The organism is Thiohalospira halophila DSM 15071 (assembly GCF_900112605.1).
Lineage (GTDB): Bacteria > Pseudomonadota > Gammaproteobacteria > Thiohalospirales > Thiohalospiraceae > Thiohalospira > Thiohalospira halophila.
The window spans coordinates 583,476-698,818 of record NZ_FOMJ01000001.1; the positions used below are offsets into that span (position 1 = coordinate 583,476).

The 115,343-nt window shown below is 70.6% G+C and carries 93 protein-coding genes and 6 tRNA genes (1 of these 99 only partly in view); 36 read left to right on the top strand and 63 right to left on the bottom strand.

Going from position 1 to position 115,343, the window contains the following annotated elements; genetic code table 11:
• Together BM272_RS02880 and BM272_RS02885 are read right to left on the bottom strand one after the other, a co-directional pair.
• On the bottom strand, positions 1-331 hold the 5' portion of the coding sequence (locus BM272_RS02880; RefSeq protein WP_093427226.1) for a nuclear transport factor 2 family protein. 116 nt of this gene lie to the left of the window's left edge; only the first 331 of its 447 coding nucleotides appear in the window; its start codon is at positions 329-331; its stop codon lies off the left edge, out of view.
• Between the two features lie 311 nt (positions 332-642).
• On the bottom strand, positions 643-1,386 hold the full coding sequence (locus BM272_RS02885) for an SDR family NAD(P)-dependent oxidoreductase (protein WP_093427227.1): 744 nt from the start codon (positions 1,384-1,386) through the stop codon (positions 643-645).
• Between the two features lie 143 nt (positions 1,387-1,529).
• On the opposite strand from BM272_RS02885, the gene BM272_RS02890 reads away from it, so the two are divergent.
• Together BM272_RS02890 and BM272_RS02895 are read left to right on the top strand one after the other, a co-directional pair.
• A complete protein-coding gene (locus BM272_RS02890; RefSeq protein WP_093427228.1) occupies positions 1,530-2,483 on the top strand; it encodes a MerR family transcriptional regulator in 954 nt (317 codons plus the stop codon).
• On the top strand, positions 2,480-3,907 hold the full coding sequence (locus BM272_RS02895) for a cryptochrome/photolyase family protein (protein ID WP_240307985.1): 1,428 nt from the start codon (positions 2,480-2,482) through the stop codon (positions 3,905-3,907). Before BM272_RS02890 ends, BM272_RS02895 begins: the two co-directional genes overlap by 4 nt.
• Here BM272_RS02895 and BM272_RS02900 read toward each other — a convergent pair.
• Positions 3,897-4,649: a competence/damage-inducible protein A gene (locus BM272_RS02900; RefSeq protein ID WP_159433005.1), complete on the bottom strand. Its 753-nt coding sequence runs from the start codon at positions 4,647-4,649 to the stop codon at positions 3,897-3,899. The genes BM272_RS02895 and BM272_RS02900 overlap by 11 nt on opposite strands.
• A gap of 79 nt (positions 4,650-4,728) precedes the next feature.
• Between BM272_RS02900 and BM272_RS02905 the strand changes: the two genes are divergently transcribed.
• Genes BM272_RS02905 through BM272_RS02935 form a run of 7 tightly spaced genes read left to right on the top strand, consistent with a single transcriptional unit; the run spans position 4,729 to position 11,176 of the window.
• Positions 4,729-6,078, top strand: a complete 1,350-nt coding sequence (locus BM272_RS02905; protein ID WP_093427229.1) for an NAD(P)/FAD-dependent oxidoreductase — start codon at positions 4,729-4,731, stop codon at positions 6,076-6,078.
• Complete coding sequence (locus BM272_RS02910; protein WP_093427230.1) at positions 6,075-6,839, top strand: DUF1365 domain-containing protein; 765 nt, start codon at positions 6,075-6,077, stop codon at positions 6,837-6,839. The genes BM272_RS02905 and BM272_RS02910 overlap by 4 nt, the downstream gene beginning before the upstream one ends.
• Positions 6,840-8,054 carry an SAM-dependent methyltransferase gene (locus BM272_RS02915; protein WP_093427231.1) on the top strand — a complete coding sequence of 405 codons (1,215 nt, stop codon included), beginning with the start codon at positions 6,840-6,842 and terminating at the stop codon, positions 8,052-8,054.
• Positions 8,047-9,423 (top strand): MFS transporter, encoded by a 1,377-nt coding sequence (locus BM272_RS02920; protein WP_093427232.1) that lies wholly within the window; start codon positions 8,047-8,049, stop codon positions 9,421-9,423. Before BM272_RS02915 ends, BM272_RS02920 begins: the two co-directional genes overlap by 8 nt.
• A 4-nt stretch (positions 9,424-9,427) precedes the next feature.
• Positions 9,428-9,901 carry a DUF3833 domain-containing protein gene (locus BM272_RS02925; protein ID WP_240307986.1) on the top strand — a complete coding sequence of 158 codons (474 nt, stop codon included), beginning with the start codon at positions 9,428-9,430 and terminating at the stop codon, positions 9,899-9,901.
• Positions 9,901-10,476 (top strand): chalcone isomerase family protein, encoded by a 576-nt coding sequence (locus BM272_RS02930; protein ID WP_093427234.1) that lies wholly within the window; start codon positions 9,901-9,903, stop codon positions 10,474-10,476. Before BM272_RS02925 ends, BM272_RS02930 begins: the two co-directional genes overlap by 1 nt.
• Positions 10,477-10,483: 7 nt before the next feature.
• The gene (locus BM272_RS02935) at positions 10,484-11,176 is read left to right on the top strand and encodes an SDR family NAD(P)-dependent oxidoreductase (protein WP_399348693.1); all 693 of its coding nucleotides are present in this window, start codon (positions 10,484-10,486) and stop codon (positions 11,174-11,176) included.
• Positions 11,177-11,179: 3 nt separating this feature from the next.
• Here the strand turns inward: BM272_RS02935 and glk are convergent, their stop codons facing one another.
• Together glk and pgl are read right to left on the bottom strand one after the other, a co-directional pair.
• Positions 11,180-12,166: a glucokinase gene (gene glk, locus BM272_RS02940; protein WP_093427236.1), complete on the bottom strand. Its 987-nt coding sequence runs from the start codon at positions 12,164-12,166 to the stop codon at positions 11,180-11,182.
• Positions 12,167-12,168: 2 nt separating this feature from the next.
• On the bottom strand, positions 12,169-12,876 hold the full coding sequence (pgl, locus tag BM272_RS02945; protein WP_093427237.1) for a 6-phosphogluconolactonase: 708 nt from the start codon (positions 12,874-12,876) through the stop codon (positions 12,169-12,171).
• Positions 12,877-12,974: 98 nt separating this feature from the next.
• On the opposite strand from pgl, the gene BM272_RS02950 reads away from it, so the two are divergent.
• The 4 genes from BM272_RS02950 (at position 12,975) to BM272_RS02965 (ending at position 16,588) form a co-directional block, all read left to right on the top strand.
• A complete protein-coding gene (locus BM272_RS02950; RefSeq protein WP_093427238.1) occupies positions 12,975-14,273 on the top strand; it encodes an amylo-alpha-1,6-glucosidase in 1,299 nt (432 codons plus the stop codon).
• Entirely contained in the window at positions 14,266-15,117 is an 852-nt protein-coding gene (locus tag BM272_RS02955; protein ID WP_093427239.1) for an HAD-IIB family hydrolase, read from the top strand. Before BM272_RS02950 ends, BM272_RS02955 begins: the two co-directional genes overlap by 8 nt.
• 252 nt (positions 15,118-15,369) lie before the next feature.
• Entirely contained in the window at positions 15,370-15,576 is a 207-nt protein-coding gene (locus BM272_RS02960) for a YdcH family protein (protein WP_093427453.1), read from the top strand.
• Positions 15,569-16,588 carry a DUF3549 family protein gene (locus BM272_RS02965; protein WP_093427240.1) on the top strand — a complete coding sequence of 340 codons (1,020 nt, stop codon included), beginning with the start codon at positions 15,569-15,571 and terminating at the stop codon, positions 16,586-16,588. The genes BM272_RS02960 and BM272_RS02965 overlap by 8 nt, the downstream gene beginning before the upstream one ends.
• Positions 16,589-16,747: 159 nt before the next feature.
• On the opposite strand, the gene pap is transcribed toward BM272_RS02965, so the two are convergent.
• The 6 genes from pap to metK all read right to left on the bottom strand — a co-directional run bounded on the left by pap (position 16,748) and on the right by metK (position 25,379).
• Positions 16,748-18,268: a polyphosphate:AMP phosphotransferase gene (gene pap / locus BM272_RS02970; protein WP_093427241.1), complete on the bottom strand. Its 1,521-nt coding sequence runs from the start codon at positions 18,266-18,268 to the stop codon at positions 16,748-16,750.
• A 3-nt stretch (positions 18,269-18,271) separates the two neighbouring features.
• Positions 18,272-18,568, bottom strand: coding sequence for a hypothetical protein (locus BM272_RS02975; RefSeq protein WP_093427242.1), 297 nt, complete (start codon positions 18,566-18,568; stop codon positions 18,272-18,274).
• A 200-nt stretch (positions 18,569-18,768) separates the two neighbouring features.
• On the bottom strand, positions 18,769-21,726 hold the full coding sequence (locus tag BM272_RS02980) for an insulinase family protein (protein ID WP_093427243.1): 2,958 nt from the start codon (positions 21,724-21,726) through the stop codon (positions 18,769-18,771).
• A 122-nt stretch (positions 21,727-21,848) separates the two neighbouring features.
• Positions 21,849-22,709 (bottom strand): methylenetetrahydrofolate reductase [NAD(P)H], encoded by an 861-nt coding sequence (gene metF, locus BM272_RS02985; protein WP_093427244.1) that lies wholly within the window; start codon positions 22,707-22,709, stop codon positions 21,849-21,851.
• A gap of 110 nt (positions 22,710-22,819) precedes the next feature.
• The gene (gene ahcY, locus BM272_RS02990) at positions 22,820-24,133 is read right to left on the bottom strand and encodes an adenosylhomocysteinase (RefSeq protein WP_093427245.1); all 1,314 of its coding nucleotides are present in this window, start codon (positions 24,131-24,133) and stop codon (positions 22,820-22,822) included.
• A gap of 79 nt (positions 24,134-24,212) precedes the next feature.
• Positions 24,213-25,379 (bottom strand): methionine adenosyltransferase, encoded by a 1,167-nt coding sequence (metK, locus tag BM272_RS02995; protein WP_093427246.1) that lies wholly within the window; start codon positions 25,377-25,379, stop codon positions 24,213-24,215.
• Between the two features lie 581 nt (positions 25,380-25,960).
• On the opposite strand from metK, the gene BM272_RS03000 reads away from it, so the two are divergent.
• Both BM272_RS03000 and BM272_RS03005 read left to right on the top strand, forming a co-directional pair.
• Positions 25,961-26,944 (top strand): MBL fold metallo-hydrolase, encoded by a 984-nt coding sequence (locus BM272_RS03000; protein ID WP_159433006.1) that lies wholly within the window; start codon positions 25,961-25,963, stop codon positions 26,942-26,944.
• Between the two features lie 142 nt (positions 26,945-27,086).
• Positions 27,087-27,548: a c-type cytochrome gene (locus BM272_RS03005; RefSeq protein WP_093427248.1), complete on the top strand. Its 462-nt coding sequence runs from the start codon at positions 27,087-27,089 to the stop codon at positions 27,546-27,548.
• A 113-nt stretch (positions 27,549-27,661) separates the two neighbouring features.
• On the opposite strand, the gene BM272_RS03010 is transcribed toward BM272_RS03005, so the two are convergent.
• Both BM272_RS03010 and BM272_RS03015 read right to left on the bottom strand, forming a co-directional pair.
• Entirely contained in the window at positions 27,662-28,324 is a 663-nt protein-coding gene (locus tag BM272_RS03010; RefSeq protein WP_093427249.1) for a cytochrome b/b6 domain-containing protein, read from the bottom strand.
• 34 nt (positions 28,325-28,358) lie between these two features.
• The gene (locus BM272_RS03015) at positions 28,359-29,318 is read right to left on the bottom strand and encodes a chemotaxis protein (protein ID WP_093427250.1); all 960 of its coding nucleotides are present in this window, start codon (positions 29,316-29,318) and stop codon (positions 28,359-28,361) included.
• Positions 29,319-29,438: 120 nt separating this feature from the next.
• On the opposite strand from BM272_RS03015, the gene BM272_RS03020 reads away from it, so the two are divergent.
• Together BM272_RS03020 and nhaD are read left to right on the top strand one after the other, a co-directional pair.
• Complete coding sequence (locus BM272_RS03020; RefSeq protein ID WP_093427251.1) at positions 29,439-31,220, top strand: bifunctional molybdopterin-guanine dinucleotide biosynthesis adaptor protein MobB/molybdopterin molybdotransferase MoeA; 1,782 nt, start codon at positions 29,439-29,441, stop codon at positions 31,218-31,220.
• Between the two features lie 124 nt (positions 31,221-31,344).
• Positions 31,345-32,796: a sodium:proton antiporter NhaD gene (gene nhaD, locus BM272_RS03025; RefSeq protein ID WP_093427252.1), complete on the top strand. Its 1,452-nt coding sequence runs from the start codon at positions 31,345-31,347 to the stop codon at positions 32,794-32,796.
• A 10-nt stretch (positions 32,797-32,806) separates the two neighbouring features.
• Here the strand turns inward: nhaD and dnaQ are convergent, their stop codons facing one another.
• Genes dnaQ through BM272_RS03040 form a run of 3 tightly spaced genes read right to left on the bottom strand, consistent with a single transcriptional unit; the run spans position 32,807 to position 34,732 of the window.
• Positions 32,807-33,529, bottom strand: coding sequence for a DNA polymerase III subunit epsilon (gene dnaQ, locus BM272_RS03030; protein ID WP_093427253.1), 723 nt, complete (start codon positions 33,527-33,529; stop codon positions 32,807-32,809).
• Positions 33,530-33,533: 4 nt separating this feature from the next.
• Positions 33,534-33,980 carry a ribonuclease HI gene (rnhA, locus tag BM272_RS03035; protein ID WP_093427254.1) on the bottom strand — a complete coding sequence of 149 codons (447 nt, stop codon included), beginning with the start codon at positions 33,978-33,980 and terminating at the stop codon, positions 33,534-33,536.
• Positions 33,981-33,982: 2 nt separating this feature from the next.
• Positions 33,983-34,732 (bottom strand): class I SAM-dependent methyltransferase, encoded by a 750-nt coding sequence (locus BM272_RS03040; RefSeq protein ID WP_093427255.1) that lies wholly within the window; start codon positions 34,730-34,732, stop codon positions 33,983-33,985.
• 80 nt (positions 34,733-34,812) lie between these two features.
• On the opposite strand from BM272_RS03040, the gene gloB reads away from it, so the two are divergent.
• Positions 34,813-35,586 (top strand): hydroxyacylglutathione hydrolase, encoded by a 774-nt coding sequence (gene gloB, locus BM272_RS03045; protein WP_093427454.1) that lies wholly within the window; start codon positions 34,813-34,815, stop codon positions 35,584-35,586.
• A gap of 198 nt (positions 35,587-35,784) precedes the next feature.
• A complete protein-coding gene (locus tag BM272_RS14160; RefSeq protein ID WP_275886923.1) occupies positions 35,785-37,239 on the top strand; it encodes a LysM peptidoglycan-binding domain-containing protein in 1,455 nt (484 codons plus the stop codon).
• A 3-nt stretch (positions 37,240-37,242) separates the two neighbouring features.
• Here BM272_RS14160 and BM272_RS03055 read toward each other — a convergent pair whose 3' ends face one another.
• Genes BM272_RS03055 through BM272_RS03070 form a run of 4 tightly spaced genes read right to left on the bottom strand, consistent with a single transcriptional unit; the run spans position 37,243 to position 43,183 of the window.
• On the bottom strand, positions 37,243-38,868 hold the full coding sequence (locus tag BM272_RS03055; RefSeq protein ID WP_093427257.1) for an ABC transporter ATP-binding protein: 1,626 nt from the start codon (positions 38,866-38,868) through the stop codon (positions 37,243-37,245).
• The gene (locus BM272_RS03060) at positions 38,869-40,044 is read right to left on the bottom strand and encodes an ABC transporter permease (RefSeq protein ID WP_093427258.1); all 1,176 of its coding nucleotides are present in this window, start codon (positions 40,042-40,044) and stop codon (positions 38,869-38,871) included.
• Complete coding sequence (locus tag BM272_RS03065) at positions 40,037-41,413, bottom strand: ABC transporter permease (protein ID WP_093427259.1); 1,377 nt, start codon at positions 41,411-41,413, stop codon at positions 40,037-40,039. The genes BM272_RS03060 and BM272_RS03065 overlap by 8 nt, the downstream gene beginning before the upstream one ends.
• 9 nt (positions 41,414-41,422) lie before the next feature.
• Positions 41,423-43,183, bottom strand: coding sequence for a peptide-binding protein (locus tag BM272_RS03070; RefSeq protein WP_093427455.1), 1,761 nt, complete (start codon positions 43,181-43,183; stop codon positions 41,423-41,425).
• Between the two features lie 390 nt (positions 43,184-43,573).
• Between BM272_RS03070 and BM272_RS03075 the strand changes: the two genes are divergently transcribed.
• Positions 43,574-44,362, top strand: coding sequence for an enoyl-ACP reductase FabI (locus BM272_RS03075; protein ID WP_093427260.1), 789 nt, complete (start codon positions 43,574-43,576; stop codon positions 44,360-44,362).
• 1 nt (position 44,363) lies between these two features.
• Here the strand turns inward: BM272_RS03075 and BM272_RS03080 are convergent, their stop codons facing one another.
• The 12 genes from BM272_RS03080 to BM272_RS03135 all read right to left on the bottom strand — a co-directional run bounded on the left by BM272_RS03080 (position 44,364) and on the right by BM272_RS03135 (position 59,410).
• Positions 44,364-45,653, bottom strand: coding sequence for a dicarboxylate/amino acid:cation symporter (locus tag BM272_RS03080; protein WP_093427261.1), 1,290 nt, complete (start codon positions 45,651-45,653; stop codon positions 44,364-44,366).
• Between the two features lie 12 nt (positions 45,654-45,665).
• The gene (locus tag BM272_RS03085; RefSeq protein ID WP_159433007.1) at positions 45,666-47,561 is read right to left on the bottom strand and encodes a SurA N-terminal domain-containing protein; all 1,896 of its coding nucleotides are present in this window, start codon (positions 47,559-47,561) and stop codon (positions 45,666-45,668) included.
• A 139-nt stretch (positions 47,562-47,700) separates the two neighbouring features.
• Positions 47,701-47,776: transfer RNA gene (locus tag BM272_RS03090), tRNA-Val, on the bottom strand.
• A gap of 16 nt (positions 47,777-47,792) precedes the next feature.
• Positions 47,793-48,065: an HU family DNA-binding protein gene (locus BM272_RS03095; protein ID WP_093427263.1), complete on the bottom strand. Its 273-nt coding sequence runs from the start codon at positions 48,063-48,065 to the stop codon at positions 47,793-47,795.
• Between the two features lie 244 nt (positions 48,066-48,309).
• Positions 48,310-50,736 carry an endopeptidase La gene (gene lon / locus BM272_RS03100; RefSeq protein WP_093427264.1) on the bottom strand — a complete coding sequence of 809 codons (2,427 nt, stop codon included), beginning with the start codon at positions 50,734-50,736 and terminating at the stop codon, positions 48,310-48,312.
• A gap of 91 nt (positions 50,737-50,827) precedes the next feature.
• A complete protein-coding gene (clpX, locus tag BM272_RS03105) occupies positions 50,828-52,102 on the bottom strand; it encodes an ATP-dependent Clp protease ATP-binding subunit ClpX (RefSeq protein ID WP_093427265.1) in 1,275 nt (424 codons plus the stop codon).
• Between the two features lie 60 nt (positions 52,103-52,162).
• Positions 52,163-52,807 (bottom strand): ATP-dependent Clp endopeptidase proteolytic subunit ClpP, encoded by a 645-nt coding sequence (gene clpP, locus BM272_RS03110; RefSeq protein WP_205407732.1) that lies wholly within the window; start codon positions 52,805-52,807, stop codon positions 52,163-52,165.
• Positions 52,804-54,126 (bottom strand): trigger factor, encoded by a 1,323-nt coding sequence (gene tig / locus BM272_RS03115; protein ID WP_093427266.1) that lies wholly within the window; start codon positions 54,124-54,126, stop codon positions 52,804-52,806. Before tig ends, clpP begins: the two co-directional genes overlap by 4 nt.
• An 86-nt stretch (positions 54,127-54,212) precedes the next feature.
• Positions 54,213-54,297, bottom strand: a tRNA-Leu gene (locus BM272_RS03120).
• Between the two features lie 110 nt (positions 54,298-54,407).
• Positions 54,408-57,650, bottom strand: coding sequence for an efflux RND transporter permease subunit (locus BM272_RS03125; RefSeq protein WP_093427267.1), 3,243 nt, complete (start codon positions 57,648-57,650; stop codon positions 54,408-54,410).
• A 27-nt stretch (positions 57,651-57,677) separates the two neighbouring features.
• On the bottom strand, positions 57,678-58,028 hold the full coding sequence (locus BM272_RS03130) for an efflux RND transporter periplasmic adaptor subunit (RefSeq protein ID WP_093427268.1): 351 nt from the start codon (positions 58,026-58,028) through the stop codon (positions 57,678-57,680).
• Entirely contained in the window at positions 58,028-59,410 is a 1,383-nt protein-coding gene (locus BM272_RS03135) for a TolC family protein (RefSeq protein WP_093427269.1), read from the bottom strand. The genes BM272_RS03130 and BM272_RS03135 overlap by 1 nt, the downstream gene beginning before the upstream one ends.
• A gap of 127 nt (positions 59,411-59,537) precedes the next feature.
• Here BM272_RS03135 and BM272_RS03140 point away from each other — a divergent pair.
• The 7 genes from BM272_RS03140 to BM272_RS03170 all read left to right on the top strand — a co-directional run bounded on the left by BM272_RS03140 (position 59,538) and on the right by BM272_RS03170 (position 70,170).
• Positions 59,538-59,614, top strand: a tRNA-Pro gene (locus BM272_RS03140).
• A 48-nt stretch (positions 59,615-59,662) separates the two neighbouring features.
• Positions 59,663-59,974: a GIY-YIG nuclease family protein gene (locus BM272_RS03145; RefSeq protein ID WP_093427270.1), complete on the top strand. Its 312-nt coding sequence runs from the start codon at positions 59,663-59,665 to the stop codon at positions 59,972-59,974.
• A 90-nt stretch (positions 59,975-60,064) separates the two neighbouring features.
• Positions 60,065-60,316 carry a hypothetical protein gene (locus BM272_RS03150; RefSeq protein WP_093427271.1) on the top strand — a complete coding sequence of 84 codons (252 nt, stop codon included), beginning with the start codon at positions 60,065-60,067 and terminating at the stop codon, positions 60,314-60,316.
• 36 nt (positions 60,317-60,352) lie between these two features.
• A complete protein-coding gene (gene recC / locus BM272_RS03155; protein WP_093427272.1) occupies positions 60,353-63,850 on the top strand; it encodes an exodeoxyribonuclease V subunit gamma in 3,498 nt (1,165 codons plus the stop codon).
• Positions 63,847-67,509: an exodeoxyribonuclease V subunit beta gene (gene recB, locus BM272_RS03160; RefSeq protein ID WP_093427273.1), complete on the top strand. Its 3,663-nt coding sequence runs from the start codon at positions 63,847-63,849 to the stop codon at positions 67,507-67,509. Before recC ends, recB begins: the two co-directional genes overlap by 4 nt.
• Entirely contained in the window at positions 67,506-69,488 is a 1,983-nt protein-coding gene (gene recD / locus BM272_RS03165) for an exodeoxyribonuclease V subunit alpha (RefSeq protein ID WP_093427274.1), read from the top strand. Before recB ends, recD begins: the two co-directional genes overlap by 4 nt.
• Positions 69,489-69,588: 100 nt before the next feature.
• A complete protein-coding gene (locus BM272_RS03170) occupies positions 69,589-70,170 on the top strand; it encodes a beta-class carbonic anhydrase (RefSeq protein ID WP_093427275.1) in 582 nt (193 codons plus the stop codon).
• Positions 70,171-70,174: 4 nt separating this feature from the next.
• On the opposite strand, the gene BM272_RS03175 is transcribed toward BM272_RS03170, so the two are convergent.
• Positions 70,175-71,128: a sigma-54 interaction domain-containing protein gene (locus BM272_RS03175; protein WP_093427276.1), complete on the bottom strand. Its 954-nt coding sequence runs from the start codon at positions 71,126-71,128 to the stop codon at positions 70,175-70,177.
• Positions 71,129-71,253: 125 nt separating this feature from the next.
• On the opposite strand from BM272_RS03175, the gene BM272_RS03180 reads away from it, so the two are divergent.
• Positions 71,254-71,329 (top strand) — tRNA-Lys (locus BM272_RS03180).
• 194 nt (positions 71,330-71,523) lie between these two features.
• Here BM272_RS03180 and BM272_RS03185 read toward each other — a convergent pair.
• Positions 71,524-71,988, bottom strand: a complete 465-nt coding sequence (locus tag BM272_RS03185) for a copper chaperone PCu(A)C (protein ID WP_093427277.1) — start codon at positions 71,986-71,988, stop codon at positions 71,524-71,526.
• Positions 71,985-73,949 (bottom strand): TonB-dependent receptor domain-containing protein, encoded by a 1,965-nt coding sequence (locus tag BM272_RS03190; RefSeq protein WP_093427278.1) that lies wholly within the window; start codon positions 73,947-73,949, stop codon positions 71,985-71,987. Before BM272_RS03190 ends, BM272_RS03185 begins: the two co-directional genes overlap by 4 nt.
• A 214-nt stretch (positions 73,950-74,163) precedes the next feature.
• On the opposite strand from BM272_RS03190, the gene BM272_RS03195 reads away from it, so the two are divergent.
• Positions 74,164-75,528 carry a dihydrolipoyl dehydrogenase gene (locus BM272_RS03195; RefSeq protein ID WP_205407733.1) on the top strand — a complete coding sequence of 455 codons (1,365 nt, stop codon included), beginning with the start codon at positions 74,164-74,166 and terminating at the stop codon, positions 75,526-75,528.
• 64 nt (positions 75,529-75,592) lie between these two features.
• On the opposite strand, the gene BM272_RS03200 is transcribed toward BM272_RS03195, so the two are convergent.
• Positions 75,593-75,668, bottom strand: a tRNA-His gene (locus BM272_RS03200).
• Positions 75,669-75,692: 24 nt separating this feature from the next.
• Positions 75,693-75,769 (bottom strand) — tRNA-Arg (locus BM272_RS03205).
• A 150-nt stretch (positions 75,770-75,919) separates the two neighbouring features.
• Between BM272_RS03205 and folD the strand changes: the two genes are divergently transcribed.
• Positions 75,920-76,774, top strand: coding sequence for a bifunctional methylenetetrahydrofolate dehydrogenase/methenyltetrahydrofolate cyclohydrolase FolD (folD, locus tag BM272_RS03210; protein ID WP_159433008.1), 855 nt, complete (start codon positions 75,920-75,922; stop codon positions 76,772-76,774).
• Between the two features lie 165 nt (positions 76,775-76,939).
• Here the strand turns inward: folD and cysS are convergent, their stop codons facing one another.
• On the bottom strand, positions 76,940-78,322 hold the full coding sequence (cysS, locus tag BM272_RS03215) for a cysteine--tRNA ligase (protein ID WP_093427281.1): 1,383 nt from the start codon (positions 78,320-78,322) through the stop codon (positions 76,940-76,942).
• A 4-nt stretch (positions 78,323-78,326) separates the two neighbouring features.
• Complete coding sequence (gene gltX / locus BM272_RS03220; protein ID WP_093427457.1) at positions 78,327-79,748, bottom strand: glutamate--tRNA ligase; 1,422 nt, start codon at positions 79,746-79,748, stop codon at positions 78,327-78,329.
• Between the two features lie 126 nt (positions 79,749-79,874).
• Between gltX and BM272_RS03225 the strand changes: the two genes are divergently transcribed.
• The 3 genes from BM272_RS03225 to BM272_RS03235 are packed head-to-tail and all read left to right on the top strand — an operon-like array spanning position 79,875 to position 81,759.
• The gene (locus BM272_RS03225; protein ID WP_093427282.1) at positions 79,875-80,489 is read left to right on the top strand and encodes a peptidylprolyl isomerase; all 615 of its coding nucleotides are present in this window, start codon (positions 79,875-79,877) and stop codon (positions 80,487-80,489) included.
• A complete protein-coding gene (locus BM272_RS03230) occupies positions 80,486-81,001 on the top strand; it encodes a peptidylprolyl isomerase (RefSeq protein ID WP_093427283.1) in 516 nt (171 codons plus the stop codon). The genes BM272_RS03225 and BM272_RS03230 overlap by 4 nt, the downstream gene beginning before the upstream one ends.
• Before the next feature lie 2 nt (positions 81,002-81,003).
• Complete coding sequence (locus tag BM272_RS03235) at positions 81,004-81,759, top strand: UDP-2,3-diacylglucosamine diphosphatase (protein WP_093427284.1); 756 nt, start codon at positions 81,004-81,006, stop codon at positions 81,757-81,759.
• Here the strand turns inward: BM272_RS03235 and BM272_RS03240 are convergent.
• Genes BM272_RS03240 through BM272_RS03255 form a run of 4 tightly spaced genes read right to left on the bottom strand, consistent with a single transcriptional unit; the run spans position 81,717 to position 85,970 of the window.
• Positions 81,717-82,466, bottom strand: a complete 750-nt coding sequence (locus BM272_RS03240; protein ID WP_093427285.1) for a hypothetical protein — start codon at positions 82,464-82,466, stop codon at positions 81,717-81,719. The genes BM272_RS03235 and BM272_RS03240 overlap by 43 nt on opposite strands.
• A 44-nt stretch (positions 82,467-82,510) precedes the next feature.
• Entirely contained in the window at positions 82,511-83,308 is a 798-nt protein-coding gene (locus BM272_RS03245; RefSeq protein ID WP_093427286.1) for a ferritin-like domain-containing protein, read from the bottom strand.
• 9 nt (positions 83,309-83,317) lie between these two features.
• The gene (locus BM272_RS03250; RefSeq protein ID WP_240307987.1) at positions 83,318-84,565 is read right to left on the bottom strand and encodes a glycerate kinase type-2 family protein; all 1,248 of its coding nucleotides are present in this window, start codon (positions 84,563-84,565) and stop codon (positions 83,318-83,320) included.
• Positions 84,566-84,575: 10 nt separating this feature from the next.
• Positions 84,576-85,970, bottom strand: a complete 1,395-nt coding sequence (locus BM272_RS03255) for a phospholipase D-like domain-containing protein (protein ID WP_240307988.1) — start codon at positions 85,968-85,970, stop codon at positions 84,576-84,578.
• 88 nt (positions 85,971-86,058) lie between these two features.
• On the opposite strand from BM272_RS03255, the gene BM272_RS03260 reads away from it, so the two are divergent.
• Positions 86,059-88,149, top strand: a complete 2,091-nt coding sequence (locus tag BM272_RS03260; RefSeq protein WP_159433009.1) for a VTT domain-containing protein — start codon at positions 86,059-86,061, stop codon at positions 88,147-88,149.
• Complete coding sequence (locus tag BM272_RS03265; protein ID WP_093427289.1) at positions 88,149-88,820, top strand: endonuclease/exonuclease/phosphatase family protein; 672 nt, start codon at positions 88,149-88,151, stop codon at positions 88,818-88,820. The genes BM272_RS03260 and BM272_RS03265 overlap by 1 nt, the downstream gene beginning before the upstream one ends.
• Positions 88,821-88,855: 35 nt before the next feature.
• On the opposite strand, the gene BM272_RS03270 is transcribed toward BM272_RS03265, so the two are convergent.
• From BM272_RS03270 to BM272_RS03365, 20 genes are all read right to left on the bottom strand, one after another.
• Positions 88,856-91,684: an EAL domain-containing protein gene (locus BM272_RS03270; protein WP_093427290.1), complete on the bottom strand. Its 2,829-nt coding sequence runs from the start codon at positions 91,682-91,684 to the stop codon at positions 88,856-88,858.
• The gene (locus tag BM272_RS03275) at positions 91,681-92,886 is read right to left on the bottom strand and encodes an O-succinylhomoserine sulfhydrylase (RefSeq protein WP_093427291.1); all 1,206 of its coding nucleotides are present in this window, start codon (positions 92,884-92,886) and stop codon (positions 91,681-91,683) included. The genes BM272_RS03270 and BM272_RS03275 overlap by 4 nt, the downstream gene beginning before the upstream one ends.
• A gap of 211 nt (positions 92,887-93,097) precedes the next feature.
• Positions 93,098-94,615, bottom strand: a complete 1,518-nt coding sequence (purF, locus tag BM272_RS03280) for an amidophosphoribosyltransferase (RefSeq protein ID WP_093427292.1) — start codon at positions 94,613-94,615, stop codon at positions 93,098-93,100.
• Between the two features lie 38 nt (positions 94,616-94,653).
• Positions 94,654-95,145 carry a CvpA family protein gene (locus tag BM272_RS03285; protein ID WP_093427293.1) on the bottom strand — a complete coding sequence of 164 codons (492 nt, stop codon included), beginning with the start codon at positions 95,143-95,145 and terminating at the stop codon, positions 94,654-94,656.
• Positions 95,146-95,402: 257 nt separating this feature from the next.
• Positions 95,403-96,056 (bottom strand): SPOR domain-containing protein, encoded by a 654-nt coding sequence (locus BM272_RS03290; RefSeq protein ID WP_093427294.1) that lies wholly within the window; start codon positions 96,054-96,056, stop codon positions 95,403-95,405.
• A 67-nt stretch (positions 96,057-96,123) separates the two neighbouring features.
• Positions 96,124-97,395: a bifunctional tetrahydrofolate synthase/dihydrofolate synthase gene (gene folC / locus BM272_RS03295; RefSeq protein WP_093427295.1), complete on the bottom strand. Its 1,272-nt coding sequence runs from the start codon at positions 97,393-97,395 to the stop codon at positions 96,124-96,126.
• Positions 97,385-98,254 (bottom strand): acetyl-CoA carboxylase, carboxyltransferase subunit beta, encoded by an 870-nt coding sequence (gene accD, locus BM272_RS03300; protein ID WP_093427296.1) that lies wholly within the window; start codon positions 98,252-98,254, stop codon positions 97,385-97,387. Before accD ends, folC begins: the two co-directional genes overlap by 11 nt.
• Positions 98,251-99,108 (bottom strand): tryptophan synthase subunit alpha, encoded by an 858-nt coding sequence (gene trpA, locus BM272_RS03305; protein WP_093427297.1) that lies wholly within the window; start codon positions 99,106-99,108, stop codon positions 98,251-98,253. The genes accD and trpA overlap by 4 nt, the downstream gene beginning before the upstream one ends.
• On the bottom strand, positions 99,105-100,328 hold the full coding sequence (gene trpB, locus BM272_RS03310; protein ID WP_240307989.1) for a tryptophan synthase subunit beta: 1,224 nt from the start codon (positions 100,326-100,328) through the stop codon (positions 99,105-99,107). The genes trpA and trpB overlap by 4 nt, the downstream gene beginning before the upstream one ends.
• Complete coding sequence (locus tag BM272_RS03315) at positions 100,312-100,938, bottom strand: phosphoribosylanthranilate isomerase (protein ID WP_093427299.1); 627 nt, start codon at positions 100,936-100,938, stop codon at positions 100,312-100,314. Before BM272_RS03315 ends, trpB begins: the two co-directional genes overlap by 17 nt.
• Before the next feature lie 12 nt (positions 100,939-100,950).
• Positions 100,951-101,733 carry a tRNA pseudouridine(38-40) synthase TruA gene (truA, locus tag BM272_RS03320; protein WP_093427300.1) on the bottom strand — a complete coding sequence of 261 codons (783 nt, stop codon included), beginning with the start codon at positions 101,731-101,733 and terminating at the stop codon, positions 100,951-100,953.
• Positions 101,734-101,796: 63 nt separating this feature from the next.
• Positions 101,797-102,465, bottom strand: a complete 669-nt coding sequence (locus tag BM272_RS03325; protein WP_093427301.1) for a hypothetical protein — start codon at positions 102,463-102,465, stop codon at positions 101,797-101,799.
• Positions 102,466-102,469: 4 nt separating this feature from the next.
• Complete coding sequence (locus BM272_RS03330) at positions 102,470-105,136, bottom strand: FimV/HubP family polar landmark protein (protein ID WP_093427302.1); 2,667 nt, start codon at positions 105,134-105,136, stop codon at positions 102,470-102,472.
• Between the two features lie 128 nt (positions 105,137-105,264).
• Positions 105,265-106,287, bottom strand: a complete 1,023-nt coding sequence (locus BM272_RS03335) for an Asd/ArgC dimerization domain-containing protein (RefSeq protein ID WP_093427303.1) — start codon at positions 106,285-106,287, stop codon at positions 105,265-105,267.
• Entirely contained in the window at positions 106,284-107,399 is a 1,116-nt protein-coding gene (asd, locus tag BM272_RS03340) for an aspartate-semialdehyde dehydrogenase (RefSeq protein WP_093427304.1), read from the bottom strand. Before asd ends, BM272_RS03335 begins: the two co-directional genes overlap by 4 nt.
• Positions 107,400-107,410: 11 nt before the next feature.
• Complete coding sequence (gene leuB, locus BM272_RS03345) at positions 107,411-108,490, bottom strand: 3-isopropylmalate dehydrogenase (RefSeq protein WP_093427305.1); 1,080 nt, start codon at positions 108,488-108,490, stop codon at positions 107,411-107,413.
• A gap of 11 nt (positions 108,491-108,501) precedes the next feature.
• Entirely contained in the window at positions 108,502-109,158 is a 657-nt protein-coding gene (leuD, locus tag BM272_RS03350; protein ID WP_093427306.1) for a 3-isopropylmalate dehydratase small subunit, read from the bottom strand.
• A gap of 1 nt (position 109,159) precedes the next feature.
• Positions 109,160-110,563 carry a 3-isopropylmalate dehydratase large subunit gene (gene leuC / locus BM272_RS03355; RefSeq protein WP_093427307.1) on the bottom strand — a complete coding sequence of 468 codons (1,404 nt, stop codon included), beginning with the start codon at positions 110,561-110,563 and terminating at the stop codon, positions 109,160-109,162.
• Between the two features lie 70 nt (positions 110,564-110,633).
• The gene (locus tag BM272_RS03360; protein WP_093427308.1) at positions 110,634-113,081 is read right to left on the bottom strand and encodes an MraY family glycosyltransferase; all 2,448 of its coding nucleotides are present in this window, start codon (positions 113,079-113,081) and stop codon (positions 110,634-110,636) included.
• Between the two features lie 182 nt (positions 113,082-113,263).
• Complete coding sequence (locus BM272_RS03365; protein ID WP_093427309.1) at positions 113,264-114,016, bottom strand: ElyC/SanA/YdcF family protein; 753 nt, start codon at positions 114,014-114,016, stop codon at positions 113,264-113,266.
• 201 nt (positions 114,017-114,217) lie between these two features.
• On the opposite strand from BM272_RS03365, the gene galE reads away from it, so the two are divergent.
• Positions 114,218-115,285 carry a UDP-glucose 4-epimerase GalE gene (galE, locus tag BM272_RS03370; protein WP_205407734.1) on the top strand — a complete coding sequence of 356 codons (1,068 nt, stop codon included), beginning with the start codon at positions 114,218-114,220 and terminating at the stop codon, positions 115,283-115,285.
• Positions 115,286-115,343: the final 58 nt, after the last annotated feature.

The window sequence follows — 115,343 nt, forward strand, 5'->3', positions numbered from 1 at the left end:
CCTCGCCCAGGGCCAGCCGGGAGACCCCCTCCACCGACCAGGGCGCCTTCGCCCTCCCCGGGGTAAAGGTGAAGTCCCAGCGCACATAGAGCAGCGGCGCCGCCCCGATTACCTCCTGGACGGTGAACCGGGCATCCGGCGCCTGCTCGAACATGTCGGCAAAGATCCGGCGGATGGCGGCGATCCCGACGACCTCGTTGAAGGGATCGCGGAACCGGGCCTCCTCGTCGTAGATCCGATTCAGTTGTTCCAGGCCGGCGGGGGTCAGGCCCTCGAAGAAGGTACGTATCGCCTCCCCCTCCTCCGCTCTGGCCGGACCCTGTTGCGACATCAATACCCCCTCGGCGGGACTGGCGACCCCCCGGTCGTACCAGGGCGGCCCTCAGGCTCCCACGGCCCTGTTACATCCGGATGTAACTTCTCCACAGAAACTGTGGATAACTCTGTGGAGACTGCGTGGGAACAGCCCTCCAGCCCCCGCCATTCCGGAACTGTGCTCGAACTGGTCACTCTGTAGCCACCCATTTTATCTATCTGATATTGTTACTCTTTTTGCAAATCCTTGATTCGCCGTTGAACAGCTCTGCGGGAGCAGGTCAAGGCCTTCCGGCGATCCCCCGACCTGTTAACAAAAGCCCCCGCTCAACCCCTGTTCATGCGCCCTGTCAAGGCCAGATAGAGCCGGATCGGCAGGCAGCGCAGGATCTTCATTACGCGGGTGAACCGCTTGGGAAAGTGGATCTCGAACCCCCGCCCCATCAGGCCCGCTACCAGCGCCCTGGCTGCCTCCTCCGGCTCCATGAGCGCCGGCATGTGGAAGGTATTCTTCGCCGTCAGCGGCGTCCGGATGAAGCCGGGATTCACCACGCGCAGGCGCAGGCCCCGGGCGCGGAACTCAGGCTCCAGGGACTCGGCCATGCTGTTCACCGCCGCCTTGCTGGCACCGTAAGGCGCCGCCCGGGGCAGCCCTCGATAGCCGGCCACACTGGCGGTGAGCACCACCTGCCCGCCAGCGGCCATGCGCCCGAGTACCGCCTGAATGCCGTGGACCACGCCGAGATAGTTCACCTCCATGATCCGGCGGAACAGGGCCGCGTCGAACTCCTCCAGGGTCATGGGCTGATAGTCACCGGCATTGAACAGCGCCAGGTCCAGGGGCCCCATCTCCTCGGCGATGGCCGCGGCCGTGGCCTCCATGGCCGCCGGGTCGGTGACGTCCACCGGGTAGGGATGGATGGTGCCGGCCGGGGCATCGGCGGCCAGCGCCTCCAGCCGCCCGCGATCCCGGCCACTGACTGCCAGGCGCCAGCCCTGCCGCGCCAGGCGCAGGGCGGTCTCGCGGCCCAGCCCCGAACCGGCACCCGTGATCCAGCCGAGCTCCGCCATGGTCCTGCCCTCCCTTCCGAGCGATTCGCCGGTCAATTCGTGAACGGCTTCTTGTACTGGAAGAGTAGCAATTATGGCATCATTTACTATACATACCTTGTACGTCACCCCATTCACGAACCGATCGGGCCGCGGAGCATCCCATGTCCCAGGACGAACCCGGCAAGGCGCCGGCACGCGACGATGAAGGGCTCTACCCCATTCGCACGGTGGCCAGCCTCACCGGCGTGAACCCCATCACCCTGCGTGCATGGGAGCGTCGCTACGGTCTTATCCGCCCGCATCGGACGGAGAAGGGCCATCGGCTCTACACCCAGGCCGACATCGACCTCATCAATCAGGTCGTCCAGCTCCTGGAGCAGGGGATCCCCATCAGCCGGGTCCGCCACCGGCTGGAGCAGTCCACCGTCCCCGCCGAGAACGGCGAGGCTCCGGACAGTGACCCGTGGCACCTCTTCCGGCTGCGCATGCACCACGCCGTCAGCCGCTTCGACGAGGCGGCGGTGGACGCCACCTACAACGAGGCCCTGGCCCTCTACCCTATCGATACGGTCACACGCCGCCTGCTCATGCCACTGCTGCGGGAGCTCGGCGAGATCTGGCAGCAGCGCGACAGCGGCATCGCCGAAGAGCACTTCTTCGCCACCTACCTGCGCAACAAGCTCGGGGCCCGCTTCCACCATCAGACCCAGGGCAACGACGGCCCCCGACTGGTGGCCGCCTGCCTGCCCGAGGAGCGCCACGAGCTGGGGCTCATGCTCTTCGCCCTGTCGGCGGCGGCGCGCAACTACCGCGCCGTGATGTTCGGGGCCGACATCCCGCTGAGCCAGGTTGCCCTGGCGGGCCAGCGGGTGGAGGGCGCCGTGGGGGTCATCCTCTCCAGCTCCGTCTCGCCCAGCCGCTCGGTCCTGGAGACCGAGCTGCCGGCCCTGGTAGCGGCCATGGAGATCCCGGTCTTCGTCGGCGGCGAGACCGCCGTCCGCCAGCACGATGCCCTGGTGCGCGCCGGGGCGATCCCCCTGGGCAACGAGATTCCGGCTGCCCTGCGGCGACTGGAGGAGCATCTGGCCAGCGACTCCCAAGAGACGGTGGATTGACGGACGATATCGCCCTCCTCTGGCTCCGCCACGACCTGCGTCTGGCGGACAATCCCGCGCTGGCCGCGGCTGCTGGCTACCGCCGCCTCATCCCGTTGTACATCGTCGAGGAGCCCGCCCCGCGACCCGATGGCGCGGCCGGCCGCTGGTGGCTGGAGCAGAGCCTGGACGCCCTCCACCAGGAGCTGACCCGCCTGGGCTCCGGACTGGTCTGCCGGCAGGGGGACCCGGAACGGATCCTGTCCGGGCTGGCCGCCGAGCACGGGGCCGATGTCTACTGGAACCGCCGCTACGGCCCCGAGCGGGCCCGGGACAAGCGGATCAAGGAGGCCCTGCGCGAGGCCGGCCACACCGCCCGCAGCTACCCGGGTAACCTGCTGTTCGAGCCCTGGACGGTGGCCACCGGCAGCGGGACGCCCTATCGGGTCTACACCCCCTACTGGAAGGCGGTTCGCCCGCGGCTCGGCGAGGTCGCCCCGCAACCGGCCCCGGCGGAACTCCCTCCCCTCCCGGCGGGCCTCGAAGCGGATGGCGCCCCCGCCGTAGCCGACCGGCACCCCTGGACGGCCAAGCTGGACGACCACTGGGTCCCCGGTGAGAGCGGCGCCCGCAGCCGGCTCTGCGCCTTCGCCGGCGCCCCCATGGCCGACTATCCCGAGAGCCGGGAGCGGCCCGCGCTGCTGGAGGGGACCTCGCGGCTCTCGCCCCACCTCCACTTCGGCGAGGTCTCGCCGCGCCAGGTCACGGCGGTGGCCCTGGCCTGCATCGAGGAGGGCCACCACCGCGACGGCATCGAGACCTTCCTCCAGGAGCTGGTCTGGCGGGAGTTCGCCCACCACATCCTGTTCCACTACCCGGCCACCGCCGACGAACCCATGGACCCGCGCTTTGCCGACTTCCCCTGGCGCGATGCCCCGGAGGACCTTGCCGCCTGGCAACGCGGCGAGACCGGCATCCCCCTGGTGGATGCCGGCATGCGGGAGCTCTGGGCCACCGGCTGGATGCACAATCGGGTACGGATGGTGGTCGCCTCCCTGCTGACCAAGAATCTGCTGCTGCCCTGGCAGCGCGGCGCCGAGTGGTTCGAGGACACCCTGGTGGACGCCGATCTCGCCAGCAATCGCCTGGGCTGGCAGTGGGCCGCCGGCTCCGGGGCCGATGCCGCCCCCTACTTCCGCGTCTTCAACCCGGTCCGCCAGGCCGAGCGCTTCGACCCCGACGGCGAGTACATCGCCCGCTGGGTCCCCGAGCTGGCCCCGCTACCGGCCCGATGGCGGCGGCAGCCCTGGGCCACCCCGAGCGGCACGGCGCGGGAGGCCGGCTTCACGCCGGGAGTGACCTACCCCCACCCGCGGGTGGACCTCAAGTCCTCCCGGGAGCGGGCCCTCGCCGCCTGGCACCAGCTACCGGCCTTCAATCGCTAGCCTCCGCCGGCCCCTCCAGCGGCTCCCAGCGCCCACCGCGCTCGGCCACTGCGGCCAGTAGCGCCTCCAGCGCCGCGGACTCGCCACCGCGGCCGCGACAGCCCAGCTCGATGCCGGCGCCACCGGTACTCGGCAGGCTGTAGGCGCGCACCCCGGGATGATTCGCGCGTACCGCATCCATGGGCCCGACCAGTTCGCTCTCTCCCACCCCGAAGACCCGCACGGCCACCACTCGCTCCGGCTCACCGGCCGGGAAGTCCCGAGCGAGAATGGCGTCCACCATGGGCCAGGCCATCTCCGGGAAGCCGGGCAAGAAGTAGTGGTCATCCAGGCGGAAGCCGGGGATACCGTTGTACGGGTTGGGCTCCAGGTCGGCCCCCTCGGGCCACTGCGCCATGCGGATCCGGTTGGGCCGGACCGCCTCGCCGAAGCGCGCCTCCAGCTGGGCCGCTGCCTCGGGATGGTCCACCAGCGACCGCCCCCAGGCCGCCGCGGCCGCCGGCCGGGTGAGGTCATCCGGGGTCGCGCCGATCCCGCCGCAGACGAAGGTCGGCCGTTCGGAGGCCCGGGTGCGCTCCAGGGTTGCCCGGAGCGGCTCGGGTTCATCCCCCACCACCACGGCCTCGACCAGGGTATGACCGGCAGCGGCAACCGCGGCCCCGATGTGGGCCACGTGGCCGTCCACCCGCCGCCCGGCCAGGATCTCGTCGCCCACCACCACCAGCCCGAAAGAGATCGTCATGGATCCACCTTTGCACTTGCGCTTTTGAAAAACCGATACAATAATTATACGAAACTTGTACGTGAGCCGGGAGAGGCGCATGGAAGGCAAGAACATCGCCGTCATTGGTGGCGGCATCTCGGGGCTCGGTTCAGCCTGGCTGCTCCAGCGCCACCACAGTGTAACGCTGTACGAGCGTAATGCAGTCGCCGGCGGCCACACCCACACCGTGGACGCCCCCTCCGCCTCCGGCCCGGTGCCGGTGGATACCGGCTTCATCGTCTACAACGAGCGGAACTACCCCCATCTTACCGGGCTGTTCGCCACCCTGGGGATCGAGACCCGGCCATCGGAGATGTCCTTCTCCGCCTCGGTGGACGGCGGCCGGCTGGAGTACGCCGGCAGCGGCCTCGCTACCCTCTTCGCCCAGCGGCGCAACCTGCTCCGCCCGCGTTTCTGGGGCATGCTGCGGGATATCCTGCGCTTCAACCGCCAGGGTCGCGCCATCCTCGCCATCGCCGACGGCCGCGGTCGCAGCCTGGGTGAATTCCTTGCAGAGAACGGCTATGGCAGCACCTTCCGGGACTACTACCTTCTACCCATGGCCGCCGCTATCTGGTCCTGCCCGGTGAGAACCATGCTCGACTTCCCCCTGGTGAGCTTCCTGCGCTTCTTCGACAACCACGGGCTGCTCCAGCTCGGCGACCGTCCCCAGTGGCGGACGGTGGTTGGCGGCGGCCGCACCTACGTCGAGCGCATCCTCACCGACCTCCGGGAGCGGCAGGGGGATGCAGCGGTCCAGACCGGCGATCCGGTGGTCCGGGTGGAGCGGGATGCCGAGGGGGTCACCCTGGTCACCGCCAATGGCTACCACCGCCGTCATGACGAGGTGGTCCTGGCCGGCCACGCCGACGAGATGCTGCACCTTCTCGCCGATCCCTCGGCCAGTGAGAGCGCCCTGCTCGGCAGCTTCCGCTACCAGCCCAACCACGCCGTCCTGCACGGCGACCCGGCGCTGATGCCGCGTCGGCGGGCCGTCTGGTCCGCCTGGAACTACCTGGCGGACGGCACCAGCGCCGGCACCGAACGCGTCTCGGTGACCTACTGGATGAACTGCCTGCAGGGGCTCGAGTCGGCGGACCGCGACCTCTTCGTCAGCCTCAATCCGTTGCAGGAGCCGGACCCGGAGCAGGTCATCGCCCGGCGCGACTGGGACCACCCGGTCTTCGACCAGCCGGCCATGGAGGCCCAGGGCGGCATCGCCGGGCTCCAGGGGATCCATCGTACCTGGTACGCCGGGGCCTGGCTGGGCTACGGCTTCCACGAGGACGGCCTGCGCTCCGCCGTGGAGGTCGCCCGCGGCCTCGGAGTGGAGCCGCCCTGGACCCCGAGCCACGCCGAATCCCCGGTGGAGGAACCGCTGCCCATGGGCCAGCCGGAGGTCACATGACCGACGCGGACCGAATCCTCCACAGCCAGGTCATGCACCGGCGCACGGGCGCCGTCCGGTACCGCTTCGTCTACCGGATCTTCAGCCTCCTGGTGGATGTGGACCGGCTAAACGAACTCGACCGCCGGCTGCGCCTGTTCGGGCACAACCGCTTCCGCCTGCTGAGCCTGTACGACCGCGATTTCGGCCCCGGCGACGGCAGTCCCCTGCGCCCCTGGCTGGAGGGCCACCTGGCCGAACACGGCATCGACCTGGAGGGCGGTCCCGTCCGGCTGCTGGCCATGCCGCGGGTCCTGGGCTACCAGTTCAACCCCCTCTCGGTCTGGTACGCCTACCACCGCGACGGCACCCTGCGCGCCGTCCTCGGCGAGGTCCACAACACCTTCGGCGACCGCCACGGCTACCTGCTCCACGACGAGGGCCGCCCCCTGCCCGATCCGGTCCGGCAGTCGAAGGTGAAGGTCTTCCACGTCTCCCCCTTCATCGGCATGGACTGCGAGTACCACTTCCGCCTGACCCATCCGGGGGACGAGGTGGCGGTGGTCATCCGCCAGACCGAGGGGGGCGAACACCGGCTCACCGCCACCCAGACGGGGACCACGGCGCCGCTCACCGACCGCACCCTGGCGGCGGCGGCCCTGCGCCTTCCCCTGGTCACGCTCAAGGTCATCACCCTGATCCACTGGTGGGCCCTGCGGATCTGGTGGTCCGGAGGCCGCTTTCACCGCCGCCCCGCGCCCCCCGAGAAGGAGGTTACCTGAATGGATGCCGAACAGCTCCGCCCCCTGGAGGCCGGTCCCGGCCTCGCCCTGCGCCCCTGGTCCTGGCTCCTCCGGGGCCTGCACGTCGGTCGCCTGCGGGTGGACGGAGCCGGCGGGCGCGGCTTCACCGCCACCGGCGCCGAGGCCGGACCGGAGGCACAGATCCTCCTCCATCGCCCCCTCAATCTTCTGAACCGGGTGATGCGCCGCGGAGCCATGGGCTTCGCCGAGGGCTACATGGCCGGGGAGTGGGAATCCAGCGACCTCACCACCCTTCTCACCCTGGCCGCCCGCAACGAGGCGGCCCTGGGACGGGCCAGTGAGGGTGGTCGGCTGGCGCGCTGGCGGGAGACCCTGAGCCATCGCACCCGGGCCAACACCCGGCGGGGGAGTCGGCGCAACATCGCCGCCCACTACGACCTGGGCAACGACTTCTACCGCCTCTGGCTCGATCCCACCATGACCTACTCCGCCGCCCTCTACGCCCCGGGGGAGGACAACCTGGCGGCGGCCCAGCGCCACAAGTACCAGCGCCTGCTGAGGCAGCTGGACGCCCGCCCCGGCGACCACATCCTCGAGATCGGCTGCGGCTGGGGCGGCTTCGCCCTGGAGGCGGCGCGCTGCGGCTACCGCGTCACCGGCATCACCCTCTCCCGGGAGCAGCTCGCCTGGGCCCGGCGGCGGGTGGCCGAGGCCGGCCTCAGTGACCGCGTGGACCTCCAGCTGCGCGACTACCGCGACCTGGAGGGGGCCTGGGACCACGTCGTCTCCATCGAGATGTTCGAGGCGGTGGGCGAAGCCTGGTGGCCGACCTTCTTCGGGACCGTGGGCCGCTGCCTGCGCCCCGGCGGGCGGGCGGCGCTGCAGGTCATCACCATCGACGAGTCGGTCTTCGACGATTACCGACGCGGTGCCGACTTCATCCAGCGCTACATCTTCCCCGGTGGCATGCTGCCCAGTATCACCGCCTTCCGGGAGCGGGCCGGCGAGGCGGGCCTGCGGGTGAGCAGCCTGGACCGCTTCGGCCACGACTACGCCCGCACACTGCAGTCCTGGCACCGGCGCTTCCTGGACGTCCTGCCCCGGGTCCGGGAGCAGGGCTTTGATGACCGCTTCATCCGCATGTGGCGCTACTACCTGAGCTACTGCACCGCCGGCTTCCAGACCGGCCGCATCGACCTCATTCAGACCACCCTGGAACACCCGGATGGCTGAGCGGCTCCCCCGGGGACAGCTCCTCGCCTACGGCCTGCCGGGGCTCCCCCTGGCGGTGCTGGGGTTGCCGCTCTACGTCTACCTCCCCGGCTTCTACGCCGAGGAGGTGGGGCTGGGGCTCACCCTCACCGGCGCCCTGCTGCTCATCGCCCGGATCTGGGACATGGTCACCGACCCCGTCGTCGGCAGCCTCGGCGACCGCCTGCACCTGCCCCTGGGACGGCGGCGCGGCCTCATGCTGCTGGGTGCCCCGCTACTGCTCATCGCGGCGACGGCCCTGTTCCTGCCACCGGCTGATGCGGGCGGCGGCCATCTACTGCTCTGGAGCCTGCTCATCTACCTGGGCTGGACCCTGGTGACCCTGCCCTACACCGCCTGGGGGGCCGAGCTCTCCGACGACTACGACGAGCGCTCTCGGATCACCGGGATCCGCGAGGGGGCCGTGGTCCTGGGGACCCTGGTGGCCGCCCTGCTGCCGCCGCTGCTCGGGCGCGACGAGCCGGGGCAGGCCCTGGCCGTCCTTACCACCTTCCTGTGGCTGGCCGTGCCCCTCACCGTGGGGCTGGCGCTGTGGCGGGTCCCCGAGCCGGTGACCAGCGGCGAGCCCATCCCCTGGCGTGAGGGGCTGACACTCCTGCGGGGGAACCGGCCCTTCTTCCGGCTCCTGCTGGCCTACGCCGCCAACGGGACCGCCAACGCCCTGCCGGCGACCCTCTTCCTGCTCTTTGTCGAGCACATCATCCAGCGGCCGGACTGGACCGGCACCCTCCTCGGCCTCTACTTCGTCGCCGGGATCGCCGGGCTTCCCCTGTGGCTGGCCCTGGCCCGCCGCTGGGGCAAGCACCGCACCTGGGCCGCCTCCATGCTCTGGGCCGCGGCCATCTTTGCCACCGTGCCGCTGCTCGGTGCGGGGGACCTGGTCGCCTTCAGCCTCATCGTCGTCCTCTCCGGCCTGAGCCTGGGGGTGGACATGGCCCTGCCCGCCTCCATCCAGGCCGACGTGGTGGACGAGGATACCGCCGCCGGCGGCGGCGGCCGGGCGGGGCTCTTCTTCGGCCTCTGGGGCATGGCGACCAAGCTCGCCCTGGCCCTGGCGGTGGGCATCGCCTTCCCGCTGCTGGACCTGGCCGGCTTCGACGGCCCCGCCGGCGAGGGTCTGCTCGCCCTGGCCCTGCTCTACGGCGGTCTGCCGGTGATCATCAAGATCACCGCCGTGGCCCTGGTCTGGGACTTCCCCGTGGACCGGACGAGACAACACCAACTGCAAGGGAGCATCCACCATGAAACGGACCCATCGACGCCCGGGCATCCTGGCTCGGATCCGGGGGGCCTCGATCCTCGGCCTGACCCTGCTTCTGGCCGGCTGTAGCAGCATGGACATCAACGACTTCCGCGACACCCAGCCGGAGCTGGACATCCACGACTACTTCCAGGGGGAGCTGCGCGCCTGGGGCATCGTGGAGAACCGCTCCGGCGTGGCCACCCGCCAGTTCACCGTGGACATGGTGGGTCGCCTGGAGGGGGACACCCTGGTCCTGGAGGAGGACTTCGAGTACGCCGACGGCGAGACCGACCGCCGCGTCTGGCGGATCCGCAAGGAGGGCGAGCACCGTTACGTGGGCACCGCCGGGGACGTCATCGGCGAGGCGCGCGGCGAGGCGCGCGGCCGGGCCTTCCACTGGGAGTACAAGGTGGACCTGAAGGTGGGCGACTCCACCTACCGCGTGGCCTTCGACGACTGGATGTACCGCCAGGAGGACGACGTGGTCATCAACCGCGCCACCATCACCAAGTGGGGCTTCGAGGTGGCCCGGGTCACCGTGGTCTTCCAGAAGAGGGACTCTTGATGAGCACCCGGCGCATCGGCCTGGCCGGCCTGCTCCTGGCCCTCGCCCTCCTGCCGTTCGGCCCCGCCGCCGCGGAGGAGGTCAAGGTCAAGGACATCACCTTCGCCACCGAACGGGGCGACCTGGCCCTGCGCGGGGCCGGGATCCTCACCTACCGGCTGGTCTTCGACGTCTACGCCGCGGCCCTCTACCTGCCTCCGGAGGCCGCCTCATCGGCGGTCCTGGCCACGGAGACGCCCAAGCGGTTGGAGCTGGCCTACCGCTACGAGATCGAGCAGGAGGACTTCGCCCGGGCCGCCTGGACCGTGCTCTCCGAGCAGTACGAACCCGCGGTGCTGGAGGCGCTGAAACCGAGCGTCGAGGCCCTCCACGACGCCTTCACCGCCGTGGAACCCGGCGACCGCTACGCCCTCATCTGGGAACCGGGGGCCGAGGCACCCCTGCGCCTGACCCTCAACGGCGAGACCCGCTATCGCGGCGACAATGCCGACCTGGCCCGCGCCTACTTCGGGATCTGGCTCTCCGCCAACGAACCCATCGACGCCGGGCTGCGCCGGAAGCTGCTGGATGAGTGATCTCTCGTTGCCCTCGCTTCCCGAGGGCTACCGGGCCGTGGTGGTCGGGGCTAGCGGCGGCCTGGGGGCGGCCTTCCTGGAGCGGCTGGTCACCGACTCGCGCTGCGGCGAGGCCATCGGCCTGGCCCGGGACTCCGACCCGCCGCTGGAACTCACCGACGAGGCGACCATCGCGGCCGCTGCCGAGGCGGTGGGCGGACCGGTGGACTGTCTCATCGTGGCCACGGGGGCGCTGACCCTGGACGGCCACGGGCCGGAGAAGGCCCTGAACCGCCTGGACCCGGCCGTGCTGGCCCGCCAGTTCGCCATCAACGCCACCGGGCCGGCCCTGGTACTCAAGCACTTCGCCCCGCTCCTGCCGCGCCGGGGCCGCTCCATCGCCGCGGCCCTCTCCGCCCGGGTGGGCTCCATCGGCGACAACCAGACCGGCGGCTGGTACAGCTACCGGGCCGCCAAGGCGGCGCTGAACCAGCTCTGGCATACCGCCGCCCTGGAGATCCGGCGCCGCCACCCGGAGGCCATCCTGGCCACCCTCCAGCCGGGTACGGTGGATACCGACCTCACCGCCCCCTACCGGGGCAACCGCCCGGCCCTCTCCCCGCGCGCGGCCGCTGCCCTCCTCCTGGAGACCCTGGACGGCCTGGAACCGACCGACAGCGGCGGCTTCTTCGACTTCGCCGGGAACGCCCTTCCCTGGTAACCCTCACTGGCCGGCAGCCCGCCGGGCAGCGCCCAGGAGGCCGACGCGGGGCTCGGTGACCACGTGGACCGGGAGGCGGGTGGCCAGGGGGGTCATGGGGCCCTTGTCGTTGAAGGCCTCCACGAAGGCAGGCTCCCGCAGCGCCGGCAACAGTCGGGGCGGGATCCCGCCGGCGAGGAAGAGGCCACCGGTGGCGGCGGTCTCCAGCCCCCAGTCGCCGGCGATGGCGCCCAGCAGCTCGGCAAAGGTCGCCACGGTGGCCGTGGCCAGGGGATCCTCGCCGGCCAGCCCGGCGCGACCCAGGATGGCGGCGGGATCCTCGTCGCCATCGGCCAGGGCGGCGGCCACCTCCGGCCCCGGCGCGATGCCCTCCCTCTCCCGAAGATAGGCGGCGATACGCGCCAGCCCGGGACCGGAGAGCAGGTCCTCGCGACATACCCGGCCCAGCCGCTCCCGCCACCAGGCGACCAGGGCCACCTCCCGCTCGGTACGCGGGGCCAGGCCGGCGTGCCCTCCCTCGCTGGGGACCACGGCATGGCCGTCGCCGCAGGGAACCAGCGCACCCTGACCCAGACCGGTCCCTGGCCCCAGGTAGCCGATGGTGCCACCGGGGTCGCGCTCCCCGGTCTGCAGGGTCGCGTACTGCCCCGGACCCAGGGCCGGCAGCCCCTCGCCAACCCCGACGAAATCGTTGATCAGGGTCACCCGTTCCAGACCCAGTTCGCCGGCCAGACGCCCCTCCTCCAGGGTCCAGGGGAGGTTGGTGATCCGGGCCCGGCCGCCATGGACCGGCCCCGCCACGGCGAAGCAGGCGCGCGCCGGGGCACCGGGGACGCCGTCGGGAAAGGCGGCGCGCACCGCCGGGGCCAGGTCGGGATGGTCGCCGCTGGGGACCCGCTCTTCGGCCACCGGCTCCACCCGGTCGCCGTCGACCTCGGCCACCAGGAAGCGGCAGTGGGTGCCGCCGATGTCTCCGGCCAGAACCCGCATGGTCAGCCCTCCCCCGCCGCGGCGCGGTCGAGCAGGATCCGGTACTCCCCCGCCGGCGCCAGCCGCGCCGCCGGGGCGCTGGCATCCCCGGACCGGAGCCGCGCCACCGCCCCGGCCTTCTCCGCCCCCGTGGCCAGGAGCCACACCCGGCGCGCCGCGTTGATGGCGGGATAGGTCAGGGTCAGCCGCCACGCCCGCAGTTTCGGGGCATAGTTGGCAACAACGCTGCGATGCGCCTCGTGGAGGGCGCAGGAGCCGGGGAAGAGCGAGGCGGTATGGCCGTCGGCCCCCAGCCCCAGCAGTACCAGGTCGAATATTGGCCAGCCGGCGGTATCCCGGGGCGCCCATCGGCTCAGCTCCCGCCGGTAGGCCGCGGCATCGTGGCGGATGGTGGTCACCGCCGGCCGCATGGGGTGGACCTGTCCCGGGGGAATGGGCACGTGGTCCAGTAGCGCCTCCCGGCTCATGCATTCGTTGGAGTCGGGATCATCCGGCGGCACGGCGCGCTCGTCCCCGAACCAGATGTGGAGGCGGTTCCAGGGCAGGTCCATCCCTGCCAGGCGGCGATAGAGCCGTTCCGGCGTGCGCCCCCCGGCCAGCGCCAGGTGGAAGGGGCCGTCACTCCCCTCCAGCAACTGGGCCAGGTCCGCGGCGGCGGTGGCCGCCACCGCCTCGGCATCGGTCTCGGTTCGCCATTGCGGCTGCGTCATTCCGGCCTCCCGGATGCTTGCACGATTCCCCGTTCCCAGTGTGCGCCAGGCGCCCGGCGCTTGCTATATTGAAACCGAACCCCAACGGAGGTCGGAGCATGGCGGAGTCCGCGGAAACCGGCGAGAACGGCACCACTCCCGAGGGCTACACCGAGGCCCTGGCCCTGATGCACCGCTGCGCCACGGCGGACGGCTTCCTCGCCTCCCCCACCGAACACGCCAACTACCACCGGGTCTGGTCCCGGGACGGCGCCGTCCTCGGCCTGGCCGCCCTGGCCAGCGGCGACGAGACGCTGATCATGACCCTCCGCCGGACCCTGGAGACCCTGGCGAACCACCAGGGACCCCACGGCGAGATCCCCAGCAACGTGGAGCCCATGACCGAGCGCGTCTCCTTCGGCGGCACCGCCGGCCGGGTGGACGCCAGTCTCTGGTTCGTCATCGCCTGCGGGGAGTACTGGGCGGCCACCGGAGACGATGCCTTCATCGAGGCGATGCTGCCGGCGCTGGAACGGGTCCGCTTCCTCCTGGGGGCATGGGAGTTCAACAATCGCGGCCTGCTCTACGTCCCCCAGACCGGGGACTGGGCCGACGAATACATCCAGTCCGGCTACGTCCTCTACGACCAGCTCCTCTACCTCCAGGCGCTGCGCACGCTCTGCCGGATCCACGGCCATGTCCACGGGACGACGGACCACGCCCTGCTGGAGCGTATCGGCCGGCTCTACCATCTCATCCGCGCCAACTACTGGTTCCGCAACGGCGACGATGCCGGCGAGGATGCCTACCACCCGGTCCTCTACCAGCGTGGCCGGGAGGCCGCCGCCCTGCGCGAGAGCGAGCACCGCCACTGGATGCCCTTCTTCTCGCCCACCGGCTACGGCTTCCGCTTCGACGCCTTCGCCAATGTCCTCGCCTCCCTGCTGCGGGTGGCCTACGACGACCAGCGCGCCGAGGTGGACACCTTCATCCGCGAGATCGCTCCCGAGGGGATGGAACTGCTGCCGGCCTTCCATCCGGTCATCCATCCCGAGGACAGCGCCTGGGAGGAGCTGCAGATGAACTTCTCCTACAGCTTCCGCAACCACCCCCACGAGTACCATAACGGTGGGCTCTGGCCGCTCATCACCGGCTTCCACGTGGCCGACCTGGCTGGTCGGGACGAGGCCGCCGCCCGCCACCACCTGGCCGCTCTGGACCGGGCCAACGCCCTTCCCATGGAGGGCGAGCCCTGGTCCTTCCCCGAGTTCGTCCACGGCACCGAACTCACGGCGGGCGGCACCCGCCACCAGGGCTGGAGCGCCGCGGCGGCGGTCCTCGGCCACCGGGCCCTGGCCGGCGCCCCGGTGCTGCGCCTCACGGGGGCAATGGACGAGGGAGAAGTCGACCTTGGCTGATCGCCTGCTGCTCTGCTCCGACCTGGACCGCACCCTGCTGCCCAACGGCCGCTGGCCGGAGTCGCCGGAGGCCCGCCCCCGGCTGCGCGCCTTCGCCGCCCGACCGGAGACGGCGCTGGCCTATGTCAGTGGCCGCCACGAGGCCCTCCTGCACGCCGCCATCGCCGAGTACGACCTGCCGGAGCCCGACTTCGCCATCGGCGATGTGGGCACCACCATCTATCGCATCGAGGACGGGCGCTGGCCCCCCTGGCAGGCGTGGCACGACCACATCGCCCCCGACTGGGCCGGCCATGACCGCGATGCCATCGCCGCGACCCTGGCCGTTCTGCCGGAACTCACCCCCCAGGAGCCGGAGAAGCAGAACACCTTCAAGTGCTCCTGGTACGCCCCCACGGATACCGACCGCGACGCCCTCCTGGCCCGGGTCCGGGATCGGCTGGACCCCCTGGGGATCCGCGCGAGCCTCATCTGGTCCATCGACGAGGCCGCCGATACCGGCCTGCTGGACATCCTTCCCGAGCGCGCCACCAAGCGCCACGCCGTGGAATTCCTGGTGGACCGGCTCGGCTTCGCCCGGGAGTCCACCGTCTTCGCCGGTGACTCCGGCAACGACCTGCCCGTCTTCGACAGCGGCCTGGAGGCAGTGCTGGTGCGCAACGCCGCCGACGACGTCCGCGCCGAGGCGCGGGAGCGGGTCGACGCCATCGGCCACCCGGACCGGCTCTACATCGCCGGCGGCGATTTCCTGGGCATGAACGGCTACTACGCCGCCGGGGTGCTGGAAGGGGTGGCCCACTTCCATCCCCGGGCGGCCGATTGGATGGCGCTGCCGGGGGAATAGCGCCCTTTACCCGTCGGGCGTCCGTCTGCTCGGGGCGGCCGGTGCGAGTCCCGGCTACCAGGTACGCCGTGAAGACATCCCTGTCGGCTCGACGGCAGCATCCCTGCTGCCGACGACCTGGTAGCCGGGACTCGCACCGACCGCCGGGCCTTTTCCGGAAACCACACGGATGCCCTCTGCTCCCGGGATTGAATCACCGCCGCCACCGCGTATCCTGTGGCCTCCGACGAGTGTCCGAGAGCGGGGGTGGCCATGGGTCCCAGCGAGGAGAGTGAACTCCGTCAGCGCCTGGAGGCTCTGCGCGAGGAGCACCGCGACCTCGACGAGGCCGTCGCGCGCCTGGCCGAGGATCCGGCCATGAACCGGCTGCAGCTCACCCGGCTGAAGAAGCGCAAGCTCCAGCTCAAGGACGCCATCGCCCATATCGAGAGCCGACTGATACCCGACCTCAATGCCTGATTCCGAGACTGAAGCCCCCCAGGGGATCGCCGACCTCTGCGCCCGTCAGGGCGTCCCCCTCCACGCCTTCGACATGGGCCGCCAGCTCACCCCGGTGGATGTCGAGACCCTGGCCGCGGTGGAGCGCGGCGATACCCCCTGGCCCCTGCCCTTCCAGGGCCGGGCACGGCTGGGGCTGGTGGGCGAGACCGGCGCCGATCCCTTCGTCTGGTTCCTGGCCCTGCCCCTGGACGAGGCGGGCTACCTCCATCCGGCGGTGCGCGACGACCTCCTGGCCCGGCTGGCGGAGGCGCCGCTGCGGGAGCAGGACCCCAACGAGCACGACCCCCTGGGCGACAATCCCTACGGCTTCACCCCGGATCCCGAGCGCATGGCAGCCCTGCACGCCCGGGCCGGCCGACTCCTGGGGCGGGAACCCTCGGCCTACTACGAGCATGTCCGGATCTATCTCACCGGCGCTCACGGCTGGGACCAGTGGGCTTTCCTGGGGCTGCAGGGGCTGGCGGACATCGCCGAACGGCTGGACGAGGCGGACAACGCCGAGCGGGTGGCCGGTGCCATCCCGCAGCTCCCGGCCACGCCCTTCGAGGCGCTGGCGCGCCAGCTGGAGCACGTTACGCTGCCGGAGCCGGTGGCCGCGGCCCTGCTGGACCGGGCGGAGACGGCGACGGGGACCGAGGCGGCCGCCGCCCTGCGCGGGCTCACCGGGGCTGCCGACGCGGCTCCGCGCCGGGCGTGGCTGACCCGCCGGCTGGGAGGGCTGGATCCGGAGACCGAGGCCGAGTTCCTGGCCGCCGTGGCCGGCCGCGCCTGGGCCGACCTCGCCGATCCCGCCGTGGCCGGCGCCTTCCTGGAGGCGCTGGCGGGAACCGGCCAGGAGGTCTTCTCCAAGACCATCACCGAGCTGGTGGCCCTGCCGGGGATGCGCAGCGCCCTGCGCGACGCCATCGCCGACCCGGCCCGGAGCGAGACGGTAAGCCGCGCCGCGGCGGCCCTGCCAACCCTGCCCTGAGCCCAGGGCCGGGCCGGCCCCCTCACCCAGCACCGTGGCCTGTTCTCGAGGTTCCGGACTGGCGCTGGCACGCCATCCGGAACGACGTCTCTTGAACCGCGTCATTCCCGCGAAGGCGGGAATCCCGACAACGGAGCCACCCGGAACGACGGGGACGGCTCAGTCGGCCAGGGCCTGCTTCAGGGCCTGGATGAGGGTATCCAGTACCCGGATGCGGGCGACCTTCTTGTCCTCCGCCGGGATCAGGGTCCAGGGCGCCTCCCTGGTGGAGGTGCGGGCGACCATCTCTTCCACGGCACGCCGGTAGTCGTCGCGCCGTTCGCGGTTGCGCCAGTCCTCGTCGGTGATCTTGTGCTGCTTCCACGGCGTCTCCTCCCGCTCCCGGAAACGGCGTAGCTGCTCCTCGTCGCTGATGTGGAGCCAGAACTTGGCGACCACGGTGCCGTGCTCCACCAGCTGCTCCTCGAAGCGGTTGATCTCGGCGTAGGCGCGGCGCCAGTCGGCCTCGGCGGCGAATCCCTCCACCCGCTCCACCAGCACCCGGCCGTACCAGGAGCGGTCGTAGAGGGTGGCATAGCCATCCCGGGGGATCTGCCGCCAGAACCGCCACAGGTGGTGATGGGCCGCCTCCTCGTCGGTGGGCGCGGCCACCGAGATCACTCGGTGCAGCCGGGCATCCATGGCGGCAATGACCCGGCGAATGGCCGAGCCCTTGCCGGCGGCATCCCAGCCCTCGAAGACGGCCACCAGGGAGCGGCCGGCATCCCAGGCGGCCCAGGCGAGTTCGTGGAGCTCGCGCTGGCGCGCCTTGAGCTGCTCGCGATAGTCCGCCTCGGCCAGACGCTCGCCGAGGTCGACGCTGTCCAGCAGGGAGGGGGCCTTCCCCGCCGGCTCGGGGGCCGGGTGCGGAACCGGGGCCGGGCCGGCGGCTCCCTGCTCCGCCCGGGCCTCGATGGTCGACTCCATGGCCGCGGCCAGGGTCTGGCCGAGGGTGAGGTCGCGGTGGCGGCCATCGCCGGCCTCGATAAGGTACCAGGGGCTCTCACCGGTATCGGTGGCGCGGATGGTCTGCTCGGCGGTCTCGCGCAGGGCGGCGTAGTGGGCCTCGGGCTCGGCCTCCAGGGCCGTGGCGGCGTGGCGACGGGCCCGGCGGGCCGCCTGGCTGGCCTTCTGCTCCTTCTTCCGCCGCTTGGCCAGCCGCCGTGACTGCTGCTCCGCGGTGAGATGGAGCCAGAACTTCACCACCAGGGTCCCCTCGGCGGCGAGGGTCCGTTCCAGGTCGGCGTTCCGGTGGAGCGCCCGTTCCAGGTCGGCCCCCTCCAGCTCCCCCAGGGTCCCGCCCTGGAGGGGGCGGCGATACCAGCCGTCAAAGAACAGCGCGATCTCCCCGCGCCCGGGCAGCCGCCGCCAGAAGCGCCAGTGCGCCGGGCGCTGGCGCTCCTCGTCGGTCTCGTCCCAGAAGGCGGCGGTGGTCATGCCGCGAGTGTCCAGCCACTTGTCCAGGCGGTCGGCGACCTTCGCCCGCCCGGCCGCCTCGGCACCGGCAAGGATGATGACCAGCGGCACCCCCTCCCGCTGCAGGGCCCACTGCGCCTGCAGAAGGCGCGTCCGCAGGGCCGGCTCCGCCGCCTTGAAGTCGGCCTTGTCCAGCTCGCGGCCGAGTTCGACGGCCTCGAACACGGGCTAGCTGCCCTCTTCTTCGGCGATCCAGCCGTCCAGGGTGTCCCGGATCTTCTTCGCCTGGTCCACGCTGGAGATATTGAAGCGGGACTTGGGGATGAAGCTGTCCCCGCGCTTCTGGTAGCGGCGGATGGTGAAGCGGGTCTGGCCGAAGTCGCCGGTCTTGCGGTCGAGCTCGGTGTACTTGAACAGGATGGTGGTCCAGGCGCCGCGGGTGAGCACGGCCTTGTCCAGCTCGCGCACCACCTCCTCGCTGCCCTCGTGGTAGGCGACGGTGAGGTCGTCGATGGCCTCGGCCATGGGAGTTCTCCTTGTAGGTGTTGGTTCTTCGAAAAAAGACTGCGGCAAACGAAGGGGAGAGAGCAAGGCCGGGCCCCGCGGGGGTGGCCGGGACACGGCGTACATACGTCCCTGTAGCCTCCACGGCGGCATCCCTGCCGCCGAGGGTCCCGGCCACCCCCGCGGGGCCCGGCCTCACTCTCTCCCGCAACTTCTTCCGTTCAGGACTCCAGACGCTCCACCACCAGCCCCAGGTCGTCGGCGGTCTCCGCCCCGAAGGCGCCGGTGACCACCGCGGTGCTCGAGGTGCCCTCGGCCAGGTATTCCCGGGCGACCCGCTCCAGATCGGCCTGGCGCACGGCGAGCACCCGGTCGCGGAAGCGCTGGCGCACCTCCGGGGTGCGGCCGTAGAGGCGGCCGTGGAAGTCCTGGCGCGCCTCGCCGGCCGGGGAGCGCGGCTTGTCCAGGGAGGAGACCACCCCGAGGATGGACTCCTCCACCGCCGACCAGTCGTGGTCGCGGCCCAGGAACCACTCCACCGCGGCGTCGAAGTCGTCCAGCGTTCCCTGGATCCGCGGATCGCGGTAGGAGAAGAAGCGGAAGGCGGCGTTGTCCACGTCCTGGCTGGCGCCGGCGCCGTAGGCGCCGCCCTGCTCGCGGATGGCCCGGTGGAGGAACTGGTTGCGCAGCAGCACGCCCAGGGCGGTGAGCGGCGCGGCATCGGGATGGTCCTTGGTCACCGTGGGATAGGCGCGGGCGCAGAAGCTCACCTGGCTCTGGGTCACCCAGAGCTGGTGGACGGCCTCGCGCACCGGCGGCAGGGCCAGCCCGGCGAACTCCTCGGCGGCCGGTGCCGTCGGCCAGTGGGCGTTGACCGCCCTCTCCAGCCCCTCGGCATGCTCCGGCTCTCCCACCAGGAGGAAACGCCGGGGCGCCTGCCGGATGCGCTCGTGCAGGGCCAACAGCCGCTCGGCAAAGGCGCGGACCGCGCCCTCGTCATCCTCCATGGCGCTATCCAGCGCCTTGAGCCGCCGCAGCCCCTCCAGGCCGCGCAGGCGGTGGGTTAGCGACGCCGCCGGGGCCATGCCGGCGGAGGCGGCGCGCATGGCCAGGACGTGGCCCTGCCCGGTAACCGCCCGCTCCTGGCGGGCGCGCTGCTCGGCGACGATGTCGCGCAGCCAGTCGTGTTCATCGAAGCGGGCGCCGTTGAGGGTGGCCTCCAGCAGCTCGGAGAGATGGTCGGCATTACGCGCCAGGGCCTTGCCGCCCAGGACCAGGTGGCCGGCGGTGGTCTGGACGTCGGCCACGCCGCCCTGGACGGTGCTGTAGGCGTGGATCCCGCCGGTGACGGCATCCTGCCATGCCTGGGCCTCGCGATAGTCGCGCTCGCCCACCCCCACCTCGGTGAGGCAGTCGGTGTACAGGGGCAGCAGTTCCAGCAGCTCCGGCTCCAGCTCGGGGAGCTCCACCACCACCTGCTGGTAGACCAGGCCGTTGGTGCCCTGGCCGTAGAAGCTGGCCGGGGCGGACGTACCCGCCAGGGTGGTAAAGTCCGGCGGCTCGGCCGCCGGCGGGATGTCCTCGATGCCCACCTTCGGCAGCAGCTCCGGGTCGTCTTCCCGGTTCTGGCGGTCGGCCAGCTCCGCGGCCCGTTCCACCAGTTGCTGGCGCTGGTCATGGTCCAGGGTGGCGGCAATGGCATCCAGGTGGGTGCGTTCCGCCGACTCCCGGCGCTGGGTCATCTCCGGCTCCGGACGCAGGGTCAGCCGCACCCGGTGGGGGTTGTCCAGCAGCCGCTCGCGGACCAGCCGCGGGATGAAGTCGGGCTCGGCGGCCTCGGCGCGCAGCTCCGCCAGGGCGGTGTCCAAGTCCCAGACGCCCACCGGGTCACCCCGGTGGATGGCAGCGGAGAGCCCGTCGAGGATGATCTGGAGGCCGAAGGGCATACCGTCGCCCTCGATCTCCCGCTGGCTGATCTCGATCTGGTGGAGGACCGCCTCCACCCGCTCGGCGGGGACGCCCTCCCGGGCCACCTCCTCCAGGGTATCCAGGACCAGGCGCTCCACGGCGTCGGCGTGCTCGGGATCGGAGCCCTCCAGGCCGCAGACGAAGGCCATCTCCTTGTTGGAGTCCTCCACCCCCAGCAGCGGCGAGGGGTTGGTCCCCAGGTCGCTGCTCTCCAGGGCGTGGCGCAGGGGCGAGGCGCTGTTGTCCAGCAGCACGCCGGAGAGGACCTGGGCGCGCAGCTGCTCGGCCAGGTCGGTGGAGCGGCCCAGCAGCCAGCCCAGCACGTGGTGGGTCTTGCGCGCGGTGTCGGGCCCGTCCACGGCGTAGCCCTCCTCTACCCGCACGGGGGCGTGGTAACGATGCTCGTCCGGCACCTCCATCCGCCGGTCCAGCCGCTGGAAGGCGGAGAGCGCCCGCTCCTCGATGGCGGTCTGGATCTCGCCCACCGGCAGGTCGCCGAAGGTCATGAAGACGGCATTGGAGGGGTGGTAGTGGCTGGCGTAGAAGGCCTTGAGCTGCTCGTGGGTGAGCTGCGGGATCTGCTCCGGGTCACCGCCGCTGTTGTGGTGGTAGGTGACCGTGGGGAAGAGATAGCGCGTGAGCTCCTGGAAGAGCACCGCCGTGGCGGAGCTCATCGCCCCCTTCATCTCGTTGTAGACGACCCCGCGCCGGACCAGGGGCGTGGTGGGGTCCGAGGGCTCCTTGAACTCCAGCCGGTGGCCCTCCTGGGCGAAGTCCATCTCGTCGAGATTGGCGAAGAAGACCGCGTCCAGGTAGACGTCCAGGAGGTTGAAGAAGTCCTTGCGGTTGGTGCTCGCGAAGGGATAGGCAGTCCAGTCGCTGCTGGTCAGCGCGTTCATGAAGGTGTTCAGCGACCGCCGGATCATCATGAAGAAGGGGTCGCGCACCGGGTAGTTCTGGCTGCCGCAGAGGACGGTGTGCTCCAGGATATGGGCCACGCCGGTGGAGTCCTGGGGCATGGTCCGCAGCCCCACCAGGAAGACGTTCTCGGGATTGTCCGCCGCGATGTGGTAGTGGATGGCGCCAGTGGCGCGGTGGCGCCAGGTCTCCACGGTGACCTGCAGGGCCTCGATGGGCCGTGCTCCCAGGGATTCGAAGGCCGGGTGGCCGTGGTGCTCCCCTTGCGGGACCGTCGCGGGGCTGTTGCTCATCGCCGATTTGTCTCCTCTCGGATGGGTGGGGTCGGAAAGGGTAAAGAATGGGGGCGTACCCCCGTCGGGGGCAAGGGGTAGGCCCTGCCAAAAAACCCCGCCACGGGGCGGGGTTGAGGGGGTCAGGTCCGGATGCCGAGGTCCTGCCAGAGCTTCATGGTCGGCTTCGCCTGATTCATGCTGTAGAAGTGGATGCCGGGGGCGCCCTGGGCGAGGAGTTCCTCGGCCATGGTCCCCACCACCTCGTGACCGAAGGCCTGCAGGCCCTCCTTGTCGTCCTTGTCGGCCAGCTCCTCGGCGCGCCAGCTCATCCAGCGCGGCAGCTCCGCCCCGCACATGCCGGAGAAGCGCTTGAGCTGCTCCCAGTTGATGATGGGCATGATGCCGGGGATCACCGGGATATCCACGCCGCGCTTCTCCAGCTGGTCGATGAACCGGTAGTAGGCATCGGCGTTGAAGAAGTACTGGGTGATGGCCACGTCGGCACCGGCCTTCACCTTGCGGGCGAAGTTGTCGATGTCGGCAGAGGCGGACGGCGCCTGCGGGTGGAATTCCGGATAGGCGCCCACCTCCAGGTGGAAGGTATCGCCGTACTCGGACCGCAGGAACTCCACCAGCTCGTTGGCGTAGCGGAACTCGCCGGAGGGGCCGCGCATGCCGGAGGGCACGTCGCCGCGCAGGGAGACGATGCGCTTGACGCCCATGTCCCGGTAGTTGTTCACCAGCTCCCGGATCTCGTCCTTGCTGGAGGTGATGCAGGAGAGGTGGGGCGCAGCGTCCAGACCGGCGTTGAGCATGTCCTGGACGGTCTCCACGGTGCCCTGCTGGGTGGAGCCGCCGGCGCCGAAGGTCACCGAGACGTAGTGCGGGTTGAGGGTCATGAGCTTGTCCCGCACGCGATGGAGGCGATCCCGCGCCTCCTCGGACTTGGGCGGGAAGAACTCGATACTGAAACTCTTTTCAAACTTCTTCTGCGATTCCATGACACTCCTCACGAGGTAGCGTCCCAAGAAAAAGGGAAGGCGCGGCGACCCGTATGCACGGGCCGCCGGCCTTCCCTCATGCTGCCGAAAGGCGGCGGACCGCCGTTGGCCTAGTAGCGGTAGTGCTCGGGCTTGAACGGACCCTGCACCGGCACGCCGATGTAGTCCGCCTGCTCCTTGGAGAGCTCGGTGATATCAGCACCGATCTTCTTGAGGTGCAGCGCCGCGACCTTCTCGTCCAGGTGCTTGGGCAGCATGTAGACGTCGACATTGTACTTGTCGGGGTGATTCCACAGCTCGATCTGCGCCAGCGTCTGGTTCGTGAAGGAGTTGGACATCACGAAGCTCGGATGGCCGGTGCCGCAGCCCAGGTTCACCAGGCGGCCCTTGGCCAGCAGGATGATCTTCTTGCCGTCGGGGAACTCGACGTGGTCCACCTGCGGCTTGATCTCGTCCCACTTGTAATTGCTCAGGCCGGCGACATCGATCTCGTTGTCGAAGTGGCCGATGTTGCAGACGATGGCGTCGTGCTTCATGGCCTTCATGTGATCGTGGTTGATCACATTGTAGTTGCCGGTGGCGGTGACGAAGATGTCGGCGACCGGAGCGGCGTCCTCCATCTTGACGACCTTGTAGCCGTCCATCGCGGCCTGCAGGGCGCAGATGGGGTCGACCTCGGTGACCCACACCTGGGCACCCAGGCCCCGCAGGGACTGGGCGGAGCCCTTGCCGACGTCACCGAAGCCGGCGACGACCGCGACCTTGCCGGCAACCATCACGTCGGTGGCGCGCTTGATGGAGTCCACCAGGGACTCGCGGCAACCGTAGAGGTTGTCGAACTTGGACTTGGTGACCGAGTCGTTGACGTTGATCGCCGGGGTCTTGAGCTCACCCTTCTTGGCCATGTCGTAGAGACGATGGACGCCGGTGGTGGTCTCCTCGGAGATCCCCTTCACGTCCTTCATGAGCTCGGGGTACTCGTCGTTCATCATGGCGGTGAGGTCGCCGCCATCGTCCAGGATCATGTTCGGGCGCCAGTCGTCCGGCCCGAAGATAGTCTGGCGGATGCACCACTCGTACTCCTCCTCGGTCTCGCCCTTCCAGGCGAAGACCGGGGTCCCCTCCTTGGCGACCGCGGCAGCGGCCTGGTCCTGGGTGGAGAAGATGTTGCAGGAGGACCAGCGGACCTCGGCGCCCAGCGCCTCGAGGGTCTCGATGAGGACCGCGGTCTGGATGGTCATGTGGAGGCAGCCGGCGATGCGGGCGCCCTTCAGCGGCTGGTCCTTGGCGTACTCCTCGCGGGTCGCCATGAGGCCGGGCATCTCGCCTTCGGCGATCTTGATCTCCTTGCGACCCCAGTCTGCCAGATTGATGTCGGCGACCTTGTAGTCGGGGTCGAGGGTCTCGACGGGCTTATCAACCATGAAAGGTTTCTCCTTCGCTATAAATTCGGGAATGCTGCGCTACTGGCGGGGTGCGGTGGGCACCCCGCCCGGCGCCGCTTTAGATGCCGGCGGCCTTGCGCAGGGCGTCGGCCTTGTCGGTCTTCTCCCAGGTGATGTCGTCCTCGGTGCGACCGAAGTGACCGTAGGCGGCCGTCTTCTTGTAGATGGGCCGCAGCAGGTCGAGCATGTTCACGATGCCCTTCGGACGCAGGTCGAAGTTGTCGCGGACGATCTGCTCGAGCTTGTCCTCGGAGATCTTGGCGGTGCCGAAGGTCTCGACGCGCACGGAGGTGGGCTCGGCCACGCCGATGGCGTAGGAGAGCTGGACCTCGCAGCGGTCGGCCAGGCCCGCGGCCACGACGTTCTTGGCGACGTAACGGCCGGCGTAGGCAGCGGAACGGTCCACCTTGGACGGGTCCTTGCCGGAGAAGGCACCGCCGCCGTGACGGCCCATGCCGCCGTAGGTGTCGACGATGATCTTCCGGCCGGTGAGGCCACAGTCACCCACGGGGCCGCCGATGACGAAGCGGCCGGTGGGGTTGATGTGGAACTTGGTGTCCTTGGTGACCCACTCCTCGGGGAGCACGGGCTTGAGGACCTCCTCGCGAATGGCCTCCTCGAGGTCCTTCTGGGAGATGTCCTCGTCGTGCTGCGTGGAGAGGACGACGGCGTCCAGGCCCACCGGCTGGGTGCCCTCGTAGCGCAGGGTCACCTGGCTCTTGGCGTCGGGCCGGAGCCACGGCAGGGTGCCGTCGTTACGGACAATGGACTGACGCTGGGTCAGCCGCTGCGCCAGGGTGATCGGGGCGGGCATGAGCACGTCGGTCTCGTTCACGGCGAAGCCGAACATCAGGCCCTGGTCGCCGGCGCCCTGGTTGGGGTCGAGGCCGCGGCCCTCGTCCACGCCCTGGGCGATGTCGGGGGACTGCTTGTCGAGAGCGACCAGGACGGCGCAGCTCTCGTAGTCGAAGCCCATGTCGGAGTGGTTGTAGCCGATCTCGTTGACCACCTCGCGGGCGATCTCGTTGTACTCGATCTTGGCACTGGTGGTGATCTCCCCGGAGAGGACGATCATGCCGGTGTTGATCATGGTCTCGCAGGCAACACGCGCCTTGGGGTCCTCAGTGAGGATGGCGTCGAGGATGCCGTCGGAGATCTGATCGGCCACCTTGTCGGGATGGCCCTCGGAAACGGACTCGGAAGTAAAGAGGCTGGTGTTCGACATTATACTGGTCGCTCCTAGCTTGGCCCCGTATCGGGGTTACACAAAAGACGCGCCGTCCGGAATGGACGACCCACGTTGAAAATCATGATGCGCCACGGCTGCTTGCTTCTGGGTGCGGGCGGGCGCTCGGGCCGGATGTGCGGGCAGCACTGGCTGCCCTTCTCGAATCGGCGGTGGACCCGGCCCGTGCCGTTGCCATCCGCGATAACTGTAGTCTCAGGAGAATGGGTTTGTTGCTGTTCCCGGGGCCTGCCGCAGACCGGCGCCGCCGCGGAACAACAATCATGGAAACATATCCCGATGGCAGTTTCAACCGCCAACCCCGGGCGCCGCCGTTCAGTGGTGGGACCCTCGCGGGTAACTGGCTGATGATAAAGGAGGAACCATGAGTACCGGCAATTGTCAGAATTCCCGTCTCCGGCCCCTGAAGGCCCTTTAGGGGCCGATGCCATCCGGTGCCGGGGTAAAAAATCGGCCACGACTTCGGTACACCAAAACGGCCTTTCATACAGGTTTAATAGCAATTGAAATTCAGCAACTTGAGTCGATATCCCAATAGAATCCGGAGATTTTTCGGGGTCGTGGCATGCCTCCTGGGGGCTGCCTGTACCTCCCCCTCCCCCTCGGCCGAGCCGCACCATGCCGGGGACGGTTTCCGGAACCACCCGCCGGTGGAGCGGCCCGGCTTCCTGGATTTCCTGCGCTGGCAGTGGAACCGCCCCGACCACGAACCCTGGGATCCCCCTCTGGCCCGACCCGACCCACTGGTCGGCGAACCCGGCAAGGCCGTCACCTGGGTCGGTCACGCCACGGCGCTGGTGGAGGTCGACGGCCGGACCGTCCTCACCGATCCGGTCTTCAGCGACCGCGCCTCGCCGCTCACCTGGCTGGGCCCCCGGCGGTACACCCCGCCCCGTCCGGGACTGGAGGCGCTACCCGACATCGATGTCGTGGTGATCTCCCACAACCACTACGACGCCCTGGATGCGGAGAGCGTGGAGACCCTGGCCGAGGCCCATCCGGGGGCGCACTTCTTCGTCCCCCTGGGCCTGGCCGACTGGTTCCGGGAGCGCGGCATCGACCGGGTCACGGAGCTGGACTGGTGGGAATCGGCCGACCATGCGGGGCTGACGATCACCGCCACCCCGGTACAGCACTGGAGCAAGCGCGGCCTGTTCGACGAGAACGAGAGCCTCTGGGCCGGCTGGGCGGTGGACTTCGGCGACTTCGATTTCTGGTTCGCCGGCGATACGGGCTACCAGCCAGTACACTTCCGGGAGACGGGGCGGCGACTGGGCCCCTTCGACCTGGCGGCGATCCCCATCGGCGCCTACGCCCCCCGCTGGTTCATGGAGACGAGCCACGTCACGCCCGAGGAGGCCGTGCGGATCCGCGAGGATGTGGGGGCGCGGCGGGCGCTGGCCATCCACTGGGGTACCTTCTCCCTCACCGACGAACCGCCGCCCGAACCAGCGGAACGGCTGCGGAGGGCGCGTGCGGCGGCAAGGCTCGCACCGACCGCCTTCCGGGTTCTGCGACACGGGGAGACCTGGCATCTGCGCTGAACGCCACCGATAACAACGGCCTCCTTGAAATCGGCAGTCGGTGCCCCGAACTTACGCCATTCCGAACGGTCTACGGCGACGGGTGCCCCCGGGCGCCCGACTCGCCAGTCGAATTGGACACACAGGCAAGGGAGCAAGAAAAATGCGCAAGCTCATCGCCAGCAGCCTCGTCGCCGCCACCGCCTTCATGGGCGCCAGCAGCGCCATGGCCGAGAAGAAGGACGCCGACTACGTCGAGTACCGCCAGGGCGTGTTCACCGCCGTGGCCTGGAACTTCGGCCCGCTGGTCGCCATGGCCAAGGGGGAGATCGATTTCGACGCCGACCTCGCCCAGCGTAATGCCGAGCGCATTGCCCAGCTGGCCAGCATGCCGCTGGAAGGCTTCCGGGGCGGCCCCCACGACGCCGGGGACGGCCACACCCACGCCAAGGACGCCATCTGGGAGAACATGGACAAGTTCGAGGGCGGCATGGAGAAGTTCCAGCAGGAGGCCGACGAGCTGGCCGAGGTCGCCCAGCAGGGAGAGCTCGGCCCGCTGCGCCAGCAGGTGAGCGCGGTGGGTGAGTCCTGCAAGAAGTGCCACGACAACTTCAAGGAAGACTGAAGTCCCGCGGCGGTCGGACCCGGCAGGGCAAGCCGGGCCCGACCTGCACGAAAAAGGGGCCGGCGCAGTGCGTCGGCCCCTTTTCGATCCGCCCTCGAAAGCGCCGGGAAGGCCTAGGGCGCCGTCACGACCGCGATGGCCAGGGTCCCGGCGACCAGCGCCAGCAGGACCACGGCACGCAGCAGCGGCGCCATGGTCGGCTGCCGCGCCACCTCCCGCTTGTACCCCGTCACCATGGGCCGGACCAGGTCTTCCCCCCGGACCAGGCGATAGAGCACGACGGCCACGATGTGCAGCGCAATGAGCGCCAGCAGGAGATCGAACAGCGTCTTGTGCCAGCCGGTAAGCCAGCTCTGGGTGTCGCCGCTCACCCACCCGCCCAGGGGACCATCGAAGAAGATATCGTCGGTGGCGAAGAGCCCCGTGATCCCCTGGGTCAGGAGCAGGACCAGCATCACCAGGACCATCCAGCCGCCGGCCGGGTTGTGGCCCAGGGCATGCTCCTCTCCCCGGAACCAGCCACGCAGATAGCCAATGATCCGCCGCGGGCCGTGGAGGAAGTCGGTAAAGCGAGCCGTCTCGCTGCCGACGAGTCCCCAGAGGATGCGGAAACCCACCAGGGTAATGATGGCGTAGCCGCTCCAGATATGGATATCCACCCACTCCAGCCCCTGCTCGCCGCTGTACCAGGAGAGGGCGAAGGCGGCCACCAGCAACCAGTGGAACAGGCGAACCGGCAGGTCCCAGACCTTCACCCGGGGGGCGTCCGATGTCATCGCTCCTCTCCTCGTCGCTGCCTCGATACGCCGGTTAGGACTGCGCGGCGCCGGCGGTGTTCCCGTGGCCGGCGGTGAGCCCCTCCACCACGCGGCGGGCCAGAGAGACCGATTCGAACTTGGTCAGGGTGGCGTCGGCCCCCACCCGCTCGGCCTGCTCAGTATTGATCACCCCGGTCAGGGAGGTATGCAGCAGGACGTAGAGGTCGCTGAGATTGCGATCCTGGCGGATGGCGCGGGTAAGGCTGTAGCCGTCCATCTCCGGCATCTCAATGTCGGAGATGACCATGGCGATGTGGTCGCGGATATCCTCGCCCTCTGTCTCCTGCGCCTTCTCCCGCAGAAGGTCCAGGGCCTCCCGCCCGTCCCGGGCCATGAGGTAGTTCACCCCCAGCCGATCCAGGGTCCGGGCGGTCTGCTTGCGGGCAATGGCAGAGTCATCCACCACCAGCACACTTCGATCCCCGGCGGCGTGGGCATCGGCCAGATCGTCGAACTCGGCATTGCCGTCGAGATCGAACTCCACGTGCTCGTCCAGGACGGTCTCGAAGAGCACCTTCTCCACGTCCAGGATCTCCACCAGATGGTCATCGATATAGGTCACACCGGTGATATAGCTGGCCCGCGAGGAAGTCTGGGGCGGCCGGTGGACATCCTTCCAGTCGAGCACCGAGATCCGGTCCACCGCCGCGACGCGGAAGCCGACCTGAACCCGGTTGAAGGAGCCGATGATGACCATGCCGGGGCCGGAGCGGTCCGCCCCCTTGAAGCCCACGGTCCGGGCCAGATCCACCACCGTCACCGACTCGCCGCGGAAGTTGGTCACCCCCAGGACTGCGCGATGGGCATCGGGCAGCCGGGTGAGCTCCGGCGTGGTCATCACCTCCATGACCTTGAGGACGTTGATGGCAAAGCGCTGCTCGCCGCCCAGGCTGAAGAGCAGTAGCTCCAGGCGGTCGGAATCGGCACCCTGGCGGCGGTCGCTTACGGCCATGACGGCCCCCTGGTATCAAGTGACTGTCCAACCAGTATAACGTGGGTACCCCGCCTCCGCGCCAGAGTCAGCATGAACCGTGGGCATGAAGGAGCAAGACCGGAAGGGTAGAATCGCGGCATGACAAGCGCCTTCTCGCCCCCTCCCCCGGCCCTCGGTCTCGCCGGTTTCAGCGGTTCCGGCAAGACGACCCTCCTGGAGGCGGTCATCGCCTACCTGGCAGCCGCGGGCTGGCGGCTGGGGGTCCTCAAGGCGAGCCACCACGACGTCGACCCCGATCGCCCGGGCAAGGACAGCTACCGCCTGCGCCATGCCGGGGCGGCCGTCACCCAGCTCGCCGGCCCCCGCCGCTGGAGCCTCTTCGTGGAGCCCCCGCCGGAAGAGTCCCCGCCCGATCTGCCCGCGGCACTCGCCCGCTTCGCCGGCTACGAGCTGGACCTGGTCCTGGTGGAGGGCTACCGCGAGGCCGAGTTCCCCCGCATCGAGGTCCATCGCGCCGAGCGCGGCGGTCCCTGGCTCTTTCCCGACCATCCCGGCATCATTGCCGTTGCCTGCGACGAGGCCCCACCGGCCGGCGCACCGCCGTTTCTGGCGCTGTCCGAACCCGCCGCCGTCGCGCAATTCATCATCGACCACTACCCCACCCTGGAGGGACCTATGACCCGTGACGACGCCTGCTTCCAGCCCGGCCCCGACCTGCTGCCCGTGGTCGAGGCGCGCCGACGGATCCTCGCCGCGGCCGGCCCGGTCACGGGTACGGAGATGGTCGACCTGCGCGCCGGCCTTGGCCGGGTCCTGGCGCAGACCGTGGCGGCGGCCGAGCCGGTCCCGGGCTTCGACAATTCCGCCATGGATGGCTACGGGCTCCGCGCCGCCGACGCCGGCGAATCCCTCCGACTGGTCGGACACAGCCTGGCCGGCAGCCCCTACGCCGGGAACATCGGGCCCGGCGAGGCCGTCCGGATCATGACCGGGGCGCCGGTCCCCGAGGGCGTCAACACCGTGGTGATGCAGGAGCACGTCACCGCCGACGAGACGACCGTCCGCATCGACAAGCAGCCCACCGAGGGCGACAACATCCGTCGTGCCGGAGAAGACCTGACTGCCGGTGAGACCGTCCTGGAACCGGGCCGTCGCCTGCGCCCGGCCGACCTGGGCCTGCTGGCCTCCGTGGGGGTCAGCCAGGTGCGAGTCCACCGCCGCCCCCGGGTCGCCTTCTTCTCCACCGGCGACGAGCTACGCGGCGTGGGCGAGCCGCTGGAGCACGGCACCATCCGCGACAGCAACCGCTACACCCTGCACGCGCTGCTGGAGCGCGCCGGGGTCGAGGTCCACGACCTGGGCGTGGTCCGCGACGACCTGGCCGCCACCGAGACCGCCCTGGCCGAGGCGGCGGCCATGGCCGATGCCGTCATCACCACCGGTGGCGCCTCGGTGGGAACCGCCGACCACATCCACACCGCCCTGGCCAACCGGGGTGAGGTCGCCTTCTGGCGCATCGCCATGAAGCCGGGCAAGCCGCTGGCATTCGGCCACGTGGGGGATGCGCTCTTCTTCGGCCTGCCGGGGAACCCGGTCTCGGCCATGGCGACCTTCCTCCAGTTCGCCGCCCCGGCCCTGGCGGTCCAGGCCGGGGAGCCGCCGGCGGAGCCGCGCACCCTGCGCCTGCCGGTGGCCGAGGCCGAGCCCTTCACCAAGGCGGCGGGGCGGACGGAGTTCCAGCGCGGCCAGCTGGAGCCCACCGCCGATGGCAGCCTGGCGGTCCGCCCCACCGGCCCCCAGGGCTCCCACATCCTCCGCTCCATGAGCCTGGCGGACTGCCTGGTCATCCTCCCCGCCGAGTCGGAGGGCGCCAGCCCCGGGGAGCTGGTCGAGGTCCAGCCGCTGACTACCGACGCCTGACTCCGGCTCCGGCTCCGGCTGGAACCACGCGCCGATTCCGGGGTAGAGTTGCCGATTCCCCGGTTCCCCTCGAGGGAACCGGAAACGATACAAGGCGGACCACCGCCGACAAGGAGGAGAGGACATGTCCCGGATCCCGGCCGCCGCCATCGCTGTCCTGGCGGCGCTGCTGCTCCCGTTACCCGCGCTGGCTGCCACCGAGGCGCCGGACCTCACCGCCAGCCTCTACGGCTACATCGCGGTGGGTCTCTTCGTTCTGGCCTACGCCCTGGTGGTGACCGAGGAGTTCCTCCACGTCCGCAAGTCCAAGCCGGTAATGGTGGCCGCCGGGGTGATCTGGATCCTCATCGGGATCGCCTACCAGCAGCACGGCATGGGCAACGCCGCCGGCGAGGCGGTCCGCCACATGATCCTGGAATTCGCCGAGCTGCTCCTCTTCCTCATCGCGGCGATGACCTACATCAACACCATGGACGAGCGCCAGGTCTTCAACGCCCTGCGCGCGCAACTGGTCTCCCGCGGCTTCTCGCTCCAGTCCATCTTCTGGATTACCGGCCTGCTCGCCTTCTTCATCTCCCCCGTGGCCGACAACCTCACCACCGCCCTGCTCATGGCGGCGGTGGTCATCGCCATCGGCGGCGACAAGATGCGCTTCGTGGTGGTGGGCTGCATCAACATCGTGGTGGCAGCCAACGCCGGCGGCGCCTTCAGCCCCTTCGGCGACATCACCACGCTCATGGTCTGGCAGAAGGGGATCATGGAGTTCCAGGAGTTCCTGGCGCTGTTCGTCCCCTCGCTGGTGAACTGGCTGGTGCCGGCCATCTTCCTGGCCATGGCCGTGCCCGGCGGCAAGCCCGATCCCCTCAAGGAGGAGGTCACCATCCGCCACGGCGGCTGGGTGGTGGTAGGGCTTTTCCTGTTCACCATCGCCATGACGGTGAGCCTGCACAGCTTCCTCCACCTGCCCCCGGTGCTCGGCATGATGACCGGGCTGGGGCTGCTCAAGGTGTACGGCTTCTTCATCCGCCGGGCGGACCTGCGCGAGGGGGATGAGCCGGTGAGCGAGCCGGAGGAGATCGGGCTGACCGTGGACGACCGCGAGGCCTTCCACCAGCATTTCAAGCCGCGCCACCGGCCCTTCGACATCTACACCAGCCTCAAGCGCGCGGAGTGGGACACCCTGATGTTCTTCTACGGCGTGGTACTGGCGGTGGGCGGCCTGGGTACCCTGGGCTACCTCGCCCTGGTCTCCGAAGCGATGTACGGCGGCCTGGGGGCGACCTGGGCCAACACCCTGGTGGGTGTGCTCTCGGCCATCGTGGACAACATCCCGGTGATGTTCGCGGTGCTGACCATGGAGCCGGACATGTCCCACGGCCAGTGGCTGCTGGTGACGCTGACCGCCGGCGTGGGTGGCTCCCTGCTCTCCATCGGCTCGGCGGCCGGGGTGGCGCTCATGGGCCAGGCGCGGGGGGTCTACACCTTCTTCGCCCACCTCAAGTGGAGCTGGGCCATCGCCCTGGGCTACGCCGCCAGTATCCAGACCCACCTCTGGCTCAACGCCGACCTCTTCTGACGCCGACCGTTCAGCCGGCGGGCTCCTCCCCGGGCCAGGGGGGACGGCTGCCGGCGGCGGCCTCCAGGGCCGCCAGCCGTTCGGTATGGGCACTGCGCTCCTCCGTCGAGACCGCGATCCCCGGCAGCGCCGGCCGATCCGCCGGCAGCCGCCGGATGGCGTTCGCCGCCTCGCCCCCCTCCTCGGCCGACTCCCCCAGGGAGAGGGCCGTCTGGCCGCCGGTCATGGCGAGGTAGACGTCGGCGAGGATCTCGGCGTCCAGCAGGGCGCCGTGAAGGTCGCGATTGCTGTTGTCGATGCCGTAGCGCCCGCACAGGGCGTCCAGGCTGTTGCGCTGACCGGGGTGCCGCTGCCGGGCGTAGGGCAGGGTGTCGAAGATGGCGGCGTGGTCGGTGACCCGGCCCCACTCCGGCCCCAGCCGGGCGAACTCGGCATCCAGGAAACCGACGTCGAAGGGGGCGTTGTGGATGATCAGTTCCGCCCCGCGCAGGAAGTCCAGGAGTTCGGCGGCGATCGCCTCGAAGCGGGGCTTGTCCGCCAGGAACTCGGAGCCCAGCCCGTGGACCTCGTAGGCGCCGGCATCCACCTCGCGATCGGGATTGAGATAGTAGTGGAACTGGCGGCCGGTGTAGCGGCGGCGGTCCACCTCCACGGCCCCCACCTCGATGATGCGGTGGCCCTTGTCCGCCTCCATGCCGGTGGTCTCGGTGTCGAGGACGACCTGGCGGGTCATGGAGTTACCCTCCCTGCTGCATGGCGTCGATGGCCTGATTGGCCAGGGCATCGGCGCGCTCGTTCTCGGCATGGCCGTTGTGGCCCCGCACCCATTCCCACTTCACGGTGTGGCGGCCGGCAGCGGCATCCAGCGCCTGCCAGAGGTCCTGGTTCTTCACCGGCTTGCCGGCCGCGGTCTTCCAGCCGCGGCGCTTCCAGCCGGGGAGCCACTCGCTGATCCCCTTCTGCACGTACTGCGAGTCGGTCACCACCGTCACCTGACAGGGCCGATCCAGCGCCTCCAGGGCGCGGATCACCGCCAGCAGCTCCATGCGATTGTTGGTGGTCCCCTTCTCGGAGCCGGAGAGCTCCCGCTCGTGCTCACCCTTGCGCAGCAGGGCACCCCAGCCGCCCGGGCCCGGATTGCCGCGGCAGGCGCCGTCGGTAAAGATTTCCACGGTATCGGACACGTTCACTCCTCGTAATGCTGGCCGGCCGCCGGAACGGCGGCCCCCGTGGCGCGTCGCGGTCGCCACCGCGGTCGCACCGGCGTCATGGAGAAGACCCGCTTGCGCGCTACCAGCAGATGGACCGCGCCCCCGGGCAGCGACCAGCGCTCGGCCAGCCCTTCCAGCGGCGCCAGGCGCTCCTGAAGACGCTGGCTGGGCAGGGGCGGCCGGAACATCAGGCTCCGCTGGAGGACCAGGTCGAACCCCAGCAGGGCCAGCCAGTCCCGCAGGCGGCGGCCGCTGTAGAAGCGCCCGCCCCACGGAGCCCGCCCTCGCCTCCCCGGCCGCGCCAGCTGCCAGGGGCTGCGGCTGTTGAAGGCGAGCAGGACCAGGTGGCCCTCCGGCATCAGGACCCGCTCCACCTCGCGCAGGACCGCGTGGGGTTCGGCGGCGAACTCCAGGACATGCTCCAGCAGCACCACGTCCACCGTCCGCGACGCCACCGGCAGGGCATCGGCCTCGGCGCACAGGGAGGGCACCGCCGGCCCGGGGTCCGTGCCCGGCGCCGGCGTCATGCGAAAGGGGTGGAGGACCCGGCTGGCGGCGGCGAGATCCCCCCGCTCCGTCCCCCCGACCTCCAGCAGGTAGTAGCCGAAGAGATCGGGCAGTACGGCATCCAGCCACGCCTTTTCGCGCGCCGCCAGCGCCCGGCCGGTGGGCTGGCGGAACCAGGCCGCCAGTTGGCGGTAGCGCTCCGAGGGCGTCATCTCCATGGGTCGATGATACGCACCGCCGGCCGGGGTCGCCAGGCACCGGTTTGACCGCCCACCCGGCCGGTGGAATCATGCGCTCCATGATCCGAATCGACACCATTCCCGCCTTCAAGGACAACTACATCTGGGGCCTGGTGGATACCGCCACCAGCCGCGCTACCGTGGTCGACCCCGGGGATGCAGTGCCGGTGCGCGCCTGGCTGGCCGACCAGGGGCTGACCCTGGACGCCATCCTCATCACCCACCACCACGGCGACCATGTGGGTGGGGTCCGCGACCTCCTCGCCGACCGAGACATCCCCGTCCACGGCCCGGCCCACGGCCGGATCCCCGGCCGCACCCACCCGGTGGCGGACGGCGACCGGGTAACGGTAGCCGGGCTACCGGCGCCGCTGGAGGTCCGTGAGGTCCCGGGCCACACCCTGGACCACATCGCCTACACCGACGGCGAACGCCTCTTCTGCGGGGACGTCCTCTTCACCGGGGGTTGCGGTGCGGTCTTTGAGGGGACCAATGACCAGATGTTCGCCTCCCTGGAGCGCTTCAACGACCTCCCCGACGCCTGCGAGGTCTACTGCGCCCACGAATACACCCTGGAGAACCTCGACTTCGCCCGCCGGGTGGAGCCGGAGAACGCCGCGCTGGCCCGGCGACTGGAGACGGCCCGCGCCGCCCGGGAGCGGGGCGAACCCACGGTCCCCGGCACCCTGGGAGAGGAGCGGGCAACCAACCCCTTCCTCCGCTGCCGGGAGCCGTCGGTCATCGCCGCCGCCAACCGCTGGGCCAATCGCGACCTCACGGATGCCGCGGCCGTCTTCGGCATCGTGCGGGCCTGGAAGGACAGCCTGGATTAGCCCCGATCCGCTGCACACGGGGCCCTGTGCGTTGACCGGCCCCGCCGCCCTCTCTAATATGCCGGGCCCATGACAAGGTTTCACGCGCATTCCTACTGGCTCTTGGCCCTGCTGGCCCTACTGCTCACCGGCTGTGCCGGTATGGAGCCAGAGCGCGCAGAACTGTCCCCGCTGCCCGCAGCAGGGGATGTCCCGGACGTGGCGGAGGTCGAGCCGTCGCCCGACCGGGACATCTGGGACCGCGTCCGTAAAGGCCTGGCCTTCTCCGATGTCGATCACCCCGCCATCGAGCCCTACCGGGAGTGGTACGCACGGAACCCCGCCTACGTGCAGCGAGTCGGTGAGCGGGCCGGCCGTTACCTCCATTACGTCCTGGAACATACCGCCCTTCAGGACCAGCCTGCCGAACTGGCCCTGCTGCCGATCATCGAGTCGGCCTATCACCCCTTCGCCTATTCCCATGGCCGCGCCTCGGGGCTGTGGCAGTTCATCCCCGGTACGGCCCGCCTCTACGGCATCGAGCAGAACTGGTGGTACGACGGCCGTCGGGACATCCATGCGGCAACGGATGCGGCGGGCCGCTACCTCGATGACCTCCACGGCCAGTTCGACGACTGGCTCCTGGCGCTGGCCGCCTACAATGCCGGCCCGGGCAATGTCCGCCGTGCCCTGGCGGCCGCCCGGCGCGCCGGCGAACCGGAGACCTACTGGGGGGCTCGCCCGTGGCTGCCCAAGGAGACACGGGGCTACGTCCCCAAGCTCCTGGCCATCGCCGACGTGGTCCGCAAGCCCGGGGCGCTGGGCCTCGAACTCCCGACCATCCCCGACGAGCCGCAGCTGGCCCGCGTCACCGTCGACGGCCAGATCGACCTGGCCCTGGCCGCCGACCTGGCCGATCTCAGCGTGGACGAACTCTACCGGCTCAACCCCGGCTTCAACCGCTGGGCCACCAGCCCCGACGGCCCCCACCACCTGCTCCTGCCGGTGGACCGGGTGGCCCCCTTCCACACCGCGCTGGCCGCACTCCCGGACTCGGCCCGCACCGGCTGGGAGCGCCACCGCATCGAATCCGGGGAGAGCCTGCGCTCCATCGCCCGCTCCTACGGCACCACGGTGGACCGGATCAGGGCGGTCAACAACGTCCGCGGCTCCACCATCCGCGCCGGCGACCACCTCATGATCCCCGTCGCCATCCATGACGACGAGGCCTACACCCTGACGGAGGAGGCGCGCACCCGCGCCATCCAGAACCGGACCCGGGAGGGCCGCAAGGTCACCATCCGGGTCCAGCGGGGGGACAGCTTCTGGACCATCGCCCAGCGCCACGACGTCGGCGTGCGCGAACTGGCCAGCTGGAATGCCATGGCGCCGGGAGACCCGCTGCGCGCGGGGCAGCGGCTGGTGGTCTGGTCGCGCAACGCCGATGCCGCGGCGGCCCCGCGGGACTTCCGCGCGCCCCACAGCCACAACACCCAGCGTCAGCTCGGCTATACCGTCCGCCGGGGCGACAACCTCGCCCGGATCTCCCAGCGCTTCAATGTCTCCGTGGAGCAGCTCCGCCAGTGGAACAACATCAGCCGGGGGGAATATCTCCAGCCCGGGCAGGTGCTGACCCTCTACGTGGACGTTACCGAGCAGTCGAACAACTCCTGACGACTACTCGGACTCCCTGCCGTCCCCCATGCGGGGAACCGCCGCTACCAGCCGTTGCGTGTAGGTCTCCCGGGGTGAGTGCAGAACCTGATCGGTGGTCCCGTACTCCACGATCCGACCCGCCTCCATCACCGCCACCTCGTCGGCGAGATAGCCGACAACCCCCAGGTCGTGGGTGATGAAGAGCAGCGAGAGCCCCTCCTCCGCCCGCAGGCGCAACAGCAGATCCAGGATCCCCGCCTGCACCGAGACATCCAGGGCGGAGGTGATCTCGTCACAGACCAGGAAGCGCGGCTCCAGCGCCAGGGCCCGGGCGATTCCCAGGCGCTGACGCTGACCGCCGGAGAAGGCGTGGGCGTACCGATCCAGGCTGTCTGCCGGCAGGTCCACCAGCTCCAGCAGCCGGCGCGCCCGGTCCAGCCGGTCGGCCACGTCACGCCCCAGGCCGTGGACCGCCATGGGCTCGGTGAGCATGGTCGCCACCGACAGGCGCGGATTCAGCGCCGAATAGGGGTCCTGGAAGACCGCCTGGAGATGGCGACGACGCCGGCGAAGCTCCGTTCCGTCCAGCCGCGCCAGGTCTTCACCCTCCCACCAGACGGAGCCCGCCGTGGGCCGCTCCAGGCGGAGGATGGCGCGGGCCACGGTGGACTTGCCGGAGCCCGACTCCCCCACCAGGGCGGTAATCCCCCCGCGGCGTACCGTCAGGTCCACCCCGTCCACGGCACGGACGTGGCCCACCGTCCGACGCAGGACCCCGCGCCGGACCGGGAAGTGGACGGCGAGATCCCGCACCTTCAGCGCGACCTCGGAGCCGGGACCCGGCCCTTCCGGCCGCGGCCGGCGCTCCGGCAGGGCATCCAGAAGGGCCCGGGTGTAGGCGTGCTGCGGTCGCTGCAGGAGCTCGGCCCGCGCCCCGCTCTCCACCACCTGCCCGCGGCGCATCACCGCCACCCGATCCGCGATGGCGGCCACCACGCCGAAGTCGTGGGTAATGAAGAGCAGCCCCATCCCGGTCCGTGCCTGCAGGTCGCGCAGCAACTCCAGGATCTCGGCCTGGACGGTGACATCCAGGGCCGTGGTGGGCTCATCGGCGATGAGCAGGTCCGGCTCCGCCACCAGCGCCATGGCGATCATCACCCGCTGGCGCTGGCCGCCGGAGAGGCGGTGGGGATACTCGTCGTAGCGCTGCTGCGGCTCGGGCAGCCGTACCTGCGCGAAGACCGCCTCCACCCGGACACGGCCCTCGGCGGCGGTGAGCGCCGGCTGGTGGATGGTCAGCACCTCCCGGACCTGCTCGCCCACGGTCATCACCGGGTTCAGGGAGGTCATGGGCTCCTGGAAGATCATGGCCATGCGCCGGCCGCGCAGCCGGCGATGGGCCTCGGCGGCCAGGCCTGCCAGTTCACTGGTCCCGCCGCCGTGCTCCAGGGTCAGGGCCCCGGCGGACATCCGCGCCCGCCCGGGAAGAAGCCCCATGAGCGCGAGCGCGGTCACCGACTTCCCGGAGCCCGACTCCCCCACCAGGCAGAGGGTCTCGCCGCCGGCGAGCTCCAGGTCGACGCCGGCCACCGCCGGTTCCTCGGCGTTGGGGAAGGTCACCCGCAGGTTGGAGACGGTCAGCCGCATTCAGCTCGCCTCGCTGTCCATGGCGTCACGCAGCGCCTCGCCCAGGAGGTTGTAGGCGAAGACGGTGCAGAAGATGGCCCCGCCCGGGAAGAGCGCCATCCACCAGTTGAAGGTCGACGACTGCACCGCCTGGTCCAGCATCCGGCCCCAGGTGGGGGTATCCACCGGCCCCAGCCCCAGGAAGCTCAGGGTCGCCTCCGCCAGGATGGCCGAGGCCACGCCGAAGCTCGCCGTAACCAGCACCGGCGCCATGCCGTTGGGGAGCATGTGGCGGAAGAGGATGGAGCGCAGGGGCAGCCCCATGACCACCGCCGCCTGGACGTACTCCTGCTGGCGCAGCTTGAGGAACTCGGCCCGCACGTAGCGGGCGTAGACCGACCAGCTGGTGAGCCCGATGATGACCATCATCAGGTAGAGGTCGCGGCCGAAGAAGGCGACGAAGATGAGCAGCAGGAAGAGGGTCGGGATTGCCTCCACCACCTCCACCACCCGCATGCCGAGGATATCCACCACGCCGGAGAAGTAGCCCATGAAACCGCCGATGACCACGCCGATGACCAGGGCGATGCCGGTGGCCACCAGCCCGATCCCCAGCGCCACCCGGGTAGCGTGGATCATCCCCGAGAGGAGATCGGAGCCGCCGGCCTCGGTCCCCATCCAGTGGATCCGTTCCGGCGCCGCCTCCAGCGGTGCCTCCAGGCCGGTGTGGCCGTAGTCGCGGAGGTAGTCGCCCGGACTCCAGGGGACCGGCGCCCAGACCACCCAGTCCCACTGCCCGGCCGTCGCGGCCTGGCGCGGCTGCTCGTGGGCGACCAGGCGGGGCGGTTCCAGCAGGGTATGGCTGGCCACGAGGGCCACCGCAAAGAGGCTGGCGGCGGCCACCATTGCCACCCGGGGGCGACAGGCGAGGCGCCACCCCACCAGCACGGCGAGGAAGACCCCGAGCAGCGCCCCGTCCTCGGGGGCGAGATGGTCCAGCACCGGGCTGGCGAGGCCGCCCTCCCCGGCTACCAGCAGGGGGTGGCTGGTGGCCAGGAAGGGGGCGAAGACGGCCAGCAGCGCCACCACGGCAATCCAGGCCAGACCCAGGCGCGCCCCCCGACGGGCGAGAACGGCGCGGGCGATGGCCCGGGCCGGCGTCACGCGCTCTCCCTCGTGCCACGCTCCTTCAGTCATAGCTCACCCGGGGGTCCACCACGGCGTAGAGGAGATCCGCCAGCAGGTAGCCGGCCAGGGTCAGCAGGCCGCTGATGAGGGTGATGGAGAGGACCAGCTCCCGGTCCCGGCCGGTGACCGCCTCCACGGCCAGCTTGCCCATGCCCTCGATGGAGAAGATGCTCTCCACGATGACCGAGCCGGAGAGCAGGGCCGGCAGCAGGGTGGCCGCCACCGTTACCAGCGGCAGCAGGCTGTTGCGAAAGACGTGCCGCCACAGGACATCCGACTCCGGCAGCCCCTTGGCCCGGGCGGTGCGGGCGTAGTCGCTGTGGAGGTTCTCCAGCACCGAGGAGCGGGTGAGCTTGGCCAGGAAGGCGATACCGCCGTAGCTCAGGGTGAGCACCGGGAGCACCAGGTGCCACGCCCGGTCCAGCAGGTAACCGCGCACGAAGGCGTCCTCCATGAAGGCCGAGGCCACCAGCAGCCCCGCCAGGAGCCCGGCCCCGCCCAGGGCCACGCCCCGCAGCGCCGGCACCGAGGCGCTGGCCGCCCCGCCCAGCAGCGCTGCCAGGGCCACCGCCAGGCCGGCCATCGAGGGCCAACCCCCATCGGGCAGCGCCGCCGCCCAGGCACTCCCGAGGATCAGGCCGGCGGCGGTGCCGAGACCGGTCCGCCAGGCCCGGTCCAGGCGGGCTGCCCAAAGGCCGGCGAGCACCCCCAGCCCGGCGCCGGCCAGCGCCCGGAGGGCATCCAGGAGGGTGCCCCAGTGGGGCAGAAAGGTCATGGCCGCGCCCTCCCGGGAGAGGGTGCCGGCAGTGGGGAACCACTGCCAGTACTGGTCGCTGGCGAAGAAGCCGATGAAGAGGACCCCGGCCAGCATGGTGGGGACCGACCACAACGCCAGCAGGGCCAGGCCGGAACCGGTGTCGAAGGCACTCCCCCGCTCCCGGGCCGCCTGCAGTCCGATGGTCACCGCCACCAGGTAGACCAGCGGGATGGAGAGTGCATTGAGCAGCAGCGTGATGGGGAGCCGCTCGGCGATGAGGTCGGCCACCGGCCGGCCGTAGCGGAAGCTGTCCCCCAGGTCCATGCCCTTGGTCCAGGAGAAGGCGCCCAGGCCGCCGTCAGCGGTGATGGTAAAACCCACCGGCGAGATGCTGTTGAGCCAGCGCAGGTACTGCACCGGCGCCGGGTCATCCAGGCCGTAGCGCCGGTTGTAGTAGGCCTCCAGCGCCTTGCGCGCCTCCGGATCGAGATTCTGGCCCGCGGTCAGGGTCTCCGGCGAGACGCCGCCGGGGGCAGCGACCATGATGCCGAAGACCACCACGGTGATGCCGAAGAGCGTCGGGACCATGAGCAGGAGCCGGCGCAGGATGTAGGCGTGCATCCCGGCTCCTCAGTAGCGCTGCGCGGCCGCCGGGACGTACCACTCCACCGGGACGGCATCCGCGTTGAGGCCCAGGCGGGTCTGCTGCACGTTGCGGAAGCGATCATCCATCAACAGCAGGGTCTCCCGGCGGAACAGGAAGGTATAGGGCTGGTCCTCGAAGAGGTGGCGCTCGGCCCGATGCCAGAGCGCCATGCGCGACCCCTCCTCCACGGTGGCCCGGGCCTGCTCGATGACCGCATCCAGCTCCGGATTGGAGTAGCCGACGTAGTTGTCCCCCTCCCCGATCTGGGAGGAGTGGAACATCTGGTAGATGTCGATCTCGATGTCGCTGGTCCAGCCCAGGGTGATGGCATCGTAATCGCCCTGGTCGATGGCCTCCAGCATCACCGACCACTCGGTGGGCCTGGGCACCATCTCCACCCCGGCCCGGGCCCAGGCGTCGCGCAGGTACTCCACCACTCGCTGGGTATCCGTGCTCGCCTGGACGTAGGTGAGTTCAAAGGAGAAGTCGTTCCCCGCCTCGTCCTCCAGCACGCCGTCGCCGTTGCGATCTTCCCAGCCGGCCTCGGCCAGCAGCGCCCGGGCCCGCTCGGGGTCGTGGCCGCGCGGTTCGATGCCGTCGTCATGCTGGGGGCTGCGCGGATTGAAGGGGCTCACCGCCACCTCGGCATGGCCGGCCAGGACCTCCTGGATGAGCGCCTCGCGGTCGGTGAGAAAGGTCATGGCCCTTCGGACCCGCGGGTCATGGAAGGGGGTCTCGGCCCCTTCCCGCTGGTTCCAGGCGATGTAGGAGTAGCCCCCGGTGGGGCTCATGTAGGCCCGGCTCTCGCTGCGCTCCATGAGCGCCGGATCTTCAAGGAGATCCTCGAACTCCCGGGGACGGGCCTGGTAGAGGTCGATATCGCCGTTGCGGTAGGTCGTCAGCCGCGCCGAATCATTCTCGATGACCTCCCAGACCAGCCGGCGGAAGGACGGCTCCACCGGCCCCCAGTAGCGGGGATTGCGTTCCAGCTCCACGCGGCCGCTGTCCGGGGTCCACTCCCCTGCCGCCGGGAAGCGGTAGGGACCGGAGCCGAAGAGCCGGCTGCGGGAGTTGTTGAAGGCCTCGGGATCCTCCCGGAAACGCCCGTAGTAGTGCTCGGCCAGCACCGGCAGCCCGCCGGCCAGGGAGAGGGCCTTGAAGTAGGGCTCGGCGAAGCGGAAGACCACGGTGTGCTCGTCCACCGCCTCCACCTCCTGAACCCGCCGGTAGTAGGCGCGCTGACGGGGGGCGGCGATGTCCTCGTCCATGATGAAGTCGTAGCTGAAGGCGACATCCTCGGCGGTGAGCGGCTCGCCATCGGAGAAGCGCAGACCGCGACGGAGCTCGAAGGTGATGGTCAGGCCGTCCTCGGCCACCTCCCAGTCGCGGGCGAGCAGCCCCTGCCACTCCAGGGTCTCGGGGTGGCGAACCAGCAGCGACTCCAGGACGTAATTCTGGATCTCGCTGGCGTAGGCATCCGTGGAAACCAGGGGCGTCAGGGTATCCAGGCCCTGCCCCAGGGCATGAACCCGCCAGTCACCGGGGGCGAAATCGGGCTCCTGGCTGGCCTCGTGGGCGCGCTGGAAGGCCGGCGGCACGGTGGGCCGCTCCTGGCCCTCGGCGGCCCCGGTGGCCGCGGGTCGGCGCGCCAGCTCCCGGCGCAGATCGCCGATGCGGTCCCGCTGCTCCTCCACGGCCTCGCGGATCTCGGCGAGCTCCCGCCACTGCCGGTCCACCTGGAACATGGCCAGGAGGATCAGCAGCGCCGTCAGGCCGAAACCGGCAACAGTGATGAGCGTGAGTCGATTCAAGGGGCCTCCCGTTCAGCCGCCCTCACTATACGAACTCAGACCGCCGCATGCACCACCCGGGGGACTTTCTACAGTGCAGCCGCCTACCTCCCCGAAAAGGCCTGGCGGTCGGTGCAAGTCCCGGATACCAGGTCGTCGGCAGCAGGGATGCTGCCGTCGAGCCGACAGGGACGTCTTCACGGCGTACCTGGTCTCCGGGACTTGTGCCGACCGCCCCCGGAGCAGACGACCATCCGGAGCGGCGTTGCTTCCGGTCACCAAAGGCCTTACCGTAGCGCCCTGATCACACACCAATCTCACCGTCCCGTTGCGAGGAGGACACGCATGGGTTTTCTCAGCGGCAAGCGCGCGCTCATTGTCGGCCTGGCCAGTAATCGTTCCATCGCCTGGGGTATCGCCCAGGCGATGCACCGCGAGGGCGCCGAACTCGCCTTCACCTACCAGAACGACAAGCTCCAGTCCCGGGTCGAGGACCTGGCCGGCCAGGTCGATTCCGAGATCACCATGCCCATGGATGTCTCCTCGGACGAGGAGATCGAGGCGGCCTTCAAGCAGCTGGACAACTACTGGGACGGCCTGGACATCATCGTCCACGCCGTCGCCTTCGCCCCCAAGAGCGAGCTGGAGGGCAACTACCTGGACGCGGTGACCCGTGAGGGTTTCCGCACCGCCCACGAGATCAGCTCCTACAGCTTCGCCGCCCTGGCCAAGGCGGCCCGGCCCATGATGGAGGGTCGCAACGGCAGCCTCATCACCCTGAGCTATCTCGGCGCCGAGCGGGCCATGCCCAACTACAACGTCATGGGGCTGGCCAAGGCGAGCCTGGAGGCGAACGTCCGCTACATGGCCGACTCCCTGGGTCCCGACGGCATCCGGGTCAACGCCGTCTCCGCCGGCCCCATCCGGACCCTGGCGGCCGCCGGAATCAGCGACTTCAAGCGCATGCTTGAAGAGGTGGAGGCCAATGCCCCCCTGCGGAAGAACGTCACCATCGACGAGGTGGGCAACACCGCCGCCTTCCTGGGCTCCGACCTCGCCTCCGGGATGACCGGCCAGGTCCTCTACGTGGACAGCGGCTTCTCCATCCTCGGCATGAACGGCTACTACAGCTGATTCAGGCCCCGGCGCCGGTCTCCGCCGGCGCCTTCCCATCCGAATAGGGGCGCTCGCCCTCCCATCGCGCCAGGATCACCGCCCCGGTGGCGTCGCTGAAGACGTTCACCGCCGTCCGGGTCATGTCCAGCAGCCGGTCCACCGCCAGCAGCAGCCCGACCCCTTCCAGGGGCAGGCCGAGGCTGGTGAGGATGAGGGTGATGGCCACCAGGCTCGCCGCCGGCACGCCGGCCACCCCGATGGAGGTCGCCAGCGCCATGACCACCACCAGCGCCTGCTCGGCCAGCCCCAGGTCCAGGCCGTAGGCCTGGGCGATGAAGAGCACCGCCGCGCACTCGTAGAGCGCCGTGCCGTCCATGTTCACCGTCGCCCCCAGGGGGAGGACGACGCTGGAGGTCCGATTGGAGACACCGGCCCCCTGCTCCACGCGATTGAGGGTCAGCGGCAGGGTCCCCGAGGAGGAGGCGGTGGAGAAGGCGGTAAGCAGCACCGGGGCCAGGTTGCGCAGGTGGCGGCGGGGGTCCACGCCGGTGGTCCACCACAGCGCCAGGGGAAGCACGACCAGGCCGTGGAGGAGGAGTGCACCGACCACGGTGGCGAAGAAGACGGCCAGGGAGGCGAAGGCCTCCACCCCCGTCTCGGCCACCGTCATCGCCACCAGGGCGAAGACCCCGATGGGGGTAAGGCGCAGGACCCAGCCGGTGACCCGCATCATCACGGCGAAGGACTCGTCCCAGAAGGTGCGCAGGGTTGCCGCCCCCTCCCCCAGGCGGCCAATGGCCAGGCCGAAGACCAGGGCGAAGACGATGAGGCCGAGGAGCTGCCCCTCGGACGCCGCGGCGAAGATGTTCTCGGGGATGAGCCGATCCAGGAGGCTCCACGCCTCGTCCCCTTCGGCCCGCAGGGACTGCCCCACTTGCGCGGTCTCCGCATCCAGGCCCAGGGAGTCCCCCACCGGCGCACCACCGCTCAACCCCGGCTGGACCAGGTTCACCGCCCCGAGGGCAATGAAGACCGCCACGGTGCCGGAGGCGAGATAGTAGGCAACCGTGCGCAGCCCCAGGCGCCCGAGGCCATCGCCGGTCCCGATGCCGGCGATCCCGCTGACCAGGGCACTGAAGACCAGCGGCACCACCAGGACGAAGAGGGCATCCAGGAAGAGGCCGCCGATGGTCTCCAGGGCCGCATGGGGGGCAAGACCCAGCCAGCGTGTCTCCGGCGTCAGGGCCAGTCCTGCGACCACCGCGAGGGCCAGGCTGGCCAGGATGGCACGGGGAGAGACCGGTGCCATCGCGCTCAAGGCCTACTCCCGTTCGAGGTTGATGGAGATGTCGGCCTGTTCACGCAGGGACCCTACGACCCCGGCGAACTCGGTCCGGGCATTGGTCTCCACGAGCTGCCGCTGGATGCGCTGGCGTTCTCCTTCCTCGAGGCCTTCCGGATCCCCGGGAATCACCCTGAAGACACCGATGACCGCACGGTCTCCGTCACCCAGGGTCGTGGTCTCGAAGCTGGCACCCTCCCCGGGACGGGCAATCCGGAAAGCGGAACGGGTAACGGCTTCAGGGATCTCACCATCCCCGCGGCGGCCGATCCGACGCGGACCCTGCCAGGCCGGAAGTGCCTCCGGCTCGGCCCCGGATGCGAGTTCCTCCCGGAGTTCCGTCGCCCGCTCTTCGGCCGCTTCCGCGGCGCGGTCCCGAGCCAGGGTCTCGCGTATCCGGTCGCTGACCTCCTCCAGGGGACGGCGCTGCGCCGGCTGGTGCTCCCGGACCCGGAGCACCGCCACGCGATCGTCGCTGAGCTCCAGCAGCTGGCTGTTGTAGCGTTCCTCCAGGACCTCGCCTCCGAAGGCCGCCTGAACCACGGGCTCCTTACTAGCCAGCCCCTCGTCGGCGCTTTCACGGCCGAAGGGCCCGGTCTCGCGGATCTCCAGCCCCAGAGAGTCGGCCGCCGGCTGCAGGGTATCGGCGTGTTCATAGGCGAGGTTCGCCAGCTCCTCGGTGGCCTCCACGAACCGGCGCTCCGCCCGCCCCTGGCGGAGCGAGCGCGCCAGCTCGTCGCGCACCTCGGCGAAGGGCGGCACCTCGGCCTCATCCACCTCCTCCAGCCGGATCAGGTGATAGCCGAACTCCGAGCGCACCGGGCCGGCCACCTCTCCCCGCTCCAGGCCGAAGGCGGCATCGGTAACCGCCGGGTCCAGATCATCCCGGGTGAACCAGCCCAGGTCACCGCCCTCGCTGGCGGTCGCCCGATCCTCGGAGTGCTCCCGGGCCAGATCGGCGAATTCCTTCCCCTCATCGAGCTCTTCCAGGACCGCCTCGGCCTCCGCCCGCGCCTCTTCCCAGCCCTGGTCACCACTGCCCTGGGCGGTGAAGAGGATGTGCCGGGCGCGGCGCCGTTCCGGCTCGCCGAACTCATCCTGGCGCGCCTCGTACTCCTCCCGCAACGCCTCTTCGTCGATCTCGATGTCCTCGGCGACATCGTCCATGGTGAGCTCGACGTAGGCGATTCGAACCTGTTCCGGAGTCCGGTATCGCTCCGCGTGGGACTCGTAGTGGGCCCGAATATCCTCTTGGGCAACGGCCCCCGGGTCGGCGAACTCACTCAGCGGCACCCGTAGCCAGCCCACCTCTCGCCGTTGCCGCCAGAGGGCGATGTAGTCATCCACCTGCCGCGGAGTAGCCAGGGCCGTCTCCTCCACACCGGCCCGGAGCTGCTGGACCAGGAGGTCCTGGCGCACCCGGTCCTCGAACTGCCCCGGCAGCATGCCCTGGCTGGAGAGCGCCTGCTCGTAGCGCTCCCGGGAGAAGTCGCCGCCCTCCTGGAAGGCGCGGACGGCGCGGATCCGCGAGGCGAGCTCCCGATCGCCGATGGTGTAGCCGGCATCCCGGAGGGCACCGAGGAGCACACGCTCCTCCACCATGCCCTGGAGTACCTGTTCACGGATGGTCGCCTCGTCGAAGCCCGCTGCGGCCATGTCCTCGCCGAGGACCTCCTGCAGTTGCTGGCGACGCTGGTAGAAGGCGCGCTGGAACTCCTGCCGCGCGATGGACTGACCGTCGACCTCGGCCACGGAAGGCGGTCCGCCGCCACCCGTATACTCCTGCACACCCCAGAGGGCGAAGGGGATGGTGATCAGTATGACGATGACCCAGGCGATCCAGCCCTGGGCCCGGCTACGGATGGCGTCGAGCATGGTTGGTCCGTCCGATCGGGAATCCATGAGAAAGGGGCGTACCCGCAGGCACGCCCCTTTTCCTGGCAGACAGCGGGGACCCTGCGGTCCCCGGACTACCGCGGGAGCGACCTGATGATCGCCGCCGCACGAGCTTCAATGGTGGGTGCTGAGGGGCTCGAACCCCCGACATTCGCCTTGTAAGGGCGACGCTCTCCCAGCTGAGCTAAGCACCCGTCTCTGAGCGTGTACTCAGTTCACCGCATCCTTGAGGGCCTTGCCGGGCTTGAAGGCAGGGACCTTGGCGGCGGCGATCTTGATCTCTTCGCCGGTACGCGGGTTACGGCCGGTACGGGCGGCGCGCTCACGCACAGAGAAGGTACCGAAACCGACGATGCTGATCTGGTCGTTCTTCTTCAGCGCGTCGGTGACGGCATCCACCGTCGCATCCAGCGCCCGACCGGCCGCAGCCTTGGAAAGATCAGCCCCTTCGGCAATGGCGTCGATGAGTTCAGACTTGTTCACGCGACTTCCCCTCTTTGTTCTTGAAAACTCGCCGTCCGTAGCTCCGGCGGCAGCGAAATGGGTGCCTGGGGTTATATCAATGGCACGAAACGACTGTCAATGAAGCCCGTCACGGGCCCACGGGCCACCGCCAGACTTCCCTCCAGAGGCGATGCCCCGGCACGAACCCACTATGGGCCATCCGGAGAGCGGGATCAACCCGAGACGGCGCGTGCGCGCCATCTCGCCCAGGGCGGGAAGTCGATCAGTGGTGCCGCCGGGCCTCTTCGGCTTCCGCATCGTCGGGGGTGACGTCCAGCAGCTCCATGTCCTCCTCGGCTCGCGGCTCCGGCATGTGCTCCAGGGCCAGGGTAAGGACCTCGTCGATCCAGCGCACCGGCTGGATATCCAGGGCCTGCTTGACGTTCTTCGGGATATCCGCGAGGTCCTTGCGGTTCTCCTCGGGGATGACCACCGTCTTCAAGCCACCACGGTGGGCCGCCAGCAGCTTCTCCTTGAGCCCGCCGATGGGGAGCACCTCGCCCCGCAGGGTGATCTCACCGGTCATGGCCACATCGGCGCGCACCGGGATCTCCGTCAGCGCGGAGACCAGCGCGGTGCACATACCGATGCCGGCGCTGGGACCATCCTTGGGTGTGGCCCCCTCGGGCACGTGGATGTGGACGTCGCGCTTCTCGTAGAAGCCCGCCGGGATTCCCAGGCGCGCGGAGCGGCTGCGGACCACGCTCATGGCGGCGTCGATGGACTCCTTCATGACGTCGCCGAGCTGGCCGGTAACCTTGTGCTTGCCCTTGCCGGGGACCACGGCGGTCTCGATGGTGAGCAGCTCGCCGCCCACCTCGGTCCAGGCCAGACCGGTGACCCGGCCCACCTGGTCGCTCTCGCCGGCCACGCCGTAACGGAACCGGCGCACGCCGAGGTACTTGTCCAGGTTCTTGGGGCTGACGCTGACCTTCGCCCGACCCTTCTCGCCAAGGACCAGCTCCTTGACCACCTTGCGCGCCACCTTGGCGATCTCGCGCTCCAGGTTCCGCACGCCGGACTCCCGGGTGTAGTGACGGACCACGTCGCGCAGGGCGGCATCGGAGACCTTAAGCTCACCCTCCTTGAGGCCGTTGGCCTTGACCTGGCCCGGCACCAGATAGCGCTTGGCGATGTTGACCTTCTCGTCCTCGGTGTAGCCGGGGATCCGGATGACCTCCATGCGGTCCAGCAGGGGACCGGGGATGTTCATGGTGTTGGCGGTGGTGATGAACATCACCTCGGAGAGGTCGTAGTCCACCTCCAGGTAGTGGTCGTTGAACTCGTGGTTCTGCTCCGGATCCAGGACCTCCAGCAGCGCCGAGGCCGGGTCGCCCCGGAAGTCCATGGCCATCTTGTCGATCTCGTCCAGGAGGAAGAGCGGGTTCTTCTTCTCCGTCTTGATGATGTTCTGCATGAGCTTGCCCGGCATGGAGCCGATGTAGGTCCGGCGGTGGCCGCGGATCTCGGCCTCGTCGCGGACGCCACCCAGGCTCATGCGGGTGAAGCGGCGGTTGGTGGACCGGGCGATGGAGCGCGCCAGGGAGGTCTTGCCCACCCCGGGCGGGCCCACCAGGCAGAGGATGGGACCCTTGAGCTTGCGGGCGCGCTTCTGCACCGCCAGGTACTCCAGGATCCGCTCCTTCACCTCTTCCAGGCCGTAGTGGTCGGCCTCCAGAACGTCCTCGGCCTTGCTGAGATCGTTGCGGACCCGGGTCTTGGTCTTCCACGGCACCGAAACCATGGTCTCCACGTAGTTGCGGACCACGGTGGCCTCGGCGGACATGGGTGACATCATCTTGAGCTTGTTGAGCTCCTGGGTCGTCTTGTCGTAGGCCGCCTTGGGCATGCCGGCCTTCTCGATCTTCTGCTCGAGCTCCTCGACCTCGTTGGGCGCATCCTCGAGCTCTCCGAGCTCCTTCTGGATGGCCTTCATCTGCTCGTTGAGGTAGTACTCGCGCTGGGACTTCTCCATCTGCCGCTTCACGCGGCCGCGGATGCGCTTCTCCACCTGCAGCAGGTCGATCTCGGTCTCCAGCAGGCCGAGGATGTGCTCCAGCCGGTCCCGCGGATTGGCGATCTCCAGGAGGTTCTGCTTCTCCTCGATCTTCAGCGCCATGTGGGCCGCGACGGTGTCGGCCAGCCGGCCCGGGTCCTCGATCCCGGAGAGGGAGGAGAGGATCTCCGGCGGGATCTTCTTGTTGAGCTTCACGTACTGCTCGAACTGGGAGATCACCGAGCGCGTCAGCACCTCGGCCTCGCGCTCGTCCGCCTCGCCGGCCTCCAGGGCCGCATAGCGGGCGCGGAAGTAGTCCTCGGTGGCCTCGTACTCCTGGATCCGGGCGCGCTGGCTCCCCTCCACCAGCACCTTCACCGTCCCGTCGGGGAGCTTGAGGAGCTGCAGGATGGAGGCGACGGTGACGATCTCGTGGATCTCGTCGGTGCCCGGGTCATCGGTCTCCGCGCTCTTCTGGGCGGCCAGCAGGATGGGGGTCTCCTCCTCCTGCGCCTTCTCCAGGGCGGCGATGGACTTGGTCCGCCCGACGAAGAGCGGGATGACCATGTGGGGATAGACGACGACGTCCCGCAGCGGCAGAAGCGGCGCGGAACCCGAGGTCACGACGGGGGCAGTGGATTCCTCGGATGCCATGGGATACCTCTTGCAATAGGGGGGTCCGCCGGTGGACCCCGAATACCTGACTACACTATGGGGTCACTACCGGCGGCTTTCAAGCGGAGGGTCAGTGGTCGGTGGCAGCCTGCTGCTGCTCGCCACCCTCGTAGATGAAGATGGGCTGGGTCTCTTCGGTGATGACGCCCTCGTCGATGACCACCTTGGCCACGCCCTCCATGGAGGGGAGCTCGTACATGGTCTCCTGGAGGTGGTGCTCCAGGATGGAGCGCAGCCCCCGGGCGCCGGTCTTGCGTTCCATGGCCTTGCGCGCCACGGCCCGCAGCGCCTCTTCCCGGAACTCCAGCTCCACCCCCTCCATCTCGAACAGGCGGGCGTACTGCTTGGTCAGGGCGTTCTTGGGCTCGGTAAGGATCTCGATGAGGGCATCCTCGTCGAGCTCGTCCAGTACGGCGAGCACCGGGACGCGGCCCACGAACTCGGGGATGAGACCGAACTTCACCAGGTCCTCGGGCTCGGCGGTATGCATCAGCTCCTGTTCCGAGACCTTGTCGTCGCTGGACCGGATCTCGGCGCCGAAGCCGATGCCGCCCTTCTCGGTGCGCTCCCGGACCACCTTGTCCAGGCCGGCGAAGGCGCCGCCGACGATGAACATGATGTTCTTGGTATCCACCTGCAGGAACTCCTGCTGGGGATGCTTGCGCCCGCCCTGGGGCGGTACCGAGGCCACCGTGCCCTCGATGAGCTTGAGCAGGGCCTGCTGCACGCCCTCCCCGGAGACGTCCCGGGTAATGGAGGGGTTGTCCGACTTGCGGGAGATCTTGTCGATCTCGTCGATGTAGACGATGCCGTTCTGCGCCTTCTCGACGTCGTAGTCGCACTTCTGCAGCAGCTTCTGGATGATGTTCTCCACATCCTCGCCCACGTAGCCCGCCTCGGTGAGCGTGGTGGCGTCGGCGATGGTGAAGGGGACATTGAGCATCCGCGCCAGGGTCTCGGCCAGCAGGGTCTTGCCGGAACCGGTGGGCCCGATGAGCAGGATGTTGCTCTTGGCCAGCTCCACGTCATCCTTGCGCTGGCCGCTCTCCAACCGCTTGTAGTGGTTGTAGACGGCCACCGAGAGCGCCTTCTTGGCCGTGTCCTGGCCGATGACGTACTCGCCCAGGGTGCCGTGGATCTCGGACGGGGTGGGCAGCTTGTTCCGGCCGGTGCTCGCCTCCTGCTCCTGGATCTCCTCGCGGATGATCTCGTTGCACAGATCCACGCACTCGTCGCAGATGAACACGGACGGACCGGCGATGAGCTTGCGGACTTCGTGCTGGCTCTTGCCGCAGAAGGAACAGTAGAGCAGCTTCTCGTCGCCGCCGTGCTTTTCGTCGCTCATTGAACCACCTCGCTGTGCCTGGTTTCGAGGGTGCCGCGCACCGGAACTTCGCGGCGGATGTCAGGCACCGGCATCCGCCCCGCGATGGGTCATGACCTCGTCGATCAGGCCGTACTCCACCGATTCCTCGGCGCTCATGAAGAAGTCGCGGTCGGTATCCCGGGCGACCTTCTCCTCGTCCTGACCGGTGTGGTGGGTCATGATCTTGTTGAGCCGCTCGCGGACCTTGAGGATCTCGTTGGCGTGGATCTCGATGTCCGACGCCTGGCCCTGGAAGCCGCCCAGGGGCTGGTGGATCATCATCCGCGAGTGCGGCAGGGCGAACCGCTTGCCCGCCGCGCCGGCGGTGAGCAGGAGCGCCCCCATGCTCGCCGCCTGGCCCACGCACATGGTGGCCACGTCCGGCTTGATGAACTGCATGGTGTCGTAGATCGACAGCCCGGCGGTCACGGAGCCGCCGGGGCTGTTGATGTAGAGGTGGATATCCTTGTCGGGATTCTCGGATTCCAGGTAGAGGAGCTGGGCCACGATAAGGTTGGCCATGTGGTCCTCCACCGGCCCCGTCAGGAAGATGACCCGTTCCCGGAGCAGGCGCGAGAAGATGTCGTAGGCACGCTCCCCGCGGGCGCTCTGCTCCACGACCATGGGGACGAGGCCGGAGTTCTGGATCTCCGGGGCCATGCCCTGTCCTTCGCCTTCGCTCATGCGTTCTCCCCCTCTGCCTCTTCGGCGCCGGGATTCATCAGATCCTGGAAGCTCATGGGCTTGTCGGTGGTCCGGGCCCGCTCGGCGAACCACTCCACCACCTTGCCCTCGAGCACCAGGGATTCCACCTCTGCCAGCCGCTGGCGATCCCCATAATAGTAGTCGATCACCTGCTGCGGCTGCTCGTAGGGTGCCGCGATCTCTTCCACCTTCTCGCGCACCTCGTCGCGATCGGCCTGGAGACTCTCGTCCTCCACGACCTTCGACAGGATGAGGCCCAGCGCCACCCGGCGCCGCGCCTGCTCGTCGAACATGGAACGGTCGAGGTTCACGTCCTGGGCGGCAGCGCCCTGGGACTGCATCTGCTGGCGCATCTGCTCCACCAGGTTGTCCGCCTCCTGGTCCACCAGGCCCTGGGGAAGTTCCAGGCCGTGGTTCTGCCACAGCTGCTCCATCACCTGGTCCTTCACACGCTCGCGCAGGCGCTGGTTGAGCTCGCGCTCCATGTTGGAACGGACCTCGTCACGCAGCGCCTGGACGCTGTCCATGCCCAGGGAGGCGGCGAATTCCTCGGTGACCTCGGGCAGCTGGGGCGTCTCCACCTTCTTAACCGTGGTCTCGAAACGGGCCGTCTTGGCGGCCAGGTTCTCCGCCGGGTAGTCCTCGGGGAAGGTCACCGACAGCTCCGGGCTCTCGCCGGCGGAGGTGCCGCGCAGGCCATCCTCGAAGCCCTCGAGCATGCGCGCGGAGCCGATCTCCACGGCGAAGTCGCTGGCCTCGCCGCCCTCGAAGGCCTCCCCGTCGACGTAGCCCTTGAAGTCCAGGGTGACGCGGTCGCCCTCCTCGGCGGGCCCGTCCTTCTCGACCCACTCCTTGCGCTGCTCGCGGATCATGTCGAGGGTCCGATCCACGTCGGCCTCCTCGATGGTGACCTGCGGACGCTCCACCTCCAGGGAGGCGGCGTCGGGCACGGTGACCTCGGGGTAGACCTCGAACCGGGCGGTGAAGGTCAGCTTGCCGTCATCCCCGATCTGCGGCGCCTCCACCTCGGGGGTGCCGGCGGGGCTGAGCTCCTGCTGGCCCAGCGCCTCGACCAGCGAGGACTGGATCACCTCGCCGACCACCTCCTCGCGGACCTGGGAGCCGTAGCGCTTGCGCATGACCGAGAGCGGCACCTTCCCGGGACGGAAACCGTCGATCCGGGCATTCTTGCGCATCTGCTCCAGCCGCTGGTCCACCTGGGTGGTGACCCGGTCTTCGGGGACGGTGACCGTGAGCCGTCGCTCCAGGCCACCGGGGGATTCGACGGAAACGTCCATCTCGACTCCTCTTGTCGGATTCTGCAATTTCAACGCGATTGATCTTCCCGTGACAACCGGCCACGGGTGGGGGTTTCCCCGAAAGCTGGTGCGAAAGGCGAGACTCGAACTCGCACGGGCAAAGCCCACTGGATCCTAAATCCAGCGCGTCTACCATTCCGCCACTTTCGCGTGGATTCGGCCAGTATACCGGCTGTGCCGGCGGCTGCCCAATCGCCCCAAAGCAACGGGCCCGCTCCCCCGGGGGAGCGGGCCCGTCGACCTACCGGCCGGTTACCGGATTACGCCGGCGTCTCGCCGCGGCGCTCGGCCTTGCGCTGCAGGTGCCGCTCGTACAGGTAGTAGAGCAGCGGGATGACGAACAGCGTCAGCGCCGTGGAGGCGAAGACCCCGAACATCAGCGAGATGGCCAGGCCGCCGAAGACCGGGTCCGTCAGGATCACCGACGTGGCGATGATGAGCGCCAGGGCGGTGAGCATGATGGGCCGCAGCCGCGCGATGCCGGCATGGAGCACGGCGTCGAACAGACCCTCACCGGCCCGCCGGTTGTCCAGGATGAAGTCGATGAGCAACAGGGAGTTGCGCACCACGATCCCGGCCAGCGCGATGACGCCGATCATGGAGGTGGCGGTGAAGTGCTGCCCCATGGCCCAGTGGCCCGGGAAGACCCCGACCATGGTCAGCGGGATCGCCCCCATGACGATGATCGGCACCATGAAGGAGCCGTAGTAGCCCACCAGCACCAGGTAGATGAGGATGATCGCCACGGCAAAGGCCGAACCCAGGTCGCGGAAGACGTCCAGGGTCAGGCGCATCTCCCCGTCCCAGCGGATGCTGTAGCCGGTGGTATCCGGCGCCGCCATGAAGTACTGGTCGAGCTTCACGCCGCTGGGCAGGGCGTTGTTGCGCAGGTAGTCCCACATCTTCAGCACGGCGTAGACCTGGCTGGTGGAACCCAGCTCCCCGGTGACGTAGGCCACCGGCCGCTGGTTGCGGTGCTGGATGGGCTTGGGCGTCGGCTGCTCCTCGATGGTCGCGATCTCGGTGAGCGGGATCTGCCGGCCCTGCTCGTTGGTGAAGAAGATGTCCTCGAGATCGTCCACGTCCACCCGCGCCTCGGTGGGGATCTGGACGTGGATCGGCACCGGCTCCTGGGCGGTATCCATGTGGATGGTGCCGATGTCACGACCGTCCAGGAAGGCGTGCAGGGTCTGCGCCACCTCCGCCGGCATGATCCCGGCCAGGGCCGCCTTCTCCCGGTTCACCCGGATATCGTACTCCCGGGTATCGGCGCTCACCGAGGTGTCGATGTCCACCACGTCGTTGGTCTTCTCGAAGACCTCCGTGCGCAGCTCCCGGGCGATCTCGCGGACCTTGTCGTAGTCGGGGCCGTAGACCTCGGCGAGGATGGTCGCCCGCACCGGCGGCCCCGGCGGGTCCTCCACCAGCTTGATGTTGGCATCGAAGCGCTCGCCGATGGCGTCGAGCTTGGGCCGCAGATTGCGCACGATCTCGATGGAGGAGATGTCGCGGTGGTGCTTGTTGGTGAGATTCACCCGCACCGCGCCGACATGCTCGCCCTCCTTGAGGCTGTTGCCCCGGAGCAGGCCGTTGAAGTCCACCACGCCGGACATGCCCACCGTGGGCTCGTAGCTGGTCACCTCCGGGTGCTCGCGCAGGACGTCGCCCACGCGCCGGGCCACCCGGTCGGTCCGCTCCAGGGCGGTGCCCTCCGGCATGTCGATGGTGACGTTGAAGGTATTGGTGTTGTTCTTGGGCAGCATCATGAACTTCACCTTGTCGAAGGCCGGCATGGCCATGACACCCACCATCAGGCCGATGACGATGAGGAAGAACAGGATGCGCGCCCAGATGGAGCGGAGGATGGGCCGCATGATCACGGCGTAGAGCTTCTCCAGGATCCCCCGCTTGTGCTCCTCGATGCTCTCGTGGCCGCCACCCCCGGCCTTGAGGAAGCGGTAGGCGAGGTAGGGGGCCACGGTGTAGGCGATGGCCAGGGAGACGATCATCGCCGTGGGCACGAAGAAGGGGATGGGCGCCATGTACGGCCCCATCATGCCGGTCACCCAGAACATCGGCACCAGCGCCAGGGCCACGGTGAAGGTGGCGACGTTGGTGGGCTTGCCGATCTCGTTCACCGCGTCGATGGCGGTCTCCAGGTAGTCCTTCACCTTGCCGCTGTAGTGGCGGTAGATGTTCTCGATGACGACGATGGAGTCGTCCACCAGCAGCCCCAGCGCCAGGATGAGGGCGAAGAGCGTGATCCGGTTGATGGTCTGGCCCATGGCGTAGCCGATGGCCAGGGTCAGGAAGAGGATGAGCGGGATGGTGATGGTCACGATCCCGGCGGCCCGCCAGCCCAGGAAGAGGATGAGCAGGACCACCACACTGCCGATGGCGATGCCCAGGTGCTCGATGAGGAAGTTCACCGCCTGGTTGGCCTTGGCGCCGTCGTTGCGCGTGACGTCCACCCGGACATCCTCCGGGATGACGCTGCCCTGGATCTCGTCCAGCCGCTGGAGCACCCGCTCGGCGACGAAGACCGCGTTGGCCTCCGGCTTCTTGGCGATGGCCATGCGCACCGCCGGGATCTCCAGGTTCTCCGGCCGCTCGCCGGTGTAGGCGGCGCCGTAGCCGATACGGGTGACGTGGTTCAGGTCACCGGCGCCGTCGGTCACGGTGGCGACGTCCTTGAGGAAGACCGGACGGTGGCGCTCCAGCGCCACCACCACATCGCCCACCGCGTCGGCATCCTCCAGCATGCCGCCGGCACGCACCGGGAAGGTGGTGCCGTCCCGAGTAAGCTGGCCGGAGGGGATGTCGATGTTGGTCGCCTCCAGCACCTGGGAGATCTTGAGCAGGGTGACGTTGTATTCGCGCATGGCCTCCAGGTCGAGGTCCACGTTGATGGTGCGCGAACGCCCGCCGTGCACGTAGGAGGCCGAGGCCCCCTCCACCCGGCGCAGGTGCTCGATGGCATCCAGACCGATCTGGCGCAGCTCCAGATCGTTGCGCTCCTCGGAGGCCAGAGAGACCTTCATGATGGGAACGTCGTCCACGTCCACCCGCTGGATCACCGGCTCGTTGGTCCCCGGCGGCATCTGGTCCATGTTGGACATGATCCGGTCATACAGCTTGACCAGGGACGCCTCCTTGTCCTCGCCCACGTTGAAGCGGACGGTGACCACGCCCATGGAATCCCGCGCCACCGCATAGGTGTCGTCGATCCCCGGCATGCCCTGGAGGATGGACTCCAGCGGCTTGACCACCAGTTCCTCCACCTCTTCCGGCGAGGCCCCCGGCTTGGAGACGACCACGTTGGCCGCCGGGACCACGATCTGCGGGTTCTCCTCCCGCGGCGTGAAGTTCAGCGCGAAGATCCCCACCAGGAAGGAGAAGAGGATGATCAGCAGGGTGAGCTTGTTATCGATGAAGGCGCGGGCGATGGAACCGGCGATATTGGGCCGGATCCCCTCGTCGCTGCCGTGGTTCGGTTCGGCCATGACGTTCGGTCTCCTCTAGCGGGCCTGCTACTGCCGGATGGGGGTCCCGTCGACGACCTCTTCCAGGTCGCCCACTACCAGCGTCTCGTCGCCATCGAGACCCGACAGGACCTCGCGATAGCGGCCACGATCCTTGCCGGGCTCCACCAGCCGCGCCCGGGCCTTGCCCTCCTCGAGCACGAAGACGTGGGGCATGTCCCAGCGCTGGACGATGGCCGTTTCGGGCACCCGCACGCGGCCATCGCGCACCTGGGTCTCGGTCACCGACTGTTCCACGGCCTCGCGCTGGGCGAAGGGCGTGGGCTCGCCGGCCTCGTGGACGCAGCCGGCCAGCAGGAGGCCGGCCAGGGCGGTCATGAACAGGGAACTCGCACGCATCACGGCATCTCCCCCGTAACGGATTGGTTTTCCTCCAGGAGGCGACCCTGGGCCGCCGACAGTTGCAGCAGGCCGGCCTGCAGGGCGTGGCGGGCACTCAGCACCTCGTTGCGCGCCTTCACCAGCCGCCCCTCGGCCTGGAGGACGTCGATGAGGATGGTCCGGCCCTGGCCGTAGCGGCGGTCCACCTGGGTGACGTTCTCCCGCGCCCGCTCCACGGTGCCGCGGCTGTTCTGCAGCCGCTCGCGCGCCAGCTCGATATCGTCCACCGCCTGGCGGACCTCGTTGCGGATGGCCCGTTCACGATCTGCGATCTCGGCGCGGACCCGCTCGGTGCGCTGGCGCGCCGCCGCCGCCTTGCTGCTGGCGGTGCCGCCATCCCAGAGCTGATAGCGCACCTGGGCCATGGCGCGCCAGGCGGTGTTGTCGTAGGCGGAGTTCTCGCCGTAGGTGTTACCGGAGGCGACGAGGTTCACCTGCGGGCCGTAGGCGGCCTCCTCCATGTCCACCCGGGCGCGCTGGGCCGCCTGCTGGGCCCGCAGGGACTGGAGGTCCCGGCGGCTGGCCAGCGCCTCGGCCTGGAGGGTCTCGAGGCCGGCGAGCTCCGGCATCTCGTCCACCGGCGGCAGCTCCGCCACCTCCAGGGGCTCGTCGCGATCCAGGCCCATGGCCAGCCGCAGCCGGTTGCGCGCCTGGCGCACCCGCTGCCGCGCCTGGTCGCGGTTGGCCTCCATCTCGTTGAGATTGACCTCGGCGGTGAGCTGGTCGGACTCGACGATGCGGCCGTCCCGGACCAGCCGGCGGGTGGTCTCGGCGTGGTCCCGGGCGGCCGCCACCGCATCCTCGGCGATGGCCAGACCGCGCTCGGCGGCCTGGACAGCGAGGTAGGCGCGCCGGGTTTGGTAGGCGATGACCTCCCGGGCGCGCAGGTGGCCGAGCTCCGCCGCCTCCCGGGCCGACTCGGCCCCCTGGACCCCCGCGCTCACCCGGCCCCCGGTGTAGAGGGGATAGCGCACCTCCACGCCGGTGGACATGAGGAAGCTGGGATCGGGATTGTTGAGCTCATCCGGGTCGAAGTCCCCGAAATCCATCGCGGCCATGTCGGCCTCGATGTTCCCCGCCTGGAGCTTGTGGGAGAAGGCGTCCAACGGATTGTTGCTGGCGCTGCCGCTGGCGGTGAGCGCCACCTGCGCCGACCCCGCCGAGCGCGCTGCCTCCAGGTCCGCCTCCGCCGCACCGATGGAGGCCTGGCTGGCATCCAGCCGCGGATTGTGGCTCAGGGCGTGATCCACGGCCGCCTCGCGGTCGAAGAAGGCCGCCCCGGCCGGTGGTGCCAGGGCCAGTGTCGCCGCAGCGGCGATTACCCGCATCCCGTGTCGCATCACTCATGCCCTCCTGGGAATGTTACCAATGCCGCGCATTATAGCGGTGGTGTTTCATTATTCAATAATGTTCTTGAAGATTTTCGCCATCGCCTGGCGGCCTCACCTTGGTTAGAATAGCTGCCATCGGGGCATAGCGCAGTCTGGTAGCGCGCCAGCTTTGGGAGCTGGATGTCGCAGGTTCAAATCCTGCTGCCCCGACCAGCCAATCCCGCGCGGTCGCCACACGGCGCCGCGCCTCCGGCGAAGGCCATGGCCACCGTTCCCGATACCCGCCCCCCTGACCGCGCCTGGTCGGTCTATATCCTGGAACTCACCAGTGGCGCCTGGTACACCGGCATCGCCACCGATGTGGAGGCCCGCTACCGAGCCCACGCGGCCGGTCGCGGCGCCCGCGCCGTGCGGATGGGCGGCGGGCCCCGGCGCCTGCTCTGGCAGCAGGGAGAGCTCAGCCATACCGAGGCGCTGCGCCTGGAGCGCGCCATCAAGGGGCTGCGCCGACCGGAGAAGGCCGCCCTGGTCCGCGGCGAACGGGACTGGCGCGCCCTGCTCCCGGGCACCTGAATATCGGACACCATGCCCCTGTCGGGGGCCCTTGCGCCAACCCCCGCCCACCGGCAGGGTACGTACCACCCTATCCACAGGACCCGAGCCATGACCGAATCCACCCGCATGGAGGCCATCCTCACCGGGGACCTCGACCCCGACGACGTCACCGTGGGCGAGCTCCTGCGCGAGATGGCCACCCTGGACGAGGGCCGCTACACCCTCTCCGCCGAGAACGACGACGGCTCCATCGCCGCCGCCATGGTCCTGCTGGCCGGCGACTACGCCGCCGACTGGCTGGCCGCCCTGGAGGCCGCCGATCCCGATGATCACGACCACGGGGAACCGGCCGGGGAGTAGCAATCCCGGCGGCCAGGGACGAGCGAGAACGACCGCATGGAACAGCCTCCCCACCTGCGACCGGGCTTCATGGTGGTCCACGGCAACCGTATGGAAAGCCTGCGGGATCTCGCCGTGGAGTGGATGCGCCGCTACCCCCTGGGGCCGCTGGAGAACGAGACCATCCTGGTCCAGTCCAACGGCATCGCCCAGTGGCTGCGCCTGGCCCTGGCACGAGAGCCGGACGCCCCGGAGCCGGGGCTGGGCATCGCCGCCGCCCTGGATATCCAGCTCCCCTCACGCTTCCTCTGGTCGGCGTACCGCGCCGTCCTCGGCCCGGAGTCGGTCCCCGCGGACTCCCCCTTCGCCAAGGAGGCGCTGACCTGGCGGCTCATGCGGCTGCTGCCGGACCTCGCGTCCCGGCCGATCTTCGCGCCGCTGGCCGGCTTCCTGGCCGATGATCCCGACGGCCGCAAGCGCCATGAGCTGGCCGGCCGCCTGGCGGACCTCCTGGACCAGTACCAGGTCTACCGCGCCGACTGGCTGGACGCCTGGGCGGCCGGCCACGATAGCCTCCCCGATGCCCATGGCCGGGACCGGACCCTGCCGCCGGATCAGGCCTGGCAGCCGGAACTGTGGCGCGCCCTGCTGGCGGATATTCCGGCGGCGACCGCTCACACCAGCCGCGCCGCCATCCATACCCGCTTCCGCGAGGCGGCGACCGGGCTGGAGGCACGCCCGGCGGGCCTGCCGCGCCGGGTCGTGGTCTTCGGGATCTCCTCCCTGCCCCAGCAGGCCCTGGAGGCGCTGGAGGGGGTGGCGCGGGTGAGTCAGGTGCTGCTCTGCGTCCACAATCCCTGCGAACACTACTGGGCCGATATCGTGGCCGACCGGGACCTGCTGAGGGCCGCCGCCAGCCGCCACCCGCGTCGGCCCGGCATGCCGGTGGAGCTGGACGAGGCGGATCTCCATGCCCACGCCCACCCCCTGCTGGCCGCCTGGGGCAAGCAGGGGCGCGACTACGTCCGCCTACTGGACGAACACGACGACCCGACGAACTACCGCGACCTGGTGGAGGCGCTGCCGCGCCAGCGTATCGACCTGTTCGAGTCTCCCGGCGGGGACTGCCTCCTCCACCAGCTCCAGGACGACATCCGCGACCTGCGCCCGGTGGCCGAGAGCCGCGTGGCCTGGCCGCCGGTCCCGGAGACGGACGATTCCCTGCGCTTCCACGTCTGCCACGGGCCCCAGCGCGAGGTGGAGGCCCTCCACGACCAGCTCCTGGCGCGCTTCGATGCCCAGCCCGACCTGCGCCCGCGGGACATCATCGTCATGGTCCCGGACATCGAGACCTACGCCCCCCACATCCGCGCCGTCTTCGGCCGGCTGTCGACGGAGGACCCGCGCCACATCCCCTTCACCATCTCCGACCAGGGCCAGCGCGGCCGCGCCCCGGTCCTGGTCGCCCTGGAGCAGCTGCTGGAGCTCCCCCGGGCGCGCTCCGGCGTGGGCGAACTCCTGGACCTGCTGGACGTGGCGGCCGTGCGCCAGCGCCTGGGGCTGGAGGCCGGGGACCTCGCCCGGCTCCACCGCTGGGCCGAGGGCGCCGGGGTCCGCTGGGGCCTGGACAGCGAACAGCGCGCCGGCCTGGGCCTGCCCGAGGAGGACCGCAACACCTGGGCCTTCGGTCTGCGCCGCATGCTGCTGGGCTACGCCGTGGGCGACCACGGCCCCTGGAACGGCATCGAACCCTTCGCCGAGGTCGGCGGGCTGGAGGCGGCGGCCGCCGGCCCCCTGGCGGAGCTGGTGGAGCGGCTCCGCCAATGGCGCACCCACCTGTCGCAGCCGCGGAGCCCGGCCGACTGGGGGGAGACCCTGCGCGCCCTGCTGGCCGAATTCCTGGCCCCGGTGGACGAGGATGACCGCCTGACCCTGGTTCAGCTGGAAGAGGCGCTGGCGAGCTGGGAGGGGCGCTGCCAGGAGGCCGGACTGGCCGACGAACTGCCGCTGGCGGTGGTGCGCGAGCACTGGCTGGCCGCGGTGGACGAGGGGGGGCTGGCCCAGCGCTTCCTGGCCGGGGCGGTGAACTTCGCCACCCTGATGCCCATGCGCGCCATCCCCTTCCGGGTGGTCTGCCTCCTGGGCATGGACGATGGCGCCTACCCCCGGACCCCGGTCCCGGCGGACTTCGACCTGATGAACGGCGACTACCGCCCCGGCGACCGCTCCCGGCGCGAGGACGACCGCTACCTCTTCCTGGAGGCGCTGCTCTCCGCCCGGGACCACCTCCATATCAGCTGGGTGGGCCGCAGCATCCGCGACGACAGCGAGCAGCCCCCCTCGGTCCTGGTGGGGCAGCTCCGCGACCACCTGGTCGCCACCCATGAACACGCGGAGGCCGACGACCTCCTCCGGGCCCTGACCGTGGTCCATCCCCTGCAACCCTTCAGCCGCACCCTCTTCCCGGCCGACGGAACCCACCCCCGCTTTACCTACGCCCACGAGTGGGCGCCGACCGAGGCGGCGCCTGCGCCTTCGGAGGAGGCGCCCCTGCCGGCCCCCGCGGAGACCACGATTCCCGTCGGGGAGCTGGTCGCCTTCTGGAAGAATCCCGTACGCGCCCTCTTCCACGGCCGCCTGCGGACCCGCCTGGAGGAGCCGGCCGCCGCCGACGAGGATGTGGAGCCCTTCGGCCTGGACGGGCTGACGGCGTGGCAGCTCCGACGCCAGCTGGTCGCCGCCGGGCTGGAGACGGCGGCGGACGAGGCCGCCCGGGCCGGGGCGCTGGACGAGGGCCTGGAACGGCTCGCCCGCACCGGGGAGCTCCCGGGCGGCTATCCCGGCGCGCTGGCCGCCGATGCGGTGCGCACCGATGCCGAGGGGCTCCTGGCGGTGATCGGCGACTTCACCGCCGAATGCGGCCCACCGGCGGAGGTGCCGCTGGAGATCTCCTGCACCGTCGGCAAGGTAACCGTCAGCGGCTGGCTCCCCGACCTGCGCCACCAGGAGGCCGCGGGGTCCCCGGTACGACTGGCCTGGGATGTCAGCCGCCTGGGGCAGAACAGCCCGCCCTACCGGCGCCTGGATCGGCTGGCGGAGGCCTGGATCACCCACCTGCTGGCCTGCGCCGGCGGCACGCCACTGACCACGCTGTTCTTCTGTCCCGAGGACAAGCCCCGGCGCGGACAGACGCCCATCGCCGCCCTTCGACTCCCGCCCCTGGCGGTCAGCGAGGCCGGCACCCACCTGACGGCGCTGCTGGGGGCCTGGGAAGCGGGTCAGCAGCAGCCCCTGCCGGTGACCGCGCGCACCGCCCTGGCCGCCCTGGAGGCGGAGGAGTCGGAGAAGACCGACCCGGGGAAGGCGGCCCGCCAGGCCTACGAGGGGGATGGCTACCAGAGGCCCGGCGAACGGGACGGCGATCCCCACCTCCGCCGGACCTTCGCCGCCGCCGATGACCTGCTGGGCGAGGCCTTCGACCACTGGCGGGATGCGCTCTACCGACCGCTGGTCCGGACGGTGCGGCCCATCAGCGAGGAGGAGGGCCCCGCATGAGCGAGCAACAGCCGCAGTCCCACGGGGATTCTCCCCTGGACCCCCTCACCTTCCCCCTCCACGGCAGCCGCCTCATCGAGGCCAGCGCCGGGACCGGGAAGACCTGGACCATCGCCGCCCTCTACCTGCGCCTGGTCCTGGGCCACGGCGACGAGAACGGCTTCCGGGAACCCCTGCTGCCACCGCGGATCCTGGTGGTCACCTTCACCATCGCCGCCACCCGCGAACTCCGCGATCGCATCCGCAATCGCCTGGGGGAGGCGGCGACCGCCTTTCGACAGCCGGACCGCGCCGACCCCGACGATGCCGTCCTCGCCGGCCTCCTCGCCGCCTATCCGGAGGCGGACGCACGCGCCCGCTGCGCCCGCCGCCTGGAGGTCGCCGCCGAGTGGATGGACGAAGCGGCCATCCATACCATCCACGCCTTCAGCCAGCGCATGCTGCGCGAACACGCCTTCCACAGCCGCCACCTCTTCCACCAGCGGCTGGAGCCGGACACCAGCGAACGGCTCCTGGAGGCGGTGCGCGACTACTGGCGCAGCCAGGTGGTCCCCCGGCCGGCCGACGAGGCCGAACTGCTCATGACCCACCTGGGCGGGGATCCCGATGCGCTCAAGGCCCGCCTCCGCCCCTGGCTGGAGCTGCCGCTGCCGCCCCCGGACGACGCCAGCCGGGATGCCCGGCTGCGCGAGGGGCTGGCGGCGCTGGAGGCGATGAAGGCCCCCCTGCGCGAGGACTTCGAGGCGGTGGCCGAGAGCTTCCACGCGGCCCTGCCCTCCCTCAACCGGCAGTCCTACAAGAAGCCGGACGACCTGCTCGCCGACCTGCGGGCATGGGCCGACCAGCCGGGACTCCTCACCCCGCCCGGCTACGGGGCGAAGGTCTTCAACCTCCTGAGCGCCGCCGGCATGCGGGCGAAGCTGAAGAAGGGCCATTCCCTGCCCGATGACCTCCACCCGGCCCTGACCGGCCTGGAGGCGGCGGAGCGCCTGCAAAGCGACCCCACTCCCTTCCTGGAACATGCCGCCGCCTGGATCCGGGCGCGCTTCGAGGCCGCCAAGCGGGACCACGCCGAACTCGACTTCGGCGACCTGGTCACCGGCCTGCGCGCCGCCCTGGAGGGGGCCGCCGGCAAGGACCTGGCAGAGACCATCCGGGCGCAGTACCCGGTGGCCCTCATCGACGAGTTTCAGGATACCGATCCGGCGCAGTACGCCGTCTTCGACGCCGTCTACGAGGTCGAGACCGCCCCGGCAGACCGCGGCCTCTTCCTCATCGGTGATCCCAAGCAGGCCATCTACGGCTTCCGCGGCGCCGACATCCACAGCTACCTTGCCGCCCGGCGCGCCACCGCCGGCCGCCACTACACCCTGCCGAAGAACTACCGGGCCACCGAGGCGGCCGTGAAGGCGGTGAACCGGCTCTTCGGCCACGCCGCCGGCCACACCCGCGGCGCCTTCCTCTTCCGCGACGGCGACGATGACCCCGTCCCCTTCCATGCCGTGGACGCCCGAGGGCGCGGCGAGCGCCTCCTGCGCGACGGCGCCCCCGTCCCGGCGCTGACGCTCTGGCACCGTTGGCCGTCGGAGGCCGTCGGCATCGGCGCCTACCGCGACGAGGCGGCGGAGGCCGGGGCCACGGCCATCACCGACCTCCTCCTCGCCGGTCGTGCTGGGGAGGCCGCCTTCTGCGAGGACGACGGCGCCACGCGGCCGGTGGAACCGGCGGACATCGCCGTCCTGGTCCGTGACCGCCAGGAGGCGGAGGCCATCCGCGGCGCCCTGCACGCCCGCGGCGTCGCCTCCGTCTACCTCTCCCTGCAGGACTCGGTCTGGGCCAGCGAGGAGGCCGGCGACCTGCACCTGTGGCTGCGCGCCTGCGCCGAGCCGGAATCCGAGGCCGCCGTGCGCGCCGCCCTGGCCACCCCGACCCTGGGCCGCTCCCTCAACGAGCTGGAACGGCTCACCCGGGACGAGACCGCCTGGGAGCGGACCGTCCTGCGCTTCCACGACTATCGCCGGATCTGGCGCCGCCAGGGGGTGCTGCCACTGCTGCGACGGCTCCTCCACGACGAGGGGGTCCCGGCCCGGCTGCTGGCCGAGGAGAATGGCGAACGGCGGCTGACCAACCTCCTCCACCTGGGCGAGCTCCTGCAGCAGGCCGCCGCCGGGCTGGACGGCGAACACGCGCTGCTCCGCCACCTGGCCGCCGAACGCGAGACGGGAGGCAGCGGCGATGACGGCATCCTCCGCCTGGAGAGCGACGCCGATCGCGTGCGCGTGGTGACCATCCACAAGGCCAAGGGGCTGGAATACCCGCTGGTCTTCCTCCCCTTCGCCAGCGGTTTCAAGCCGCTGGATCGCAGCAAGGCGCCCCTGCGCTACCGGAATGACCAGGGCCAATGGGTCATCGACCCGGACCCCGACGAGGAGGCGGTGGCCCGCGCCGACGACGAGCGCCTGGCCGAGGACCTGCGCCTCTTCTACGTCGCCCTCACCCGGGCACGCCACGCCACCTGGGTCGGCCTGGCGCCGGTGAGGCGCGGCAACAAGAAGGCCAACGACCTCCACCGCACCGCCCCCGGCTACCTCCTCACCGGCGGTACCCCGCTGGAGGCGAGCGATCTCCCCGAGCGGCTGCACACCCTGGCCGGGGATGAACCGGCCCTGGCCGTCTCCCCCTTCCCCGCGCCGGACGACCGGCGCCTGCCCGCCACCGACGAGGCCACGACCCACGGCGAGGCCCGGACCCCCACCCGCTCCCCCGCGGAGCGCTGGTGGATCGCCAGTTATTCCGCCCTGGCGCTGGGCCACGGCGAGTCCTCCCACCGAGCACCGGAGACGGCCACCGCCGGCCTGGTGGACGAGATGGCCGACGAGGCCACGGCCCCCGGGACCGCCGGTGGCGGCCTCCTGGACTTCCCCCGGGGGCCGGAGCCGGGCACCTTCCTCCACGGCCTGCTGGAATGGGCCGCCGGGGAGGGGCTGGCCGCCGTCGCCGCCGACCCGGATTGGCTGGCGACCACCGTGGCCGAGCGCTGCCGCCGCCGGGGCTGGGCCGACCACGCCCCGGCGGTGACCGACTGGCTCCAGCGCCTGCTCACCGAGCCCCTGGCGCTCTCCGGGGGCACCCCCCTGCGCCTGGCGGACCTGGAGCAGTACCAGCCGGAGCTGGAATTCTGGATCGGCGTCCACGACCTCCCGGCCGCCGAGCTGGATGCGGCGGTGCGCACCGCCACCCTGGGGGGCGAGGAGCGCCCGTCGGTGGGGCCGGCCCACCTCAACGGCCTGCTCAAGGGCTTCATCGACCTGGTCTTCGAGCACGAGGGCCGTTACTGGGTGGCCGACTACAAGTCCAACTTCCTGGGCCCGCGCCCGGCGGACTACGCCCCCGACCCCCTCCGCCGGGCGGTACTGGAGCGGCGCTACGAACTCCAGTACACCCTCTACACCCTGGCGCTGCACCGCCAGCTCAAGGCACGGCTGCCGGACTACGACTACGACCGCCACATGGGCGGCGCCGTCTACCTCTTCCTGCGCGGGCTGGATGCCCCCGGCCAGGGGCTGCACTGCGAGCGCCCTCCGCGCGCCCTCATCGAACAGCTGGATGACCGCCTCCGCGGCCCCGGAACGAATCGGAACGGAGGAGGAACGCCGTGACACCCTCCCTGGAGAACCACGCGGCCGTGCTGGACCTCCTGGCCCGCTGGGTGGAGCAGGGCTGGTTGCGCCCCCTGGACCGGGCCCTGGCCGCCTTCCTGGGCCAGCAGTGCCCGGAGGCGGATCCCGTCGCGCTGCTCCTGACCGCTCTGGCCAGCCACCAGGCCGGCCGCGGCCATGTCTGCCTGGACCTGGCCGCCACCGCCGGCGACGCCGACGGTGCCCTGGGCCTCGCTCCCGCCGATAGCCGGCCGGTGACCGACGAGGCCGAGCCGCCCCGACCGGCTGCTTGCCTGCCCACCCGGGTCGCCGACCTCGCCGCCGCCCTGGGCGACTCGCGACTGGCCGGCCCGGGGGCAGGCACCACACCGCTGGTCCTGGAGGGGCCGCCGGAGTCGCCCCGCCTCTATCTCCGCCGCTACCGCCAGGCCGAGGTGGCCATCGCCGAGGCCGTCACCGCGCGCAGCCGGAGCACGGACGAGGCCGCCCCCGGTTCCGGCGCGGATCCGGAACGCCTGCGGCGCTGGCTGGAACCCCTTTTCGGCCCGACTCCGGAGGGTGTGGACTGGCAACGGGTCGCGGCCGCGGTGGCCGCCCGCTCCGCCTTCACCGTGATCACCGGAGGCCCGGGCACCGGCAAGACCACCACCGTGGTCCGGCTGCTGGCGCTGCTGCAGGGGGTCCGCGAGACGCAGCGCCCCCTGCGCATGGCCCTGGCCGCCCCCACGGGCAAGGCCGCCGCCCGCCTGGGCGGCACCGTGGCATCGGCGATCCACGACCTGCACCTGCCCGAGGGGGCCGAGGCGGTCCGCGCGGAGCTGCCCACCACGGTCACCACCCTCCACCGCCTGCTGGGCGGACGGCCGGACAGCCACCGCTTCCGCCACAATGCCGCCAACCCGCTCCCGGTGGACCTGCTGGTGGTGGACGAGGCCTCCATGGTCGACCTGGAGCTCATGGCCGACACCCTGGCCGCCCTGCCCCCCCGCGCAGGGCTGGTGCTGCTGGGGGACAAGGACCAGCTCGCCTCGGTGGAGGCCGGCGCCGTCCTGGGTGAGCTCTGCCATCGCGCCGAGGGCGGCCACTACACCCCGGCCACTACCGCCTGGCTGGAGGCGGCCACCGGCACCCCCATCCCGGCGGAGTACTACGACCCGGCGGGCCGGGCGCTGGATCAGCAGGTGGTCCAGCTCCGCCACAGCCATCGCTTCGGGGCGGAGAGTGGGATCGGCCAGCTGGCCGCCGCGGTCAATCGCGGCGATGCGGCCGGGGCCGGCGCCCTGCTCGCCTCCGGGCTGCCCGACCTGGCCCAGGAGCGCCCGAACGAACCCGACGCCGTCGCGCGTCTGGCCGCCGAGGGCCTTGCTCCGCTCCTGGAGCGGGTGGCGGCGGGGCCCGCCGGGGCGGATGACCCCGCCCGCGAGGCGTGGGCGGAGGCGATCCTGGCCGACCTGGGCCACTTCCAGCTCCTGGCCGCCGTCCGGCAGGGCCCGTGGGGAGTGGAGGCCCTCAATCAGCGGGTGGAGGCCCACCTGAGCGCCCGCGGCCTGCTCGCCCCCGAGGGCGAGTGGTATCCGGGCCGGCCGGTCATCGTCACCCGCAACGACCCCGGGCTGGGGCTGGCCAATGGCGATGTCGGCATCGCCCTGCCCGGCGCGGAGCCGGGAGCGCTGCGGGTCGCCTTCCCCGCGCCGGAGGGCGGTGTGCGCTGGATCAGCCCCGCCCGGCTGGAGGCGGTGGAGACGGTCTTCGCCATGACGGTCCACAAGGCCCAGGGCTCGGAGTTCCGCCACGCGGCCCTGGTCCTGCCGGATCGGGGTTCCCCCGTCCTCACCCGAGAGCTGATCTACACCGCCATCACCCGTGCCGCCGAGCGCTTCACCCTGCTGGAGGGTGGCGGTTCGGGCCTCCTTGCCGCCGCGATCGGGGAACAGGTCCAGCGGACCTCCGGCCTGCGCGAGCGCCTGGGCGAGAAGTAATCGAAGGCGAAGGGCACCGCATCCTTCCCGCGCATTCTCGACTACGCTTGGGGGTGCTTCCTCGCATCAATCATTCCCCGCATCCGGGAGGAGAGTCCCAATGAGCGATAATCAAGATGCCGTCCTGGCGGCCAACGCCGAATACGCCGCCCGCTTCGGCGGCAAGGGCGGCCTTCCCATGCCCCCGGCACGCGGCTTCGCCATCCTCACCTGCATGGATGCCCGCCTGGACCCGGCCCAGTACGCCGGACTGGCCGAGGGGGATGCCCACGTCATCCGCAACGCCGGCGGCCGGGCCAGCGACGACGCCATCCGGTCACTGGTGATCTCGCACAAGCTGCTGGGGACCCAGGAGTGGTTCGTCATCCACCACACCGACTGCGGCATGGAGACCTTCGACGACGCCACCATGGCCGGCCTGCTGGAGAAGAGTCTGGATACCGCCGCCCTGGAGGGGGGCGCCTGGAAGGATGTCGGCAACGGCCCCGGCGCCGTGGACGGCCACTACATCAACTGGCTGACCATCGCCGATCGGGAGGGGAGCATCGTGGAGGATGTTCGCCGGGTCCGGGAACATCCCCTGGTTCCGGGGTACATCCCGATCCACGGCTACCTCTACGACTGCAGCAACGGCCGGCTCACGGAGGTCCCCGCCGCCACCGAGGCCGGCCGGCCCCGCTGACACCTCAGGCGATGGCGTGCTTGCGCAGGCGGTAGAGCAGCGTGTGGCGGCTGATCCCCAGCAGGCGGGCGGCGCGGCTGCGATTGCCCTCGGTCCGCGCCAGGGCCTGACGGATGAGGTCGGCCTCCACATCCTCCAGCCGCACGCCCTCCGCAGGCAGGGCGACGGCTGCATCGGCCCCGGCGGTGGACTCGCCGGCCAGGCCGGCGGGGAGGTTGGACGCATCCACCTCTCGCCCCGGCAGGAGGATGGCAGTGCGCTCGCAGAGGTTGCGCAGCTCGCGGACGTTGCCCGGCCAGCCGTGGTCACGCAGCCGCAGCAGAGCCGCCTTCGTGAACGAGGGCCGCTCCACGCCGTGGCTGTCGGCGAGCTCCACCAGCAGTCGCCGGGCCAGGCCCGGGATGTCGCAGCGGCGCTCGCGCAGGGCCGGGATCTCCAGGGGGACGATGTTCAGGCGGTAGAAGAGGTCGGCGCGGAAGCGACCGGCCGCCACCTCCGCCTCCAGGTCGCGATGGGTCGCCGCCACCACCCGGGCATCCGCCCGGCGCGGCGTCGCCTCCCCCACGGTCTGCACCTCCCCCGTCTCCAGGAAGCGCAGGAGCTTGGCCTGGGCCGACGGCGGCAGCTCCGCCACCTCGTCGAGGAAGAGGGTGCCGCCGCTGGCGGCGCGGATGCGGCCGGGCGCCTCGTCCACGGCGCCGGTAAAGGCCCCGCGCCGATGGCCGAAGAGCTCGGACTCCGCCAGGGAGTCGGGAATGGCGCCGCAGTTCACCGCCACCATCGGGCCGGCAGCCCGCGGACTGGCGGCATGGATGGCCTCGGCCAGCCGCCCCTTGCCGGTGCCGCTCTCCCCCAGCAGCAGGACGGTAACGTCCGACGCCGCCACCAGCGACGCCGACCGCAACACCGTCTGCAGATTGGGGGACTGGGTAGGCAGGGCCTGCTCGAAGACGTCCATGACCGTTCCTCCGGAACCAACTCCCCTCCATGATACCCGCACGGTGTGAACGGACAAGGCCGGCGCCACATCCCGGCCTTGCCCCCTTGCGCAGACCGCGGCGCTCTGGTCTAATACGCGGATTCGGGCCGTTAGCTCAGTTGGCAGAGCAGCTGACTCTTAATCAGCGGGTCGAAGGTTCGAGCCCTTCACGGCCCACCAGAAATATCAAAGGGTTACGCCTCACGGCGTAGCCCTTTTTTCTTGCCCGTCTACAATCCGTCTCCGCCGCGTCTACAACTCACGGTCCGCTGTAGTCCCGCCACTTCGGATTATCCGGATCGGGCTCCTGTTGGGTAGGATCATGAGGCGCCCGAACCTATAACGAGCGGACGCCCCTGGGGCGATCAGTCCAGTCAGTGCTGGTGGTGCTGGCCTCCGTGACTGTGCCCCCCGCCCTGCCGGCGGACCGGGAAGCTCACCTCGCGCGTTTCGCCATTGGCGAACTCCAGTGTCAGGGTGATGCTCTCCCCCTCCTCCACCGGCTCGTGGGGTCGCATGAGCATGAGGTGGTAGCTCCCCGGTTCCAGGGCGAGTTCACCGCCGGCGGGAACGGTCAGGCGCTCCTGCTGGATCATGCGCGCCACACCGTCCTCCTCCACCGTCCGGTGGAGTTCGATCTTCTCGAAGGCGGGGCTCGCCGCCCCCACCACGTGGCGTTCGGCCTCCCCGTCGTTGGCGAGCACGGCGTAGCCGGCCAGCATCTTCGCCGTGGGCGGCGCGGCACGCACCCACGGGTCGTTCACCGCGACCTCGGCCGCCGCCGGGGCGGCGAGCCCCAGCAGCAGGGCCGCCAGTCCGATACGCTTGAGTTCCTTCACAGCATCACCTCCATTGCGATCCAGGCCTGCCGGCCGGGCTCGTTGACCGCATCCACGTTCTCATCAAACCCGTTACCGGTCTGCAGATGCTGATGGTACGCCCGATCGAGCACGTTGCGGACCCCGCCGGTGAGGTGCCAGCGCTCGGCCACCTGCCAGCGCCCCTCCAGGTCGAGGACGGCGTAGCCGGCGGTCTCCCCCGGATCCTGGCCGCCCGTGGTTTTATCGTGGATGCGGTCCTGCTCGCCCGCGGCGGTGAGGTGAGCGGCCACCTCCCAGGCGCGGGCCTTCCAGTCCGCAGTGAGGCGGGCCTTCAGCGGCGGGATCCGATCCAGGGGGCGCTCCTCATCCTCGTTGTGACCGTAGGTGCTCCAGGCGGTCAGCTGGAGGCCGGCGCCGGTCTCCGGCCGGTAGCCGGCCTCCCACTCGCTGCCGTAGAGGGTGGCATCGTAGTTGCCGTAGAGGGTCTCGTCGTTGGCCCCCTTGTAGCGGTCGATGTAGTCGGCGACGTCGTCGTACCAGAGGGCAGCCCGGGCCTGCCAGGGGCCCTGCCGCCAGCCCGCCCCCAGGTCGATCTGATGGTGGGTCTCGGCCTCCAGATCCGGGTTACCGATCCAGGTGGGTGCTGCCATGAAGCGCTCGGTGGCATCCGGGGCGCGCACGCTGCGGGAGAGGCCGGTCTCGACCCAGCCGCCCTGGCCCACGGTCCATACGGCGCGGACCACGCCGCCCACCTCGGTACTGTCCCAGTCGGTGGTGTCGGTGCCGTAGGCATCGGCATAGAGAGTGGAGGGGGTATTGTTCATCTCCACGGTCTCATCCGCCGCCCGCGCCTCGGCGCTCATGCGGTCCACGCGCAGGCCGGCGGTCCACTCGGCCCCGGCAGCAGGCCCCACCCATTCGCCGAAGGCGCCGGCGCGCTGGCGGCGGACATCGGGCCACATCCGGGCCACTTCGGTATCCGAATCCTTGTTGATCCGGCTGGCGTCCCGCTCCACCCGCAGGGCGTCCACCCCGAGGGTCCACTCCCCGCCGCCGAGATGGCCGGTGGTGGCCAGGCGGGCATCCCGGGTCTGCGCCTCCGTGGGCGCGGCCATGCGCATGGCCGCATCACGGTAGGTGTAATTATCCATGAGATGTTCCACGTCGGAGGCGTTGAGGCTCGCCTCCCACTTCAGGCCGGCGGCGGCCCAGTGGCCGGAGAGGCCAGCGTGCTCCCGGATGGACTCGGGAACGTCCATACCGGAGCCGGCATAGAGGACGTGGTCCTGGCGGTTCTCCTCCACGGTGACCTCCAGGCCGGTCTCGTCGTCCGGCGTCCAGCCGGCCACCGCCCCCAGGGTCCGGCTGCGCCAGGCGGAGTGGACCTCGTCGCCGTTGCCGTCCTCGTAGCTGTCGGCGTCCTTGTGCTCGCCCAGCAGGCGGAGGTAGCCGTCATCGCTGCCCACCGCCACATCGGCGTGGCCCGCCAGCGGGACCCCGTTGGTTCCCCCGGAGGCGCCGACCCGGCCGGTGACCGGGCGGTCATCGGAGACGGCCGGGGCCGTGCGCTGGAACCGGACCGTCCCACCCGGACCACCCGCGCCGGCGGTGACGCCGGTCACGCCCTTCTCCACCACCATCTCGTCGTAGAGGCCGGGACTGGCATAGGCACTGGGGGGATCCATCCGGTTGGGGCAACCGCCGAAGGCGTAGCCGTCGCCGAGCAGGACGTTGAGGCGATTGCCGGACTGACCGCGGATCACCGGGTCGATCCCGTGGCCGCCCATGCGGATGGCATCCACTCCGGGCAGCTCGCGCAGCGCCTCGCCACCGTCGGCCGCGGTGGCCTCGGGGGTAAGGCTCATGCGGCGGGGCGGGTCGGTGGCCTCCACGCGGATGGGGGTCAGTTCTTCGGCGGTGGCGCTGCCTGCCGCCAGGGCCAGGGTCACCAGGGTGGCGATCCGGGTCGGTTGGTCCATGGGTTCTCCTCGTCGCTGGTCGGTTCTTGCTGGACGAGTTTGTAAACAAGAGGCGTGCCAGTCTCTTAAAGACGCATTTTCAGTGGGTTAAAGGTCAGTCGGCCGCCACGGCTGCGGGAAATGCCACACCTTCCGCGCTGCTACGCGCATCCACCCTTCCCCGGCCCCGCCAACGGTGCCATCCTGCGGACTCCCTTCCCGTTGGAGGATGGTCATGCGCTCGGTCTCCCTCGCCATCATCGGTGCCGGCACGGCAGGCATCACCGCCTACAAGGAGGCCCGCCGCCACTCGGAGGTGGTGGTCCTCATCGAGGGCGGCCCCGGTGGCACCACCTGCGCCCGCGTGGGCTGCATGCCCTCCAAGGCCCTCATCGCCGCCGCCGAGGCGGTCCACGGCGCCGACTGGCTCCACCGCCGCGGCCTCGCCGGGCCGCCCGGGTCGGTGGACGGCGCGGCGATCCTGGAGCGGGTCCGCAGCCTGCGCGATGACTTCGCCGCCGGCCCGGCCGGGATGCTGGAGGAACTGGGCGATCGAGCCATCCGCCAGCACGCCCGCTTCCTGGAACCGGGTCTGCTGGAGCTGGCCGATGGCGAGCAGCTCCGTGCCGAGGCGGTAATCCTGGCCACGGGGAGCGAGCCGGTGGTCCCCGACCACTGGCCGGAGCTGGGTAACCGGCTGCTGACCAGCGACACCCTCTTCGAGCAGCGGGAGCTGCCGGCACGGCTGGCAGTGGTGGGTCTGGGGGCCATCGGACTGGAGCTGGGCCAGGCGCTGGCCCGCCTGGGAGTGGCGGTTACCGGCTTCGAGATCGGCGACCGGCTGGGCGACCTCGGGGATGCCGCCGTCTCCGAGGCGGCTCGGGCGGCCCTGGCCGGGGAGATGGAGCTACGCCTCGGCCAGGCGGTGGAACCCCGGCCCGATGAGGAGGGAGTCTCCATCGAGGGGGAGCACTATGATGCGATCCTGGTCACTGCGGGCCGGCGCCCGCACCTGGCCGGACTGGGGCTCGAGAATCTGGGCCTGGACCCGGCCGGCCCCCTGCCGGTGGACCCGGCGACCCTCCGGGTGGCCGACCTCCCCGTCTGGGCGGCCGGCGACGTGGCCGGCCTGCGGCCCATCCAGCACGAAGCGGCCGACGAAGGGCGGATCGCCGCCCACCAGGCCCTGAATACCGGCGTCAGGGCGGGCCGGCGGGTGGAACTGGCGGTGGTCTTCTCGGACCCCGGCCTCGCCCGGGTCGGGCCTCGGCCCTCACTGCTCCCCGCAGGGACCGTTACGGGGCGAGTGGAACTGGCCGGCCACGGTCGCGCCCGCATGAACGACCGCGACGCCGGCGCCATCGCCCTCCACGCCGACCCTGCCACCGGTCGCCTCCTGGGGGCGGAGCTCGCCGCCCCGGAGGCCGAGCACCTGGCCCACCTCCTGGCCTGGGCGGTGGGTACCGGCCTTACGGTGGACGATGCCCTGACCCTGCCCTTCTATCATCCGACCCTGGAGGAGGCGCTGCGCAGCGCCCTGCAGGCGGCCCGCCGCGCCGCCGGCCATCGGCGGCAGGGACTGGACCTGCCGCAACCGTAACCCCGACCAGCAAAAAGGCCCCCGCCGGACGAACCGACGGGGGCCTTCGGGGTGCTTCCCAATATGGGGTGGACGATGGGAATCGAACCCACGACCTCAGGAGCCACAATCCTGTGCTCTGCCGACTGAGCTACGTCCACCATTGTTTCGAGCATGCGGCATTCTGGCGCGCCTGGCAGGACTCGAACCTGCTACCCTCGGCTTAGAAGGCCGATGCTCTATCCGGATGAGCTACAGGCGCGTTGCAGCGGGGAATTCTACCATGCCGAAGCGCCGTGGCGTCATCCAAGGAAGGCGGCATATTAAAGGCCGCCCCCGACGCCGTCAACGAGCGCCTTGGCCGGCCCTGCGGGGCCGTGCGAAAATGCCCGTTTTACCGGGAGAAGGGCGCATGACGGCATCCATCATCGACGGGCGGCAGGTGGCCGCCGAGGTCCGCGCCGGGGTTGCCAAGCGGGTGGACGAGCGCGCCGCCGAGGGCCACCGCGCCCCGGGCCTGGCCGTGGTCCTGGTGGGCAGCGACCCGGCGTCGTCCATCTACGTGCGCAACAAGCGCCGGGCCTGCGACGAGGCCGGGATCCGCTCCTTCTCCTTCGACCTGGATGCCGACACCCCCCAGCACGAGCTGCTGGAGCGCATCGACGCCCTCAACGCCGACCCCGAGGTGGACGGGATCCTGGTCCAGCTCCCGCTCCCGGACCACATCAATTCGGGCACGGTAATCGAGCGCATCGACCCGGCCAAGGACGTGGACGGCTTCCACCCCTACAACATCGGCCGGCTGGCCCAGCGCATCCCGGTCCTGCGCCCCTGCACCCCGCGCGGGGTAATGAGCCTCCTCGACCACACCGGCGAGGAGATCAAGGGCCGGGACGCCGTCATCGTCGGCGCCTCCAACATCGTCGGTCGCCCCATGGCCCTGGAACTGCTCATGGCCGGGGCCACGGTGACCGTCTGCCACCGCTTCACCCGCGATCTCGCCGAGCAGGTCGGCCGCGCCGACCTGGTGGTGGCCGCCGCCGGCAAGCCGGGGCTGGTCCAGGGCGAATGGATCCGGGAGGGGGCCATCGTCATCGACGTAGGCATGAACCGCCTGGAGGATGGCGCCCTGTGCGGCGACGTGGGCTTCGATGCCGCCGCCGAGCGGGCCAGCTGGATCACCCCCGTCCCGGGCGGCGTGGGCCCCATGACGGTGGCCACCCTGCTCCACAACACCCTGCTGGCCGCCGAGTACCTCCAGGGCTGAGGTGCCAACCGGTTCGATGCTGCGCCAGCGGTAGCACGGACGGGGGGAGCCGGAGCGCAGGGTGTCGCGCGGCAGGGACGCCGCGCGCAAGCCTACAGGGAGGTATTCACGGCGTCCCTGCGTTCCGGCTCCCCCCGTCCGTGCGAGACAGGTGCACCGGAAACCCTACCCCCGCCGCCAAGTGGTCCCCTGGGGGCCGTCCTCCAGCACCACGCCCTGCTCCGCCAGCTCGTCACGGATGCGGTCGGCGGTGGCGAAGTCCTTGTCCGCCCGCGCCTGACGGCGCTGCTCGATGAGGGCCTCGACCTCCTCGGCCGTGGGGCCATCGCCACCGCCGGCCTGGAAGAAGTCCTCCGGATCCCGCTGAAGCAGGCCCAGATGGCGGCCGAGTTCGCGCAGGGTCGCCGCCGGCACCGCCGGATCGTCCCCCTGTTCCCGAGTCCGGTTGGCCTCCCGCGCCTGCTCGAAGAGCACCGCCAGCGCCTCCGGGGTGTTGAAGTCGTCGTCCATGGCCGCCTCGAAGCGCGCCACCGCATCCGCGTCCGGCTCCGCCGCCCCCGGCTCCACCCCGCGCAGGGCGGTGTAGAGGCCGGTGAGCGACTCGCGCGCCTCGTCCAGCCGGCCATCATCATAGTTCAGCGGGCTGCGGTAGTGGCTGGCCAGGATGAGGTAGCGCACCACCTCCGGGTCGTGCTCGGCCAGGATGTCCCGCACGGTGAAGAAGTTGCCCAGGGACTTGGACATCTTCTCTTCGTTGATGCGCACGAAGCCGTTGTGCATCCAGACATTAACGAAGGTCTCGCCGGTGGCCGCCTCGCTCTGGGCGATCTCGTTCTCGTGGTGGGGGAACTGCAGGTCCAGCCCGCCGCCGTGGATGTCGAAGTGGTGGCCCAGGCACTCGGTGGACATGGCCGAGCACTCGATGTGCCAGCCCGGACGGCCGGGGCCCCAGGGGGAGTCCCAGGCCGGCTCACCGGGCTTGGCCGCCTTCCAGAGGACGAAGTCCAGCGGGTCGTCCTTGGCCTCGTCCACCTCCACCCGGCTGCCGGCGCGCAGATCCTCCGGGTGCTTGCCGGAGAGGCGGCCGTAGCCCTCGAAGCGCGAGACGTCGTAGTAGACGTCGCCGTTGTCGGCGGCATAGGCGTAGCCGCGCTCCTCCAGGTCACGGATGAGGCCGATAATCCCCTCCATGTGACCGGTGGCCCGGGGCTCCTGGTCCGGGGGCAACACCCCCAGGGCGGCGGCATCCTCGTGCATGGCCTGGATGAAGCGGGCCGTGAGGCCGTCGATGGCTTCCCCCGCCTCGTTGGCCCGGGCGATGATCTTGTCATCGATATCGGTGATGTTGCGCACGTAGGTGACGTGCTCCGGCCCGTAGCGATGGCGCAGCCAGCGGTAGACCAGGTCGAAGACCACCAGCACCCGGGCGTGGCCCAGATGGCACCAGTCGTAGACGGTCATGCCGCAGACGTACATCCGCACCCGCTGGGGGTCGATGGGCTGGAAGGGCTGCTTCTGCCGGGTGAGGCTGTTGTGGATGGTGAGCATGGGATTACCGTTCGCTGACGTAGGGCTGGAGGCGGCGGCTGGCACGGTCGGCGCCCATCAGCGCCAGCAGCGGCCCGATCTCCGGGCCGTGGAGGCGGCCGGTAAGGGCGGCCCGCAGCGGGCGATAGAGCGCCCGCCCCCGCACGCCGGCGCGCTCGCCGATCTCGGCGGTGACCTGCTTGAAGTCGGTACCATGCAGGGCCACCGCCTCCACGGCGGCGGTGAAGTACTCGCGCCCGGCGCCGGCCGCCTCCTCGGCGGCCTCGGGGTCCGGTTCGATGGTACCGGCCACCACCTCGGCCCAGTGGTCGGCATCCTCGGGCAGTCGCAGGTTCTCGCGCACCGCGGCGACGAAGGCCTCCCCCTCGATACCGGCGTCGGCCAGCCGTTCGTGCACGCGGGGGCCCAGCCACGCCCAGAGGGCGGCATCTTCGGCGGCGCCCACGGCCTGGCGCTGCCAGTAGAGGAGCTGGTCGGGGTCGAAGCGGGCCGGCCCGCGGGAGAGCCGCTCCGGCCGGAAGCCGGCCGCTAGGGTCGCCAGGTCCACGAAGTCGTCGTGGTCGAAGGCGTGGCCCAGATGGGCCAGGGTCGTGGCCACCGCCTCCGGCAGGAAGCCGGCCTCGCGCAGATCGGCCAGGGCGCGCGAGCCGGCGCGCTTGGCCAGCGGCGAGCCATCCACCTCGGTGACCAGCCCCACATGGCCCCAGCGCGGCGCCGGCAGCCCCAGGGCCTCCAGGATGAGCTGCTGGCGCGGCGTATTGCTCAGGTGGTCCTCGCCGCGCAGGACGTGGGTCACCCCCATCAGGGCATCATCCACGGCATTGGCGAAGAGGAAGGCCGGCGAGCCATCGGCCCGGCGGATGACGAAGTCTCCCAGCGTGGCGGTATCGGTGCGCTGCTCCCCGCGCAGGAGGTCATCGAAGACCACCTCGCCGCGCCCGGCGGGCACCCGGAAGCGCAGGGTCGGCCGCCGCCCCTCGGCGACCAGCCGCTCCCGCTCGGCCGCCTCCAGGTCCCGGCAATGGCCGCCGTAACGCGGCGGCCGGCCGGCGGCCACCTGGGCGCGGCGCTCGGCGTCGAGCTCCTCGGCAGTGCAGTAGCAGGGATAGGCCGCCCCTTCGGCCTCCAGGCGGGCGAGCTGTTCGGCGTGGAGGCCGGTGCGCTCGGACTGGCGAAAGGGACCGGCGGGGTCGTCGCTGTCCGGGCCGGCATCGGGGGCCACGCCCAGCCAGGCGAGATCCCGGATCAGCGCCCGCTCGTGATCGGCCTCGCTGCGCTCGGCATCGGTGTCCTCCAGGCGCAGGAAGAAACGACCACCAGCGCCCCGGGCCAGCAGGAAGTTGAAGAGGGCCGTGCGCACGTTGCCGACGTGGAGTCGGCCCGTGGGGCTGGGGGCAAAGCGGGTAACTACGGGGGAATCCGGCATGCGCGGCATGGTAGCCGAAGCCGACCCCGCCACCAAGGGCGGCCCTGGCCCGCTTCCGCGCGTTCGATCCCGCTCCCGCACCGGTCCGGCCTTTGCCGGCGGGGCCGGCCGGGGTAGCATGGGCGTATGCGTACCATCCTGCTCGTCGGCCTGCTGCTGGCCGCCACCGTCCTGACGACCTCGGCCCTGGCCGCCCCCCGCGTAGCGGTGGAGACCTCCGAGGGCCGCTTCGTGATCGCCCTGGACACGGAGGCAGCCCCGGAGACCGTGGAGAACTTCCTCGGCTACGTGGCCAGCGATACCTTCGAGGACACCCTCTTCCACCGCGTCGTCCCGGGCTTCGTCGTTCAGGGCGGCGGTTACCGCGACGACTTCGAACCAGTGGAGACCCAGGACCCCGTCCGCAACGAGGCGGACAACGGCCTGAGCAACGAGCGCGGCACCGTGGCCATGGCGCGCGGGCAGGAACCCCACTCCGCCACCAGCCAGTTCTTCATCAACCTTACCGCCAACCCCTTCCTGGACCACCGGAACACCACCCGGCGGGGCTGGGGCTATGCCGTCTTCGGCCGCGTGGTCGAGGGAATGGAGGTGGTGGACACCATTGCCGACAGCCCCACCGGCGCCGGTGGCCCCTTCCCCCGGGATGTGCCGCTGACGCCGGTGGTCATCGAATCGGTGGAACGGCTGGACGGAGATACCGGCGAGAAGACCGACAACCAGGAGAGACAGCAGCCGTGACCCGCGTGACCTTCGAGACCAGCCACGGCCACTTCATTGCCGACCTGGATGACGACGCCGTGCCACGCACGGTAACCAACTTCCTGAACTACGTCCGGGAGGGCGCCTACCGCGGGAATCTCTTCCATCGCGTCATCGAGGGCTTCGTGGTCCAGGGCGGCGGGTTCGATGCCCGCATGCAGGAGCAGCCGGTCCACGGCCCCATCGTCAACGAGGCGGCCAACGCCCGCAGCAACACCCGGGGCACCCTGGCCATGGCGCGCACCCGCGACCCGCACTCCGCCTCCCGCCAGTTCTTCGTCAACGTCGCCGACAACGACTTCCTGGACCACCGGAGTGCTACCGACGCCGGCTACGGCTACTGCGCCTTCGGCGAGGTCGTGGAGGGCATGGAGACGGTGGACGCCATCGCGGCCCTGCCCACCACGGTGGTGGAGGGCCATACCGATGTCCCGCGGGAGCCGGTGACCATCGAGCGGGTGATCATCCACGACGACCCGGCGACCCCCTAGCCATGGCCGGAACCATTCTCGCCTCCGACATGCATCTGGACGCCCAGCGGCCCGAGTCCACGGCCCTCTTTCACCATTTCCTGGACGAAGTGGCCAGCGGAGCCGACGCCCTCTATCTGCTGGGCGACCTGTTCGAGGCCTGGCTGGGGGATGACGCCATCCACCCGGCCCACGAACCCATTCTGGATCGGATGGCCGCGCTCACCGGGGCCGGCACGGCGCTGTACATCCAGCACGGCAATCGCGACTTCCTCATGGGCGAGACCCTGGCCGGGCGGCTGGGGGCGACCCTGCTGCCGGAGGAGGCCGTGGTAGAGCTGGGCGGCGCCCCCACCCTCCTCCTCCACGGCGACAGCCTCTGCACCGACGACACCGCCTATCAGGAATTCCGCGCTCAGGTCCGTGACCCGGCCTGGCAGGCACAGTTCCTGGCCCTGTCGCCCGCCGAGCGCATGGAGCAGGCGCGGCAGGCGCGGGAGGCGAGCCGGGAGGCCCAGGCCGATATCGACAGCGACATCACCGACGTGAATGCCGAGGCGGTGGCCGACGCCTTCCGTCGCCACGGCGTGGACCGGATGATCCACGGCCATACCCACCGCCCCGCCGACCACGCCCTGACAGTGGACGGGGCTACCTGCCGCCGCCTGGTCCTGCCGCAGTGGACCGACCGCGGCGGCTACATCCGCTGTGATGAGGCCGGCTGCGAACTCCTGGCCTACCCCTCCGGAGTGAGGCTGCCCACGTCCGATGGCGAGTAGCGCTCGAAGCCCTCAGGGATGCGGAAGAGCTCCGGCTCCACTGCCTTGTCCCGTTCGTAGTCCACCAGCTCCCGCCGGGTGCCGTCGGGGTGCCACTCCATCACCGGCATGCCGGCCTCCCACTGGCGGCCGGTGGCGAAGATGTCATCGGCCAGGTCGCAGGCCGTACGGTTCTCCGCCGGCATACGGTCCAGCACCCGGGCGTGCTCCCCGGCCATCACCGCCAGGAATTCCCCCATGGCCGCCCGCACGTCGGGGAGCAACCCGGGGACTACCAGGGTCTGGTAGCAGGTCTCCCCGCCCGCGGAGAACTCGTGGTGGCGCGCCTTCCTGCCCTCCAGGGTCGGGGCATCCTCCCCCATGGCCTCGTCACTGGCGGCCAGTTCCAGGTCGCGCGGTGGCTCGTCGGGCACCTCGCCGGACTCGATGACCAGGATGGTCTGGTCCCGCGGCACGATGTTGTAGACCGTCTCGTCCGCCCGATCCAGGAGCATGTAATCACTGGCCCCCTCGCCGAAATCGATGCGCAGCCAGCGATCGGTGACGATGGCGCGGCTGGAATAGGGCGCACGCCCCTGCTCCGACTCCGTGAACTCCACCACGGTCGCAGTAGTCTCGCTCTTCTCCTCTTTTCCGCTCCCGGACTCGCCGCAGCCGGCGAGCAGGAAGGTGGCGGCGGCAAGGGTGGTCAGGGCAATGGTCCGCATGGTTGTTCCTCTCCCGGATCTCGTGGGCATGAATGGGCGGGCAGTCAGGCGTGCGCCTCCAGGTAGTCCAGCTCCGCCTCGGTGAAGCCGCCGGCGAGCCGGGCCGGGCGATTCAGCGGCGGCTTCACCGGGCCGCGCAGATACTCGGCCACCAGGCCGTGATAGGTCGCCTCGGGCTCCTCGCCACGCTGGCCACAGAGATGGCGGAACCAGCGCGAACCCGCCTCCACGTGGCCTACCTCGTCGGCGAGGATGGTCTCCAGGATGGCGGCGGCGGTGGAATCCCCCACCGACGACAGTCGATCACGCATGCCAGGGGTCACGTCCAGGCCGCGCGCCTCCATCACCCGGGGGACCAGGGCCATGCGCACCAGCGGGTCGTGGTCGGTGCGCACCGCCAGCTCCCAGAGGCCGTCGTGGGCGTCGAAATCACCGTAGTCATGGCCCAGTGAAACCAGGTGGCGGCGCAGCAGGGCGAAGTGGCGGGTCTCCTCCGCGGCGATGCGCACCCAGTCGTCGTAGTAGCCAGTGGGCAGGCCGCGGAAGCGGTAGACCGCATCCCAGGCGAGATTGATGGCGTTGAACTCGATATGGCAGACGGCATGCAGCAGCGCCGCGCGGCCCTGGATGGACTGCGGCCCGCGCCGGGGCAGCTCCCGCGGCGGAACCAGCCGCGGCTGCCCCGGCCGGCCGGGCTCGGAAACCCGTTCCGGCTCTGGTCCGTCACCGGCGACCAGGTCACCACAGCGCCAGGCCGCCGCTGTTTGCCGGGTGGCATCGAGCTTGGCGTCCACGTCCGGCTCCAGGAGACAGTCGCGCGCGGCGGCGTGCAGGGATCTCATAGGGGTATCCTACCCCCTTCCCGGCCCCGCCGTCAGGGACCCCTTCCGCGCCAGAACCAGATCGGCGACGTTGGTCCCCGTGGGGCCGGTCACCACCGCCCGGCCGATGGCGGCGAAGGCGGTGCCACTGTCCGCAGCGGCCAGCACCTCGCCCGGCGCGTAACCGGCCCGGCGCAGGGCCGCCGCGGTGGCGCCATCGATCCGGGCGCCGGCGGCGACGGAGTTGCCGTCCCGACCGTCGGTCCCCGCCGCCAGCAGGGCGACATCGGAGATGCCGTCCAGCTCCCGGGCCGCCGCCAGGGCGAGATGGCTGTTCCGGCCGCCGCGACCGGGGTTCTCCGGCAGGGTCACGGTGGTCTCGCCGCCCAGGATGTGGAGCCCCGGTGGCGCCTCGTCCCGCAGCCAGCGGCCCAGCCGCGCCCCCACCTCTCCCGCCTCACCGGCCAGCCCGCCGGCGACGGTCACCGGCCAGCCCCGACGGCGGGCCGCCGCGGCTAACGCCTCCCGGGCCCGCCGGTTGTCGGCGATCACCCGGGAGCGCAGCCCGGCGAAGAGGGGATCGTCCGCCTGCGGGGCCGGCGGTGCCCGCCCCAGGGCGTGCTGTAGCCATTCCGGCAGCCCCGGCGGCCACGGACCGCCGGCCGGTTCCGGATAGAGCGGCCCCGAGGCGATGGCCGCCGGCTCCGCCTCGGGGACGTCGCTGATGAGCAGTTGCCGCGCCGGCCGCCCCCGCAGGTAACGGGCCAGTCGGCCCCCCTTCACGGCCGAGAGCCCCCGCCGGACGCGGTTCATGGCGACGATGTCCACCCCCGATCCCAGCAGCCAGTCATTGGCCCGCCGAAGGTCGCTCAGGGCGAGTCCCGGGGCCGGCACCTCGAACAGGGCCGAGCCGCCGCCGCTGAGGAGGAACCAGGGCTCGGCCTCATCGGCGGCGAGGGCCTCCAGTACGGCCCGGCCGGCCTCGAGACTGCCCTCGTCGGGGAGCGGGTGGCCGGCCCCGATGACCCGGCCCGGAAGGCCCTCCGGGGCGTGACCATGGGCGGTAATGGTGAGGCAGTCCACCGGCGGGATGCCCGCGTGATAGAGGTGGTCCAGGGCCCCGCTCAACATCACCGGGGCCGCCTTGCCGATGGCGATGAGCCGTGGGGGCCCCGTCGGTAGCGCCCGGGTGGTCAGCTCCGCCGCCGTCGCGGCGCGGCCTCCCACCGCCATCAGGGCAGTGCGGAAGAGGGAGACGAGTTCGGCATCCGGGGTCACGGCAGGGGCCTCAGAGATAGGGGGAGAAGACCCAGGCGGAGGCGTCCCGCAGCCGCTCGTACCACGGGCGGCCATCGACTTCCGCCAGGTCCACGGACCGACTCTGTGCCAGGAGGCCGTCGAAGTGCGCCTGGAGCCCGGAGACGGTCTCCCGATCCCAGGTCTCCACCACCAGCTCGAAGTTCAGCCGCAGGCTGCGGGGATCCAGGTTGGCGGAGCCGACGACGGCGTACTCCCCGTCCACCAGGAAGAGCTTGCCGTGGGCGAAGGGCGGCGGCTGGTAGTGGACCCGGACACCCCACTGCAGGACCTCCCAGAGCATGTTGCGCGTGGCCCAGTGGACGTAGGGAAGATTGTTCTGCGCCGGCAGCAGCAGGTCCACCTCCAGGCCGCGCAGGGCCGCCGCCTGGAGGGCGGCGATGAGCTCCCGCGGCGGCAGGAAGTAGGGGGTCATGATGGCCACCCGGCGCTTGGCGGTGGCCACCGCCCCCACCAGCAGGAGCTTGAGCCGATCCAGGTCCTCGTTGGGGCCGTCCACCAGCACCCGGCAGTCCGCCTCCCCCACCGGCTCGGACGGTTCCGGTGGCGGCGACTCCTCGCCGGTGACGAACTGCCAGTCCTCGGCCACCACCTCGGCCAGCTGGGCGGCCACCGGACCCTCCAGGCGGAAATGGACATCCGTCGCCCGATGGCGTGCCGCATCGCCGGTACAGTGGCGGACCGAGATATTCATGCCCCCGGTAAAGGCCACGCGGTCGTCCACGGTGAGGACCTTGCGGTGGTTGCGCAGATTCATCCAGGAGACCGGCGGCAACCAGCGGGGCGGCAGGAAGCGAGCCGCCGGGACACCGGCCGCCCGCAGCCGCGGCGTAACCCTGCGCGGCAGCGCGTAGAGCTCGCCCACCCCGTCCACCAGCACCCGAACCCGGACACCGCGGTCCACGGCCCGCGCCAGCGCCTCCACGAAGGCCTCCCCCACCCGGTCGGGGTCGAAGATGTAGCTGGAGAGCCAGATGGTCTCCCGCGCCTCTTCGATGGCGGCGAGCATGGCCGGGAAGGCGGCCTCGCCGTCGTGGAGGACCGTCACCCGGTTTCCCGACACCAGGGGCTGCCCCGAGAGCGCCCGGCCCAGACACTCCAGTTGCCCGTACCGCAGGTCCGCCGGTGGCGGTTGTGATACCGCCTCCACCGGTTCAGCCCCCTTGAGTCGACGAGCACGGGTACGTACCCGGTTGACCCCCAGAAGGTAGTAGAACAGCGCCCCGATGGGGGGTAGAAGCAGGATGAAGAGCAGCCACGCCTGGGCCGATCGCGGCTGGCGCTTGAAGAAGAGGGCATGGCGGGCCGCGGCCAGGGTCGCCGCCAGCACCAGCAGTCCGAGGAGCGTCTGCAGGATCTGTGTCACTCTCGCCCCTGTTATGCTGCAGTGGTCCCGGCCCCATGGTGGACCAGCGGGCCGCCGGGTCAATCCCGACGACCATCCGGAGGGCACCGTGGAAGCCGCCGACCGCCTCATCCATCCCGGGGAAAACGTCTGGCTGGAGGCCGACGTGGACCGCTGCGGCTGGGCCATCGACGGGGCCGCCTATTACCGCGCCGTCCGCGAAACGGCGCTGGCCGCGGAACAGACCCTCTACATCCTGGGCTGGGACGTGGACAGCCGCCTGGAGCTCATCCGCGGGGGGCCGGCGGCCGATGGCCTGCCGACCGCGCTGGGCCCCTTTCTGGATGCCGTGCTCCAGCGACGGCCGGGGCTGCACATCTACCTGCTGAGCTGGGACTTCGCCCTCATCTACGCCTTCGAGCGGGAGTGGCTGCCCTACTACCGCTGGCGCTGGCGCCGCCACCCCCGGCTCCACTTCCGCCTGGACGATGCCCACCCCCTGGGCGGCTCCCAGCACCAGAAGGTGGTCGTCGCGGACGACCGGGTCGCCATGGCCGGCGGCTTCGACCTCTCCCACTGGCGCTGGGACACCCCCGAGCACCGCGCCGACGACCCCCGTCGCCGGGACCCCCACGGCCATCCCTATCCCCCCTTCCACGACGCCGCCATGGTCGTGGCCGGCGAGGCGGCGGCGCGGCTGGGCGAGATGGCCCGACAGCGCTGGCTGGACGCCACCGGCGAGGTACCCCGGACCCCGCAGCGGGAGCCTTCCACCCTCGCCTGGCCGGAGTCGATACCACCGACCACCGGGCCGGCCCGGGTGGCCATCGCCCGCACCCTCCCGGCCTGGGGGCAACGCCGGCCCGTGCGCGAGGTGGCCGCCCTCTACCGCGACTCCATCGCCGCCGCCCGGGCGACCATCTACATCGAGAACCAGTACTTCACCTCCACCGCCATCACCCGCGCCCTGGCCAAGCGGCTGGCCGAACCGGACGGCCCCACGGTGATCCTGGTCCTGCCCCTGCGTACCGGCGGCTGGCTGGAGCAGCACACCATGGACGTCCTGCGCGACCGGCAGCTGGAGGCCCTGGCCGCCGCCGACCACCACGGCCGCCTGCGGGTCCTCTATCCCGACGCCCCCGGGCTGGCGAACACGCCCATCAGCGTCCATGCCAAGATCACCATCATCGATGACCGGCTGGCGCGCATCGGCTCGGCCAATACCTCCAACCGCTCCCTGGGGCTGGATTCCGAGTGCGATCTCGCCCTTCCGGGCCGGGATGAGGAGACCAGCGCCGCCGTCGCCGGCCTGCGCCATCGACTGCTGGCCGAGCACCTGGGGACCACCGTGGACACGGTGGCCGCCGCCGAACGGGAGCAGGGCGGAACCCTGCCGGCCCTGGAGGCGCTGAACACCGGCGAACGCTGCCTGCGCCCGCTGCCCTTCCCGGGAGCCCGGGACACCCTGGACCCGGATGCCGAACTCATCGATCCCGACGGCCCCCTGGATCCGGCCCAGCTGGCCAGTAATGTCGCTCCGCTGGCGCCGAGCCGGCTCCTGCGCCACCTCGACCGCCGACTGCAGGCCACCCTGGCCGTGGTCCTGATGGTCCTCGCCGCCTACCTCCTGGGGGGAGAGCGCCCCTGGCTTGCCGCGGCGCTGAACCCGGCACCGGGAGCGGATGAACTGGCCATCCTCACGCTGGGACTGGCGGCGGCCGGCCTGGTGGGACTGCCGATCTGGGCGGTCACCGCGATCCTGGTGGTCGCCGCCGGCCCCCTGGCCGGCGGCGGAATCGCCTGGCTGATTACCCAGGTGGCCGCGGCGGCGGGGTTCGAGGGGGGTCGACGCCTGGGACGGCGCCGGATCCATCGACTCCTGGGCCACCGGGTGACCGCCATCGCCCGCCGCCTGGGCCGCCACGGCGCGGCCACCGTGGCCGCCCTGCGCCTGGTCCCCACGGCCCCCTTCGCCCTGGTCAATCCGGCGGCCGGGGCCGGCGGGATCAGCCGCCCCGCCTACCTCGTCGGCACGGCCCTGGGCACCGTGCCCGGTATCGCTGCCACGGTCCTGGTCACCGATAGCCTGCGCACGGCGCTGCTGGAACCGGGAGTCGTCTCGCTGGGCCTCCTCGCCGGCGTCATGGCCGCCGTGGCCGGGCTGCGCCTGACCCTGCACCACCGCGTCGGGAAGGGGTGATGGAGGTCCGGATTGCCTCCTGGAACATCCATGGCGCCCTCGGCGGCGATGGCCGGCACGACCCGGCCCGGACCGCCGCGGTGATCGACGAACTGGCGGCGGAGGTCATTGCCCTCCAGGAGGTGGACGGCGTCCTGCTGGGAGAGGTGGCCGCCGCCACCGGCCTGACACCGATAGCCGGCCCCACTGGCTGGCGTCGGCGGCCGGGCTACGGCAATGCCCTGCTGACCTCGGCGCGACTGGTCCGCCACGCCCTGGTGGACCTCAGTCAGCCGGGCCGGGAACCACGCGGGGCGGTGGATGCCGACCTGCTCTGCCACGGCCGGCCGGTGCGCGTCCTGGCCACCCACCTGGGCCTGCGCCCCGGCGAGCGGCGCCGCCAGACCCGCGCGCTGCTGACGCGGCTGGCCGCCACCGGGCCGTCACCGACGCTGCTCCTGGGGGATCTCAACGAGTGGTTCCTGTGGGGCCGGCCCCTGCGCTGGCTCCGGCGCCACTTCGGCGCCACGCCCACACCGGCGACCTTCCCGGCCCGCTGGCCCCTGCTGGCCCTGGACCGGATCTGGGTGGAGCCGCGCGCGGCCCTGCGGGCGCTCTGGCGCCACGACTCCCCCCTGGCGCGCCGCGCCTCGGATCACCAGCCGCTACTGGCGCGGGTGGAACTGCCCTAGGGCGGGCCCGGCTGCCCCGTCCGGGAGCTGCCCGGTCAGGGATGGGTACCGTTGCTGATGGGCTCCAGGCGGGGCCGCTGGAGGAGTTCACTGATGTTCCCGGCATCGGCCGGGCGCGCGAAGAGGAAGCCCTGGATGAGATCGCAGCCGTAGCGGCGCATGTAGTCGAGCTGCTCTTCCGTCTCCACGCCCTCGGCGACCGACTGGACGTCGAGGTTGTCCGCAAGGCTGAGGATGGTCCGCGTCACGGCGCCGCCACCCCGCTCCAGGTCCTGGACGAAGGAGCGGTCGATCTTGAGCGTGTTGATGGGGAAGTCGCGCAGATAGGCCAGTGAGGAGTAGCCGGTCCCGAAGTCGTCCAGGGCCACCGAGACGCCCAGTTCCTGGAGGGCGTGCAGGGTCTGGCGGACCCGGAAGATGTCGGTCATCAGCATGCTCTCGGTGATCTCCAGCTCCAGCCCACCGGGCGGCAGGCCACTGCGGTCCAGGACACGTTCGATCTCCTGAACCACGTTGGCATGCCGGAACTGGGGGGCCGCCAGGTTCACGGCGACCGTGAGATCCCGGTGCCCCTCGTCACGCCAGAGTCGGGTCTGGCGGCAGGCCTCGGCGAGGATCTGCTCGCCCACCACGCCGATGAGGCCGGTCTCCTCCAGCACCGGCACGAACTGCGCCGGCGAGACGGTTCGCCCGTCATCGCCCTGCCAGCGCAACAGCGCCTCGTTGCCGACAATGCGACCATCGGCGGCGATCACCTTGGGCTGATAGTGGAGCGAGAAGCCCTCCCCCTTGTCCACCGAGCGGCGCAGCTCCGCCTCCAGGGCGATGCGCTCGGCCGCCATCTCGTTCATCTCCGAGGCGTAGAAGCGGAAGCCGTTCCCCCCCTCGTTCTTCGCCTGGTACATCGCCGATTCGGCGTTGCGCAGGAGCGTGGTCAGGTCCCGACCGTCGTACGGGTAGACGGCAATCCCCAGGGAGCCGGTGGCGTAGATCTCCTGGTCCCCGAGCTGGAAGGGGTGCTCCAGGGGGCGCAGCACCCGGCTGGCCGCCGCCGCCACGTCGTCGGTGTCCTCCACGCCCTCCAGCAGGACGGCGAACTCGTCCCCGGAGAGGCGCGCCAGGGTGTCCCCGGGGGCCAGCTCCTCCCCCATGCGCCGGGCCGCCTCCTGGAGCAGGGCATCCCCCAGGGCGTGGCCCAGCCCCTCGTTGATGCCCTTGAAGCGGTCCAGGTCGATGAACATCAGGGCAACCTGCTCGTTCTCCCGCTCGGCCACCTCCAGGGCGTGGTTGCTGTGCTCGTGGAACAGCTCCCGATTGGCCAGGCCGGTGAGGCCGTCGTAGTACGAGAGATAGCGCAGCCGCTCCTCGGCCTCCTTGCGATCGGTGATGTCGAAGAAGATGCCGACGTAGTAGCGCACCTCCCCCGCCTCGTCCCGGATATTGGAGATGGAGAGCCATTCGGGGTAGACGGTTCCGTCCTTGCGCCGGTTCCAGACCTCGCCCTGCCAGCGCCCCTCGGCCTGGATGGTCGCCCACATGGACTGGTAGAAGGAGCGGCTCTGCTGCCCCGACTGGAGCATGGAGGGGTTGTTGCCCACCGCCTCCTCGGGACCGTAACCGGTGATCTCCGTGAAGGCATGGTTGGTCCGGATGATGGTCCCGTCCGGGCGGGTGATGATCAGGCCCTCGCGGAGGTTCTCGATGACCTCCTCGGAGAGCCGGAGCTGGTCGGCGGTCTCCCGGTGGCGCTCCACCTCCTCGGAGAGATCGCGCGTCCGCTCCGCCACCCGCGCCTCCAGCGTATCGTGGGCATGCTGCAGCGCCTCGTGGTTCTGCCCCAGCCGGCGGTGGAGGTGCTGGAAGTAGATGGCGGCCACGGTCATGAAGAGGAAGAGCGCGGCCAGGGCGGAGACGACCTTCCAGTGGCGCTGCAGGAGGTCCCAGAGGGCGACGGGCACCGGCTTCCAGGGACCCATCCGGAGTTCCTGCATGAGCTCGCGGACGGGCTGGTAATCCACCGGTACCGCCCAGGAGGGCGCACGGCCCGCCCAGGTCGTCCAGCCCTCCGGCTCCATGGCCAGCAGGCTCAGCGTGACATCCCGGGCGAGCCCCTCATCGGTCCCGGGGAGGCGCGCCAGGGGCCATTCCGGATAGAGGCGGGTACTGTGGATGAGGGGGAAACCGGGAACCGGCTGGTATTCCGGCGGCCGTAGGATGCGCAGCCGCTCCAGCTCCACGGCCCCCTCGGTCGCCATCCGTTCGAGGGTGTCACTGCGAACGACGCCGACTTCGGCCCCGCCCTCCAGGACCGCGTCGACCACGGCGTCGTGGTTGCCGGTCCAGTCCAGGTTCGCGAAGTCCCGGGGTTGGATGCCGTGTTCCTCCAGCAGGCGGCGGACCATGAGCCAGCCGCCCAGGGATTTGCGGTCCACCGCCATCACCCGGGCACCTCGCAGGTCCTCCAGCTCGCGGATATCGGTCTCCTCCCGGGTAAAGAGGACGCCGCCGAAGCGGGCGAGGCGAGTCTCGCCCCAGTCGTGCTCCACGGTCAGAAGCCGCGTGGCCCCGAAACGCTGCTCGAACTCCACGTAGAGGTAGGGATTGGTGATGACGAAGTCCACCTGCCCCCGCTCGACCACGTCCCAGAGATCATCGAAACCCAGCGGCTCCAGGTGGACGGCGCGGTCGGGAAAGCGGTTATCCAGGTAGTCGACGGTGGGCTGCCAGAGTTCACGGGCCGCCTCCGGGCCACGCTTGGCCAGTACGCCGATGGTTACCGGCGCAGCGGCCCCCTCTTCCTGCGCGGCAACCACCCCCGGAACGAGGAGGGCCGCCAGGAGCAGGGAGAGCAGGAGCTGCTTCAAGGGGCGACTCCCGTCGCCGCTTCGAGGCCGCGCTGGAGATCGGCGCGCAGGTCGGCTACCGTCTCCAGCCCCACGGCGATGCGGACCAGCCCTTCAGTGATCCCGGCCTCCTCCCGCTGCTCCGGGGTCATCCGGCTATGGGTGGTGGTCGCGGGATGGGTCACCGTGGTCTTGGCATCCCCCAGGTTGGCCGTGATGGAGGCGATCTCCAGGGCATCGATGAAGGCCCAGGCGGCGGCCCGCCCCCCTTCCAGCTCGAAGGCCAGCAGGCCCCCGGGGGCGCTCTGCTGCCGGGCGGCGAGGTCATGCCCCGGATGGGCGGCGAGCCCCGGATAGTGGACCCGGGCGATCCCCGGCTGTCCCTCGAGCCACGCCGCCAGCTCGCCGGCCGCGGCACTGTGGGCGCGCATGCGCAGGCTCAGGGTCTCCAGCCCCTTGAGGAAGATCCAGGCGTTGAAGGGGCTCATGGTGGGGCCGGCGGAGCGCAGGAAATTGTAGACCGCCCCCATCTCCGCCTCGCTCCCCACCACGGCGCCGCCCAGGGCCCGCCCCTGGCCGTCGATGTACTTGGTCGCCGAGTGGATCACGATATCCGCCCCCAGCTCCAGCGGGCGCTGCAGCGCCGGGGTGCAGAGGCAGTTGTCCACGGCCAGCCAGGCCCCGTGGGCGTGGGCCACCTCGGCGATGGCGGCGATATCCGCGATCTCCAGCAGCGGATTGGAGGGCGTCTCCAGGAAGAAGAGCTTGGTCGCCGGGGTGGTCGCCGCCGCCCAGGCGTCCGGGTCAGTGGCGTCCACGAAGGTGGTGGTGATGCCGAAGCGGCTGAAGTGGTTGGCGAACAGCCCCACCGTGGAGCCGAAGAGCTGGCGACCGGCCACGATATGGTCGCCCTGGCTGAGCAGGCCCAGCCCCGTGGCGAGGATGGCCGACATCCCCGAGGCGGTGGCCACGCAGCGCTCGCCCCCCTCCATGGCGGCCAGGCGCTCCTGGAAGGTGCGGACCGTGGGATTGGTGAAGCGGGAGTAGATGTTCCCCGGCTCCTCGCCGGAGAAGCGGGCCGCCGCCTGGGCGGCGCTCTCGTAGACGAAGCTGGAGGTAGCAAAGATGGGTTCGGACTGCTCCGCCTCGGCCGTCCGGTGCTGGCCGGCGCGGACCGCGAGGGTCTCCGGGCCCAGTGGTGGACCTTTGGGATCGTTCGTCACTGCTCACCTCGGGTTTTTACGGTTCCTGCGGCACTGTCCCCCTCCCTGGAGTCCATCCCTCGTCGGAATCGCCGACTCGCCCTGCGCGGCAGGACGGCCCAGTCATGATCCATTTGGCCACAATACTAGCAACTCCCGCGCACCGTGTCCGGACTCCATCCCGTTCTGCCCATCTCGCTCCCGGACTGCCCCTACACGGATGCCGCCCGGTTCAGGCGTCGTTGTGCAGATCGACGATGGCGTTGTGGTTCAGCGACTCCTTGCCGGAGCGCGCCTCATCGTTGCGTGCCGCCTCCAGCTCGGTGAGGTACTCCGGGGTGATGTCCCCGGTGACATAATCACCGCAGAAGCAGGAGGCGTCGAAGCGGTGGATGTCGGGATTACCCTCGCGGGCGGACTCCTCCAGGTCGGCCAGATCCTGATACACCAGCCAGTCGGCGCCGATGGCCTCGCCAATGGCTTCCTCATCACGATCATGGCCGATGAGTTCCGTGACCGCCGGCATGTCGATGCCGTAGACGTTGGGGTAGCGCACCGGCGGCGCGGCGGAGGCGAAGTACACATTGCGCGCCCCACTGTCCCGGGCCATCTGCACGATCTGCTGGGAGGTGGTCCCGCGGACGATGGAGTCGTCCACCAGGAGGACGTTCTTGCCGCGGAACTCCAGTTCGATGGCGTTGAGCTTCTGCCGCACCGACTTCTTGCGCTGGGTCTGCCCCGGCATGATGAAGGTCCGGCCGATGTAGCGGTTCTTGATGAAGCCCTCGCGGTAGGTCAGCCCCAGGTGGTTGCAGAGCTCCAGGGCCGAGGTCCGGCTGGTATCGGGGATGGGAATGACCACGTCGATATCGTGATCCGGGTGTTCCCGGGCGATCTTCGCCGCCAGCTTCTCCCCCATGCGCAGGCGCGACTTGTAGACCGAGACGCCGTCGATCATGGAGTCCGGCCGGGCAAAGTAGACCTGCTCGAAGATGCAGGGGGAGAGCTGCGGGTTCTCGGCGCACTGGCGGGTGTGCAGCTGGCCGTCGGTGGTGATGACCACCGCTTCGCCCGGGGCGACATCGCGCACCATCTCGAAGCCGAGGACATCCACCGCCACCGACTCCGAGGCGACGATGTACTCCTCGCCCCCGTCCTCGGTGGTTCGCCGGCCGAAGACCAGCGGCCGGATCCCGTTGGGGTCGCGGAAGGCGATCACGCCGAAACCGGTGATCATGGAAACCGCCGCGTAGGCGCCGGAGCAGCGCCGATGGACGGCTCCGATGGCGTCGAAGACATCCTCCGGCTCCAGCGCTAGCTTGCCGCGCGCCTGGAGCTCGTGGGCGAAGACGTTGAGCAGGACCTCGGAATCGGAGTCGGTATTGATGTGGCGCTGGTCCTCCAGGAAGAGCTCCTCCTTGAGGGACTCCATGTTGGTAAGGTTGCCGTTGTGCGCCAGGGTGATGCCGTACGGGCTGTTGACGTAGAAGGGCTGCGCCTCGGCCGACGAGGCATTGCCCGCCGTGGGATAGCGCACGTGGCCGATCCCCATGGTGCCGGTGAGCCGCACCATGTGCCGGGTGTGGAAGACATCCCGCACCAGCCCGTTATCCTTGCGCAGGAAGAGCCGGTCACCATCGCAGGTGACGATGCCGGCGGCATCCTGACCGCGATGCTGGAGGACGGTGAGGCCGTCGAAGAGCGCCTGATTCACCGGCGCCTGGCCCACGATACCGATTACGCCACACATGGTCGGTTGCTTACCTCAGTGGTCGAAGGGGAAGTTCGTCAGGGGAAGCGGAAATGGTCCGCCAGATCCGGCGGCAGCCAGTCGCGCATCCAGTGGAGGACCGGTTCCATGTGGTCGATGAAGAGCGACTCGCCCCACCAGGCATCCTCGGGCAGGGGCGTCAGCCCCGCCAGGAACAGCAGCACGGCGGCCAGCACCACGCCGCGGCCGACACCGAAAAGGATGCCCACGGCGCGGTCGGTCCCGGTGAGCCCGGTACGCTGGACCAGCTGCCCCATGAGATTGTTCACCAGCCCCCCCAGGATGAGGGTGGTAATGAAGAGGATGAGGAAGGCCACGGAGAGCCGCGCCGAGGGCAGGGAGATGTAGGCGGTAAGCCAGCTCGCCAGCGGTTCGGCGAAGGAGAGCGCGATCCAGAAGGCGAGCACCCAGGCGGCCAGGGAGATCGACTCGCGGACGAAGCCGCGGGCGACGCTGATGAACGCAGAGACGGCGACGACCAGCAGAATGGCGTAATCGGCCCAGATCATGGCGCGGGTTCCGCAGCCCCGAAGAATTCAAAGCGGCATGGTAACACGGTGGTCACTTCCGGTTCACGCGGCGAGGTCGGCTCCTTCAAGATTGGGGGCTCTTCGGGGGTGGGCGGAGCGAGTCCCGGGTGCCAGGTACGCCGTGAAGACGTCCCTGTCGGCTCGACGGCAGCATCCCTGCTGCCGACGACCTGGCACCCGGAACTCGCACCACCCGCTGACCCTGCCCCGGCGGGCTCTCCCCGCAAAGTACGCCATTAGCCCTGATCCAGACCGTGGCGGACCACCATGCCGCGCACCCCGCCCTCCTGGCGCAGTGCCTCCTGCAGCGTCCGGGCCGCGGCGCGGTCCGGCTCCGGGCCCACGCGCACGCGGTAGACCTCGTCCTCGCCACTGCGATAACGCTCGACGTAGGCGGCGAAGTCCTGGCCGCGCAGGCGATCGCGCAGGGTCATGGCATTGCCGCGATCCCGGAAGCTCCCCACCTGGACCGACCAGGCGCGCATGCCTTCACCGGCATCCCCCGACCCGGCGTTCGCCTCGCCGGGGGGGGCATCGGGATCGGCCCCGGAACCCTGCTCCTCGGTCGGGGTCGTCTCCTCCCCGCCGTCGCCCTCCGCCGGCGCGGGGACCTTCGCCCCCAGCCGGGGCGGCGGCATGGCATCGCTCTCTGCCGTGTATTCGTCGACGATGGCCGGGGTCTCCGGCGTCTCCGGCCGCGGCGGGGGCTCCTCATCCAGGTCGATGACCTCGCGCCGGCTGCGATCCGCCGGCCGCTCGGGGATGTTGTCCTCCATGACCAGCTGGTCCAGCGGATCGGGGCCCGAGAGGAGCATGGGGACGAAGATCACGGCGAGGGCCACCAGGACGGCCGCCCCTACCAGGCGCTGCTTCAGACGGTCGGCTTCCATGACGCCTCCGCGGACTGGCTACCGGTGGCGGGCGCTCCCCGCCGCGACGACTGTAGCACGCTGCCCCTCAGGCCTCCGCCGGGGCCACCGCGGCCACGGTCTGGAAGGAGCCGAAGACCAGGATGCGGTCGCCGGTCCCCGCCGCCTGGCGCGCTGCTGCCAGGGCCGCCGCCGGATCGGGATAGACCCCGGCCACCGCGCCCCCGGCATCCACCACCGCCGCGGCCATGGATTCGCCATCCCGCCCCCGTTCCCCACCCAGGGCGGCGGGATACCAGGCATCCACCTGCTGGCTCAGGGGGTTCAGGGCGGCAGCGGCATCCTTGTCGGCGAGCATGGCGACCACGGCGTGGGTCCGGCCGATACAGGGGTGGCGCGCCAGGTTGCGTGCCAGGGCGCTGGTGGCCTGGCCGTTGTGGGCGACATCCAGGATGAGCGGGACATCACCGGGGAGCACCTGGAAGCGGGCCGGCAGCCGCACCTCCTCCAGGCCGCGGCGGATGGCCTGCTGCCCCAGCGGCAGCCGCGGCGCCAGGACCTCCACCACGGCCAGGGCGGTGGCGGCGTTTTCCAGCTGCCCCTCCCCGCGCAGTGCCGGGGGCGGCAGACCGCGTCGCACCCGGCCGCCACGGCCGATCCAGTGCCACCCCCCGGGGGCCGCCTCGACATCGAAATCCATGCCGCGCTGCCAGATCTCCGCTCCCTGGGCGGTGCTGGCGATGCTCGCGGGGGGTTCCGGGTCGCCCACCACCAGCGGCCGTCCCGGGCGGGCAATGCCGGCCTTCTCGGCGCCGATGGCCTCGCGGTCGTCACCCAGCCAGGCCTGATGGTCCAGATCGATGGTGGTGATGACGGCGACATCCGGCTCGGTAACATTGACCGCATCCAGTCGACCGCCGAGCCCCACCTCCAGGAAGACCGCATCCGGGCCGGCGTCCCCGAACAGGACCAGGGCCGCCAGGGTGGTGAATTCGAAATAGGTCAGGGTGATCTCGCCCCGGGCCCGGTCCACCCGCTCGAAGGCGGCCAGTAGCGCATCGTCCCCCACCTCGGCCCCGTCGAAACGGATACGCTCGTTGAAGCGGTGGATGTGGGGGGAACTGAAGGCGCCGGTACGATACCCGCCGGCCCGATAGCAGGCCTCCAGAAGGGCGACGGTGGAGCCCTTGCCGTTGGTACCCGCGACGCTGACGACCACGGAGGGCAGGCGCATCACCCCCAGCTCGGCGGCGACCACGGCCACCCGCTCCACGCCCAGGTCCCAGCTGCGCGGATGGAGGCCCTCCAGCCACTGCAGCCGGTTGGCGACGGTCCGGGCGGCGTCCCCCTCAGGCGGCATGGGGGCTCGGCTGATGGCGCAGGATGGTCAGCAGGCCGGAGAGGCGATCGCGCAGCTCCCGGCGATCACAGATGAGATCCACGGCGCCGTGCTCCACCAGGAACTCCGAGCGCTGGAAGCCCTCGGGCAGGGTCTCGCGCACCGTCTGCTCGATGACCCGGGGGCCGGCGAAGCCGATGAGCGCCTCCGGCTCGGCCACGTGGATGTCACCGAGCATGGCCAGACTGGCGGAAACGCCGCCCATGGTGGGGTCGGTGAGAACGGAGATGTAGGGCAGTCGCCGCCGGCGCAACCGGCCCAGGGCGGCGGAGGTCTTGGCCATCTGCATCAGGGAGAGCAGCGCCTCCTGCATGCGGGCGCCCCCGCTGGCGGTAAAGCAGACCAGCGGGCAGTCGTGCTCGATGGCGGCCTCCACGGCGCGGACGAAACGCTCGCCCACCACCGACCCCATGGACCCGCCCATGAAGCCGAATTCGAAGGCGGCGGCGACCACCGGCCGCTGGTGGAGCGTCCCGCGCTGGACCACCAGGGCGTCCTTCTCCCGGGTCTGCTTCTGGGCCTGGGCCAGCCGGTCCTTGTACTTCTTGCTGTCGCGGAAACGCAGGGCGTCCACCGGCTCCAGCTCGGCACCGATCTCCTCGCGCCCCTCGGCATCCAGGAAGAGGTCCAGGCGCTTGCGCGCCCCGATGCGCATGTGGTGCCCGCACTTGGGGCAGACCTCCTGATTGCGGTCCAGCTCCGGGCGGTAGAGCGTGGCGCTGCACCCGGGGCACTGGGTCCAGATCCCCTCCGGGACCTGGGCCTTCTTGCCGGCGCTGTCGGTGCGGATGCGCGAGGCGAGATTGCGGAACCAGCTCATTTCGAAGCCTCCTGATTCGTGTCCGGTGCGGCCGGATTCTCCAGCCCGTCCAGGGCGGCGCGCATGGCGGTGATCTCCCCGGCCACTGCCGCGGGGATGGAGGCCGGATCGTTGACCAGCGCCTCCATGCGTGCCACCAGGGCGCTTCCGACGACCACGGCATCGGCCACCTGACCCACGGCGGCGGCGGTCTCCGCATCCTTGATGCCGAAACCGACCCCCACCGGCAGCGCGGTGGCGGCGCGGACCGAGGCCACCCGCTCGCCCAGGCCGCCGAGATCGGGCCCGGCGCCACCGGTGACGCCCTTGATGGCCACGTAGTAGATAAAGCCCCTGCCCTGGCGGCAGACGGTCTCCATGCGCGCCGGGGTCGTGGTGGGCGAGACCAGGAAGATGGGTGCCAGACCGGCGGCGTGGAAGGCCGGAAGGGCATCGTCCTCCGCCTCTTCCGGCGGCAGATCCACCGTGAGCACCCCGTCCACGCCGGCGGCGGTGGCCGCCTCGGCAAAGGCGGCGTAGCCCATGGCCTCCACCGGATTGAGATAGCCCATGAGGACCACCGGCGTCGCCGTATCCTGGCGGCGGAATTCGGCCACCATCTCCAGAACCCGGCGCAGCCCGGTACCACCGGCCTGGGCACGCTCGTGGGCGCGCTGGATCACCGGCCCGTCGGCCATGGGGTCGGAGAAGGGGATACCCACCTCCAGCAGGTCGGCCCCGGCGGCCACCAGCTCGTGCATCAGCGGGACCGTGGTCCCGGCGGTCGGGTCCCCGGCCGTGATATAGGGGACCAGGGCGCGCCGGCCGGCCGCGGCCCGCTCGGCGAATCGCTGCTCGATGCGCTCGGCGGTCATAGGTCGTAGCCCTCCAGCCGCGCCACGGTGGCGATGTCCTTGTCCCCGCGTCCGGAGAGGTTGACCACCATGACCCCGTCCGGCCCCAGCTCGGGGGCCAGCTTGCGCGCCCAGGCCAGGGCGTGGCTGGACTCCAGGGCCGGGATGATCCCCTCGGTGCGGGAGAGCTCGTGGAAGGCGGCCAGGGCCTCCTCGTCGGTCACCGTCACGTAGTTGACCCGGCCGATGTCCTTGAGCCACGCGTGTTCGGGACCGACGCCGGGATAGTCCAGGCCGGCGGAGATGGAGTGGGTATCCATGATCCAGCCGTTCTCGTCCTCCATGAGGTAGGTCCGGTTGCCGTGGAGCACCCCGGGCCGACCGGCGGTGAGCGGCGCGGAGTGGCGGCCGCTCTCCATGCCCTCGCCGCCGGCCTCGACCCCGTACATGGCCACCTCCGACTCGGACAGGAAGGGATGGAACAGGCCGATGGCGTTGGAACCGCCGCCGACGCAGGCGACCAGCGCATCCGGCATGCGCCCCTCGGCCTCGCGGATCTGCTCGTGGGCCTCGCAGCCGATGATCGCCTGGAAGTGGCGGACCATCTCGGGATAGGGATGGGGCCCGGCCACGGTACCGATGATGTAGAAGGTGTCGTCGATGCGCGTCACCCAGTCGCGCATGGCCTCGTTCAGGGCGTCCTTGAGGGTGCGCGAGCCCGACTCCACCGGCACCACCTCGGCACCCAGCAGCCGCATGCGGTAGACGTTGGCCATCTGCCGCTGGACGTCGTCGGCCCCCATGTAGACCACGCACTCCAGGCCCAGCCGCGCGGCCACGGTGGCAGTGGCCACGCCGTGCTGGCCGGCGCCGGTCTCGGCGATGATCCGGGTCTTGCCCAGGCGCTTGGCGAGCAGCGCCTGGCCCACGGTGTTATTGATCTTGTGGGCACCGGTGTGGGCCAGGTCCTCGCGCTTGAGGTAGATCCGCGCGCCGCCGGCGGCGCGGGTCAGGTTCCCGGCCAGGTAGAGCGGCGTCGGCCGGCCCACGTAGTCGCGCAGGTCGCGCTGGAGCTCCTGCCAGAAGGCGTCGTCCCCGCGCACCTCGGCCCAGGCGCGGCGGAGCTCGTCCAGCGGCTCCATGAGGGTCTCGGAGACGAAACAGCCGCCGTAGCGGCCGAAGTGGCCCCGGTCGTCGGGGAAGGCGGCCCAGTCCACCGCCGGATCAGTCGGTTGTGCCACGTTGAACCTCGCTGATGAAGGCCTGCATGCGGGCCGGGTCCTTCCGGCCGGGGAGGGATTCCACACCGGAGCTGACATCCACGGCCCAGGGGGCAACCCGTTGCACCGCCATCGCCACGTTGTCCGGTTCCAGGCCGCCGGCCAGGATGATGGGCCGCGGTCGCTGGCTCGGAACCCGGTCCCAGTCGAAGGCCTCGCCGGTGCCGCCGGCGCGATCCGGCCGCCAGGCGTCCAGGAGGAAGCCGCTGGCGGCGGGATGGGCGGCCATTACGGCCGCCAGGTCGATATCGGCGCGCATGCGCACCGCCTTGATGTAGGGCCGGCCGAAGGCGCGACAGAGCGCCTCCGGCTCGTCACCGTGAAACTGCAGCCGATCCAGCGGGACCTGCTGCATCACCGTCTCCACCGCCGCCGGCTCGGGGTCCACGAACAGCCCCACCACCGTCACGAAGGGCGGCAGGGCGGCGACGATGGCCGCGGCGGCCTCGGGCTCCACCGCCCGCGGGCTCGGGTCGTGGAAGACCAGTCCGATGGCGTCGGCCCCGGCGGCCACCGCCGCGGCGGCATCGTCGGGAGTGGTCAGGCCGCAGATCTTGGTGCGTACGCGCATGATCGAGCAAGCCTACCAGAGGCCGGGATCCCCGGAAAGCTCCGGCAGGCCGAACTCGTCGGGGTAGCGGACCGCCGTGAGATAGAGGCCGCCGGGTCGGGCGGTCATGCCGGCCACCCTCCGATCCCGCGCCTCCAGGACCCGTCGGGGCCAGTCCTCGTCCGCCTCCCCGGCCCCCACGGCCATCAGCGTCCCGGCGAAGGTCCGGATCATGTGGTGGAGAAAGGCGTTGGCCTCCACGTCGATATGGATGAACGCCCCCCGGCGCTGGACGGTGAATTCGTGGACGGTCCGCACCGGGCTCTTCGCCTGGCAGGCCACCGCCCGGTAGGAGGTGAAGTCGTGGGTGCCCATGAGGGGGGCCGCCGCCCGCGCCATGGCCTCGGCGTCCAGGGGGCGGCGGTCCCAGACCACGCGCCGGTGGAGAATGGCCGGGCGGACATCGCGGTTGGCGATGATGTAGCGGTAGCGCCGGGCCACGGCGGAGAAGCGGGCATTGAAGTCATCGGCCACCGGCCGCGCCCAGCGTATCGAGATCGAGGGCGGCAGATTGGCATTGCCGCCGAAGACCCAGGCCCGCTCCTCGCGGTCGGCGTCGGTATCGAAGTGGATGACCTGGCCGGTGGCGTGGACGCCGGTATCGGTCCGCCCGGCGCACTGTACCGCCACCGGCCGGTCGGCGACCTTCGACAGCGCCGCCTCTACCTCGGCCTGTACCGAGGGCTGCCCGTCCTGGATCTGCCAGCCGCAGTAGGGCGAGCCGTCGTACTCCACTGCCGCTGCCCAGCGCGTCATGCTCTGCTCCCGCCTGAATGGAATCGCGGATCCTCGACCACGCCGGCCCGGGGTGCAACCGCCTCAGGGGAAGGCCAGCAGGGCCGCCGTAATCAGGACCAGCGCCCCCAGTGGCCAGCCCCACTGTCGCAGCGGCGGCCAGTCCGTCGCCGGCAGCGTCCACGGGGTCGCCGGCCCGGTCTCGGCCCACGCCAGGGTCTCGCGCAGGTGGGCGATGGCCAGCTCGGCCGCGCGGGCGACGCGGCCGGTGGCGGTGACCGTCGGCAGCGGCCGCTGGCGCAGGGCCGTCGCCCACTCCATGACCAGGACCAGGCGCAGGGCGAGGCGATCGCGTTCCAGCCCCAGCCCCTGCAACGGGGTGGCGAGCCAGGCGATGGCCGCCACGAGGGAGGCGGTGGCGGTGGTCTCCATGAGCAGGCCAGCGCCGACGGCGACGCTGGCCAGGCCAGCCAGGCGGATGGCCGCCTCGGTCAGCCCCTCGACGGTGGGCGACCAGCCGCCAAGGGCCGGCAGAAGGAGGTGGCCCGGGGAGCCCCAGGCATAGAAGATCGCCAGGGCCAGGGCGACCCACTTGAGGCGCATAAGGGGGCGCAGGACCGGCCGCGGCGCTGGCCGGGCGGCAAGGAGACCCGCGGCCACCAGGGCCGCGGCGGCAAACACCGCCGCCGTCCGGCCGCTGGCGGCGCCGGCCGCGACCACCAGAAAGGTGAGGATACGGATGACCGGGTCCAAGGCCTCAGCCCTGGCTCTGGTCGAGGAGCGACCGCGCCTCCTGCTGCTGCTCCTCGCTGCCCTCCTCCACCACCTCTTCGAGGATCCCGCGGGCGCCCTCGGCATCGCCCATGTCGATGTAGGCCCGAGCGAGATCCAGCTTGGTGCCCACCTCGTCGACATCGTTGAGGAGGTCGGCGACGTCGTCCTCGAACTCGTCCCAGGCGGCACTCTCGTCCGCCTCCAGCGGATGCAGTCCCTCGGGCGCTTCGTCCTCGGCGGGACCGGCCTCGGGTGCGGCGGGCCGTTCGGATTCGGGGCCCGGGGTTGGTGCCGGCTCCGGCTCGGGCTCGGGCTCGGGCTCGGGTTCAGGTTCAGGTTCCGGCTCTGCCGTGGCCTCCGCGGCCTCGTCGGCCATCAGGTCGTTATAGGCCGTCTCCAGCTCGTCGGCATCCATGGGGACAGCCGCTTCCCCGGAGCCCCTCCCGGACGCCTCTCCCTCCTCGGGCTCGGCGAGGTCGATAATCGGAGACTCGGCCTCGCCCTCCGCGGCGGCTTCCGAGCTGGCCGTCGCCTCCTCGGCATGGGCAAAGGCGTTCTCCGGCGTCTCCTCCACCCAGTCCTCGGCCAGGTCGAGATCGACCACCGGGATCTCCTCCAGTTCGGTCTGCTCCGTGGCGGCCGGCTCACCCGCACCCGTCGGCCCGGGCTCCGTAGTACCGGGGCCGGCCACCTCCTCGTCCTTCTCCGTGTCCAGCTCGATGGGCGCCGCCTCGTCGACCTCGCCGGACGGGCTCTCCGGCTCCTCCGCGGAGGTCGCTTCCGGCATCGGCTCGGGGGAGGTCTCCACCCCGGTCAGGGTCTCGTCCCACTCCGCCTGATGGTCACCCTCGCCCATGAGCTCGGCGAATTCGTCTTCCAGGCTGGCGTCGATGCGCTCTTCGTCCCCATCGCCCTCGTCTTCCCGGCCCGGCTCGGAGCCGACGGGCGCGGACGGCGCCTCGGAGACCGGTTCGGCCCCGGAGTCCGCCTCGGCGGCCGTGGCCGGTTCGGGGTCGCTGTCCGGCTGGGCAAAGAGGGGATCGTCCGGGGCCATGGTCGCCCCCAGGGCCGCAACCCGGGCCCACTCCATGGGGGCGCTCTCCCCCAGATCCTGGCGCATGGAACGCGCCTCGCGCAGGAAGGCCTCGCGATTGCCGTGGGCGTGGTGGAGTTCGGCCAGCCGGCGCCGGTACTCGGCGTGGCGCGGATGGTGGGCCACCGCCTTCTCCAGGACCTCCACCGCCTCGGCGTAGCGCCCCATGGAGAAGTAGATGTCGGCCTCGGTCACCGGGTCCTCGGACCGGGGGGCCTGCGCTTCGGCCTCGGCATGCTCTTCCTCGGAACGTACCCGACGCGGGCGGGGCTCGGCTTCCGCCTCGCCACTGCCTCCGGAATGGCGCCGGGCGGCGACCCAGACCAGGGCCAGTAGCAGGATGAAGAGGCCGCCGGCCACCCCGACCCACTGCGGGTGGCGGTTGAGCAGGTCCAGGAAGAGCGCCAGCTCGTCCGTCGTCGCCTCCTCGTCCCGGCCCTCCTGCAGGGCGGCAAGCTCGGAGCTGTCGAACTCCAGCAGCCGCTCCATGGACTGGAGCTGCTCCTCCATGGCGGCCAGGCGTTCGCGCAGCGCCTCGTTGCCCTCGCGGCGCTCCTCCGCCTCGGCCAGCGCGGCATCCAGCTCGTCCTGCAGCTCCTGGACCCGGGCATCACCGGCGGCCTCGTCCTCTCCACCGCGGGGCATCTCCGACTCGCCCGAGGCCATGGCCTCGGGTCCCTCCAGAGTCAGACCGCCGGGGGCGCGCTGCCCTTCGGTGGCATCGCCCGCCTCGGCCGCACCCTCACCGGCTTGCGCCGACTCCCCGGCCGAAGCGTCGCTCTCCCGGGAGGGTCGCCGGGTAGCCTGTCCGGCGCGCTCCTGCCGAAAATCCTGCCAGGCCCGGTACTGACGCCAGAACTCCGTCTCGGCCTCCTCGGCACCGACCCCGCGGATGGAATCGGCTTCGTCGATCCGCAGGACGTAGCCGGCCATGAGCCGGTTGACGTTCCCGCCCTGGAAGGCTTCGGGGTTGTCCCGGAGCAGCGCCATGGCCACCTGCTCCGTAGTGACCTCCTCCTCGATGCGCTGGCGCAGCTCCTGGGCGATGGTCCAGAGACGATCCCCCTCCTCGACCCGGCCGTATTCCAGGGTCGTTGCTCCACGGCCCTCGCTGGCAGCCTCCGAAGAAGCCGCGGGCGCATCCACTGCGGCCGGCTCTTCATCGGTCGTATCGGGGGGATCCAGCAGGACCGTGTAGCCGCGCACCTGACGGCCCGCCGGCCACTCCAATTCCACCAGGAAGTCCAGGAAGCTCCGGGTCACCGGGCGGGAGGTAGTCACCCGGAGATGGGCGCTGCCATCCTCCCAGACCGGTTCGAAGTCCAGCGCCCGCGCGCTGGGCGTACGCTCCATGCCGGCAGCGCGGAAACTCGCCTCAGGCGCAAGGCGGGCACGGAGCCGGTCGAACTCATCACGCCCGACGTCGTGCAGTTCGATCCGGCCCTCGAAGGGTTCGTCGATGTAGGAGTCGAGTTCGATCTCGCCGAGCTCGACCCCCGCGGCGGCCAGTGGGGTCAGGAGCCCCACCAGCGCCAGGATTGCCGCGCTTGCCCTCACGTTGCCTCCTTTCCCTGTCGAGCGAGGCCCTCTTTCAGCAGTTTACGTCCATGTTCTGCGAAAGGACCTCGGGAATCTCCGCTAACTATATCCGACGCGGGCACCCGGGGCCAAACCCGGAACTCCCCTCAATCCAGGAGTTCTCGCGCCAGCAGCGCGACCACAGCCAGGGCCGAGGCGGCCACCAGACCCTTGACCGGATCGGCCACGGCCCAGAGGGCAAGGCGACGGGAATCGTCAGGGGCCGTACGCAGCCGTCCGACGTGGATCCCGCCCCCCTCGCCCACGGTCCTCGGATCCGGACCCAGCGGGCCGGCGGCGGCAGTGATGCCGGCCTCGCGCAGGACCTCCGCAGCGCCCTCCGGGCTCAGGGGTTCGTCCAGGGTGAGGTGGAGCGCCAGTCCGTCGCCGTGGAAGACCGGAACCCGCACGGCCGACGCCGTTACCGGCAGGGTCTCGGTCTCCAGCAGCCGGCGCACCGTCTCCGCCATGGCCGCCTCGACGCCGGCAGAGCCGTCATCCAGGCCCGGCTCCGGCAGGAGGTTGAAGGCGATGGGGGCATCGAAGTACTCCGGCTCGCGCTCCTGGGCGTTGAGCAGGCCGGCCGTCTGCCCGGCCAGCTCCTCCACCGCGGCACCGCCGAAGGCCCCCATGCCGCGCAGGGCGGTGGCATCCACCGCGTGCAGCCCGCCCGCCCGATGGAGCGGCACCAGCAGGCGGGCGAGCAGCGCCGCCGGGGCCGGCGGGACCGCCACGAGGCCGGAATCGATGGCATCGGCCAGGACGCCTTCCACGTCGAGCCCGGCCACCGCCAGCGGCACCTCCTGGCGCTCGGCCAGGAGGCCGGTGGCCTCGATGACCGAGCAGCCGGCCTCGGCCGCGGGAGCAGCGAAGGCCTCGGCACAGGCCGGGTCGTCCACGAAGATGGCGATATCGGCGACGGAGAAGTCGAAGTCCGCCACCGGGGTGACGTCGACGCTGCGGCCACCGCCGGCCAGGGTCGCTCCGGGCTCCGGGTTCGCGGCAAGCACCTCGATGCGCTCGGGGGTCCAGCCGGTCTCCGCCAGCCCCTCCAGGATGGCCTCGGCGGCGGGGCCATCCCCCACCAGCGCCAGGGTCCCGCCGGTGATGGGTTCGGCCCGTGCGCTCATTCGGCCTCCAGGAGGATACGCAGGGTCCGGCGCAGGGGCTCGGCGGCGCCCCACAGGAGCTGGTCGCCGGCGGTGAAGGCGGAGAGGTACTCGCCCCCCATGGAGAGCTTCCGCAGCCGGCCCACCGGCACGTCCAGGGTGCCGGTGACCGCCGCGGGAGTGAGCCGGCTCAGGCTCGCCTCCTTCTCGTTGGGAACCACGGAGACCCAGTCGTTGGCCTCCCCCAGGATGGCCTCGACCTCGTCCAGCGGCGCATCCCGGGTAAGCTTGATGGTCAGCGCCTGGCTGTGGGAACGCATGGCCCCCACCCGCACGCAGAGGCCGTCGATGGGGATGGGATCGCCCTGGCGGCCGAGGATCTTGTTGGTCTCCACCTCGGCCTTCCACTCCTCCTTGCTCTGGCCGGAGGCCATCTCGGCATCCAGCCAGGGCAGCAGGCTGCCGGCCAGGGGGAAGCCCCAGTTCTCGGTGGGCAGCGCATCGCTGCGCAGGGTGTCGGTGACCTGGCGGTCGATGGCAAGGATGGCACTGGCCGGATCGGCGAGCTCGTCGGCCACGGCGCCGTGGAGCGCCCCCATCTGCTCCAGCAGCTCGCGCATGTGGCGGGCGCCGGAGCCAGAGGCGGCCTGGTAGGTCATGGGGCTCACCCACTCCACCAGGCCCTGGCGGAAGAGGCCGCCGATGGCCATGAGCATGAGGCTGACGGTGCAGTTGCCGCCGACGAAGTCGCGCACCCCGTTGTGGATACCCTGCTCGATCACGTCGCGGTTCACCGGGTCGAGGACGATGAGGCTCTCCTCGGCCATGCGCAGGGTGGAGGCGGCGTCGATCCAGTGGCCCTTCCAGCCCGCCTGGCGCAGCGCCCGATGCAGGGTCGTGGTGTAGTCCCCACCCTGGGTGGTGACGATGATATCCATGGCCGCCAGGGCGTCGACGTCGTTGGCGTCGGCCACCGGCGGGGTCTCCCGGCCGATGTCCGGCCCGGTACCGCCGGCCCGGGAGGTGGAGAAGAAGACCGGCTCGAAGTGGTCAAAGTCGCCCTCGGCGCGCATGCGCTCGGTGAGGACCGAACCCACCATGCCGCGCCAGCCCACGATGCCTACGCGCTTCATGTCCGTCTCCTTCACTGCTTGAGCTCCGCCACCACGGCATCACCCATCTCGGCGGTGGTGGCGCGCGTGGTGCCGGCGTAGTGGATGTCCGGGGTCCGCAGACCGCCGTCCAGGACCCGGCCCACGGCGGCCTCGACGGCGTCGGCCAGTGCCGGCGCGCCCAGGGAGTGGCGCAGCATCATGGCCACGGAGAGGATGGTGGCCAGGGGATTGGCCGCACCCTGACCGGCGATGTCCGGCGCCGAGCCGTGGATGGGCTCGTACATGCCGGTACCATCGGCGTTCAGGGAGGCCGAGGGCAGCATGCCGATGGAGCCGGTGAGCTGGGCGGCGGCATCGGAGAGGATGTCGCCGAACATGTTGGAGGTGACCACCACGTCGAACTGCTTGGGCTCGCGCACCAGCTGCATGGCGGCGTTGTCCACGTACATGTGGGAGAGCTCCACGTCGGGATACTCGGCGTGCAGTTCGGTGATCACCTGGCGCCAGAGCTCGGTGGCCTCCAGGACGTTGGCCTTGTCCACGGAGCAGAGCCGGCCGCCCCGGCGCCGCGCCGTCTCGAAGGCGACCCGGCCGATGCGCCGGATCTCCGACTCGCTGTAGACGAAGGTGTTGTAGCCCTCGCGCTCGCCCGCGGCGTTAGTCCGCACGCCCCGCGGCTGACCGAAGTAGATCCCGCCGGTGAGCTCGCGGACGATGATGATGTCCAGCCCGGCCACCACCTCCGGCTTGAGGGTGGAGGCCTCGGCGAGCTGGGGATAGAGGATGGCGGGCCGGAGATTGGCGAAGAGCTCGAGCTCCGAGCGCAGCCCCAGCAGGCCCTGCTCCGGGCGCAGGGGGCGGTCCAGGGCCTCCCACTGCGGGCCGCCCACCGCGCCCAGGAGCACCGCGTTCGACTCGCGCGCCATCTGCAGGGTCTCCTCGGGCAGCGGGTGGCCCTCGGCCTCGTAGGCGGCGCCGCCCACCAGCCCCTCCACGGTGGTGATGTCCAGGCCGTGGCGATCGCGGAGGGCGTCCAGGACCTTCACCGCCTCGGTGACGATCTCGGGGCCGATACCATCCCCGGGCAGGACCAGGATCTGTTGCGTCATGGGATCTCCCGTTAACCGTTGTCGCGAATGCCGGCGAAGAGCCAGGGCGCCTCTTCCCGCCGGCGCGCCTCGTAGGCGCGGATGGCGTCGGCGTATTCCAGGGTCAGGCCGATGTCGTCCAGCCCCTCCAGCAGACGGCGCTTGCGCGCCGGGTCCACCTCGAAGGGGATGGCCTCGCCACCGGGGGTGGTGACGGTCTGCGCCGCCAGGTCCACCGTCAGCTCGTAGCCCTCGGTGGCCGCGGTCTCGCGGAAGAGCCGGTCCACCGTCTCCGCGTCCAGGACCACCGGCAGCAGGCCGTTCTTGAAGCAGTTGTTGTAGAAGATGTCGGCGAAGCTCGGGGCGATGATCACCCGGAAGCCGTAGTCGGCCAGCGCCCAGGGGGCGTGTTCCCGGGAACTGCCGCAGCCAAAGTTCTCCCGCGCCAGGAGGATGGATGCCCCCCGATAGCGCGGCTGGTTGAGAACGAAGTCCGGGTTCTCCCGGCGCTGGCTGTGGTCCTGGCCCGGCTCGCCGTGGTCCAGATAGCGCCACTCGTCGAAGAGATTGGGGCCGAAACCGGTGCGCTTCACCGACTTCAGAAACTGCTTCGGGATGATGGCGTCGGTATCCACGTTGGCGCGGTCCAGCGGGGCCACGAGCCCCTGGTGGTGGGTCAGGGCCTCCATCCTACAGCTCCCTCACGTCGACGAAGTGGCCGAAGACCGCCGCGGCGGCGGCCATGGCCGGGCTCACCAGGTGGGTCCGCCCCCCCTGGCCCTGCCGGCCCTCGAAATTGCGGTTGGAGGTGGAGGCGCAGCGCTCCCCCGGCTCCAGCCGATCGGCATTCATGGCCAGGCACATGGAGCAGCCCGGGGCGCGCCACTCGAAGCCGGCCTCGGTGAAGATCCGGTCCAGCCCCTCGGCCTCCGCCTGCTGCTTCACCAGCCCGGAGCCGGGGACCACCATGGCCTGGGTGACGGAGTCGGCCACCCGCCGGCCGCGCACCACCTCGGCGGCGGCACGCAGGTCCTCGATGCGGGAGTTGGTGCAGGAGCCGATGAAGATCCGGTCCGGGCGGATGGCGGTGATCGGCGTACCGGGCTCCAGCGCCATGTATTCCAGGGCGCGCTGCCAGCCGTCGCGCTGAACGGCGTCGGCGGCGTCGGCCGGATCGGGCACCACCCCGTCGACACCGGCGACCATCTCCGGCGAGGTCCCCCAGGAGACCTGGGGCTCGATGGCGGCAGCATCAATGCGCACCACCCGATCGAACTCGGCATCCGGGTCGCTGTGCAGGTCCCGCCAGGCGGCCACCGCCTGGTCCCACTGCTCGCCGGCGGGCGCATAGGGCCGATCGCGGAAGTAGTCGATGGTCTTGTCGTCCACCGCCACCATGCCGGCCCGGGCGCCGGCCTCGATGGCCATGTTGCAGACGGTCATCCGGCCCTCCACGGAGAGGTCCTGGATGGCCTCGCCCGCGAACTCGATGGCCGAGCCGGTCCCGCCCGCAGTACCGATGGTGCCGATGATGTGGAGGACGATGTCCTTGGCGGTGACGCCCGGGCCCACGTGGCCCTCCACCCGCACCTGCATGTTCTTCGACTTGGACTGCCACAGGCACTGGGTGGCCAGGACATGCTCCACCTCGGAGGTGCCGATACCGTGGGCCAGGCAGCCGAAGGCGCCGTGAGTGGAGGTGTGGGAGTCGCCGCAGACCACGGTCATGCCGGGGAGCGTGGCGCCCTCCTCCGGACCGATAACGTGGACGATGCCCTGACGGATATCGTCCATCCGGAATTCGGTGATGCCGTATTCGGCGCAGTTGTCATCCAGCGTCTCCACCTGGATCCGCGAGGTGGCGTCGGTGATTCCCTGCGCCCGGTCGGTAGTGGGGACGTTGTGGTCCGGGGTCGCCAGGACACTCTCCGCGTGCCACGGCCGCCGCCCCGCCAGGCGCAGACCCTCGAAGGCCTGGGGCGAGGTGACCTCGTGGACCAGGTGGCGGTCGATATAGAGAAGCGCGGTGCCATCCGGGTCGGTGGCCACCACGTGGGCGTCCCAGAGCTTGTCGTAGAGGGTCTTGCCGGCCATTTCGCTCTCCGCGGTCGAACCCCCCGATCCTACGCTGTCAGGGGGCGGGGCCGCTACCCCGCGGCGGCGATCAGGCGGCGTCACGCCAGGCGGTAAGGCGGGCCACCCCGGGGGGCAGCTCCTCGCCCCCGGACCCCGTCCGTCGCCCTCCGGAGTTCCCTTCGAACCAGCGCCGCTGGAAGGCGGCCGCAAAGTAGACCGACGCCACCAGGGCCACCAGGGCACGCCCGGGCGTGGCGTGGATCTGGACCGACAGCAGCAGCAGCGCCCCGAGACTGCCACTCACGCCGAGTATGGCGACCACCCAGACTGCCGCCCACAGGCGATGGCGGGCCATCAGGACGGCATCGCGGAGGAGCACGCCCACCAGCAGCAGGAAGAGGACCAGGCCCACGAGGCCGAAGTCCAGGGCAATGCTCCCGTAGGCGGACTGGAGATGCACGTAGCCCTCTTCCGCCGTGAAGGGGCCCGCCTCGGCAGGACCCAGCCAGGGGGCCCGGGATACGGCCTCGACCGTGCGCTCCCAGATGGTCAGTCGCTCGGCCACCGCCGGGTAGAGTTCGGTAGCCGCGGCCTTCTCGCCCTCGATGTGGAGGCCGGCGGCGGCCACGGAGTTGGCCAGGCCGCCGCTGCCATCCCCTTCCGACGCCCCTACCACCGACCAGGTGGCAACGACCACTCCCACGGCCAGGGCGGTGCCCCCGGCCAGGCCCATCCAGTGGCGCCGGTTCAGGCCGTAGAGGACGGCAGCCACCGCCATGGTCAGGACGCCCGCCAGGGCCGCCAGCCACGCGGTGGTGTAGCCGGTGCCGGCCAGCACCACCAGGGCACTGACAGTCACGCCGCCGAAGACCACCAGCATCGCCGTCGGCCGCCAGCCGCAGCCCAGCCGCTGGAAGGCGGAGACCATCGCCCCCAGCAGCGCCACGGCAAGCAGCGCGGCCAGGGAGCCGATGACGGCGGGGGACCCCCACTCCAGGGGATTGGCGAGGTCACCCACCATGAGCGCCGCCCAGTCGGCCTGGAGGGCGAAGGCCGCCGACCAGCCGGCTACCAGGACCAGGAAGAGCGGCAGCCAGTGCCAGCGCGCCCCGGCCAGCCACCAGCCCACCGGCAGGGCGGCGAGGCCGCTGATCCAGAGGTACTCGCTCCACACCAGCTGCGAGCTCTCCCCGAAGAGGCCACCGCGCAGGGTGATGTAGACCGACAGGCCCAGCACCAGCCAGGCCACCGGAAGCCGCCGCAGGTCCGCGGCAAACGTGGGCAGACTGGCGAGGGTGGCTGCGGCCAGGGCGGCGAAACCCACCTCCAGCCCGGTCTCGTGGAAGGGCAGGGAGAAGAGCATGACGTAGAGACCGCCCAGCGCGAGCCAGCGCCGCCAGCCGGTGACCGGCGGGACGGCGCACGAGGTCTCGGCACCGTCGGCACAGCGCACCGGCCAGGTCATGGGGGCGGAGCCCGACCACTGGTGGAGCCGACGCAGGGCGCGGGCCGTCCGCCAGGCGCGGCGGATGAAGACCAGATGGCCGACGACCAGGCCCAGGAGGCCGGCGTAGAGGATTGGATCGGGCACCCCGACCACCGATCCCATGATCCCGATCCCGCCGAGCACCACGGTAAGCAGCAGCAGCAGCGCACTGGTCTCGCCCACGGTATAACCGGCGCGCAGGAAGATGTGGTGGAGGTGCTCGCGGTCGGCGCGAAACGGGCTCTGGTCCTTGAGGACCCGGCGGATCATGAGGCTCAGGGTATCCACCGCCGGGAGCGCCAGGACCCATGCCATGCCGGCCGGCGACACTGCCCGCCCCGGCGCCATGAGAACCTCCAGAGCCAGCCAGCCGATGGCCAGCCCCAGCGCCATGCTCCCGGCATCCCCGAGGAAGATGGAGGCCCGCGGCCGTCCCGGGTGGCGCATGTTGAACAGCAGAAAGCCGACCACCGCGGCGGCCAGGGTGGCCGCCACCGCCGTGGTCACCGGGAGGCCGGAAAGATGCGCGGCCACCACCAGCCAGCCCAGCATGGCCAGGGAGATGCCGCCGGCCAGGCCGTCCGCCCCGTCCATCATGTTCAGGGCATTGATGAAACCGACCATGGCGAAGAGCGTCAGGGGAATGGCCCAGGCGGAGAGTTCCAGCCGCTCGCCGGGGATGAAGACGCCGAGATCACTGATGACCAGGCCACCCCACCCCACTACCAGCGCCGCCGCGACGAACTGCAGCATCAGCTTGGTGGTGCTGCGCATATCCTGGGCATCATCCACCAGCCCGGTAACCAGCAGCAGACCGAGGCCGGCGAACAGGGCGGCGTAATCCCGCAACGGCCCGTCCACCAGGAGCACCCCGCCGGCGAAGGCAATGACCACCGCCAGCCCCCCGATGAGCGGCACCGGCTCCGCATGCTTCTTGCGTCCCCCGGGGCGGTCCACCAGACCCAGCTCCCGCGCGGGCTCATCCAGGGCGAGGATGAGCGCCACCGCGAGGGCCAGGCTGATCAGTGGTGGAATGATGTAGGCGTCCACGAGTCCTTCCTATGCGCTGAACCGCCCCCGGGCGGCCCCCCTCCAGGAGACACGCCCGACTCCCTCCGAGGGTTCCATGGGTCCGGCCATTACTGACATTCGTTAATGGAATGATACGGGAGGTCGAAGATTCGCACGAGGACCGGAACTGACCGGCGGGAAAGGAGGACGGCGAATCGGGCTCAATCGAGATCCCCGCGCAGCCAGGACCAGGCCAGCCCGAGATATTCGTAGAAGGCGCGCTCGCTGGTATGCAGCCCACGGGCCTGGGGGCGCAGATAGCGTGCCCGCCAGCGATCCGCCTCCCGCGGGGCCCGATAGCGGGTGGGCGCGGCCACGGGGTCCAGTCCGGCTCCCTGGAAAAGGGCCATGGCCCGGGGCATGTGCGAGGCCGAGGTCACCAGCACCAGGCGCCGGCTGTCCAGTTCCGCCGCCGCCCGGACCGCCTCGTCCCGGGTATTCACCGTTCCCGGCAGAAGCACCAGGTCCTCCGCCGCGACTCCCAGCGCCCGGGCCACTGCCCCGCTGGTAACCGCGCTGGGTGCCGGCTCACCGCCTCCGGACAGGACCAGACGACTCCCCGGCAGGGCACGCTGCAGCCGTATCCCCTCCACCAGGCGGGCCGTAGCGGTGGCCGGGAGCTGCGCGGTCACCGGCAGCCCCGGCTCGGGATCGTGGCCCGCCCCCAGGACCATGACGTACTCGATACCGGCCAATCGCTCGGTCTCAGTTACCGGCGGATAGGCGCGCTCCAGCGGCGCCACCAGCCACCCGGAAACGGGCCGGGAGCCCAGCGCCAGCAGCAGAGCCACCGCACCCACCATTACCAGCGCACCCGCCCGGCCCCGGCCGCGCCAGGCCAGGAACGCCCCGACCAGCCCCAGCAGGGCTACCAGGGAGACCGGTAGCAGAAAGGATGCAACGAACTGGGCCATGGCCCCTCCCGTTCAATGGGCGAGCGCCCATTGTCCCACGTCCCCGCCCGCCCCTTGCACCATATCTGGCCATATCACGCCGTTTTCGGCAGCCGGCAGGCCACCACCGGACGGTGAATGAGCGAACGCACCCTCGCCCCCTCCCCGCCCCATCCGCGCTCTCCGATACTCGGCCCATTCCCCAACCACCCGGAGGCAATCGTGACCATCCTCGTTACCGGCGGTACCGGCTACATCGGCTCCCACACCTGCGTGGAACTGATGGAGGCAGGGCACGACGTGGTGGTAGTGGACAACTTCAGCAACTCCCACCGGGAGGTGGCCGGTCGCGTGGAGCAGATCACGGGCCACCCCCTGCCGGTGTTCGAGCTGGACCTACGTAACCGTGACGCCCTCACCGCCCTCTTCTCCGCCCACCGCATCGACGCCGTCATCCACTTCGCCGGCCTCAAGGCGGTGGGGGAATCGGTCGCGATGCCGCTGACCTATTTCGATGCCAACATCGGCTCCACCCTGGTCCTCGCCGAGGTCATGGCGGAGTTCGGCGTCAAGAATCTGGTCTTCTCCTCCTCGGCCACCGTCTACGGCGACCCCGACGAGCTCCCCATTCCGGAGACCGCGCCGCTGAAGCGGCCCACCAACCCCTACGGCCGCTCCAAGCTCTTCATCGAGGAGAGCCTGCGCGATCTGCGCGTGGCCGACCCCGACTGGCGGGTGGGGCTGCTGCGCTACTTCAATCCGGTCGGCGCCCATCCCAGCGGCCTCATCGGCGAGGACCCCCTGGGGATGCCCAACAACCTCATGCCCATCGTCGCGGCCACCGCCGTGGGCCGGCGGGAGTCGGTAAGCGTCTTCGGAGATGACTACCCTACCGCCGACGGCACCGGGGTCCGCGACTACATCCACGTGGTCGACCTCGCCCGCGCCCACGTCGCCGCCCTGGACTACCTCCGCAACCAACCCCGCGGCGAGGAGCTGACGGTGAACCTGGGTACCGGCCGCGGCTACTCGGTGCTGGAGGTCATTCGCGCCTTCGAGACGGCCAGCGGCCGGCCCGTCCCCTGCACCATGGCCGAGCGCCGTCCGGGGGATGTTGCCGCCTGCTACGCCGATCCCGGCCTGGCCCACCGGCTCCTGGGCTGGCGTGCGGAATTCGGACTGGACCGGATGTGCGAGGACGTATGGCGCTGGCAGTCGCAGCATCCCGACGGCCTGCAGCGCGTCCAGGAAGCGACCTCGGAGCAGCCGCTATCGGCGGTCTCGGCCTAGTCGCGGGGAAGGGAAAAGGGAGAGGAAGGTAAAAGACCCGCCGCCGGGCGGCGGCGGG

Bases quoted from the DNA above. Each gene is read 5' to 3' on its own strand.
- gloB (WP_093427454.1), top strand. From the start codon at position 34,813: ATGATCCGAATCGACACCATTCCCGCCTTCAAGGACAACTACATCTGG.
- BM272_RS02925 (WP_240307986.1), top strand. From the start codon at position 9,428: ATGGACATCAACGACTTCCGCGACACCCAGCCGGAGCTGGACATCCAC.
- recB (WP_093427273.1), top strand. From the start codon at position 63,847: ATGAGCGAGCAACAGCCGCAGTCCCACGGGGATTCTCCCCTGGACCCC.
- BM272_RS03020 (WP_093427251.1), top strand. From the start codon at position 29,439: ATGACAAGCGCCTTCTCGCCCCCTCCCCCGGCCCTCGGTCTCGCCGGT.
- leuC (WP_093427307.1), bottom strand. From the start codon at position 110,563: ATGGCCGGCAAGACCCTCTACGACAAGCTCTGGGACGCCCACGTGGTG.
- BM272_RS03040 (WP_093427255.1), bottom strand. From the start codon at position 34,732: ATGGAGATGACGCCCTCGGAGCGCTACCGCCAACTGGCGGCCTGGTTC.
- BM272_RS03265 (WP_093427289.1), top strand. From the start codon at position 88,149: ATGGAGGTCCGGATTGCCTCCTGGAACATCCATGGCGCCCTCGGCGGC.
- ahcY (WP_093427245.1), bottom strand. From the start codon at position 24,133: ATGGTTGATAAGCCCGTCGAGACCCTCGACCCCGACTACAAGGTCGCC.
- truA (WP_093427300.1), bottom strand. From the start codon at position 101,733: ATGACGCGCTGGGCAGCGGCAGTGGAGTACGACGGCTCGCCCTACTGC.
- cysS (WP_093427281.1), bottom strand. From the start codon at position 78,322: ATGCTCACCATCCACAACAGCCTCACCCGGCAGAAGCAGCCCTTCCAG.
- pgl (WP_093427237.1), bottom strand. From the start codon at position 12,876: ATGACGCAGCCGCAATGGCGAACCGAGACCGATGCCGAGGCGGTGGCG.
- BM272_RS03170 (WP_093427275.1), top strand. From the start codon at position 69,589: ATGAGCGATAATCAAGATGCCGTCCTGGCGGCCAACGCCGAATACGCC.
- accD (WP_093427296.1), bottom strand. From the start codon at position 98,254: ATGAGCTGGTTCCGCAATCTCGCCTCGCGCATCCGCACCGACAGCGCC.
- trpA (WP_093427297.1), bottom strand. From the start codon at position 99,108: ATGACCGCCGAGCGCATCGAGCAGCGATTCGCCGAGCGGGCCGCGGCC.
- recC (WP_093427272.1), top strand. From the start codon at position 60,353: ATGGAACAGCCTCCCCACCTGCGACCGGGCTTCATGGTGGTCCACGGC.
- lon (WP_093427264.1), bottom strand. From the start codon at position 50,736: ATGGCATCCGAGGAATCCACTGCCCCCGTCGTGACCTCGGGTTCCGCG.
- glk (WP_093427236.1), bottom strand. From the start codon at position 12,166: ATGCGGGTTCTGGCCGGAGACATCGGCGGCACCCACTGCCGCTTCCTG.
- metF (WP_093427244.1), bottom strand. From the start codon at position 22,709: ATGGAATCGCAGAAGAAGTTTGAAAAGAGTTTCAGTATCGAGTTCTTC.
- BM272_RS02900 (WP_159433005.1), bottom strand. From the start codon at position 4,649: ATGACGATCTCTTTCGGGCTGGTGGTGGTGGGCGACGAGATCCTGGCC.
- nhaD (WP_093427252.1), top strand. From the start codon at position 31,345: ATGTCCCGGATCCCGGCCGCCGCCATCGCTGTCCTGGCGGCGCTGCTG.
- BM272_RS03055 (WP_093427257.1), bottom strand. From the start codon at position 38,868: ATGCGGCTGACCGTCTCCAACCTGCGGGTGACCTTCCCCAACGCCGAG.
- BM272_RS02965 (WP_093427240.1), top strand. From the start codon at position 15,569: ATGCCTGATTCCGAGACTGAAGCCCCCCAGGGGATCGCCGACCTCTGC.
- clpX (WP_093427265.1), bottom strand. From the start codon at position 52,102: ATGAGCGACGAAAAGCACGGCGGCGACGAGAAGCTGCTCTACTGTTCC.
- BM272_RS03130 (WP_093427268.1), bottom strand. From the start codon at position 58,028: ATGCGTGCGAGTTCCCTGTTCATGACCGCCCTGGCCGGCCTCCTGCTG.
- BM272_RS03150 (WP_093427271.1), top strand. From the start codon at position 60,065: ATGACCGAATCCACCCGCATGGAGGCCATCCTCACCGGGGACCTCGAC.
- BM272_RS02910 (WP_093427230.1), top strand. From the start codon at position 6,075: ATGACCGACGCGGACCGAATCCTCCACAGCCAGGTCATGCACCGGCGC.
- BM272_RS03015 (WP_093427250.1), bottom strand. From the start codon at position 29,318: ATGGCCGTAAGCGACCGCCGCCAGGGTGCCGATTCCGACCGCCTGGAG.
- metK (WP_093427246.1), bottom strand. From the start codon at position 25,379: ATGTCGAACACCAGCCTCTTTACTTCCGAGTCCGTTTCCGAGGGCCAT.
- BM272_RS03080 (WP_093427261.1), bottom strand. From the start codon at position 45,653: ATGGCACCGGTCTCTCCCCGTGCCATCCTGGCCAGCCTGGCCCTCGCG.
- BM272_RS03285 (WP_093427293.1), bottom strand. From the start codon at position 95,145: ATGATCTGGGCCGATTACGCCATTCTGCTGGTCGTCGCCGTCTCTGCG.
- BM272_RS03190 (WP_093427278.1), bottom strand. From the start codon at position 73,949: ATGGACCAACCGACCCGGATCGCCACCCTGGTGACCCTGGCCCTGGCG.
- BM272_RS03195 (WP_205407733.1), top strand. From the start codon at position 74,164: ATGCGCTCGGTCTCCCTCGCCATCATCGGTGCCGGCACGGCAGGCATC.
- BM272_RS03085 (WP_159433007.1), bottom strand. From the start codon at position 47,561: ATGCTCGACGCCATCCGTAGCCGGGCCCAGGGCTGGATCGCCTGGGTC.
- BM272_RS03010 (WP_093427249.1), bottom strand. From the start codon at position 28,324: ATGACATCGGACGCCCCCCGGGTGAAGGTCTGGGACCTGCCGGTTCGC.
- BM272_RS02960 (WP_093427453.1), top strand. From the start codon at position 15,370: ATGGGTCCCAGCGAGGAGAGTGAACTCCGTCAGCGCCTGGAGGCTCTG.
- BM272_RS03240 (WP_093427285.1), bottom strand. From the start codon at position 82,466: ATGCGGACCATTGCCCTGACCACCCTTGCCGCCGCCACCTTCCTGCTC.
- BM272_RS02950 (WP_093427238.1), top strand. From the start codon at position 12,975: ATGGCGGAGTCCGCGGAAACCGGCGAGAACGGCACCACTCCCGAGGGC.
- BM272_RS02930 (WP_093427234.1), top strand. From the start codon at position 9,901: ATGAGCACCCGGCGCATCGGCCTGGCCGGCCTGCTCCTGGCCCTCGCC.
- BM272_RS02920 (WP_093427232.1), top strand. From the start codon at position 8,047: ATGGCTGAGCGGCTCCCCCGGGGACAGCTCCTCGCCTACGGCCTGCCG.
- BM272_RS02915 (WP_093427231.1), top strand. From the start codon at position 6,840: ATGGATGCCGAACAGCTCCGCCCCCTGGAGGCCGGTCCCGGCCTCGCC.
- BM272_RS03175 (WP_093427276.1), bottom strand. From the start codon at position 71,128: ATGGACGTCTTCGAGCAGGCCCTGCCTACCCAGTCCCCCAATCTGCAG.
- BM272_RS03335 (WP_093427303.1), bottom strand. From the start codon at position 106,287: ATGAGCGCACGGGCCGAACCCATCACCGGCGGGACCCTGGCGCTGGTG.
- BM272_RS03125 (WP_093427267.1), bottom strand. From the start codon at position 57,650: ATGGCCGAACCGAACCACGGCAGCGACGAGGGGATCCGGCCCAATATC.
- BM272_RS03065 (WP_093427259.1), bottom strand. From the start codon at position 41,413: ATGCACGCCTACATCCTGCGCCGGCTCCTGCTCATGGTCCCGACGCTC.
- dnaQ (WP_093427253.1), bottom strand. From the start codon at position 33,529: ATGACCCGCCAGGTCGTCCTCGACACCGAGACCACCGGCATGGAGGCG.
- BM272_RS03365 (WP_093427309.1), bottom strand. From the start codon at position 114,016: ATGGCCCAGTTCGTTGCATCCTTTCTGCTACCGGTCTCCCTGGTAGCC.
- tig (WP_093427266.1), bottom strand. From the start codon at position 54,126: ATGGACGTTTCCGTCGAATCCCCCGGTGGCCTGGAGCGACGGCTCACG.
- gltX (WP_093427457.1), bottom strand. From the start codon at position 79,748: ATGCCGGATTCCCCCGTAGTTACCCGCTTTGCCCCCAGCCCCACGGGC.
- BM272_RS03070 (WP_093427455.1), bottom strand. From the start codon at position 43,183: ATGTTCCAGGTGGACCGGCAGTGGCGGGAGCTCGCCGAGATCCGCGAG.
- BM272_RS03060 (WP_093427258.1), bottom strand. From the start codon at position 40,044: ATGACTGAAGGAGCGTGGCACGAGGGAGAGCGCGTGACGCCGGCCCGG.
- purF (WP_093427292.1), bottom strand. From the start codon at position 94,615: ATGTGTGGCGTAATCGGTATCGTGGGCCAGGCGCCGGTGAATCAGGCG.
- BM272_RS03005 (WP_093427248.1), top strand. From the start codon at position 27,087: ATGCGCAAGCTCATCGCCAGCAGCCTCGTCGCCGCCACCGCCTTCATG.
- folD (WP_159433008.1), top strand. From the start codon at position 75,920: ATGACGGCATCCATCATCGACGGGCGGCAGGTGGCCGCCGAGGTCCGC.
- asd (WP_093427304.1), bottom strand. From the start codon at position 107,399: ATGAAGCGCGTAGGCATCGTGGGCTGGCGCGGCATGGTGGGTTCGGTC.
- BM272_RS03075 (WP_093427260.1), top strand. From the start codon at position 43,574: ATGGGTTTTCTCAGCGGCAAGCGCGCGCTCATTGTCGGCCTGGCCAGT.
- BM272_RS03315 (WP_093427299.1), bottom strand. From the start codon at position 100,938: ATGCGCGTACGCACCAAGATCTGCGGCCTGACCACTCCCGACGATGCC.
- BM272_RS02905 (WP_093427229.1), top strand. From the start codon at position 4,729: ATGGAAGGCAAGAACATCGCCGTCATTGGTGGCGGCATCTCGGGGCTC.
- BM272_RS02890 (WP_093427228.1), top strand. From the start codon at position 1,530: ATGTCCCAGGACGAACCCGGCAAGGCGCCGGCACGCGACGATGAAGGG.
- BM272_RS03225 (WP_093427282.1), top strand. From the start codon at position 79,875: ATGCGTACCATCCTGCTCGTCGGCCTGCTGCTGGCCGCCACCGTCCTG.
- BM272_RS03235 (WP_093427284.1), top strand. From the start codon at position 81,004: ATGGCCGGAACCATTCTCGCCTCCGACATGCATCTGGACGCCCAGCGG.
- BM272_RS03245 (WP_093427286.1), bottom strand. From the start codon at position 83,308: ATGAGATCCCTGCACGCCGCCGCGCGCGACTGTCTCCTGGAGCCGGAC.
- BM272_RS02885 (WP_093427227.1), bottom strand. From the start codon at position 1,386: ATGGCGGAGCTCGGCTGGATCACGGGTGCCGGTTCGGGGCTGGGCCGC.
- leuB (WP_093427305.1), bottom strand. From the start codon at position 108,490: ATGACGCAACAGATCCTGGTCCTGCCCGGGGATGGTATCGGCCCCGAG.
- clpP (WP_205407732.1), bottom strand. From the start codon at position 52,807: ATGAGCGAAGGCGAAGGACAGGGCATGGCCCCGGAGATCCAGAACTCC.
- BM272_RS03145 (WP_093427270.1), top strand. From the start codon at position 59,663: ATGGCCACCGTTCCCGATACCCGCCCCCCTGACCGCGCCTGGTCGGTC.
- BM272_RS02975 (WP_093427242.1), bottom strand. From the start codon at position 18,568: ATGGCCGAGGCCATCGACGACCTCACCGTCGCCTACCACGAGGGCAGC.
- BM272_RS03290 (WP_093427294.1), bottom strand. From the start codon at position 96,056: ATGGAAGCCGACCGTCTGAAGCAGCGCCTGGTAGGGGCGGCCGTCCTG.
- folC (WP_093427295.1), bottom strand. From the start codon at position 97,395: ATGCCGCCTGAGGGGGACGCCGCCCGGACCGTCGCCAACCGGCTGCAG.
- leuD (WP_093427306.1), bottom strand. From the start codon at position 109,158: ATGGAGGCCCTGACCCACCACCAGGGGCTCGTGGCCCCGCTGGACCGC.
- BM272_RS03135 (WP_093427269.1), bottom strand. From the start codon at position 59,410: ATGCGACACGGGATGCGGGTAATCGCCGCTGCGGCGACACTGGCCCTG.
- BM272_RS02980 (WP_093427243.1), bottom strand. From the start codon at position 21,726: ATGAGCAACAGCCCCGCGACGGTCCCGCAAGGGGAGCACCACGGCCAC.